This is a genomic window from Azospirillum sp. A29, assembly GCF_042604625.1.
Classification (GTDB): Bacteria; Pseudomonadota; Alphaproteobacteria; order Azospirillales; family Azospirillaceae; genus Azospirillum; species Azospirillum palustre.
In genome coordinates this window covers 1-111,337 of the sequence record NZ_CP170469.1, presented here as the reverse complement: position 1 = coordinate 111,337, position 111,337 = coordinate 1, and the positions used below count along the sequence as shown (strand labels likewise).

Sequence of the window (111,337 nt, the reverse complement as noted above, 5' to 3'; positions counted from 1 at the left end):
TCTCGTCGAAGGGGTTCATGCTCATCTTCACGTTGGCGGTCTCGACGCCGCTGCCATCCGCCTTGACGCGGATCTTCACGTTGTAGTCGACCACTCGCTTAACGGGGACGAGGACTTTCATGAATCGTATCCTTTATGCGGCTCTGATGTCGGCGAGGAAGCGGTCGATCTCCCGATGGAGGGACATCAGCGATTCCCCTTTCCGGGCAGACGGTGCAGCAGCTCGCCGACGATGCCGCGGCGGAAGACCAGCACGCAGACGACGAAGATGCAGCCGATCACCACCGGCACCGGCAGGCTGGTCGCGGCGAGGTAGCTTTCCAGCGTCACCACCAGCCCGGCGCCGACCACCGGCCCGAACAAAGTGCCCATGCCGCCCAGCAGCGTCATCAGCACCACCTCGCCCGACATCTGCCACGTCACGTCGGTCAGGCTGGCGAGCTGGAACACCAGCGCCTTGGTGCCGCCGGCCAGTCCGGCGAGAGAGGCCGACAGCACAAAGGCCACCAGCTTGTAGCGGTCGGTGCGGTAGCCGAGCGACACCGCACGCGGCTCGTTCTCGCGGATCGCCTTCAGCACCTGCCCGAAGGGCGAATGCACCGTGCGCCAGATCAGGGCGAAGCCGGCGACGAAGATCGCCAGCACGGTGTAGTACATGGTCAGCGGCTGGCTGAGGTCGAACAGCCCGAACAGGGTGCCGCGCGGCACGCCCTGGATGCCGTCCTCGCCATGGGTGAAGGGAAGCTGGAGCGCCAGGAAGAACACCATCTGGCTCAGCGCCAGCGTGATCATGGCGAAATAGATGCCCTGGCGGCGGATGGCGATCAGCCCGAAGACCAGCCCCATCAGCCCGGCGACCGCGGTGGCGGCGATCAGCCCGAACTCCGGCGCCCATCCCCATTCCTTCACCACATGCGCGGCGATGTAGGCGGCCCCGCCGAAGAAGGCGGCATGGCCGAAGCTAAGCAAGCCGGCGAAGCCGATCAGCAGGTTGAAGGCGCAGGCGAACAGCGCGAAGCACAGCACCTTCATCAGGAACACGGGATAGAGCGCATAGGGCGCCAGGACTGCCAGAAGCAGCCCGGCTCCGGCCAGCAGGATCTTCGGCGAACCGCCATACATGACGATACCTTCGTGCAGTGTGTCCCTGGTTTGCATGGTCATGGCTTATCTCTCCCGTCCGAACAGTCCGGCCGGCTTCACCATCAGCACCACGGCCATGATCACGAACACGACGATGTTCGAGGCTTCCGGGTAGAAGACCTTGGCCAGCCCCTCCAGCAGCCCCAGCCCGAGCCCGGTGACGATGGCGCCGAGGATCGAGCCCATGCCGCCGATGACCACCACCGCGAACACCACGATGATCAGGTTCGACCCCATCAGCGGCGACACCTGATAGATCGGCGCCGCCAGCACGCCGGCCAGTCCGGCCAGCGCCACGCCGAAACCGTAGGTCAGCGACACCATCACCGGCACGTTGATGCCGAAGGCCTGCACCAGCGTCGGGTTCTCCGTCGCCGCCCGCAGATAGGCGCCCAGCTTCGTCCGCTCGATGGCGAACCAGGTGCCCAGGCACACCAGCAGCGACGCCGCCACCACCCAGCCCCGGTAGGTCGGCAGATACATGAAGCCGAGGTTGGTGCCGCCCTTCAGCAGGTCGGGGATCGGATAGGGCTGGCCCGACACGCCATACTGGTGGCGGAAGGCGCCCTCGAAGATCAGTGCCAGCCCGAAGGTCAGCAGCAACCCATAGAGATGATCGACCTTGTAGAGCCGGCGCAGCATCGTGCGCTCCAGCACCAGCCCGACCGCCCCGACCGCCAGCGGCGCCAGCACCAGCGCCCCCCAGTAACCGACGCCCAGGTAGGTCAGCAGCAGCCACGCCACGAAGGCGCCGACCATGTACAAGGCGCCGTGCGCCATGTTGACGACATTGAGCATGCCGAAGATCACCGCCAGCCCCAGGCTGAGCAGCGCATAGAAGGAGCCGTTGATCAGGCCGAGCAGAAGCTGGCCGAACAGGGCTTGCGGCGGAATGCCGAACAGGTGCGACATCGGACGGTCCTCTCCCGCTCACACGCCGAGATAGGTGTGCAGCTTGTCCATGTTGGCGTGGAGCCGGTCGTTGGGGATCATGTCGACCACATGGCCTTCCTCCATCACGTAATGGCGGTCGGCGATGGTGGCGGCGAAGCGGAAGTTCTGCTCCACCAGCACGATGGTGAAGCCGCGTGCTTTGAGCGCCCGCACCGCGACGCCGATCTGCTCGATGATGACCGGAGCCAGCCCCTCGGTCGGCTCGTCCAGCAGGATCAGGGTGGCACCGGTGCGCAGGATGCGGGCGATCGCCAGCATCTGCTGCTCGCCGCCCGACAGCCGAGTGCCCTGGGTCGAGCCGCGGCCCTTCAGGTTGGGGAACAGCTCGTGGATCTGCGGGACCGTCATCCCGCCCTCCTTGACCACCGGCGGCAGCGTCAGGTTCTCGTCCACGCTGAGGCTTGAGAAGATGCCGCGCTCCTCCGGCACATAGCCGATGCCCAACCGCGGGATTTTGTGCTGCGCCATGCCGATCAGCTGCTGCCCCTGGAAGCGGATCGAGCCGGTGCGCTTGCCCATGATGCCCATGATGGCGCGCATGGTAGAGGTCTTGCCGGCGCCGTTGCGGCCCAGCAGCGTCACCACCTCGCCTTGCCGCACCTCCAGGCTGACGCCGTGCAGCACATGGCTCTCACCATAGAAGCCGTGCAGGTCGGCGATCTCCAGCATGGCCGTCTTGGTGTTCATCCCGTCAGGCATGTCCGGTCCCCCCCGTGCCCATATATGCTTCCATCACCTGCGGGTTCTTCGAGACGACCTCGTAGGGTCCCTCCGCCAGGATCTCGCCGCGGCGCAGAACGGTGATGGTGTCCGACAGGTGGGCGACGACCGACAAATTGTGCTCGACCATCAGCACGGTGCGGTCGGCGGCGACGCGCTTGATCAGCGCGGCGGTGCCCTCGATGTCCTCATGGCCCATGCCGGCCAGCGGCTCGTCGAGCAGCATCACCTCCGGGTCGAGCGCCAGGGTGGTGGCGATCTCCAGGGCGCGCTTGCGGCCATAGGGCAGTTCGGCGGCGGTGTGGCCGGCCCAGGGGGAAAGGTTCACCGCCTCGATCAGTTCCAGCGCCCGGTCATGCAGGTCGTGGAGCGACGATTCGGACTTCCAGAAGTGGAAGCTGGTGCCGAGCGGCCGTTGCAGCGCGACGCGGACATTCTCCAGCACGCTCAGGTGCGGGAAGACGGCCGAGATCTGGAAGGAGCGGACCAGCCCCATCAGCGCAATGTCGGCCGGCTTGGTGCGGGTGATGTCGCGGCCCTTGTAGAGGATCTGGCCGCGTGTCGGCGTCAGGAACTTGGTCAGCAGGTTGAACACCGTGCTCTTGCCGGCGCCGTTCGGGCCGATCAGCGCGTGGATGGTGCCGCGGCGAACCTGAAGGTTCACCTCCTTCACCGCCACGAACCCCTTGAACTCCTTCGTCAGACCACGCGCTTCCAGGATGATGTCGTCGGTGGGTCCGTTGGTCATTCCTGTTCTCTTCCGGTCTTGGGTCGGCCGGCCGACAGCGGACCGACATAGCGTGACGTCGGTCGCAACATGCGTCCGGTCCGTTCCTGTTCACGCACATGCGCCGCCCATCCGGCCGCGCGGCTGGCGGCGAAGAGGGGTGTGAAGCCGGCACGCGGCACACCGAGCGCTTCCAGCAGCAGGGCGGCGTAAAATTCCACATTGGTGTGCAGGGTCCGCTCGGGACGGCGCGCCGCCATCACCGAAAGAACCGTCCGCTCGACGGCTTCGGCAAAGGCGAGCCGACCCTCTGGTGCCCGGCCCGCGCCGGACCGCTGCAGCGTCAGGAGGCTGTCCTTCATGATGTCCGCGCGAGGATCGCGGATGCGGTAGGCCCGCGACCCGAAGCCCATCAGCCGCTCCTCCCGGTCGAGCGCCGCCGTCACCCAGTTTTCCGCAAGATCCGCCTCGCCGATGGCGTCCAGCATGTCGAGGACCAACCCCGGCGCCCCGCCATGCAGCGGCCCTTCCAGCGCGCCCAGCGCCGCCAGCGCGGCGGCCGACAGGCCGCCCCCGGTCGAGGCGACCACGCGGGCGGTGAAGGTCGAGGCGTTCACACCGTGATCGACCATCGCGACCAGATAACGGTCCAGCGCCCGCGTCTCCGCCTCGCCGACGGCGGCACCATGGATCATGCGCAGCAGATCGGCGGCATGCGGCAAGGAGCGGTCCGGCGCCACCGGGGCCTGTCCACGAACCAGCCGGATGGCCGAAGCGGCGGCAACGGCGGCGCCCGCCACCAGCATCGTCGGCGTCATCGCGCCCCCCGGCAGCGAGGCCAGCAGGAAGCGCTGACACTCGATCACGGTGAGATCGGACGGCATCGCCGCGAAGCGGGGAGAGAGCCGCGCAAAGGCGTCGCATCTCGCCGCAGCCAGGGCATCCGGGCTCATCCGTGCCGGGATCTCCGCTTCCCACAGGATCGCCACGACCTCTTCATAGGAGCGGGCGATCAGATCGGGCAGTCGATGCCCACGCATCACCATCTCACCCGTCGCCGGGTCGCCCCCGCTCAGGCTGGTTTCGGCGGCCGATATCCGCTCCATCGTTATGCTGTCCGGTAAGGGGTGGGAGGTGCCGCCGCCGGAGGTGATGCGGCGAACTCGGTGCGAATCCTAAGCAATCAGCCCTCCGGCTCAACTTCATATATGTAAGCGGGGCATTACCATCGGTTATGCATCGTCCGGGGCGAAGCCCTTGGGGCGACGCCTACATCTTCTTGACCAGGGGGCAGTCGCTTTCCGACAGCGGCCGGAAGGCACGGTCGGCGGGAACGCTGCGGACCAGCTTGTAATAGTCCCAGGGCGACTTGGACTCGGCCGGGGTCTTGACCTGGAAGAGATACATGTCGCGCAGCACCCGGCCGTCCTCGCGCACCGTGCCGTTCTTCGTCATGAAGTCGTTCACCGGCGTTTCCTTCATCGTCTTCATGACGGTGGGAGCGGCGTCGGTTCCGGCGGCCTTGATCGCCTTCAGGTAATGGCCGACCGCGCCGTAGACGCCGGCCTGGTAGAAGGTCGGCATCGCCTTGCGCTTCTCGAAGAAGCGTTTGGAGAAGGCGCGTGTCCCGTCGTCCATGTCCCAGTAGAAGGGCGTCGTCAGCATGATGCCCTGGGTCGCCGGCAGGCCCAGCGCGTGGACCTCGCTGATGGCGAGCAGCAGCGCCACGATGTTCTTGCCCGACTGGCCGAGCCCGAATTCCGCCGCCTGCTTGATGGCGTTCTGGGTGTCGGCCCCGGCGGTGGCGAGCGCCACGACCTTGGCCGGCGACGCCTGGGCCTGGAGCAGGAAGGAGGAAAAGTCGGCATTGTTCGCCGGCATCCGGACGCTTCCCACCACCTTGCCCTTCTGGCTTTCGACGACGGCGCCGGTGTCACGCTCCAGCGCGTGGCCGAAGGCATAGTCGGAGGTCAGGAAGTACCAGCTGTCGAAGCCCGAGGCCACCACCGCTTCGCCGGTCACATGGGCCAGCGCATAGGTGTCGTAGGTCCAGTGGATGCCGTTCGGCGTGCAGGCCTTGCCGGTCAGGTCGGAGCTGGCCGGCGAGGAGAAGATGGCGACGCGGTTCTTCTCCTTGGTGATCTGCTGCACCGCCAGCGCCACGGCGGAGTTCGGCACGTCCATGATGGCGTCGACCTGATCGACGTCGTACCAGCGCCGCGCCGTCGAGGCGCCGACGTCGGCCTTGTTCTGGTGGTCGGCGAAGATCAGCTCGATGGGCGTGCCGTTGACGGCGCCGCCGAAATCCTCCACCGCCATCTGCGCCGCGGCGATCGACCCCTGCCCGGTGCTGTCGGACAGCTGGCCCGACAGGTCGGTCAGGATGCCGATCTTGATCTTGCCGTCGCTGTAGGCGGCACTTTGCGCGAGCGCCGGCTGGGACAGGCTGTGGGCAAACAGGCAGGCGGCGACGGCCGCCGTTACGGCGTAACGGTTCATCAGGTCCTCCCTAGGGAATTTTTATGGATTGCCAGCGTTATGGATGGTCAACGGCGTCGCCGGAGGCCGCCGCATGCTGGGCGGCCAGCCGGCCGAACACCGCGCCGCGCAGGACCGAGGTCGAGCCGGTATAGACCTGGTGATAGAGGCCGACCGTCTCGCCCGCCGCATAGAGTCCCGGCATCGGCCGGCCGTTGCCGTCCAGCACGCGGGCATCGGCATCCACCTTCAACCCGCCGAAGGTGAAGCAATTGGCCGAGACGATGGGGAAGGCGCGGAACGGACCCTTGGTCAGCGGGCGGGCCCAGTTGGTCTTGGCCGGGGTCAGGCCGGCGGTCGCCAGACCGTCGACCCGCGTCGGGTCGAAGCGGGCCAAGTCGGCGGGGCAGGCAGCGTTGTAGGCGGCGACCGTCTCCAGCGTGGCGTCCAGCGGCAGGCCCAGCTTTTCGACCAGCGCGTCGAGCGTCGGCGCCTCGATGGCCGGCACGTCGCTGCGGATGCTGGTGCGCCAGCGCGGGACGTCCCCCACCTGATCGTCGAACAGCACATAGGCGATCCCGTCGGGCTGGTCGGCGACGATGCGGGTGATGTGGTCGTAGGTGGCGTCGGCGGTGCCCGGAGCCTCGTCGAGGAAGCGTTCGCCGCGCTTGTTGACCAGCACGCCATAGGGCCAGATGAAGATCACCGCTTCCGGCTGGCGCGACCGCGGGTCGACCGGCTCGGCGTGATAGGATCCGAAATCGCCGGCCGCCGCCGCCCCGGCGTCGAGCGCCATGCGGATGCCCTCGCCACGATTGTAGTAGCCGCCGCGCGCCACCGGCCGCACATGTTTGGCGCGCTGGCCCATGTAGCGGGTCATCATCTCCGGGTTGCCCTGGTAGCCGCCCGACGCCAGGATCGTCGACCGGCCGCGGATGGCGACGCGCAGCCCGTCCGTCCCGGTGGCGTAAACGCCGCCGATGCGGCCCCGGTCGTCGCGCAGCAGGTCGAGCGCCGTGGTGCGGTAGAGCACGCGGGCGCCCAGCGCCTTCGCCTCCGCCATCAGGCGTTCGATCAGGGCGAGACCGCCGCCCTGCGCCGCGATGCGCTGGGTGTTCTGGGTCAGCAGATAGATCGGCTGCGGTTCGAACCGCAGGCCGAAACCCTTCAGCCAGGCAATGGTCGGCGGCACCCGCTCGGCGAAGCGGGAGATCACTTCCGGATCGGGGAAGGGGTGGGCCTTCACATAGTCCGGCCAATGCTCGTACGGTTCGGCCGCGGCGGCCAGCACGTTGGGATCGATGTTCAGCCCGGCATTGGCGGCGAAATGCTCCTCGAAATCGTCGGAGATCTCCGAATCATTCTTCATCCGCATATAGGCTTCGGTCCAGCGCGAATTGCCGCCGAAATCCTCCTCGGGCGCCCGCTCCAGCAGGGTGACCGACAGGCCGGCCTGCAACGCCGTCACCGCTGCCGAAAGCCCGGCGATGCCGCAGCCGACGATGACCAGATCGCTGATGGCCAAATCGCCGATGGGGTGCTCAGACATCCGTGTTTCCTCCGTCATTTCTTTCGTCTCCAGACCTGTCCCGCATCATCCGGCAAGGCGCTGCCGGTTGCCGTCGGGTTCGTGATCGGCCACAACGATTCCGGCCCCCGTCAGCTGCTCGATCGCCGCCGGACCGTAGCCGAGTTCGGCCAGCACCGCGCACGTGTCCTGTCCGACGCGCGGCGGGTCGCGGCGGATCGTGAGATCGGTGTCCGCCACATGGATCGGCAGCCGCGGCAGGGCGGTCCGGACCCCGTTCGGCAGGGTGGTCGGCATCAGCCCACCGGTGGCCCGCAGATGCGGATCCTCGAACAGATCCTCCGGCCGGGCGATGGGCGCGAAGGGAATGCGGGCACGCTCGCACACCGACACCGCCTCCTCCATCGACAGGCTGCCGAACAGCGCCGTCAGCAGCGGCAGCAGGCGCGGCCGGGCGGCGATGCGGTCGTTGTTGGTGCGGAACGCGGGATCGTCGCGCAGGTCCGGCCGGTCGATGACGGCGCAGAAGCGCTCCCAATGGCTGTCGGTGGTGATGCCGACGAAGATCGGCCGCCCGTCGGCGGTGCGGAAGGTCTCGTAGACCGCCCAGGCCGACACCCGCTCCGGCATCGGCGGGATCGGCCCGTCCGCCTGGGCGGCGTAGCAGAGATGCTGCCCCATCAGGAACACCGTGGTTTCGAACAGGGCGGTCTCGACGGTCTGGCCCTTGCCGATGCGTTCCCGCTCGCGCAACGCCACAAGGATGGCGATGACGGCGAACATGCCGCCGGTGATGTCCACGACCGAGGTGCCGGCGCGCAGCGGCCGGCCGCTCGGCCCGGTCATGTAGGCGAGCCCGGTCATCATCTGCACCACCTCGTCGAGCGCGAGGCGGCCGGCATAGGGGCCGTCGAGGAATCCCTTCAGGCTGGCATAGATCAGGCGCGGATTGATGCGGGCCAGCGCGTCGGCGCCCAGCCCCAGCCGCTCCATCGTGCCGGGGGCGAAATTCTCCACCAGCACGTCGGCCTCGGCAACGAGACGATGCGCGATGTCGCGGCCCTCCGGCGTCTTCAAATCGACGGCGATGGAGCGTTTGTTGCGGTTGAAATAGCCGAAATAGCCGGTCCCGAAGCCCTTCAGATGGCGGGTCGGCTCGCCGTTGGGCACCGGTTCGACCTTCACCACATCGGCGCCGAGGTCGGCGAGGATCATGGCGCAGGACGGCCCCATCACCGTATGGCCGAAATCGACGACCTTGACGCCGGCCAGGGGGAGCGGCTTGGCAAAAGATCCGGCGGGGGAGTCGGCGGGGGATCGGTCGGTCATGCTCCGTCTCCTGGAACCGGACGCGGCGACGCCCCGTCATAGCGGTAGGGGATGGACGGCGGCATCGGCCCCTTGATGCGGCCGCCCTGCTGCGACTGCTCCCAGGCGTGGGCCATGATGCCGACCGAGCGCGACAGCACGAACAGCCCGCGCCCGAGCCCGGACGGGAAACCGAGTTCGGCGAACACCACGGCGGTGGCGCCGTCGATGTTCATCGGAAGCCGCCTGCCCTTGCGCGCGGCCAGCGCATCCTCGACCGCGCGGCCGATGGCGGCGGCCTCTCCCGTCACGGCCCCCTCCCCCGTCGCCGCCTCCACCAGGGCCAGCAGCCGGCCGGCGCGCGGATCGACGGGATGGAAGCGGTGGCCGAAGCCGGGGATATGCTCGCGCCGCTCCAGCCGGGCGGCGATTTCCTCATCCGCCGCCCCGGCCACGGACATGCCTTCGCTCATGCAGGCGGCGACGGCGGCGTAGAGGTCCATGCATTGCTGGCCGGCACCGCCATGGACGTCGCCCAGCGCGTTGATGCCGGACGCCATGGCGTTGTTCAGCCCGACGCCGCAGGTGGCGGCCATGCGGGCGGTGGCGATGGATGGCGCCTGCGGCCCGTGATCCACCGCCGCCACCAGCGCGGCCCCCAGCAACCGGCCCTGCGCCGGTGTGGGCAATTCGCCGCGCAGCATCAGCCAGACCATGTCGGGGAAGCCGATCGTGCCGATCAGCTCCTCTATGGCATAGCCGCGCACTCGGATCGAACCCGGATGGATGTCGATGATCGACGTCCGCCACCAGCCGGCGGCGCTGTCGATGGTCGCTTCGGACATGGGAATTTCGGACATGGGAATGCTCCCGGAGGACTCGCCCCGCGGGCCCGGCCTCAGCCGAGCACGAAGGGGTTGGCGCGGTTGGGTTGCGTGGTGATCCAGACGGACTTGGTCTGGAGATACTCCTTGATCGCCTCCACGCCCCCTTCACGGCCGAGGCCGGAGCGCTTGTAGCCGCCGAAGGGCGTGGTGAAGCTGGTCGAGCGGTAATTGTTCACCCACACCGTCCCCGCGCGCAGCCGGTCGACGCAGTACATCGCGCGGTGCAGGTCGCGGGTCCACACGCCGGCCGCCAGGCCGAACTCGACGTCGTTGGCGATGCGCAGCGCATCGTCCTCGTCCTCGAAGGGGATGACGCAGAGGACCGGGCCGAACACCTCCTCCTGGGCAATGCGCATGTCGTTGCGCACCTGGGTGAAGATGGTCGGCGCCACGAACTGCCCCTGGCCGTAGTCCGGCCCCGACAGGGCATGGCCGCCGAGCGCGCAGACCGCGCCTTCCTGCTTCGCCATGTCGATCATCCGCAGGATCTTCTCCCATTGCGGACGGGTGGCGATGGGGCCGATCTGCGTGTCCATGCTGGACGGGTCGCCGATGCGCGCCTCGCCCGCCGCCGCGACCAGCTTGCCCACGAAGGCGTCGTGGATGGTCTTCTGGACCAGCAGGCGCGAACCGGCCATGCAGGTCTGGCCCGAGGCGCCGAACACGCCGGAGATGGCGCCCTTCACCGCCTGGTCGAGGTCGGCGTCGTCGAAGACGATGTTCGGCGACTTGCCGCCCAGTTCCAGCGTCACCTTCTTCAGGCCCGGCGCCGCGGCCTCGTTGACACGCTGACCGCCGATGTCGCCGCCGGTGAAGGCGATCTTGGCGGTCAGGGGATGGCGCACCAGCGGCTCGCCCACTTCCCCGCCGAAGCCGGTGACGACGTTGACGACGCCGCGCGGGAAGCCCGCCTCATGCGCCAGCTTCGCCAGCTCCAGGATGGAGGCGGAGGTGTATTCCGACGGCTTGATGACCATGGTGTTCCCGGCCGCCAGCGCCGGAGCCATCTTCCAGGTGGTCAGCGCCAGCGGCGAATTCCACGGGGTGATGGCGACGACGACGCCGAGCGGCTCGTACTTCACATAGTTGAAGACGTCGGCCTTGTTGATCGGCACGACGGCGCCCTGAACCTTGTCGGCCAGCCCGGCATAGTAATGGAACCATTGGGCGACGTTCCGCACCTGCCCGCTGACCTCGGCCATCAGCTTGCCGTTGTCGCGCTGCTCGATGGCGCCCAGCCGGTCGACATTGTCCTCGATCAGCCCGGCCAGCCGGCGCAGCAGCGCGCCGCGCTGGGTCGCCGTCAGTCCGGCCCAATCCGGCGACAGGAAGGCGCGGTGCGCCGCCTCCACCGCGCGGTCGGCATCGGCCTGCGTGCCGCGCGGGATCTCCGCCCAGGCCCGCCCCGAAAAGGGCTCCGTCGTCTCGAACCACTCGTTGGAAACCGGATCGCACCAGTCCCCGTCGATGAACAGCTTGTAGCGTTCCACCCTTCGCCTCGCAGAAGTTCTGTTAGATAGAACCATGTTTCATCTAAGAGAACATACGAAGGCAAATTGCGTCAAGCCTGAACCATTTGCCCCCGCACTTTTCTCACGGCTGGGACTTGTTCGGGCCGTCCTTGACGGCCGATGGCGGTGTCGAGGAAGAATGCACGCCGAAGCTGCCAATGAAGGGTGCGACATGACCGATGCGAAGCCGACCACGACCGCCGCATCCGCCGGGGGAGTTGAGTCCGTCGACCGGGCATTGAGCATCGTCGGCTGCTTTCAGGCGGGCGATCATGCATTGAGCCTGACCGAGATCGCGGCACGAACCGGGCTCTACAAGAGCACCATCCTGCGGCTGACCGTGTCGCTGGAAAGGGCCGGCTACCTCGTCCGCCACCAGGACAAGTCCTACCGGCTCGGCCCGGAGCTGATGCGGCTGGGGGGGCTCTACCAGCGCTCGCTGCGGCTGGAGGACCATGTCCGGCCGGTGCTGCGCCAGCTGATGCGGGAGAGCGGGGAAAGCGCCTCCTTCTTCCGGCGCGAAGGGGCGTGGCGCATCTGCGCCTTCCGCGAGGATTCGACGCAGGCGATCCGCGATCACGTTCATGAAGGCGACCGCCTGCCTCTGGACCGGGGTGCCGCCGGCCATGTGCTCACCCGCTTCGCCGGGCAGGGATCGGCGGCTGACTTCGCCGCCTTGCCTCTGCTCTCCTTCGGCGAGCGCGAGTCCGAGACCGGGGCCGCCGCCGTGCCGGTCTTTTCACAACGGGACGGGCTGGTCGGCGCGTTGACCCTGTCGGGACCGCTGACCCGCTTCACCGGGGAGCGGGTGGCGGTGATGGCGCCCCTGCTGCTGGCCGCCGGCAGCCGCCTGTCGGAGACGCTGGGCGGACATTACCCGGATTCGGCGTCGCAGTCTGCATAGGCAACGGCGGCCCAAAGCGAGATGGCGACGAAACGGTGAGACCATGGCCGTGCCGGAGGCGTCCGGGCCTGTGCCGGGAGGGCAGCGTCCTTCGTCCCGCAAGCACAATACCGACGTCCGGGGACGCGTTCCGGCTCTGTTGCAAGGTCTGCCGGCAGGCGGCGGAATGGCTGGACGCTGGAGGAAGCCAATTGGTGTCGGACCTCACGGGATGCCCGTAACCATCATCCCGTGCCTGCCGGCAAACCTTGCAACAGACCCTGCGGAGGACGGGAGCAGAAATACTAATTTTGCTATCTAAGGATTTATTGGATTCTATTTTTCTACCGTCATGCACTGTCTTTCGACATTGAATTGCGCTATATAGGTGTTGTCATCCACCAAAGAGACCACCATACCGGGAGGTTTCGGGCGTTGAGACCAAAAAACTGGAGGACATTTTAATGTCAGTCAAATTTGCCGGAGCAATGGGCTTTGCGGCCTCCCTGCTGTTCGCCATGCCGGCTTTGGCGGGAACCACCGGCGTCGTCGTACAGAACCTTTCCGGCCAAACTGTCACGGTGTCGGGGACCAGCATCGGCCTGCCGAGCTCGATCAACAACGGCAGCTCGGGAACGGGCATGTCCAGCTTTTCCTCCGGTCAGCCGGACAGCGGCGTTCTGACCGTGTCGGGGGGCGGGAAGTCTTGCAGCTTCTCGTGGTCGCGGCCGGGGCAGCAGGTCAAGAACGGCCCGCTCTGCGGGACGTTGACAAGTTTCTCGACGAAGCTTGGAGTGGGCTCTTGGAGTTGCAACAATGTGGTGGTGAGCCAGCAGCCCTCTCCCACCTGCTCGGGTAACGTGAAGTTCACGATCCAGTAACATGCAATGGCGGGCATCCATTTGTGATGCCCGCCAGTCATCCCGCTGACGGAGTGCCGAAAATGGCTGGAGCGATCACGGATTACAACGGCCCCAACGTCACGCTTGCGGGCGGTTCCGCTTTGAAGAAATTCATGGAAAATACCGCCGCTGCTGCCAAGAAAAAAATCGAGGAAACCGGAAGCGTCGCGGGATTCAAAGCAGACTTCAGGTCTGCCGATGGCGAGATTTCTGTAAATATCACATCAGATTTTGGAACTGATTTGAATGGAAAGTCTGGCTATGCCTTATCCTATCGCCTAGAGACAACAGATAAAGGCGTCCAAATTGGTGGCGGCGAAGGTGGCAGTAACGTCGCCGACAGTGGAGATGATATCGATGAGTTTGTATCGACCGTAAGTAAGATGAATGACTCAGTTGGCACAAAATCTGGGAAAATGACAGAAGAAGAAGAGATTAAATATGTAAAAGAAAACTTTCCGCCAGAACAATACGAAAAATTCGTTCAAGTCATAAAGGAATCCAAAGCGGCCTACGAAGCTCAGCAGAGAGAGTTGCGTGGGGAGAAAGGCGATGCGTCCTCTCCGGCGTCTGGTAGCGGTACGCGGCTCGACCGCATGAAGGCGCGGAGCGAGGATGCGGCGCAACTGGCCGAAAGGTTGCTGAAGGGCGTGACCGGGCGCGACCGATCGGAGGCGAATGGCCCTGCGCATTGGCTGGCTTCCTCCCTCACCGATCCTGCCACCGACAAATCCTCCGCCCAGACCGCAGACAAAGCGTCGCCTCCGCCCTCGTACAAGCCTGTCGATCTGAAGACCTGAACACGGCCCCACCGGAGGGAAGAAGCCAGCCGGCAGGACGGATGTCCGCATCCAAGGCCCGACACAGGTGGCGAGGATCGGCATCGTCGCCCGTGCCGCCCGCCCTTTTCCTGTCCATGGCACATTGCGTATGATATGGACAGTTATGGTTGTGTCAAAGGTGTCTCTGTGGCGGTTCCGAGTGCCATGAACGCATGTCCTGCGATCATACGCTGCATGGCGGTCGCCCTGGCTCTGGGAACCGCCGTTGGCGGTGCGGAGGGCGCACACGCGCAGATGGCTCCGCAACCCCGCTATGCCCATGATGGCTCCGGACCGCCGCCGCCGGCAACCGGTCCCGAGCTGCGCCTGACCCTGCCTGAGGCGGTCTATCTCGGGCTGCGGCGGAATAACGGGGTCCGGACGGCCTATCTGCAACGGGTTCTCGACGCCTACAACCTGCATGTCGCGGAATCCGCCTTCACCCCCCGCGGAAATCTGCTGTCCACCGTCGATGCCGACCGCACCGGCGGCAGCCGCGGGGTCGCCATCGACCTGACGCCGACGGTGCAAACGCTGACGCCGCTGGGAACCGTTATCGCGTTCGGCTGGGACCTGCGGCAGAGCAGCCGGCGGCAACCGAACGACGGGCTGTCGCGGGGGGAGTCGGCGCTCACCCTGTCGGTCATCCAACCGCTGCTGAAGAGCGCCGGCTACGACACCACGATGGCCCCGGTGCGCATCGCGCGGTTGCAGGAGCGCTACAACCGGCTTCGCCTGAAGACCGCGGTCGCCAACACCGTGACCGACATCGCCCGCGCCTATCACCAGTTCGTTCAAACCCGCCAGCAGATCGCCCTGGCCGACGGCGCCCTGCAACGCGCCCGCGATCTGGAGGCGACCAATCGCGCCCTGATCGCCGCCGGACGGATGGCCGCGGTCGAACTGTTCCAGGCCCAGGCGACGACGGCGGCCCAGGAACTGGCGCTGTTGCAGGCGCAAAGCGCGTTCGATGCCGCGCGGCTCGCACTGCTGGCGCTGCTGGCGCTCGATCTCGACACGCGGATCGTTCCCGCCGACCGGCTGACGGCGAAGCCGGTGCGGATCGACGTGAACGAGGTGAGGGCGCTGGCCTTCGACAACCGCCCGGATTACCTGTCGCAGCTGATCGCCATCGAAAGCGCGCGCATCGGGCTGGATGTCGCCCGCAATCAACGGCTGTGGGATGTTTCGGTGGTCGCCGGGGTGAGCGTGCCGGGGGCCGGGCGCAGCGGCTGGCGGGCATCGGAAAAGCTGCCCGCCACCAAGACCGACCTGCGGGCCGGGCTTCAGCTCAACATCCCCATCAACGACCTGTCCCTGAAACAGCAGGAGGTCCAGGCCAGCGTCGGCCTGCGGCAGAACGAGGTCGTGCTGGAACAGCTGCGCGCCCAGGTCGATCAGCAGGTGCGCGACGGGGTGCGGACGGTCGACGCCATGTGGCGTCAATACACGCTCAGCCGGCAGGTGCGGGAACTGGGCGAACGGACGCTGGCCGGCGAGATGGCCAAGCTGCGCGCCGGACGGTCGAGCAATTTCCAGGTCGTGTCGTTCCAAGACCAGCTGCGCTCCGCCGAAAGCGGCGAGCTGGCGGCGCTGGTGGCCTATCTCGATGCGCTCGTCCTGCTGGACCTGCAGGTCGGCACCACCATCGACACCTGGGGCATCCAGCTGAACGATCCGCCGCCATGATGCGCTCCCCCATCCTCATTTTCCGGCCGAGGCCGGCACTGCTCCCGGCGCTGCTGTGCACGCTGGCGGCCGGCTGCTGCGCGCCGCCCGAGATCGCGCTTCCCCCCGTCGCGGCGCCGGACATCGCGCCGCCGGCACTGGCGGCTTCCACCGACGGCCTGCCGCTGGCGGCCTACGCCCGCCCCACCGGTGAGGCGGGGGTCTCCCTCCGGCTGGTGTCGCCCGCCAACACGCCCGCCGCCGGTCCGTGAGGTGCCGCATGACCATCCTCGCTCTCGACGGCGTGCATAAGAGCCACGGCCGCGCGGCAGGCGCGGTGCAGGTGCTGCGCGACGTGTCGCTGGACATCCGGCAGGGCGAGGTCTGCGCCATCGTCGGGTCTTCGGGGTCGGGAAAATCGACGCTTCTCTCGCTGATGGGGCTGCTGGACCGTCCGGATTCCGGACGGCTCCGCTTCGAGGGGGAGGAGGTCGGGGCGGCCTCGGCGGACCGGCTGGCGGCCCTGCGCAACCGCCGCATCGGCTTCGTCTTCCAGTCCTTCCATCTGCTGCCCAGGCTGACGGCGCTGGAGAATGTCGCCCTGCCGTTCCTGTACCGCGGCGTGCCGCCGCGCCTGGGCCGCGACCGTGCGGCGGCGATGCTGGAGCGGGTCGGGCTGGGCGACCGGCTGCATCACCGGCCGGAGGAGATGTCGGGGGGCCAGCGCCAGCGCGTCGCCGTTGCCCGCGCGGTGGTCGGCGATCCCGCCCTGCTGCTGGCCGACGAGCCGACGGGAAATCTGGACAGCGCCACCGCGCGCCAGATCATCGACCTGTTCTTCGCCCTGAACGCCGATCTCGGGGTGACCGTGGCGCTCGTCACCCATGATCCCGCCATCGCGGCGCGTTGCGGGCGTCAATTGGTGATGCGGGACGGACGGCTGGACAGCGCGGCGTCCGGGGCCGTCCCATGAGGCGCGTCGGGCCCGTGAGGCCGATGGATGACGGGGAAAGCGGCGGGCGCCGGTGGCGGGCGCTGGCGGCGGACGCGTTGCGCAACCTCGGGGCGATGCGGCAGCGCTCGCTCCTGGCCCTGCTCGGCATCGCCATCGGAACGGCGGCCGTGGTCGCCCTGATCTCCATCGGCGAGAATGCCAAGGAACACTCCATGCGCCAGTTCCTCGCCATGGGGGCGGACATCCTGACGGTCCAGAAGGATTTCAGCCTGTCCGGCCGGCCGGCGGCCATGACCCGTGCCGATGTCGACCGGCTGCGGGCGCTTCCCGGCGTCGAGGAGGTCGCGCCGCTGGCGATGCTGGGGGTGGAGATCCGCCAGGGGCGCACCCGCCTGCCCAGCGCCGTCGCCGGCGTCACGCCGGAATTCTTTGCGCTGGTCCAGGCCAAAGCCGCACAGGGCCGGACGCTGACCGAGGGGGACCGCGCCGCGACCGTCGTCGTCCTCGGGGCCGTGCTGGCCCGCCGACTGGCGGAAGACGGCCACCCCCCGGTGCCAGGCAGCCTGCTGCGGATGGGGGGATACAACCACACGGTGGTGGGCGTTCTCGTCGGCAGCACGCCGAACCCGGTGTTGCCGCTGGATGTCGACAGCACGGCCTTCGTGCCCCTGTCCGGCGCGCGGCGGGTGTCGGCCAACAGCGACATCACCAACCTCGTGGTCCGCAAGATGCCCGGTGCCGCCGATCAGGACGTGCGGCAATCGATGACCGGCCATTTCTCCAGCGGCGCTCATCCCCGCCCGGTCATGGTGCAGAGCGCTCGCCAGCTGATCGTCGCCATGAGCGATCAGGCGCGGGTTCACACCCTGCTGCTGGCCGCCATCGGCGGCGTGTCGCTGATTGTCGGCGGGGTCGGCGTGATGAATGTGATGCTGATGGGCGTGGTCGAGCGGCGGCGCGAAATCGGCTTGCGCATGGCCCTGGGCGCCCGGCCCATCGATGTCTGCGCGATGTTTCTGGCCGAAGCGCTGGCCCTCTCGCTCAGCGGTGGGATGGCGGGCGCCCTCCTGGGCCTCGCGGCGGCGGCGGTCTATGCATGGAATGCGGGGTGGGCGTTCGCGCCGTCCGTCCCGTCTCTGCCGCTGGGGCTCGGCATGTCCAGCGGGGTGGGGCTGTTCTTCGGGCTTTACCCGGCGATGCAGGCGTCCCGCCTGGAGCCGGTCGCGGCGTTGCGCGGGGAGTGAACGCCGATGCGGTCGAGAGGAATGCAAGGAGCGGGTCGATGAGCGTACAGGCACCGCGACCGGCGGCCGGCGGATCGCGGCGGCGGGCCCTGGACAGGCTGGTGTGGTTCTGCGGCGGCGCCCTGTGCGCCGGCCTCGTCCTGAGCGGCCCGTCCCGGTTCGAGGATGCGCAGGCAATGCTGTCGGCAAGCCGCGTTCCGGCCGACAGGGCCGCGCCGACGCCTCGGGAGGTTGAACCGGAGATTGCCGGGCAGCTTCCGGTCCTGTCCGTGGCCGGAACGGTCGAACCGGGCCGCACGGTGGCGGTGGTGGCCCCCTTCGCCGGATCGGTGAAGGAAAAGCGGTTCGAGTATGGCCAGCGGGTCGAAGCCGGTCAGGTCCTGCTGGTCATCGACGGCTTCGATATGGATATGCGCGCGCGCGACGCGGAGGCTGCCCGTCTCAAGACCGCGCAGCATCTGGACGAGGTCAGGAACTGGGCGACCGGCACGGAGATGGCGCGTGCGCAGCGTCAACTGGCCGCCGCGCGGCGGGAGGCCGAGCAGGCGCAACGCCGCGTGCAGGATGCCAAGCCCCTGATCGCCCAGGGCATCATTCCGCGGCAGGAGTATGAGGATCTGCTCAGGCAGGCCGAAGCACAGGCGCTCAACCGTCAGGCGGCGGAAGAGGAGCTGGCCACCACCGTGAAGAGGGGCGGGCGCGACGCCGTCCGCATGGCTGAACTGGAGCATGCGGGCGCCCTGGCGAAGGTCGAGGATCTGCGCCGGCAAGTGGAGCGTGCGGTGGTGAGGGCTCCGGCCTCCGGCATGGTCATGAAGGCGCCGACCGCCTCTTCGGCCAATACGCCCGGCGTCGCTGCGGTCGAGGTCGGGGCCGGGCTGTCCCAAAACCAAAGCCTGTTCCTGATTGCCGAGATGGACAGCCTGGCGGTCGCGGCGCAGGTCGACGAGATGGACGTCAACAGCCTGCGCGTCGGTCAGCCGGTCGACGTGACCGGCGAAGCCTTTCCAGACAGTCGGTTGTCCGGACGGGTCGCCTGGGTCGCGCAGCAGGCGACGGCCGGTGACGGGGGGGCGTCCACCGGCGCATCCTTCGCCGTGCGCGTGGCGCTGCCGCCCCTGTCCGACGCGCAGAAACAACGCATCCGTGTCGGCATGTCCGCGACCCTGACGATCGGAACGACTGCGGGGCCGCGCCTTGCCGAGTGAACCGTTCCGGCCTCGCCGGACGGGATCCGCCAGATCGCCCTATCCGACCTATCCGACGATGCCGGCATCGTGAAGGCGGCCGATCTCCGCCGACGGCAGCCCCAGCAGATCGGCCAGCACCGCGTCGGTGTCCTGCCCCAGACGGGGGGCCGGACGATGGTCGGTGCGCTCGCCCATGCCGGGAAAGCCGAGCGGCGATCCGGGAACCAGCAGCGGCCCGACGCCGGGCTGGTCGATTTCGCGGAAAAGCGGGTTGGCGGTGGAGCAGCGCGCATCCTCGGCGACGAGCTGGCCGAAATCGCGGTAGGGCCCCCACAGCACGCCCGAGCCGGCGAACGCACTTTCCACCTCTGACAGCGTGCGCGCGGCGAACCAGGGGGCGAGCATGGCGGAGATCGCATCGCGGGCCTGGAAGCGCCCGCCTTCGTCATCCATGTCCACGCCCATCAGCGGGCCGATCATCGCCAGCCTGTCGGCCAGCCCGGTCGCCTTGCCGAGCGCCTTCCACTGGCGGTTGGAAATGGCGACGACCATCGCGCGCCGCCCATCGGCGGTGGCGAAGTCGCGGCCATAGGCGCCGTACAGGTCGTTGCCCATCGGCGGACGCACGGCGCCGTTCACCCGGACGTCGGCGAGGTAGCCGAGGTTGCCGACGGTCGCCAGCATCACGTCGGCCAGCGCCACCGTCACCTCCTGCCCCCGGCCGGTGCGGCGCCGCTGCCGGTCGGCCGCCAGCAGCCCGGTGGCGAGATAGAGGCCGGCCGCCACGTCCCAGGCCGGCAGGACATGGTTCACCGGCTCCCCTCCCCTGCCGGTCGCCATCGGGAATCCGCCGGCGCAATTGACGGTGTAGTCCACCGCGGCCGATCCGTCCGGATTGCCGGTCAGCCGCAGCATAATCAGGTCGTCGCGCCTGGCGGACAGCGCCTCATAGCCCATCCAGCCGCTGGCCGGCAGGTTGGTCAGCAGAAAGCCGGCATCCTCGCCCGACGCGGTGATGATGGCCTGGGCGATCTCCCGCCCCTCCGGCTTGTCGAGCGCCAGGGTGACCGACCGCTTCGCCTTGTTCAGCGCCGTCCAGTAGAGGCTGGTACCGTTGGGCGCCAGCGGCCAGCGGCGGTAATCGATGTTGCCGCCGATGGGGTCGATGCGGATCACCTCCGCACCCAGCTGGGCCAGGGTCATGCCGCCCAGCGGAGCCGCGACGAAGGCCGAGATTTCGACGATGCGCAGATCGGTAAGGAGCGAGGACATGGGGGACGGATTCCGCTCGGGGGTGGATGCAGAGGGGCGGCAGGGTTCGGTCAGGCCGGGGCGCGGACGCAACCCCGGCCTTGCACGGCCCGTCCTCAGACGCAGCGGCCGCCGTCGATCTCCAGCACCACGCCGGTGATGAAGGCCGCCTCGTCGGAAGCGAGATACAGCGCGGCGTTGGCGACGTCGGCGGGCTGGCCCAGGCGGCCGAGCGGAACGATGCCCAGCATGCGCGCCCGCTTTTCCGGGGTGTCGCCGCCCATGAAGGTGGCGAGCAGCGGCGTTTCGGTGGCGACCGGCGCCAGCGCACAGACGCGGATGTTGTCGGGCGCCAGTTCCAGCGCCAGCGACTGGGTGATGTTGTGCACCGCGCCCTTCGTGGCGTTGTACCAGACCAGGCCCGGACGCGGGCGCAGCCCGGCGGTGGAGCCGAGATTGAGGATCACGCCGGATTTCTGCGCCCGCATCGTCGCGACCACCGCCTTGGAATAGAGGTAGATCGACTTGACGTTCAGGGCGAAGACGCGGTCGAACTCCTCTTCGGTCACGTTTTCGAACGGGCCGTTGGCGTGGGTGGAGCCGGCGTTGTTCACCAGGATGTCGAGGCGCCCGAATTTCTCGACCGTCGCGGCGATGGTCATCTCGACATCGGCGGTCCTGGTCACGTTGGCTTTGATGCCGATGGCGGCATCGCCCAGCCGCTCCGCCACCGCATGGGCGGCGTCGCCGTTGATGTCGACGACCGCCACGCGGGCACCCTCGCGCACGAAGGTTTCGGCCATCGCAAGGCCCAGGCCCTGCGCCGCCCCGGTGACCAGGGCAACCTTGCCGTCCAGGCGCTTCGTCATTCTCGGTTCCTTCCCCAGGGAATTATGTGGTGATGGGGGGAAGCTATCCGCGCCAAACCGGCCGTGCTATGGACCATCCGTCATAACTGCTATCAGCGGCCAAAGCATATCGGGGCGGAGTACGGCCCCGGTCGCCTTCAAGAGCCTCCATCAAGGCGCGCTGTCCTCCCCCGCACTGCCGGGCGCGACGACCTTGCCCTTCAGCACGCCGTTGGCGACGCATTTGACGACTTCGACATGGATCAGCCGCAGCAGGGCACGGGTCGCCTTCGACACCGGCTGATGCAGCGGCGTCGCGGTGACCAGCATGGCATGCATGTCCTTCGACGCGATCTCGCGCGCGATCAGCCGGCCCTGGCGCACCTCGCGGTGGACGGCACCGAAGGGAAGGATGGTCGATCCCATCCCCTCCTCCACCAACTGCTTGATGGCGGTGACGGAGTCGATCTCCATATCGACCTGAAGATCGATGTCGGCCCGGCGCACCGCCGCATCCACCACCCGGCGCAGGCCGTTTTCCAGGCCGGGCAGCACGAAATGCAGGTCGGCCAGCATCTCGACCCCGACCGGCCCGTCGTCGCCGGCCGCTGCGTCCTTGGCCGATTGGACCAGTTGCAGACTTTCCACCAGCAGGGGAGACGACAGCATGCTGCGTCCGCGCCGCGCGTCGTAGAGGACGGCGAGGTCCAGCCGCCCGCCTTCCACCCATTCCAGCAGCGTGCCGCTGAACACCTCGTGGATGCGCAGGGTCGCGTCGGGATAGTTCTCGTGGAAGCGGCGGGCCAGCGGAGCACCCAGCGTGGCGCAGATCGACGGCGGCAGCCCCAGCGTGACGGTCCCGGTCAGCCGTTCCGACTGGTCCTGGATCTCCTCCTTGATCTCGCTGAGCGCGCCCAGCAGGTGGCGCACCACGTCGTAGAGCTTGCGCCCCTGCTGGGTCAGCGAGACGCCGCGGCCGTGACGGTAGAACAGGCTCGTGCGCAGCTCGTGCTCCAGCTTCTGGACCTGCCGGCTCAGCGCCGGCTGCGTGATGCCCAGCTTGACCGAGGCCTTGGAGAAGCTGCCAAGGTCAGCCACCTGAACGAAATAGCGCAGTTCCAGAAGTTCCATCGCGGGCGGCCTTGTCCTTTCAGTCCTCCCCGTCCGATAGCGAATACGCCGGTATGATACAAGCGTGGTCGCGACAGGTCAGTTCCGCCCGGCCGGCACTCCTCAATTGCGGCGCGACAGCAGACCGCGGGCGACGACCTGGGCCTGGATTTCCGCCGCTCCTTCGAAGATGTTCAGGATACGGGCGTCGCACAGCACCCGGCTGACCGGATACTCGACGGCGTATCCGTTGCCGCCATGGATCTGCACCGAGTTGTCGGCGTTCGACCAGGCGACGCGCGCGGCCAGCAGTTTCGCCATGCCGGCTTCGATGTCGCAGCGGCGGTCGCCGTCCTTCTCCCGCGCGGCGAAATAGGTCAACTGGCGGGCGATCATCGTTTCCACCGCCATCCAGGCCAGTTTGCCGGCGACGCGTGGGAAGGCGGCGAGCGGACGGCCGAACTGGACGCGGTCCTGGGCATAGCGCAGGCCAAGTTCCATCGCGTTCTGCGCCACGCCGACGGCGCGGGCGGCGGTCTGCACGCGGGCGGATTCGAAGGTCGCCATCAACTGCTTGAAGCCCTGGCCCTCGACACCGCCCAGCAAGTTTTCGCGGGGAACGGCAAAGCCGTCGAAACCGATCTCGTATTCCTTCATGCCGCGATAGCCCAGCACCGGGATCTCGCCGCCGCTCATCCCCTCGGCCGGGAAGGGGTCCGCCTCGGTGCCGCGCGGCTTCTCGGCCAGCAGCATCGACAGGCCGCGATAGCCGGGGGCGTCCGGATCGGTGCGCACCAGCAGCGTCATCAGGTCCGACCGGCTGCCATGGGTGATCCAGGTCTTCGCCCCGGTGACGCGATAGAGGTCGCCGTCCAGCACCGCGCGGGTGCGCAGGCTGCCCAGGTCGGAGCCGGTGTTGGGCTCGGTGAACACGGCGGTCGGCAGGATCTCGCCCGATGCGATGCGCGGCAGCCAGCGCGCCCGCTGTTCGGCGGTGCCGCCCATGCGGATCAGTTCGGCCGCGATCTCCGCGCGGGTGCCGAGCGAGCCGACGCCGATGTACCCGCGCGACAGCTCCTCCGTCACCACGCACATGGCGAGCTTGCCCATGCCCAGCCCGCCGTCCTCCTCCGGCACGGTCAGGCCGAACACCCCCATGTCCGCCATCCGCTCGATGACGGGAAGCGGGATCAACTCGTCCTTCAGATGCCAGTCATGGGCATGCGGCTCCACTGCGTCGGCGACGAAGCGGCGGAACTGGTCGCGGACCATGTCCAGCGCCTCGTCCTCCAGGGCCGCGTCGCCGAAGCCGCCGCCATGCAGCGCATCGGTCAGCAGCTCGGCGATGCGCAGCCGCAGGGCCGACGCGTTGCCGGCGGCGATCAGCCGGCGCACCGCCTCGGTGCGGAAGGCGTCCCGCTCCGCCTCGCCCAGCCCGAAATCGGCCGGACGGACGATTTCGCCCTGGCTCATCGCCAGACCGCCGTCGAGCTGGGCCAGATACTCGCCGAACGCCGCCTGGAGCATGGCCGCTTCCAGTTCGCCCAGCCGGCCGGCATGGTCCAGCCGCTCCGCCCAGCCGCGCATCTGGCGAAGCGCCTCGGCATAGGTCGCGACCCAGGCGAAGCCATGCGCCGCCACCTGATGGCGGTCGAGCGCCGCCGCATCCACACGGCCATCCGGCGCCACCAGCGCCGCGACGCCGCGCTCGGCCGCCTGGGCCAGTCGCGCCACCGCGTCGAGCGCCGCCGCCGTGGCCGGCAACAGATCGGGAAGCAGCAGCGGCAAGCCGGTGGCGGTGGTGGAGATGGATGACATGGCGCGTTTCCTCGGTTCTTGTTGTCCAGTCCGGCCGCCACGGGGGACGGCCGGGTCGTCACTCCGCCGCCGCAGCCTTTTCGCGGGACGGCAGGGAGGCGGCGAGCCCGGCTAAGGCCCGCTCCACCAGCCGGCGCTGGTCGGCGTCATGGTCGCCGTGGAAGCTGCCGGCGGGAGAGGCCGCTTCGGCGCGGGCCACGCAGGCGACGCGCGGCTCGGCGCAGCCGGCCGCTTCCCGCAAGGACTCCAGCCGGCGGTCGAGGTAGGTCCAGGCGCCCAGGTTTTCCGGCTCTTCCTGCACCCACAGGCAGGATGCCTCCGGCCAACGGCGGAACAGGGCCAACAGCTCGGCCGCGGGCAGGGGATACAGCATCTCCAGCCGCACCACGGCGACATCCCCGGCGTCCAGGGCGGACCGCTCCCGCTCCAGCTCGTAAGCCAGCTTGCCGCTGCACAGCAGGATGCGGCCGACGCGCTCGCCGGCGCTGACGACGACCGGCTGGAATCCGGTGCCGGGCGCGACATCGGCCAGCGTCGACACCGCCGCCGGCAGGCGCAGCAGGGTCTTCGGGCTCAGCACCACCAGCGGCTTGCGGTCACGCCGCAGAATCTGCCGGCGCAGCAGGTGGAAATAGTTCGCCGGGGTGGACGGATGCGCGATGCGGATGTTGTCGCGCGCCGCCATCTGGAGGAAGCGCTCCGGCCGGGCGGAGGAATGCTCCGGCCCCTGCCCTTCCAGACCGTGCGGCAGCAGGATGACGAGGCCGGAGGGCTGACGCCACTTGTCTTCCGCGCTGACGATGAACTGGTCGATCAGGATCTGGGCGCCGTTGGCGAAATCGCCGAACTGCGCCTCCCAGATCACCAGCGCGTCGGGCCGTTCCAGGCTGTAGCCGTATTCGAAGCCGAGTACGGCATATTCCGACAGCGGGCTGTTGACCACGTCGAAGCGAGCCTGGGCGACGCCCAGATGGTTCAGGCTGACATGGCGCTTCCCGGTGACGGTATCGGTCAGGGCGAAATGCCGGTGGGAAAAGGCGCCACGCACCACGTCCTGGCCGGTCAGCCGCACCGGCACCCCGTCGGCCAGCAGCGTGGCGAAGGCCAGCGCCTCGCCGGTCGCCCAGTCCAGCGGCTCCTCGGCGCGGCGGCGGATGACGCGCTCCACCTTGCGGTCGACGGTCAGGCCATCCGGAATGGCGGCCAGCGCCGCCAGCAGAGCCCGCAGCCGGTCGGGGCCGATGCCGGTGTCCGGTTCGGCCGCTGTTGAACCGCCGGACGCGAACGGCGCCCAGCGTCCGCCGGGGAAGCCGTCATGGTTCGGCCGGTAATCGGCGGCGGCAGCCAACGCCTCCTGGAAGCGGGCCTTGTGACCGGCGGCAAGAGCGTCAATGTCGCCCTCCCCGACCGCCCCTTCGGCGGCGAGGCGCTTGGCATAGAGCGCGCGGACGGGCGGGTGGGCGTCGATGGCCGCGTAATCCAGCGGCTGGGTGAAGCGCGGCTCGTCGATCTCGTTGTGACCGTTGCGGCGGTAGCCGACGAGGTCGATCACCGCATCGCGCCCGTGCGTCTGCCGGAGGGCAACCGCGAGGTCGGCGGCCCGCAGCGCCGCGTCCGGATCGTCGGCGTTGACGTGCAGGATGGGGCTGTCCACCGCTTTCCACAGCCCGGTGCAATGGAGGGAGGTCCGCGCCTCGTCGCGGTCGGTGGTGAAGCCGATCTGGTTGTTGACGATGACATGGATGGTGCCGGCGACGGTGAAGCCGACGACGCCGGACAGTTGCAGCGCCTCGGTCACGCTGCCCTGGCCGATCACGCTGGCATCGGTGTGCAGCAGCACGCACAGCACCCGGCGCGCCTCGCCACCCTGCTCGCGGACCAGATCCTGACGCGCCCGCGCACGGCCCAGAGTGACCGGATTGATCGCCTCCAGATGCGACGGGTTGGGGGACAGGGTCAGCGCCATCGTGCCGTCGCCGAAGGACAGGCTGCTTTCCACCCCCATGTGATAGGGGACATCGGCAGGGACCGGCGGGTCGGCCTGGAAGGGATGCATGCCCTTGATCCCGGCGAACAGCTCGACCAGAGGCTTGCCCAGCACGTTGGCCATCAGGCTGAGCCGGCCGCGATGCATGGTCCCGACCTGCACCTCGGTGACGCCCGCCGCTGCCGCCGCGGCGAGGATGCGGTCCAGCAGCGGAATCAGCGTCTCCATCCCCTCCGCGCCGAACCGCTTCTTCGTCGGGTATCGGGTGCCGAGCAGCCTTTCGAACTCCTCCGCCGCGCTCAGCAGCGACAGCGCCCGGCGACGGGCCTCGGCCGACGGAACATCAGCCGCTCCCTCATAGGCGTCGCGCAGCCAGGACCGCAGGGCCGGATCGTCGATATGGGCGGTTTCCAGCGTCAGCGTGCCCTGATAGAGCCGGCGCAGCCTCATGGTCTCCGCATCCCCCGACGCCGGCCCGGCGGGAGGCGCAGCGCGGCCCAGCGGATCGAGGGCGGCGGCGGCATGGCCGCGCTGGCGGATTTCCTCGTGCTGCAGTGACAGCGGCCCGGACGCCGGGCCACCGGATGCCGACAAGTCCGGAGCGACCGCGCCCAGCTCGTCCAGGATCTGGAAGACGGCGCGCCAGCTCACGTCCACCGATGCGGGATCGTCGCGGAAACGTTCCTGCAACGCTTCCAGATAGGCAGCCCCGGCGGCGTTGAGCGGAGAGGACGGCCTAGACATGGCGCTTACCGTTCATGCGGTTGAACATCCGTCGTTTGAGGCTATTGGGAACCGTTCCCCACAGACTACCGATCAGCCTCGCATCGCGGAGCGCATGGCGTGCCTGTAACAGATATTCATTGCGGGCATAGCAAACCGTCAGCAGGCACTCCGGTTTTGCGGGGGCTATGGGACTTAGCGGAAAAGGTTCGTGTGGCTGATGGCTTGCCCAGCTTATGGCTGGTATGCCCACGAAACACATTCCTCTGTGCGGACGGTTGCTCCACTGTCAGGGTCACCACATCGACCCGTCCGTTCCCGGACAGTCACCATCGTCCCCGGGACCAGCCGCCGCCAATTCCCCGGACACCGCGAGCAAGGAGATGTCGCGCCCACCGCCAGACACCGCAAGCCACGATTTCCATCTGCTCTTAACCGGTTCGATGGATGTCATGCCGAGAAAAGCGGTTGTGGATAATCAACCGTCGCCGTGCCGTCACACAACAAGAACTTCGGGAGGAACAACAGCATGAAGCGCCGTCAATTCTTCAAGGGTGCCGCCGTCGCCGCCGGTGCCTCCACGCTTGCGGCTCCGGCCATCGCGCAATCGGAACCGACGATCCGCTGGCGCTGCGTGTCCAGCTTCCCGAAGAACATCGACGTGCTCTACGGCAGCGCCGAGGTGATGGCGAAGAACGTCGCCGAGGCCACCGACGGCAAGTTCCAGATCCAGGTCTTCGCCGCCGGCGAGGTGGTCCCGGCGCTCCAGGCGCTGGATGCCGCCAGCAACGACACGGTCGAGATGTGCCACACCGCGTCCTACTACTATGTCGGCAAGGATCCGGCCTTCGCCTTCGGCTGCTGCCTGCCCTTCGGGCTGAACACCCGCCAGCAGAACGCCTGGTTCTATCACGGCGAAGGCGGCAAGCTGCTGGAGGAGTTCTACGCCGGCTACAATCTCAAGGCGCTGGCCGGCGGCAACACCGGCGCGCAGATGGGCGGCTGGTTCCGCAACGAGATCAAGAGCGTCGAGGATCTGAAGGGGCTGAAGTTCCGCATCTCCGGCCTGGGCGGCCAGATCCTGGCCAAGCTCGGCGTGGTGGCGCAGCAGGTCGGCGGCGGCGACATCTATCCGGCGCTGGAACGCGGCACCATCGACGCCGCCGAGTTCAACGGCCCCTACGACGACGAGAAGCTCGGGCTCTACAAGATCGCCCCCAACTATTACTATCCAGGCTGGTGGGACGGCACCTCGCTCCAGCATTTCTTCATCAACACCAAGCGCTGGAACGACCTGCCGAAGCATTATCAAGCGGCACTGACGGCGGCGGCGGCGCTGGCGAACATCGACAGCGTGGCGCGCTACGACGTGCTGAACCCGGCCGCGCTGAAGCGCGTGGTCGCCAATGGCGCCAAGCTGCGCGCCTTCCCGCAGGACGTGCTGCAAGCCAGCCACAAGGCGGCGATGGAGCTTTACGACGAGCTGTCGGACAAGAATCCGGCCTTCAAGAAGTTCTACGAGAGCTATCGCCGCTTCCAGAACGATTCCAATCTATGGTTGCAGGCTTCGGAATATGCCTATGACAGCGCGACCCTCCGCCTGACGCGGCGCTGATCGGCCGCCGCTCCTTCACGATTTCCCAGCCAAGGGGCCGGGTGCCGGCACCGCCGCCCCCGGCCCCTTGGCATCGTCGCGACGGTCGCGATCGGCCTTCCGGGAGAAGCTGCCCTCCATGACGAGCTCACCCCCCTCCCCCCTGATGACGGCCCTGGTCGGGGTCTGCCGGCTGGTCGACGCGGTCACCGTGCGGCTGGGCAAGGCGATATCCTGGCTGATCCTGCTGGCGATCCTGGTTTCGGCGGTCAACGCCGTGATCCGCAAGCTGTTCGACGTCAGCTCCAACTCGTGGCTGGAACTGCAATGGGTGCTGTTCGCCGCGGTGTTCCTGCTCTGCTCGCCCTGGACGTTGCGGGAGGACGAGCACATCCGCATCGACATCGTGAATGCGATGCTGACGAAGCGCGCGCGCGACGGCATCGACCTGTTCGGCCATATCGCCTTCCTGCTGCCCTTCAGCTTCGTGATGATGATCACCTCCTGGCCCTTCGCGCTTGCCTCCTACGCCATCGAGGAACAGTCGATGAACGCCGGCGGCCTGCCGCAATGGCCGGCGAAGCTGCTGATTCCGCTAGGCTTCACCGTGCTGTTCATCCAGGGCCTGTCGGAGCTGGCCAAGCGTGCCGCGATCATGGCCGGCCATCTGGAGAATGGAACCCAGCGGGCCGGAGGCCATCAGGCGGCCGCCGAGGCCGAGGCCGAGCGGCTGCTCGCCGCCGAGCGCGAGCGGACCCCCCCTCCCGACACCATTCCCAGCCGGTAGACGCGCGATGAGCACGACCTCCCCCTCCCTTTCGCCGCGCACCGTCCGGCTGTCCGTCATCTCCCTGCTGCTGCTGGCCGCCGTCGCCGTGGCGCTCTACGTGCTTCCGGTGCCCGGCGCCGGCGCGCTCGCCGAACAGGACGGCTGGCGCGGCTGGTTCGGCCACAACATGGCGCCGATCATGTTCGGCGTGCTGGTGGTCATGCTGCTGCTGGGCTATCCGGTCGCCTTCGCACTGGCCGCCAACGGCCTGCTGTTCGGCCTGATCGGCATCGAGCTGGGCCTGTTCCGGCCCGACCTGTTCCAGGCGCTGCCGGAACGCATCTACGGCACGATGAACAACGACGTGCTGCTTGCCGTGCCCTTCTTCACCTTCATGGGGCTGGTGCTGGAGCGTTCAGGAATGGCCGAGGATCTGCTCGACACCATCGGGCAGCTGTTCGGCTCGATCCGCGGCGGGCTCGCCTATGCCGTCATCTTCGTCGGCGCGCTGCTGGCGGCGACGACTGGCGTGGTCGCCGCCTCGGTGATCTCCATGGGCCTGATCTCGCTGCCGATCATGCTGCGCTACGGCTATGACCGCCGTCTGGCGTCGGGCATCATCGCCGCGTCCGGCACGCTGGCCCAGATCATCCCGCCGTCCCTGGTGCTGATCGTCATGGCCGACCAGCTCGGCCGCTCCGTCGGCGACATGTACGAGGCCGCCTTCATCCCCGGCCTGCTGCTGGCCGGCCTGTACGCCCTCTACGTCTTCGTCGTCTCGCTGATCTGGCCCAAGGCCGCCCCCGGCCTGCCGCCGGAAGCCATCGCCTACCGCGAGCCCAACGGCGCGCGCGGCGTCTGGCAGCTCGGCGTGCTGGCGCTGTTCTCGGGCGCCATGGCCTATTGGGTGATGGGGCGCACCGGGGTGAAGTCCGGCGCCGATTATGTCGTGCTGCTGCTGTCGGTGGCGGTGACGGTGGCCTTCCTGGCCGCCACCTTCAACCGGTCCTTCGGCGCGCAGCGTCTGGCGCTGCAAGCCGTGGTGACGGCGGCGCTGACGGCGGGAGCGGCGTGGCTGACGCTGAACGGCTCGACCACGCTGGCGCTGCTGGGCGATTCAATCGCGGCCGGTGCGCTCTACGCCCTGGCGGTGGCGCTGGTGGAGCGGGCCAGCGGCCGGCGGCTGATTTCCCGGATGGCGGAGCAGGCGACCTTCGTGATGGTGCCGCCGCTGGCGCTGATCTTCCTGGTGCTCGGCACCATCTTCATCGGCCTCGCCACCCCGACGGAGGGCGGCGCCATGGGGGCCGTCGGCGCGCTGGCGCTGGCGGCGATGAAGAAGCGGCTGAGCTTCGACATGGTGCGTCAGGCGACCTACTCGACGGCGAAGCTGGCGGCCTTCGTGCTGTTCATCCTGATCGGGGCGCGGGTGTTCTCGCTGACCTTCTACGGCGTCAACGGCCATGTCTGGGTCGAGGAGCTGATGGTCTCCCTGCCGGGTGGCCAGATGGGCTTCCTGATCGCCGTCAGCGTGATGGTGTTCCTGCTCGCCTTCTTCCTCGATTTCTTCGAGCTGGCCTTCATCGTCATCCCGCTGCTGGCTCCGGCGGCCGACCGGCTGGGCATCGATCTGGTGTGGTTCGGCATCATCCTGGCGGTGAACATGCAGACCAGCTTCATGCACCCGCCCTTCGGCTTCTCCTTGTTCTTCCTGCGCTCGGTGGCGCCGAAACTGCCCTACATCGACCGCGTGACGAAGAAGGAGACGGCGCCCGTCCTGACCAGCCAGATCTACTGGGGAGCCGTGCCCTTCGTCGTCATCCAGCTGGTGATGGTGGCGCTGGTGATCGCCTTCCCGCAGATGGTCATGCATTACAAGTCGGCCGCGGTCAAACTGGACGACAAGCAGATCGAGGAGCAGTTCCAGGGCCTGGGCAGCGGCATGGACAACGAGCTGCCGCCGCTGGAATTCAAGTGAGACAGGAAGGGAGGACGACATGCGCATCGCCGTCGTAGGGGCCGGCGCCGTGGGCGGCGCGCTGGCGGGGTATCTCGCCGCGACCGGCCGGCACGAGGTGTCTCTGCTGGCGCGCGGCGCCCATCTGGCGGCGATCCGCGAGCGCGGCCTGACCGTCCGGACGCCGACGGGCACGCTGGCCTGCCGGCCGCAGGCCAGCGACGACGCCGGCGATCTCGGCCGCCAGGACATGGTGATCGTCACGGTCAAGGGGCACGGACTGCCGGCGCTGGCCTCGTCCTTCCCGGCGTTGTGCAGCCCGGACACGCTGGTGGTGGCGGCGCAGAACGGCATCCCCTGGTGGTACCTGTACGGCGCCGGGGACGACGTGACGGCGGAGCCGCTGGAGGTGGTCGATCCCGGCGGCGCCCTGTGGGCGGCCATCAGTCCGGAGCGGATCGCCGCCTGCGTGATCGAGGTCCTGCCCGCCCGCATCGTCGAGCCGGGCGTCGTCGCCCACAGCGCCATGCCGGTGCTGGCCTTCGGGGCGCCGCGTCCCGGCGACCATGCCGGAAAGCTGGCGGCGCTGGCCGGGTCCTTCAACGCCGCCGGCGCCACCGCCCGGCTGCCCGCCGACATCCGCATCCCGCTGTGGAGCAAGCTGATGCTCAATATGGCGGTCGGCCCGACCAGCGTGCTGACCGGCGCCACCATGGGCGCCATGGAGCAGGCGCCCGGCATGGCCGCCGTCCAGGGCCGGTTGATGCGCGAATGCCTGGCCGTGGCCCGCGCCTGGGGCGTCGACCTGCCCGACGACGTCGACGAGCGGCTCGGCCGCGGCAGCGGCGTTCCAGGGCACAAGCCGTCGATGCTGCAGGATTTCGAAGCCGGGCGCAGCATGGAAATCGGCCCCATCGTGACCGCCGTCCTCGAACTGGCCCGCCGCCGCGGCGTGCCGGTGCCGACCATCGAAACGCTGTGGGCGCTGACCGCCCTGAAGGAGCGGGTGGCCCGCGCCGGCTGAGCCAAGGGCTGACTTAAAGGCCGCCGCCCCCCTCGACCGAACGGATTTCCGGAGAAGACCCGACATGCATTCCGACATCAGTCAAAACACCAACTTCATCGCCGGAAACTGGCGGCCGGGCCGCGACCGGCTCGACATCTTCAACCCGTCGGACCTGGACGAGCTGGCCGGCTCCTACACGTTGGCGACCGCCGACGACGTGACCGAAGCCGTGGCCGCCGCCCGAAGCGCCCAGCCGCACTGGCGCGCCGCGACGGTGGAGCAGCGTTCCCTGGTGCTCGACGCCATCTCCCGCGCGCTGTTCGACGGCAAGGAGGAACTGGCGCGGATCGCCGCGACCGAGGGCGGCAAGACCATCCCCGACGCGCTGGGCGAGATCGTCCGCGCCGCCCATCTCGCCCGTTTCTTCTCGGCCGAGGCCTTGCGGGCGCCGGGCGAGACGCTGGGCTCGGTGCGTCCGGGGGTCGAGGTGGACGTGACGCGCGAGCCGGTCGGCGTCATCGGTCTGGTGACGCCCTGGAACTTCCCGGTCGCCACGCCGATGTGGAAGATCGCCCCGGCGCTCGCCTTCGGCAACGCGGTGATCTGGAAGCCGTCGGAAAAGACCCCCGGCATCTCCATCGCCGTCACCCGCATCATCGCGTCGGCGCTTGAAGCGCACGGCATGCCGACCGGCCTGTTCAATCTGGTGATCGGCGCCGGTCCGAACGTCGGCGCCGCGGTGGTCGATGCGGTGGACGCGGTGTCCTTCACCGGGTCCGTCAACACCGGACGGCGCATCGCCGTGCGCTGCGCCGAACACATGATCCGCGTCCAGCTCGAACTCGGCGGCCAGAACCCGCTGGTGGTGCTGGGCGACGCCGACCCGGAGCGCGCCGCCGAGATCGGCGTCAACAGCGCCTATTTCCACGCCGGACAGCGCTGCACCGCCACCGGCCGCTTCATCGTCGAGGACAGCATCCACGACGCCTTCGTCGCCGCGATGGTCGAGCGGATGGCGGCCCTGCGCGTCGGCCATGCCCTTCTGCCGGAGACCCAGATCGGCCCGGTGATCGACGAGTTCCAGCTGACCAAGAACCTGCAATACATCGATACCGGCCTGAACGAGGGTGCCCGGCTGGCGTCCGGCGGCACGCGGCTGGAGCGGCCGACCCGCGGCTGGTTCCTGGCGCCGACGCTGTTCACCGAAACCGGCAACGCCATGACCATCAACCGCGAAGAGGTGTTCGGCCCGGTCGCCAGCGTCATCCGCGTCAGGGATTACGACGAGGCGCTGGCCGTCGCCAACGACACCGATTACGGCCTGTCGTCGGGCATCGTCACCAACTCGATGAAGCATGCCCGCCATTTCCAGGCCAACATCCAGGCCGGCATGACCATGCTGAACCTGCCGACAGCGGGCGTCGACTACCATGTCCCCTTCGGCGGGCGGAAGATGTCGAGCTACGGCCCGCGCGAGCAGGGACGTTCGGCCATCGAATTCTATACCATCATCAAGACGGCCTACCGCGCGCTGTGACGCAGGCCCGAAGCCCAGGGAGAGCTCCCTTGCCGAACGATATCCAGACCAGCGGGCCGACCAGCGGGCAGATGACCACCCTCCGGCCGGACTTCGAGACGGCCGTGCTCGCCCCCATCCGCGCCATCGTCGGCGACCGCGGCCTGATCACCGACGCCGAAACCATGAAGCCCTTCATGGAATCCTGGCGCGACGGCTGGGTCGGCCGGTCGCCCGCCGTGGTGCTTCCCGACAGTACCGAGGCCCTCGCCGCGGTGGTCCGTATCTGCGCCGAAACCCGCACGCCGATCGTGCCGCAGGGTGGCAACACCGGCCTGACCGGGGCCAGCCAGCCGCATGCCGACGGATCGGAGATCGTCATCTCCACCAACCGGCTGAACCGCATCCGCGAAATCGACATCGACAACGACACGATGACGGTGGAGGCCGGCTGCATCCTCGCCAACATCCAGAGCGCGGCGCGCGACGTCGGCCGGCTGTTCCCGATGAGCCTCGCCGCCGAGGGATCCTGCCAGATCGGCGGCAACATCGCGACCAATGCCGGCGGCGTGCAGGTCGTGCGCTACGGCAACATGCGCAACCTCGTGGCCGGGCTGGAGGTGGTGCTGCCCGACGGCCGGATCTGGGACGGGCTGCGCGGCCTGCGCAAGGACAATGCCGGCTACGACCTGAAGCAGATCTTCATCGGCTCCGAAGGCACGCTGGGCATCGTCACCGCCGCGGTGCTGAAGCTGTCGCCGCTGCCGCGCGCCACCGCCACCGCCCTGGTCGCCGTGTCGGCCCCCAGCGACGCCGTCGATCTGCTGACCCGCGCCAAGGGCGTGGCCGGCGACCGCATCGTCACCTTCGAGCTGATCCAACGCGCCTGCATCGACGTGGCCCGCAAACATGTGCCGGACGTGCCCGATCCCCTGCGCGACCGCTATCCCTGGTACGTGCTGGTGGAGTTGGCCGACCAGGATTCCGGCAACCGGCTGGCCGAGATGCTGGAGGGCATCCTGGAGGCGGGGATGGAGGCCGGCGAGGTGCTGGACGGCGTGGTCGCCGCATCGAAGGCCCAGGCCGATTCGCTGTGGCGCATCCGCGAAGGCATCCCGGAAGGGCAGAAGCGCGAGGGCGTGTCCTTCAAGCACGACGTTTCCGTGCCGATCTCGCGCGTCGCACGCTTCCTCGACCGCACCGACGCGGCGCTGGAACGGGCCTGCCCCGGCATCCGCCCCTTCTCCTTCGGCCATCTCGGCGACGGCAACATCCATTACAACCCGATCCAGGCGGAGGACGGCGACCCGGCCGAATGGCGGGCGAAGCTGGCGACGGTCAACGCCATCGTCCACGACATCGTCGTCGATCTCGGCGGGTCGATCTCGGCAGAGCACGGCATCGGCCGCCTGCGCATCGACGAGATGCCGCGCTACAAATCGCCGGTGGAACTGGAGATGATGGCGACGCTGAAGCGTGCCTTCGATCCGCACAACCTCATGAATCCGGGCAAGATCCTGCATTCCCCCAAGGTGGCCTTCGAGGTGGCGCCCAAGGTGGCGCCATGACCTTCGAAGCTCTGAAGGACTGGATCGGCCGGGTGGAGATGCGGACGGACACCGCCATCGCCGCACCGCTCGCCGGGCTGGCGGCGACGCTGGACCACGACACCCCGCCCTGGCCGGCGGGGGAACTGCCGCCGCTCGGCCACTGGCTGCATTTCCTCCCCAACGCGCCGCAGCGGGACATCGGCGAGGACGGCCACCCGCACAAGGGCGGTTTCCTGCCGCCGGTGCCGCTGCCCCGCCGGATGTGGGCCGGCAGCGACATGCGCTTTCTGGCACCGATCCCCATCGGTGTGGAGATGCGGCGCACCTCCACCATCGAATCGGTGGAGCACAAGGCCGGCCGGTCGGGCAAAATGGTGTTCGTCAGCGTAAGGCATGAGATCGCGACCGACGCCGGTGTCGCCATCCGCGAAAAGCAGGACATCGTCTATCGCGAGGCCGCTAGGCCGGGCGAGGCGCCGCCCCCGCCATCCGCCGATCCCCTGCCCGTGGCCGACTGGACCGGCAGCGTCACCCCCGATCCGGTGCTGCTGTTCCGCTATTCCGCCCTGACCTTCAACGGCCACCGCATCCATTACGACCGTCCCTACTGCCGCGAGGCGGAAGGCTATCCGGGGCTGGTGGTGCATGGACCGCTGACGGCGACCCTGCTGATGGATCTGGTGCTGCGCAATCTTGCCAGCGGTTCCGAGGGCCGGCGGGTCGCCGGTTTCCGCTTCCGCGCCCGCCGGCCGCTGTTCGACACCGCACCCTTCACGCTGAACGCGGCGGCAAGGGGGGATGGCGAGATCGAGGGATGGGCGGTCGGTCCGGACGGACAGGTCGCGATGACGGCCGAATTCGCGGTCACGCCGGGAGCAGACAGGCCATGAGCGGGCACACCGTGAATGAACCGGTTGGGGACGGAGGATTTTCCGGCGGGCGGCCCCGGCGCAGCTGGCTGTTCACCCCGGCGACGCGCCCCGACCGCTTCGACCGTGCCGCCCGGTCCGGTGCCGATGTCCTGATCGTCGATCTGGAGGACGCCGTGCCACCTGCCGACAAGGCGATGGCGCGCGATGCGGCGTTGACGGCCCTGGCGGCGGCACCCGCCGCGCCGATCCTGCGGGCGCTGCGCATCAACACGCCGGTGACGCCCGAAGGGCTGGAGGATCTGCTGGCCCTGATGCGCCATCCGCAAGGCGGCGGGCCGGATTTCGTCATCGTGCCGAAGGTCGACAGTCCCGAGACGATCCGCTGGATCGACACGCTTCTGAGCGGCGCGGGCAGGCCCCTGCCGCTGGTGGCGCTGATCGAGTCCGCCCCCGGCATCGCGGCGGTGGAGGACATCGCCCGCGCATCGCCCCGGCTAGCCGCCCTGTTCTTCGGTGCCGCCGACCTGTCCGCCGATCTGGGCTGCGCCACCGCGTGGGAGCCGCTTCTGTCGGCGCGGTCCCGGCTGATCAATGCCGCAGCGCTTGCGGGCATCGAAGCGGTGGATTCCCCCTTCTTCGATTTGACCGACACCGCCGGGTTGCAACGGGAAGCATCATCCGCCCTGTCGCTGGGATTCGGTGCCAAGGCGGCGATCCATCCCGGCCAGATATCCACCATCACCGCGACATTCACCCCGACCGAAGCCGAGATCGCCCAAGCCCGCCGTATCCTGGCTGAAAGTGCCAAGGGCGTCGCGGTGGTCGATGGCCGCATGATCGACGAAGCGATGGCGCGCAAGGCCCGCCGCATCCTGTCCCGCGCCACATGTGCGAACCAGCCGCAAGAGGATCGTCTCCCATGAAAATCCTCTTCGACAGAAAACGCTTGGCGGCGGTGGTGTTTGGCATGGGAGAGAGGGTGAAGTCGGCAAACCAGAATCTTAGGATCCGTTGGCGCATTCCGTCGCTTCGCTACCGACCGTCAACTGGCGCGCGCCAGCCCAAATCACCATTGCGGCTGCACTGAATGCTGCTCCCAGCATGGAAACGCCGTGCCAGCCGGCATGGGCGTAGACCATGGTTGCGGCACTTGCTCCAATGGCACTGCCGATCGAATAGAAAACCATGTATCCGCCGACGAGACGGCTGCGTGCCGTCGGGTAGCGAGCGACGATGATGCTCTGGTTGGTGACATGGACCGCCTGCACAGCAAGATCGAGCAGGACAACGCCGATCAGCAGAAGCGGAATCGACGACGGCAGAAACGCGATCAGCCCCCACGACAGCAGCAGGAGCGTGAGAGACAGTGCCGTCGTCCATTGGCCGAGACCGCGATCCGCGAGGCGTCCCGCACCTGTCGCGGCTGCCACCCCTGCCAGACCGACCAGACCGAACAGACCGATCTGCGTGTGCGAGTAGTTGAAAGGGGCCTTGCTGAGCGGCAGAACCAGGCTTGTCCAGAATGTGCTGAAAGTTGCGAAAATCAGCAGAGCGAGAAGACCGCGCGCCAGCAGAACCCGGTCACGAAAAAACAGGGAGGGGATGGAGCGCAGTGTCTCCGCGTAGCTGTCGGTGCTGCCCGGCAACGGATTTCGCGGCAGAACACGCGTCAGCAGCCCGACCATAGCGGCCATCAGAACGGCCGATGTCAGATAGACCGCCCGCCAGCCGCCGACATCGGCGAGCAGTCCGGCGACGAAGCGGGCGGCGAGGATGCCGATGACGACGCCGCTTGTTACTGTGCCGACTGCCTTGCCCCGTTCGGCAGGTGCTGCCAGCGTCGCGGCAAAGGCGACCAGAACCTGCACCACGACGGCGAGCAGGCCCATCGCGGCAAGGCCGGTGAAGAGAACCCCTTCGCTTTTCGCTGTCGCAACGGCGACCAACGCGACGACCGACAAAAGGCCCTGCCCAATGACAAGCCGACGGCTGTCAAGCATATCCCCAAGCGGAACGATGAAGATCAGCCCCAATGCATAGCCAACCTGGGTCAGCGTCACGACAAGTCCAATCGCAGCGGGCGAAATTCCAAAATCCCTCGCGATCGCGTCGAGCAATGGCTGAGCGAAATAGACATTCGCGACGCTGATGCCGGCGGCAATGGCAAAGATCAGCGTCGTACCTCTTGATAGACCGCCATCCGGCTGATGTCGTCTCCCTGATTCCCTTGCACTCTGCATGGCGATCCCGTTTGTGAAGCCAATCTGGTTTCATATCGAGACCACTTGTGCAGGAAGAAATCCAGTTCTAAGTTAGTACCAGTTTTGTGTGATGGAGGCCGGTGGCATGGTCAAGCGGGTCAGTCTTTGGGATGCCGGTTGCCCGGTGGCGCGGGCGCTCGATGTCATCGGCGATTGGTGGTCACTGCTGATCATTCGCGACGCCTTCGACGGAGTGCGACGGTTCAACGAGTTCCAGAGCGGCCTTGGCATTGCCAAGGGAATGTTGGCAACCCGGCTGCGCGATCTGACCGAACGCGGCATTCTGGAGACCGCGCCGGCTTCGGACGGCAGCGCCTACAAGGAATATGTTCTGACCGAAAAAGGGCGCGGCCTTTTCCTCGTTATCGTCGCGCTGCGCCAGTGGGGCGAAGACCATCTCTATGGCCCCGATGAGCCGCGATCCTCGATGATCGCCGCTGAAACGGGCCTCCCGGTTGCCCGTCTGGAACTGCATACAGGAGACGGGCGGGTTCTGACATGGAGCGATACGAGGGTGATGAAGGCCGATAAAAACTGATCGAATGCAGAGATGGCAAAGCAACGCTCTGGGACGGTATGCGAAGGAGACAGCATGGCCCCTGGCTGCTAGACCTCCTCTTCCTCCTCCTCTCCCTCCCCTCTCGATGTGTCATAGGCGCGCTGCGCTCTTTCCATCGCGGGGCCGTTGGCGAGCGACCAGTTGTAAAGGGCGGCGAAGGGTTCGCGCAGCGAGCAGCCGAGATCGGTAATCGCGTACTCCACGCCAATCGGCTGCGTCGGCAGGACCTTGCGACTGACGAGGCCGTTGCGCTCCAGACGCTTCAATGCCTCGGACAAAGCCTTGTGGGTGATGCCGTCGAGGCGGCGCTTGAGGTCGTTGAACCGCGCCGGCTGCGTGCAGAGGACGCTCAGGATCAGCACCGTCCATTTGTTGGCGATATGTTCGAGGATGGGCCGCGTCGCGGTGACATCCAGCGGCAGTTCGAGCACGTCTCTGGCCATGGGTATACACCTCAATATCTGAGCACTATCTGGTATCTAAGCACCCTCAGGTGCGTTCTTGTAATTAGATATAGGAATGATAGCTGTTCGTCATCACCAGCGATGTGAGGACGTATGAGTGGGCTTTCAGGAAAAATCGCCGTCGTGGTCGGTGGCCATGGCGGCATCGGTGGCGCCATCGCGGAGCGGTTCGCGGCAGAAGGCGCCACGGTCTACGCCACCAGTCGTCGCGCGGAAGAGGGGGAGGTCGAGCTTGGGGCCGGCAGGCTGCGCACGCGCCGCGTCGATGCTTCCGATCTGACGGCGCTCGCCGCCTTCTTCGAGGCGGTGGGCAGCGAGGCCGGACGGGTGGACGTGCTCGCTGTCAACGCCGGCATTTCCGAGTTCGCGACCCTCGACGGCATCGGCGAGGACCATTTCGACCGGACCTTCGGTCTCAACGTGCGCGCACTGCTGTTTGCCGCCAAGGCTGCGACGGCGATCATGCCCGATGGCGGCTCGATCGTGCTGGTGGGCTCGATCGCCGGCGCGATCGGCACCAAAGGCTATGGCGTCTACGGGGCGACCAAGGCCGCCGTGCGCTCGTTCGCACGGACCTGGGCCAACGAGCTGGCGCCCCGCAACATCCGCGTCAACGTCGTGGCACCGGGACCAACCGACACCGCCATGATGGCGGCAGCGTCCGACGAGGTGCGCGAGACGCTGACGACGCTGATCCCGCTCGGCCGTATGGGTCGTGCCGACGAAGTGGCCTCGGCCGCGCTGTTCCTCGCCAGCGACCAAAGCAGCTTCATCACCGGAGCCGAGCTGCCGGTCGACGGAGGCATGGCGCAGGTCTGATCTGGGCACCGCCCTCGCAGGCGCTCGGCGTCCTCGGATGACCGGACTCATCACCCAGTAAGGGCTGACCGTTCATGGGTCGGGGCGCTGCTCGTCGGGCGCCTCGATCCGCGCCCGACTGTCGGCGACGGTCCCCGAAAGGCCGGCGTCACGGCGCGCCGCCGTGCGAGGACCGCTCGACGCCGAGCGCCGCTTCCAAGTCCTACACCAGTTCCGTGAGCGCGGCTGCGTCGAAGCCCTTCAGGGCGCTGCCGTTGCCGGTCCGGACCTTCTCCACCCATGCCGGATCGGCGATCAGGGCGCGACCGACGGCGATCAGGTCGAACTCATCGCGCTCCATCCGCTCCACGAGTTTGTCGAGTTTGGCCGCGGACGAGCCCTCGCCGCCGAACGCGCCCATGAAGTCTCCCGCAAGGCCGACCGAGCCGACGCTGATCGTAGCCGCTCCGGTCAGCTTCTTGGCCCAGCCGGCGAAATTCAGGCCCTGCTCGCCATCGATGTCCGGGAACTCGGGCTCCCAGAATCGGCGCTGCGAGCAGTGCAGGACGTCGACGCCGGCCTCTACCAGGGGGGTCAGCCAGGCGGCCATGAGAGCCGGCGTCTCCGCGAGCCGCACGGTGAAATCCTGCACCTTCCACTGGCTGAGACGCAGGATGATCGGGAAGTCGGGGCCGACGCTCGCCCGGACCGCCGCGACGACCTCCGCAGCAAAGCGCGAGCGTTCCCGAATCGTGGCACCGCCGTAACGGTCGGTCCGACGGTTGGTGGCGGCCCAGAAGAACTGGTCGAACAGGTAGCCGTGCGCCCCGTGCAGTTCGATGGTGTCGAAGCCAAGACGCTTTGCGTCGCCGGCGGCGCGGGCAAAGGCGGCAATCGTCTCGGCAATGTCGCCATCGCTCATGGCAACGCCGCGCTCGACGCCCGGTGCCTGCAATCCGGACGGGCTTTCGACGGGCGTGTCCGGCACCCACTCCGTCAGGAAGCTCTTGAGCGCTCCGGTGTGCCAAAGCTGTGGGCCCATCTTGGCACCGCCATCATGAACCGCATCGATCACGCCCTTCCAACCCGCCAGTGCCGCCTCTCCATGAAAGAACGGGACGCCCGGATCGTTCCGCGACGCCGGCCGATCGATCACCGTGCCTTCGGAGAGGATAAGGCCCACCCCGCCGTCCGACCGACGGCGATAGTAAGCCGCATGCGCCGCGCCGGGAATCCCATCCACTGCGAAGCTGCGGGTCATGGGCGCCATGACGATGCGGTTCGCCAGTTCCATGGCGCCAATACGGAATGGGCGAAACAGGACATCAGTAGCGGTCATCAGAGTACATGCCTCCGTTGGAAAGACCGCCAAGATATATAGGAGACACTAGGTTACAATAACGCACTTAGAGTCGCCTAGGTATATGAAAGTAAACCGCTCTGGCAGCGCTTGGACCGTCACCACGAGTATCGTGCTCGTGGTGATCGGCTCTCCCTTTCACAACACCGTTTCGACGGGCGGCCATGCCCTCCTGTCGCCGGCTCTCTTAACTCGACAGGTCTGCGGGCTCGGTGGCCGGCAAAGCATGAAGTTCGGTCCCTGGCAAACGGCGGCGAACCGCTTCTGCCCCTGGCGCAAGGCGGGGGTGCGGGGTGGTCGATGGGAACCGTTCCCATCGAACAGACCGCCAGGAACAGACGTTCGACCGGGTCGGCGGTCATCGGCACGTCCAAAGCCGAGAAGGCCGTGCAATGGGAACCGTTCCCATTGCACGGCCTTCCATTACGCCTTGCGCTGTTCGAGCAGCGTGTCGATCAGCGACCGCATCCGCATCAGCCGCTGCCAATCCTCATCGGTCAGCGGGCGCGGCTTTTCGACCATCGCGCTGATGGTTTCCTGAGCCCGGTTGAGCACGCGGAACACCCGCTGCGGAAGGGCACTCAGCGCCATTTCCGGTGAGCCGTCGGCGGGGTTGTGGGGGAAGCGCTCGCCCTCATCGCCGGCGCTCTTCCGCTGTGGCGGCTCGCCGTCCGGATCGGGATTTCCCAGCCCGTCACCGCTCTTCCATTGGGTCCACATGGCAAGCGCGGACGCCTCCGACGCCGCCCGGCTCAGGGTGAGGAGGAAACGGAGCGTCGGCTCGTGCTCGGCATATTCCTTGCGGATCACCCCGGGCAGGGATTGCAGGCGGAGCAGCTTGGAGATCATGCTGCGGTCCTTGCCGACGATGCCGGCAAGCGCCTCGTCCGTGTAGCCGTGACGCTCCTTCAGCCCCTGCAGCGCATCGGACTGCTCGAACGGAGACAGGTCGACGCGCTGCACATTCTCGACCAGCGCCACCTCGAGCGGATCGCCGGCGGTCAGGACCGCGGTGATGGTCGGCCAGCCCAGCGCCCGGGCAGCCCGCCAGCGCCGCTCGCCCCACACCAGAAGATACTCGCCGTTGGCCTGCTGCTGCACACCGATCGGCTGCTTCAGACCATGCCGGTCGAGCGAGGCGGCCAGAGACGCCAGTTCCTCTTCCCGGAAGATCTTGCGCGGCTGGTCGGGATTGGTCACCACCAGCCCGATGTCGCAGGCGAAAGGCCGCTCGAAGGGCACAGCCTTGCCGGTCAGCGCATTGCTGTCGAGCCGCACCGGGCTGGCGCTGTTCTGATCGCTGCTCTTGGTGATAAGCCCCATGTTGGAGCGCGGAATGCCCTTAGCCATGCGTCATCACTCCATGACCGGCCGGCACGATGCGGCGGTCGCGTTCCGCGATCAGGGTCTGCACCACCAGATCGAAGGTTCCGATCCCCGGCGCCTTGGCGTTGAAGGCGACCAGCGCATCGCCGCCGGCCGAGGATTGCGGGTAGAGCGTGGTGTTGGGGATCGGCGGGAAGATATGGACCTCCTGCCCGTAGGTATCGTGCATGTCCTTCAGGGTGGCCTGATCCTGGGTCGTGCGGCCGGAATAGAAGGTCGGGACGATGCCGAGCAACGACAGGGTGGGATTGCCGCGTTCCCGCACGAAGTCGATCTGCCTGCGCAGCGTGCCCATGCCCATGAAGGCGAGCGGCTGGGTCTGGCACGGGATTAGGACCGTGTCGCTGGCCACCAGGGCGTTGGTCACCAGATGCCCCAGCGTGGGCGGGCAGTCGATGAGGATGAAATCGACGCTGCGGCGCAGTTCGGCGAGGCGGCTGCGCAGCGTGTTGTGCGAGAACTGCTGGGCGGCAAGCTCGGTCTCGCTCTCAGCCAGCTTGAGGGAGGAGGGCAGCACCCGGAGGCGCGGGTTGCGCGTCTCGACCAGACATTCCTCCGCCTTCGCCACTCCCTTGAGGACATAATAGAGAGTCTTCTCGGCGTCCTCGCAGGCGACGACGTCGACGCTGAGATGGATGCCGGCGTTGGCCTGGGGGTCGGAATCCACCAGCACGACGGAATAGCCGCGGTCGGCCAGCATGCGGCCGACATTGACGCAGCCGGTGGTCTTGCCGACGCCGCCCTTCTGGTTCGCCAACGACACCACCAGCGCCGGGCCGGGCTTCTCGACCGGAAGCACCGGGTGCTTGCGGACGAAGGCGACGACGGCCTGCGGAATGCGCTCGCCGCCATTCTCCCAGCGCGAAATCCGCTGGCGGTCGTAGGAGCGGTCCAGGCCCTCGTTCAGAAAGGCCGCGAAGTCTTCCCTCGTTTGCCCGCGAGCCTCGCGGTACGCCTTCAACTGTTCGCCGAGCATGCCCCCTCCCCAATCCGTCGAGTCCAGCCGGATCACCGATAGTGTGAGACACTCACACCTGTCAACGCCGTTCGGATGGGCCGGCATGCCCGCTTTAGCGTCTCGCCGCCACCCTGTCTTTTCGGCAACACCGGTGAAAGCCGCGATCAAGGCCTGGAATCAGGGAAAACGGCGGATACAGGGAGCCTCGGCCAGCCGGGTGAAACCCGGAACCGACGATCCGGGCAGGGCGGCACCCGACAGTTTGCGGAGACACTCGGCCAGCTGGCGCTCCTTCGCACAGGCCTCCTCGCACAGCGCCCGCATCTCGGCGATGCTCGGCCGCCATTTCCGTGTCCGCCGCCAGCTGCGCGCTGCCTGATCGATTGCCCAGCCCGGAAACTCCCCCAGATCCTCGACCCAGTCCATCGCAACCAGCTGCTCCACTTCGGGCGTCAGCCCCTTCGCTGGGTAATGCGACAGCAGTGCCAGGATACGGCCGAGCAGCCGCTCGGGCTCCGCCGGAGCCAGGACCGACCCTTCGAGATCGGCCAGCGCCCGTTGCGCAAGTGCGGCCTGCCGGGCGGTGACGCTGGCAGGCGGCGACCAGATCTCGGAAAGCCCGTCGAAGCCATTGTCACCGAAGCGCGGACGGTGTTCGAGCCGGCCGGCGGCCAGCACCTCGCGCAGCGGTTCCGGCAAGGCCGCAACGAGCAGCCGGCGGCGGTCGCCCGGCGGCATCGCGGGGTCGAAGGGCAGCGGCGAACGCTCCGGCACCGGCATGACGGCGGCGGCTGACATGGCGGTTCTCCTCACAGCCAGGAACGGGGTTCGGGCTTCGCATCCTTGAGCCGCGCCGCGACGGTCATCCAGGCATTGACGCGCTGTTCGGCAGCGCTTTCGCGTGACCGGACGGTCGGCGAAGCGGACGGCGGAAGGGGGGCACCGCCCGCCGCACTCTTGGCCGCGGGTGCCTTGCCGGCGGCGGCATCCTGGATCAGCCAGGCGCGCCATGCTGCGGAGATGTCGCGGTAGCGGTAGCCATGCGCCTGGCAGCGCAGGACGAAGCCCTCGACATGCCGACCGAGATCGACTGTGCCGAAACCGCTGCGGGCCCAGGCGAGGTCGTCGGTGCTCGGCATCCAATCGGCAGGCACGTCGGACATCTGCCCGCGCCCGCCCGTGGCGAGCGAGTCCGGAATCTGTTCGGAATGGAGGTGTTTTTGACTCGCTGGCGGACAGGGGGCGTTCATCAGCGAGTCATCCCTGTCCTCCGCATGAACATCCCCGGCGGCGGCAGGGCGCGGCGCCTCCTTCGCGGCCCCGTTCCCATCCTGCTCGACGCGCAGCCGGTACAGGCAGGACAGCCGGGAGCCGTCGCGACCGCGGCGGTGTTCGATGCGGACCAGACCGATGTCGTCCAGTCGTTGCAGGATTCGGTTGATTGTCGGGCGCGACCGCTTGAGTTTGGCGGCGAGCGTCGATTGCGACGGCCAGCAGACGCCGTGCTCGTCGGCAAAGGTGGCGAGCGCCGCCAGGATGGCGAACCCGTCGGCGTCGAGATCGGGGTGGTCGAGCCACCAGGCGGGGATCCTGCCCCAGCGGCTGGTGCTGTCGGTCGGCGAGCTGCGCATCGGGTGCTCCTGCGAGGTCTGGCAATCGGCATGGGCCGACGGATCTGCAGTCAGGATTCCCCGAGGGACGGGCATCGGCCAAATTGCACCCGGCGCCCACCGTTGGGTGTCGGGTGCAGATGCATAGGTGCCGGATGCAGCCCGGTAGGGTGTGGGTGCCGATGGATAGGCGCCGGGTGCAGATGACCTGCGAATCGGAGCGGGCCATCTGCACCCGGTTCCTATCGGACGGCGGTGCGGGACTCTGCACCCGGTTGCCGCGGCAGGAGGGGCCGGAGGATGATCCGCTTTCTGCACCCGGTGCCTACCGTCACGCCAGGGCGGAAGGCTGCCCGGCGATCCCGGACTCGCTGGAGGCTCTGCTGCACCCGGCACCTACCGACCGCTTGCGGTCTCCGCCTGCCTGCGCAGCGGGGGAAGGGGAGCTGTCGGCGTGAGCGTCGGCGCAGTTGGGTAGGCATCGGGTGCAGATCGATGCGGAGGCTGGAGATCCTGGCGCCCCAGGGGCCGTCGCTGGAAGCCGGCCGGGCAATTCCACCCCGATTCGGACGGTTACCGGTAGGTGCCGGGTGCAGAAAGGAGTGTCCGGCTGCCTGTCCCGGCGTTTCCTGCACCCAGGACCTACTGGTCTGCACCCGGCACCTATCGCTTCTGCACCCGCAACCTGCCTATCTGCACCCGGCACCTACCGGCATGGAGAAGGGCATGCCAAATCCGTCATTGCGCAGCGGATGTCCGACCCCATAGCGTGTGTCGTTGGAGACGTGGCTGGAGACCCCAAGATGTCGAGCAACACACCGGGCGGAAAGGGCGACTTGAAGCAGATGGCGTTGCCGCTCCAGTTCGCTCTGTTCGAGATCGACGAGCCCGACGACGCCAAGCGCACGACCCATTTCGTCGGCCTCTACGATGTCGCGCCCAAATGGGTCTTCTTCGCCTCCGATGTCGCACGCTCCAACGGCCGCAAGCGTTCCGCCGGCGCGGTCGACGCTGCGGAGCCCGATCCGGCCAAGCCGCGCTTCCTGCGTCAGGTGAAGCGCGAGTTCGTCTTCAACGACAAGAGCTATTCGCTCAAGATCCTGCCGGCCCGCATCGAGCGCCGGGTGAAGGAGGGCGCTACCGAGGTCGTCGAGGAAATCGACATGTTCCCCGGCGAGAAGGAGCAGGTCGTCGAGGAGGTCATCCGCCGGCTTGCGGCCGAGAAGGCCCGGCTGTCGACCGGGGACAAAGACTCCATCGTCTTCAAATTCACCCTCTACGAGGTGATGCAGGAGCTTCGGCGGGTCAAGCACACGCTGAGCCTGCCGGAACTCAAGGAAGCGCTCCTCGTCCTGCGCCGCTCGACCATCGTCATCGCGGAAAAGGGCGGGAAGAACGCCCTGCTCGATTCCAGCGTCTTCCCGCAATTGTGGATGCGCAACCAGGACGTCAACGCCGGCGGCTCGCCGGACGAGAACGGCCGGGCCGACGTCGAAACCGCCGTGCAGTTCAACTGGATGGTGGAAAACACCATCCGCAGCGTCGAGCAGCAGCGCATCTCCTATGAATGGCTGATGCGCATCGCCAATCCGTTCTCGCGCTGGCTGTTCAAGCGCGTCGCCTTCACGCTGCTGCAACGCCATCACCAGGACCGGTCCAGCATCGAGATCACCGCGCGGGAGATCATGCGCGACAGCGGCATGACGGAATGGGCGCGCTGGTCGAACATGCTCCGCTGGATTTCCGACATCGTCGATGTGCTGCAGAAGGTCGGCGCACTGGCGGAGGTCGAACGCGAGGTCATCAAGGTCGGCAAGCGGCACGACGACATCATTTTCCGCCTGCGTCCGTCCGACCTGTTCCTGCATCAGATCGCCGAGGCGCATCGGGTGTCCGCCTGGAACCGGCGGGAGATCGCCCGTGCGGCCGACGCCGAACAGGCGCCGGGCAGCTTCGTCCGCGTCGATTCCAGGGAACTGGCCGACACCCGGCGCCGCCGGAAGGCCGAGCTGGTGTCGATCAGCGAGGACTGAGCGAACCCGCCGGGACGCCGGTTTCACTCGCTCTGCGGCGCCACCACCCGCATCACGAACCCGGTTGGCTTCGCCGTCGCGCCGAAGGGGCCGGGGACCTTGTTGGCGACCGCCGGCAGGCTCTTCAGGTAAGCGGCGATGGCGTAGGCATCGGCGTCCGTCAGGACGGAGAAGGCCATCCAGGGCATCACCGGCGCCAGCATGCGCCCGTCCGGCCGCTTGCCGGTCCGCAGCGTGGCGACGATCTGATCCTCGCTCCAGTCGCCGAGCCCGGTCACCTTGTCCGGCGTCAGGTTCGGGCCGTGGAACACGCCCACGCCCGGGATCTCGAAGCCAACCTCCGATCCGCTCAGCGCGTGGGCGAAGTCCGGCTTGCCGAGGAAGTTGCCCGGGGTGTGGCAGTCGTTGCAGCCGCCGAGGGCGACGAGGTATTTGCCGCGCTCCACCCTCTCGTCGGCGCGGGCCCCATCGGCGTGGAAGGCGAAAGCGGCGGCGGACAGCAGGAGGGCGGTGCACAAGGCCTTGCGGAACATCGTCGGCAACTCCGGGTGATCAGGCGGCGAGCGCGCCATGAACGAGGGACTGGACCGCCGCGACCACCGCGTCGGCCTGGGGAACGAAGGCCTGTTCCAGCGGGAAGCTGGCCGGGGCCGGGGCGTCGGGGCCGGTCAGCCGCAGCACCGGCGCCCGCAGGCTGGCAAAGGCCTTCTCGGCGACCAGCGCCGCGACCTCCGCCCCGACGCCGCACAGGCGGCTTGCCTCGTGCACGACCACCAGCCGGCCGGTCTTGGCGACCGACCGCAGGATGGCGTCCTCGTCCAGCGGCTTCAGGCTGCGCAGGTCGAGGACATCGGCGGAAATGCCGGCCTCGGCCAGCCGGTCGGCGGCGGCCAGGCAGGTGCCGACGGTCTTGGCGTAGGAGACCAGCGTCACGTCGTCGCCTGCCCGCCGCAGCGCGGCCTGCCCCAGCGGGATCGCGTCGATGTCCTCGGGCACCTCGCCGGCGCTGTAGCCGAGCGCGATGTCGGCGAAGACCAGCACCGGGTTGTCGTCGCGGATCGCCGCTTTCAGCAGCCCCTTGAAGTCGGCGGGTGTCGAGGGCATCACCATTTTCAGGCCGGGGCTGTGGACGAACCAGGATTCGATGTTGTGATTGTGCTGGGCGCCGACGCCCCAGCCGGCGCCGGTCATCGCCAGCACCACCATCGGGAATTTGAACTGCCCGCCGGAGACGTAGCGCAGCTTGCCGGCGCTGTTGACGATCTCGTCCATCGCGTAGCACAGGAAGGGGGCGAACAGCAGGTCGATCACCGGGCGCAGGCCGGTGGCAGCGGCCCCGGCGGCGGTGCCGGCGATGATGCCCTCGGCCAGCGGGGTGTTGCGGACGCGGGCCGGGCCGAATTCGCCCAGCAGGTCGCGGCGCTTGGTGGCGACGCCCTCACCGAAGATCAGCACGGAGGGGTCGCGGCGCATCTCCTCGGCCAGCGCGGCGGAGATCGCATCGTTCACGGTCATCTGGGTCATGGTGTCGGTCTCCCGGGTCAGGCGTAGACGTCGCGGGTCAGTTCCTCGGGCGCTGGGTACGGGCTGGCCTCGGCGAAGGCGGCGGCCGCCTCCATCCGCGTCCTGACCGACTCTTCCATCCGGGCGGCGGCAGCGGCGTCCAGCAGCCCGTCGCGTTCCAGCCGGAGGCGCAGCAGGACGACGGGGTCGCGCTCGCGCCAGCGGGCCAGCTCGCCGGGGTCGACGTAGGACTGGTCGTCCGGTTCGAAATGGCCGCGCAGCCGGTAGGTCATGGCCTCCAGCAGGAAGGGCTTGCCGGTGCGGCGGATGGCGGCGGTCGCGGCGGCGGCGGCCTCGAACACCGCCAGCGGGTCGTTGCCGTCGACCACCGCACTGTCGATGCCGTAGGCGGCGGCATGGCCGGCGACCCCGTCGGCCGTCATCGTCTCCTTGCGGTGGACGAAGGCCTGCCACTGGTTGTTCTCGCAGACATAGAGGATCGGCAGGCTCCACACCGCGGCGAGGTTCAGCGATTCGTGGAAGCGGCCCTCGCAGGCCGCCCCGTCGCCGAAGAAGCAGACGACGATGCCGGGGCCGCCCTGCATCGAGCGCGACAGCCCCACGCCGGTCGCCAGCGCCAGCTCGCCGCCGACGATGGTGGAGGTCAGGACGATGCCCAGCTCCTTGGCGGAGATGTGCAGCGACCCGCTCTTGCCGCCGCAATAGCCGCCGCTCTTGCCCTGCACCTCGGCCAGCATCCGGCCGGGGTCGGCGCCGCGGGCCAGCAGATGGCCGGCGCTGCGGTGGTTGGTGAGGATCAGGTCGTCGGGGGTCAGCGCCGCGACGACGCCGACGGCCGACGCCTCCTGCCCGATGGCGGTGCAGGTTCCGGCGGCGCGGCCGCGGCCATGCAGGTCGACCAAAGTTTCTTCGTAGGCCCGGATCAGCATCATGCGCTCCAGCATCATGCGCTCCAGGGCCTCCACGGGAGGGAGGGCGGTCATGTCGGTCGGCTCCGTGACGTTGTGTGCGGAACGGACCCTACGCAGGCAATCGCCGTTGGCTTGCTAACTGTTGCCTAACGGAATGCTAAAATATTCGTAACTGTTTCTGGCCCGATAACTGTCGGGATGGAAAGTAAAGCCGGACGGCGTTCACGCCGTCTCCTGGAGGAGAAGCGGCTTTGTCACCACCAGGCGGAAGCGTCCGCGTCCGGTCTTTTCGATGCGCAGAACGCCGCAGCGCTCGTCCAGCCGGCGTTGCAGCAGGATCAGCCGCGCTTCCAGATTTTCGGCGAAATCGGGCAGCGGGATGTCGGGGGCCAGCCGCAGCTCGCGGTTGGTGAAGTCGGTGCGGCCAAGCGTGGTGTGGTCGCGCACCAGCTTCCACAGGATGGCGCCGGCCACGCCCTTGATCAGATAATCGTGGTCGACGAACACGCTGTCGTCGGCGGCGTAGTGGCGGACCACCACCGGGGCGCCGCCAGCCTCCGGGCAAGTGGCGGAAACGGGCGCCACCTCCTCCGCCGGGGGCAGGGCCTGCATCAGCGCGCCGAGCTGGGCGGCCAGCGTCGCCAGCGCATCCTCGTCGTCGTAGGTGAAGCGCATTTCCTGCCGGCTCTCGACGAACAGCACGCCGGCCAGACGCCGCCCGGCCAGGATCGGCACCGCCAGCTGGCTGTGCGGACGCTCCAATCCGGGAAAGGGGATCTCGCGGGCCGGGCCGCCGGTCAGCCCGGCGTCCTCCGCCCCGTCGCGGGCGGTCAGGCTGTAGGCGACGTCGCTGGTCATGTGGGTGATGCGGATCGGCACCCGTTCCCGCGCCGCCACGCCGATCACCCCCTCGCCGGGCGCCACCTCCGACCCGACGCCGGAGGAGTCGTAGCCGAGCGCCGCGACGGTGAAGAGCCGGCCGGTCGCCTCGTCCGGCATCAGGATCAGCGCATGGTCGACCCCGAACAGCCGCCGCAGCACGCACAGGCTGTGGTCAAGCAGCTCCGTCAGATCGGCGCAGCCGCGCAAGGCCTCGCAGGCCCGCCGGGTCGCCGACAGGAGGCTGCGCTGGGCGACCGGGGCGGGGAGGGGGGCGCCGCCGGGCACCGCCTCGATTGCCGTCACCCGGTAGAGGTCGGCGCCGAGCAGCCGGAACACGTCCTGCATTCCGACGTGGGAGGCGATGCCGGCCAGCTTGGCCTTCATGCTCTCGAACAGCGGCCCGGTGGTCTCGGTGCGCAGGTAGCACAGCTCCATCCGGTACTGCGCGGCGGTCGGCGGGTCGATCACCTGCAGGACGGCGATGGGGTTGGCCAGGATGTTCGCGCGCGTCTTGTTGAAGAACTGGTAGGACAGCGCGACGTGGTCGGGATCGACGTAATGGACCTGCGACAGCAGCGAGACGTTGGGCGTTCCGTCCGGCGCGCAGGTGGCGATGGTCGCCGGCACCGCCCCCTCCAGGCAAGCGCGGATCGCATCGAGCGTCAGGGAGGCGCTGGTGGCGGCACTCATGGCGGCACCGCGCTACCGGCCTTCGGGCCCGGTGTCTGGTCATAGAGCCGCGACGGGCAGAAGCGGACCACTGCCAGTGTGGCCGGGTCATGCGCCATCAGGGCGCGGGTGAAGGCTTCGCCGTAGCCGATCAGCGCCAGTTCGGCGGCGAAGGCGTCGACGTGGCGGGCGGCCATCGCCATCGCCTCGGGATCCGCTGCGGTGACGGTGGCGTCCTCGCCGATCAGCTGGATGGAGAGATGCGTGCTCGGTTCGGTCGCCGCCAGGGCGAAGCGTCCGGTCTCGGCAACCGCCGCCAGCAGGGCGGCGTTCGCCGTCCGGTCGAGGCAGACGCCGATCCAGGTCGAGTCCGCCGGCACCTGCACCGCCAGTGCCCGGCCGACCCGCGGTCGGTTCGCCCGATCGCTCGACGATACGACCAGGCTGACGCCACGCTCCAGGAAGGTCAGGATCGCCTCGCTCAGACCTGCCCGTGCCGGCCTTCCGCCCTCCGGCCCCATTCTTTCCGGCCACGCGCCCCGCTGCCCGCCCCGTTGCCCGCCGTTCGCCACGAAAGCCTCTCCGGTCGTCCAGCCACAGACTATCAAGAGGCGGGGGGCGGCCGCAAACACGCACACGATTGCCCGCCGTGACCGGAAGGGGAGGGGACGGCGTCACCGGCCGACCGGTACGACCGGCCCGGTGCCGGCGAAGAATCTAATATAGATGCTATATCATCTTTCGCGGCCATTAAGTTGCGATGAAACCGGGGTTGGGGATATCCCGAATTTCAATTACGCAGACCAACAAGATATGAAATTTCAACATGTGCCTTGCGGTGACATGGCGACTGCGATGACGCGGCGAATGCGGTGAAGACGAATGGCCGATCTCAGTGGAAGCGTTGTTGTGGAGTGCGTTGGCCCGATGACGCTCATCGAAGTCGAGGACGTTCGCGACCGGCTTCGGGATTCGCTGAGTTCGGCTGGCCGGGTCGATGTCGATTGCAGCGAGGTTGGCGAGACATCGATCTGCTTCATTCAACTTCTGCTGGCGGCGCGCAAAAGCGCAGCCGGGCGGGGCATCGGCCTGCATCTCAAGCAGCCGATCTCCGCATCGATGCGCGATGCGCTCGAACGGGGCGGCTTCATCGTTATGTCCGGACCTACGCGCAAGGCGGATGAATTCTGGATTGGAGTGCCCTGACATCATGGCGAAGACCATACTAGCCGTCGACGATTCCGCCAGCATGCGCCAGATGGTCAAGTTGACCCTGTCCTCCGCCGGTTATCAGGTGGTGGAGGCCGCGGATGGGCGTGACGCCCTGGTCAAGGCGAAGTCCGGCAGCTTCAATCTGGTGCTGACCGATCTGAACATGCCGAATATGGATGGCCTGACGCTGATCCGCGAATTGCGGACGCTGCCGGCCTATCGCGGCATCCCGATGGTCTTCCTGACAACCGAATCCGACGCCGGCAAGAAGGCCGAAGCCAAGGCGGCCGGCGCCACCGCCTGGATCGTCAAGCCGTTCCAGCAGGACCAGCTGCTGAGCGTCGTCCGAAAGATCGTCGGCACATGACCGGCGGCGACCCGGGCCAGGTCTTCCGCGAAGAGGCGGCGGAGCTTCTGGCCGATCTCGAATCCGCACTGCTCCATCTGGAACAGAGCCCCACCGACCGCGAGCCGCTCGACACCGCGTTCCGTGCCCTGCACACGATCAAGGGCTCCGGCTCGATGTTCGGGTTCGAGGCCGCGGCGAGCTTCACCCATCATCTGGAAAGCGCCTTCGACCGGATGCGCAAGGGCGAACTGGCCGCCACGACGGCGATGATCGGCATCGCCCTTGCCGCCAAGGACCATATCCGCATCCTGATCGAGGATCCCGCCAGCGCCGACCCTGCCGTAGCCGATGGCATCCTGGCCCGGCTGGCGGACCTGAGCGGCAGTGCCGCGATGTCCGCTCCCCTTGACCGGGAGCGCGACGACGAGGAAAGCCGGGCGACCTGGCGTGTCCGTTTCAGGCTCGCTCCCGATGCGCTGGAGCGCGGAACCAACCCGCTGCTGCTGCTCGATGAACTGCGTGGGCTGGGTGAGGCCGAGATCGTCGCCCTGACCGACGACGTTCCGCCGCTGGGCGAGCTGGAGCCGACCCGCTGCCACATCGTCTGGGAGCTGATCCTCACCACCGCACATCCGCGTTCGACCATCGAAGACGTGTTCATCTTCGTGATCGACGAGACCGAACTGACCATCGAACCGGTGTCGGCGCTGCCGGAGCCGGCGGCGGAGCAGGAAACGGTGCCGGTGCCCGTTCCGGCGATGGCGGCCGGGCCTGTCCCGCCGAAGGAGCCGGCCCTGCCGAAGGCGGAGCCTGTGCCCGAGAAGGGCAGGGCGCAGCTGGCGGCCAACTCGATCCGCGTGCCGGCGGAGCGGCTCGACGATCTGATGGATCAGGTTGGCGAGCTGGTGATCGCCCATGCCCGCCTGAAGCAGCTGATCTCCGACAGCGTCGATCTCCAGATCAAGTCGGTGACCGAGGAGATCGAACGGCTGTCCAACGGCCTGCGCGACATCACCATGGGCATCCGCATGGTGCCGGTGGAATCGCTGTTCGGCCGCTTCCGCCGGCTGGTCCGCGACCTTTCGCAGGAGCTGGGCAAGGACGTGGCGCTGACGATGTCCGGCGAGGAGACCGAGCTGGACAAGACGATGATCGAGCGGCTGAACGACCCGCTCGTCCACATCATCCGCAACAGCCTGGATCACGGTCTGGAACCGGCGGCGGAGCGCGTGGCGGCGGGCAAGCCGCCGCAGGGCCGCATCCATCTGTCCGCCCGCCATGCCGGAACCCGCGTGCTGATGACCATCCGCGACGACGGGCGCGGGCTGGACCGCGACCGCATCCGCGCCAAGGCCGAGGAGCAGGAGCTGATCCCGCCCGGCGCCAAGCTGTCGGACGCCGAGCTGTTCCAGCTGATCTTCCATCCCGGCTTCTCGACGGCGCGGACCTTGACCAGCGTGTCGGGCCGCGGCATAGGCATGGACGTGGTCAAGCGCACGATCGATGGGCTGCGCGGCACCATCGAGGTGTCCAGTCTGCCGGGCGGCGGAACCGAGATCACGCTCGGCCTGCCGCTGACGCTGGCGATCATCGACGGGCTGCTGGTCCGGGTCGGGCAGGGGCGCTACGTGATCCCGCTGTTCGCGGTGGAGGAATGCGTCGAGCTGCCGGCCGATGTCGAACGCCGCCATGCCAACCGCAATTTCCTGAACATCCGCGGAGCGCTGGTGCCGTTCCTGCGTCTGCGCGACAGCTTCGCCGTGCGTCATCCGCCCGATCCCTATCAGAAGATCGTCATCATCTCCTCCGGCGACAAGCGCGTCGGTCTGGTGGTCGATCAGGTCCTGGGCGACCACCAGACCGTCATCAAGTCGATGTCCAAGCTGCATGCCGACGTCGCCAACTTCTCCGGCGCCACCATCCTGGGCGACGGCTCGGTCGCGCTGATCCTCGACATCGCGCAGATCGTGGCCGCCGGCCAGACGCAGGAGCTGCGGCGCGAAGCCTGCTGAGCGGTCCTCACAGCGAACCTATTCCATCGACAGACGTCACAGGGAGGCCGGCATGGCCGTCACCGGGACAGAGACCTTCGAAGCGCTGACCCTGGGGCTGGGCGGCGAGATCTTCGCCATCGACGCCAATTCGGTCCACGAGATTCTGGACATCGTTCCCCAGACCGAGGTTCCGGGCGCGCCGCCGCTGGTCGGCCACCTGATCAACGTGCGGGGCAAGGTGGTGCCGCTCGCCGACCTGCGCATCCGCTTCGGCATGGAGCGCACGCCACCGACCATCGACACACGCATCGTCGTCGTCGAAATCCTGCTGGACGACGAGCCGACGGTGGTCGGGCTGCTGGCCGACAAGGTCCATGAGGTGACCGGCATCGCCGGCGCCTCCATCGAGGACACGCCCGACATCGGCATGCGCTGGAACCCCGAGCTGATCAAGGGGATCGGCAAGCGCGGCGACGACTTCATCGTCATTCCGGACATCGTCCGGATCTTCACGACCCATTGAAACCCGGTCAACGGAAACCAAACCGGCCGGCCCGGTCCTGTCCTTGGGACAGGCCGTCCAGGTCCGCGGAGCAAGGAACGGCCATGCGCATCTCCATAAAAGCCAAAATCGTCGTGGCATTCGGCACGGTCATCCTGCTGTCCGCCGCCACCGCCGGCATCGCCCTGAACGGGCTGACGGACCTGAACCAGAAGATCGAGGAACTCGTCAACGTCTCGGCCCAGCGGATCAATGTCGCCCGCCAGATGCCGACGCTGGTCTATCTGATCCAGCGCGAAGAGAAAAACTTCCTGCTGTCGAGCAGCGAAGAGGACATTGAGCGTTTCGACAAGGGAATGCTGACGCGCCGGGAGGAGTTCAAGGGAGTCCTGGAGCAGTACCGGCGCATCGCCGATGCCGAGGGCACCCACAAGGCGGCTCAGGTCGAGGCCCTGATGGCGGAATTCACCAATTCCCAGGACAAGGTCCGCTCCATCGGGCGGGTCCATTCCAATTCAAAGGGTGCAGATATGCTGATCGGCCCCGGCAACGATTCGGTTGTCGCGGCACAGGAAGCCTTGCGGCCTTTGCTTGATCGCGTGGAAACCGGATCACAGGCGACAGCGGAACAGACGGCCATAGCCCACCTGATCCGGCGCATGACGACGGACTGGGCCAATGCGCGCATCATCATCAGGAATTCGCTGCTCGTGTCCGACGACGCGGGCACGGCCGCGATGCTGAAACCGTTGCCCGACCTGTTGAAAAGCATTTCCCAGCAGCAGGACAACATCCGTAGCCGCCTGACGGCCGATGAAGACATCCGCGCCTTCAACACCTTTATTGATCGGTATCGGGTTTATGAACGCGTCACCAACGACGCCCTCGCCCTCTCCCTGAAGAACACCGAGAACAAGGCACTGGCGATCTCCATCGGTGAAGTGCGCACCGCCGCCTCCAAGCTGGGACAGGCGGCCAACGAACTGGTTGCCGATGCCGAGAAGAGCATGACGGCGGACAAACAGGGGGCAGAGGCCACCTACGCCCAGATCCGCGCGATCACCATCGGTGCGGTGGCGCTCGCCCTGCTGGTCGCCATCGCCGCCGGTGCCTACATCGCCATTTCCATCGCCCGCGGCCTCGGCAAGGCGGTCGGTCTGGCCGATGCGGTCGCCATCGGCGATCTCAGCCAGAAGGTGGAGGTGTCGACCGACGACGAGATCAAGGATCTGGTGACGGCACTGAACAGCATGACCGCCAACCTGCGGGCGACCGCCGAGGTCGCCGACGAGATTTCCCGTGGCAACCTGACCGTCCAGGCCCGTCCGCAGTCGGACAAGGACACGCTGGGTCTGGCGCTGGAAACCATGCTGGAGAAGCTGCGCGGCGTCGTGACCGACGCGCTGTCCGCCTCCGACAATGTGGCCGCGGGCAGCCAGGAGCTGTCGGCCAGCTCGGAGCAGCTGTCGCAGGGCTCGACCGAGCAGGCGTCCGCCGCCGAAGAGGCCTCGGCCTCGATGGAGGAGATGGCCGCCAACATCAAGCAGAACGCCGAGAACGCCACCCAGACGGAGAAGATCGCCCGCCAGTCGTCCAAGGACGCCCAGGCGTCGGGCGAGGCGGTCAACAAGGCGGTGCAGGCGATGCAGACCATCGCCGAGAAGATCAGCATCGTGCAGGAGATCGCCCGCCAGACCGACCTCCTGGCGCTGAACGCCGCGGTGGAGGCGGCGCGGGCCGGCGAGCATGGCCGCGGCTTCGCCGTGGTCGCCTCGGAGGTGCGCAAGCTGGCCGAGCGCAGCCAGGGGGCGGCGGCGGAGATCAGCTCCCTGTCGGCGGAATCGACCAAGATCGCCCAGGAGGCCGGACAGATGCTGGGCCGGCTGGTGCCTGACATCCGCAAGACCGCCGAACTGGTCGAGGAGATCAGCGCCGCCTGCCGCGAGCAGGACATCGGCGCCGAGCAGATCAACCAGGCGATCCAGCAGCTCGACAAGGTGACGCAGCAGAACTCCAGCGCGTCCGAGCAGATGGCCGCGACCTCGGAAGAGCTGTCGTCGATGGCGACGCAGCTCCAGGACACCATCTCCTACTTCACGGTGGAGGAGAAGGCCGCCGTCCGCTCCGCCGCCCGCAGCCCGGTCTCTGTGTCCGCTCAGGCCCGGCCGGCGCAGGCTCAGTCCCCGGTTCCGGCCGCCCGCCGTCCGTCGACGACCGTCACCCTGACGCACAAGCCGGCGGCGAAGCTGAACGGCAGGGACCGCGGCGTGAAGATCGCGCTGGAAGGCGGCAGCGGCCCGGACGCGCTCGACGCCCGCTACACCGCGTTCTGATCGCCGGGCCGTTCTCCATGCAAGGGGGATGGTGCTTGCAGCGCCATCCCGCCGTTCCGTCCCCCGAACCGGAAGCCGCAGATGACCAGCGCGACCGCGCCCCGCGAACCGGCGCAATATGTGACGATCGGCATCGATCGCGAAGTGTTCGCCATAGAGGTCGCCATCGTGCGCGAGATCCTCGATCTCCAGCCGATCACCCGCCTGCCGCACGCGCCGTCCTTCCTGGTCGGCATGATCGACGTGCGGGGCCAGGGGGTGCCCACCGTCGATCTGCGGATCAAGCTGGGCCTGCCGGCGGCACAGCCCACCGCCAACACCCGGATCGTCGTGCTCGACGTGCCGCAGCGGGGGCAGTCGATCACCGTCGGCGTCATCGCCGACCGGGTGTTCGAGGTCACCTCGCTTGACGAGCGCGGGCTGGAGACGCCGCCCCAGGTCGGCGGGCGCTGGCGTTCGGACTGCATCCAGGCCATCGGCCGCTCCAACGGCAATTTCGTCATCGTCTTCGACATCGCCCGTCTGTTCGCCGAGGACGACGTGGCTCTGCTGGACATGGCCGATGGCATGGCGAACGGTATGGCGGGCCTGATGGCGGACGGGGTGTCATGATCGATCCCGACGATCCGCAGCCAGACGAAGGGCGGTCGCGGCCATCCTCCGACACTTTGTCGGAGCGGGATTTCGCCCGGCTCGCCGTCATCATCGAACGCCATGCCGGCATCCGGATGCCGCCCAGCAAGCGGACCATGGTGGAAGGCCGGCTGCGCCGCCGTCTGCGGGTGCTCGGGCTGCCGGACATGAACGCCTATTGCCGCCATGTGCTGGACGAAGGCGGGCTGGACGGCGAGATGGTCGACCTGATCGATGCCGTCACCACCAACAAGACCGACTTCTTCCGCGAAATCGAGCATTTCCGCTATCTGATGGGCACCGCCATCCCGGCCCTGTCCCGTCTCCCCCATCGGCCCGGCCAGGACCGCCCGCTCAAGATCTGGAGCGCTGCCTGTTCGACCGGGGCGGAGCCCTACACGGTGGCGATGCTGATGCTCGACCGCGCGAGCACCGGAGCGCCGATCCGCCACGAGATCGTCGGCACCGATATCTGCACGGAGGCGCTGGCCGCCGCGAAGAGCGGCGTCTACCCGCTCGACATGGCAAAGATGGTGCCCGCCCCCTTCGCGTCACGCTATCTGATGCGGTCGCGCGACGACGGCAATCCCACGGTCCGGCTGGTGCCGCCGGTCCGCCAGTCGGTCCGCTTCGGCCATCTCAATGTGATGGACCCGGTCTATCCGATGCCGACCGACATGGATGTGGTCTTCTTCCGCAACATCCTGATCTATTTCGACAAAAAGACGCAGCAGAGGGTGCTGGAGAAGCTCTGCGGCCATCTGCGGCCCGGCGGCTACCTGTTCGTCGGCCACAGCGAGACCATCGCCAACATGAACCTGCCCGTGAAACAGGTGGGTTCCGCCATTTTCGTCCGGAGCTGAACGATGGGCCAGAAGATCCGCGTGCTGATCGTCGACGATTCCGCGACCGTCCGCCAGACCCTGGCCGGCATCCTGTCGTCCGATCCGCAGATCGAGGTGATGGGGACGGCCGCCGATCCCTATGCCGCCGTCCGCCGCATCGCGGAGGAGGCGCCGGACGTCATCACGCTCGACGTCGAGATGCCGCGCATGGACGGCATCACCTTCCTGCGCAAGCTGATGAACCAGCACCCGATCCCGGTGGTGATGTGCTCCTCGCTGGTCGAGGATGGCAGCGAGACGCTGATGCAGGCGCTGGAGGCCGGAGCCGTCGACGTCATCCTGAAGCCGCGGATCGACACCCGCCAGAGCCTGCTCGACGCCCAGGTCCGCATCTGCGACACGGTGAAGGCGGCGGCCCGTGCCCGCCCGCGCCCCTCCGCCCGCCCGGCATCCGCCACCTCCATTCCCCACGGCACACCCCTGGGCCGCACCCGCGCCCCGGAACCGAAGCTGAGCGCCGACGTGATGATGCCGGCCCCCAGCGGCGGGGCGATGGCCCGCACCACCGAGCGCGTCATCTGCATCGGCGCGTCCACCGGCGGCACCGAGGCCCTGCGCGAGGTGCTGGAGGCGCTGCCCGCCGACAGCCCCGGCATCGTCATCGTCCAGCACATGCCGGAAAGCTTCACCGCCGCCTTCGCCCGCCGGCTCGACAGCCTGTGCGAGATGACGGTGCGCGAGGCGCGCGACGGCGACACGGTGCTGCGCGGGCAGGTGCTGATCGCGCCGGGCAACCGCCATATGCTGCTGCAACGCAGCGGCGCCCGGTATCTGGTGGCGGTGAAGGAGGGGCCGCTGGTGTCGCGGCACCGACCGTCGGTCGATGTGCTGTTCCGGTCGGCCGCCCATTGCGCCGGCGGCAATGCCGTCGGCGTCATCATGACGGGAATGGGGGACGACGGCGCCACCGGGATGCGCGAGATGCAGCAGGCCGGCGCCTTCACCGTCGCCCAGGACGAGGAGAGCTGCGTCGTCTTCGGCATGCCGAAGGAGGCCATCGCACGCGGCGGGGTGGACAAGGTGGTGGGACTTTCGTCGATCCCGCGCGAGATCCTGCGCCATGACCGCTCGTGACGTCATCCGCTTCCCCTGACGCATCCGTTTGGAAAAGGCTTCCGGCATGTACAGCACCGTTGACGCAGCGGCCCTTGGCGGTCCGGGCGGCGCCTTCCCGGCGGCTCCCCAGCCCGGCCCGGATCGGTCCGGTTCGGCCCAGGGCCCGGACATGGGATTGATCCGCTCGCTGAGCGCCGAACTGCGCGCCGCATCGGCGCCCATCGAGACGACCTTCCTGACGGTCGGCGAAACGCTGTCGCAAACGCTGGAGCGGATGACGGCAATCGGCGGCCGCTTCAGCGCGCTGTCCATGCTGATCGACAGCGAGGACGGCGCCGAGGCTTGCAGGCGGTTGGGCACCGTCCGCAGCGTGACCGACGGTCTGGCGGGCAATCTCCGGCAAACGCTGACCGATCTGACCGATCTCGATGGGACGGGGGCCGATATGGCCGCCCTGCTCGCCACCCTGGCGAAGATCATCGGCGAGATCACCGCCCTGGCGATCAACGCGAAGGTCCAGTCGGTGCAGATCCGCACCGGCAGCGACGATTTCAGCGTGTTCAACCGGGAAATCGACCGGCTCCACCGTCTGGCCGAGGCGGCGACGACGCAGGCGATCGGGCGTCTCGCCGATCTGCGCACGACCATGTCCGCGGCAAAGGACGGCGCCAGTGCGTTCGAGCGCGACAACCGCACCCGCCTGGACGATGTCGGCAGCCGTCTGCAGGCGAGCCTGGACCGCTTGACGGCATACCGCCACACCGCGCAGGCTGCATCAAAGCGCTTCGTCGGCCGTGTCGAGGAGATCGGCCGGCGCATCGCCCGCTGCATCAGCGACCTTCAGGTCGGCGACTTCACCTGCCAGCGGCTGGCCCATATCGGCGTGGCCATGGATGTGCTGGCCCTGCTGGCGGACCCGCCCCCGGCGTCCGCCCTGGCGCGGGACCTGCGATGGCTCGCCGGGCTGGACCTGGGACACCGGCAGGACCTGTCGGCGGCGATCTGCACCCTCGAAATCCGCCAGTGCGTCGAGGCGTGCGCCGATTTCTCCAGTCAGGTGGCGTCGCTGAAGGACAATCTGGAAGCGCTTGCCCGCGATGCGGACAGCATCGCGCAGGAAGCCCGGGAGCTGTTCGGGTCGGGCGGCGACATCCCGGCCGCCGACAGGCCGGCAGGCCGGTCCGTTCTGCACGATGTCGCGGGCGACGTCGACCGGGCGCTGGAGCTGCTGAATCGCTATCGCCAGTCCGACGACATCATCCGCAGGCAGGTGGGCGAAGTCTCGGGCGGGTTCGTCGCCATGGGACGGGACGTTCTCGCCATCCGCTCCATCGACACCGACATGCGGCTGATGGGGCTGAACACAACGCTGAAATGCGCGCGGCTTGGCGATGCGGGGCGGGCGCTGGGCGTGGTCGCGCAGGAGCTGCGCGCGTGCAGCCGCCGGACCGAGGACATGTCGAAGGCGATCACCGAGGCGATCCATGCGGCCACCGACCGGGCGAACGGGCTGGACCTGCGGTCGGGCACCAACCATCGGGTGGCGATGGAGCTGGTGGATGCCATGACCGGCTCCATGGATTGCCTGAAGCGGCTGCACGCCGATCAGATGCGCTCGCTGTCGACCATGACCGGCGATTGCGCGGAAGCCTCCAAGGTGCTGACCGGCACGGTCGGCCGATTGGGCATGGAGCTTCGGCTCGGAGGGTTCGCCCAACGCTTCGTGGACCGGATGCAACCCTATGCCGGTCGGGGAGACATCCATGCACCCGGGATTTCCGACGAAATGAAGCGGCTCTTCGCGTCGCTGTACACCGCGGAACGGGAGAGAAGCATCCATTCCGACCTTTTCGGCGGCCTGCAAGGCGGACGGGAGCAAGTCGGCCAAAAGCAACTCGGCCAAAAGCAACCCGGTGGGGAGCAAACCGGCCAGGAGCAGGGCGGCGAGATCGACGACTTCTTTCTTTGAGAAACTGCCTTTGAGAGTGTTCGCAGCCGGACCCGCACCGGCCTGCCGGAACGCTCCGCGGCGTCCGCGTCAGGTTCGGGCGGCGAGCACCGCCTCGTCGTGCATCAGGTGCAGAATTTCCCGCTTGAACTGCATGAATTCCGTGGAGGTCAGGGCATCGAGGTTGCGGGGACGTGGAATATCGATGGACATGGACCGTTTGATGCGCCCCGGCCGCGCGGTCATCACATGCACGGTATCGCCGAGGATGATCGCCTCGTCGATATCGTGGGTGATGAACAGGACCGTCTTGCGCCGCGCCTGCCAGACCTCGAGAAGCAATTCCTGCATCAGTTGCCGGGTCTGGCTGTCGAGTGCCCCGAACGGCTCGTCCATCAGCAGGATGCGCGGATCGTTGGCGAGCGCCCGCGCCAGGGCCACGCGCTGGCGCATTCCGCCCGACAGCTCCTTGGGAAAGGACCGCTCGAACCCGGAAAGCCCGACCGCGCGGATCAGGTCGTCGGCGATGTCTTCGCACTCCGCCTTCGGCAGCCCCTTCAGCTTCGGGCCGAACATCACGTTCTCGCGCACGCTCAGCCAGGGGAAGAGGGTATAGGTCTGGAACACCATGCCGCGGTCGGCCGACGGGCCGGCGATGGGCTGGCCGTCCAGCGTCATGCTGCCGTAGGTCGGCGTCTCCAGTCCGGCGACGAGACGGAGCAGGGTGGACTTGCCGCATCCGGACGGACCGACGATCACCGCGAAGGTGTCGTGGGCGACCCGCAGCGAAACATCGTCGAGGGCCGTCACCTCCGGCTTGCCCTTGGGCTGGAAGCGGACGGTGATGTGATCGAGCGCGAGCAGGCTCATGGGATGCTCCTTACAGATCGGCGGACCAGGACAGCAGGCGCTGGCGCAGCAGTTTGAACAGGAAATCGGTGATCAGCCCGAGGACGCCGATGGTGAAGACGCCCAGCAGGATCACGTCGGTGAACAGGCCGCGCATGGCGTTGAGGATCATGTAGCCGAGCCCGCTGTCGGCGGCGACCAGCTCCGCCACCACCAGATAGGTCCAGGCCCAGCCCATGGTGACGCGCAGATTGTCCAGCACGCCGGGCATGCAGGCCGGGAACAGGATGCGCTGCACCACCTGCCGGCGGCTGGCGCCCAGCGTGTAGGCGCAGTCGATCAGATCCTTCGACACGCGGGCCGACACGTCGGAAATCAGGATCAGCTGCTGGAAGAAGGTGCCGAGGAAGATCACCATGATCTTCTGTTCGATGCCGATGCCGATCCACAGGATCAGCAGCGGGATCAGCGCCGACACCGGGATGTAGCGCATGAAGCCGGTGATCGGCTCGACCGCCGCCTGCACGGCGCGGAAGCTACCCATCAGGATACCGAGCGGCACCGCCGGGATCGAGGCCAGCAGGAAGCCGGACAGGATGACGGTCAGGCTCGACCCGATGTGGCGGAACAGCGACAGGTCACCGATCCGCTTGATCCCGGCCGCCAGCACCCTGTCGGGCGCGGCCAGGAAGTCGGGAGGCGTGAAGCCGCCATAGGTGAGCAGGCACCAGAAACCGATCAGGATGGCGACAGAGCCGGTGCCGAGCGCTAGGCTGGCGCTGCGCGGGATATCGACTTTCGGTGCGAACAGGGAACGGGTCGACATGGTGCCTGCTCCGTGGGTCACTTTACGATGCCGGTGGCGATCATGGCGGCCGGATCGGCGTCGAGCTTGAACAGGCCGGCCGCCTCGCCGAGCGTCCTGGCGTTGGCGATGGTGGCGACGATGCCGTCGGGCTTGGCCGGGTCCATGAAGGTGGCGTTCATGGCGGAATCGTAGAAGGCGATGCCGGCGCGGGTTTCGGCAAAGACCGCCGGATCCTCCAGCCAGCCGCCGATGCCCTTCGCCATGATGGCGTCGGCTTCCTTGGCATTGGCCTTCTGCCAGTCGACCGCCTTGCTCCAGGCGCGGTAGAGCGCGACCATCTCTGGCCGGCGCGCTTCCAGCTTGGCCTTGGTCGTCACCATCACGTCGGTGATCAGGCCGGGCTTGGCCGAGCTGTCGACCAGCAGCGCGCCATGCGAGGTGGCCTTGCCGCGGCTGAGCCAGGGCTCCCAGGTCACGGCGGCGTCGACCTTGCCGGCGACGAAGGCGGCACCGGCGTCGCCGGCCGTCATATTCAGCGCCTGGACGTCCTTGACGCTCAGCCCGGCGTCCTTCAGCAGCACGCTGAGGAAGAACTGCGAGACCGAGCCTTCGGTGAAGGCGACCTTCCTGCCCTTCAGCCCGGCGATGTCCTTGATCGCCTTGTTGGCGACGATGCCGTCGCCGCCGCGGCTGTCGTCGACGGCGAACAGGTAGGTGAGCGGACGGTCCGCCGAGGTGAAGCCGAGCACCGCGTCGACCGTCGTCACCGCCACGTCGATGCGGCCGGCGGTCAGCGCCGGCATGCGGGTCTTGACGTCCTCCATCAGCACCAGCCTGACGTCGAGCCCCTCGTCCTTGAAGAACCCCTTTTCCTTGGCGATGTAGAGCGGGCCGTAGCCGACCCAGGTCGAATGGGCGACGGTCAGCTCGGCCGCCGACGCAGTGGATGCGAAGCCGCCGAACGCGGCGAGAAGGGCGAGCGCCGGGCCGCGAAGTCGCGAAAGGAACTGCTTCATGCTTCGGTCTCTCTTTCCTTGAAGGCGTTCGGACGGATCAGGTCCGGCGGCGGAGCGTGAGGGGGGAGGCGGCGAGCACGCAGAGCAGCTCGAACATCATCGAGATGCCGACCCAGGCGGTGCCGCCCGACGGATCGAAGGGCGGCGAAACCTCCACCAGATCGGCGCCGACGAGGTTGAGGCCGGACAGCAGACGCACCATGCGCTGCGCCTCGCGCGTGGTCAGGCCGCCGATCTCCGGCGTGCCGGTGCCGGGCGCGAAGGCCGGGTCGATGCAGTCGATGTCGAAGCTGGCATAGGTGGGACCGTCGCCGACGATGGCACGCGCCTCCTCCATCACCGCGGCGATGCCGCGATCCTCGACCTCTTCGATGCGGATGATCCGCACCCCCTGCTCCAGGCCCCAGACGACGTCAGCGCCGTCATACATCGTCCCGCGGATGCCGATCTGCACGACGCGGCGGGGATCGAGATAGCCGTCCTCGATGGCGCGGCGGAACGGCGTGCCGTGGGTGTATTTGAAGCCGCCGAAGTAAGTGTCGAACAGGTCGGTGTGCGCGTCGAAATGAATCATCCCGAGCGGTCCGTCCGCCGCCAGCGCCTTCAGGATGGGGTAGGAGACCAGATGGTCGCCGCCGGCGCTGAGCGGTGCGATCCCGCGGCTCTTGAGCGTGCCGTAGAAGCCGGCGATGCGGTCGAGCGCGTCGGCGACATCGGCCGGATTGACCGGTGAATCGCCGAGATCGGCGACGTTGCGCAGGCTGAACGGGTTCATGCCGGTGACGGGATGGACCGGCCGGATCATGGTCGAGAGGTCGCGCAGCTGGCGGGGACCATGGCGGGTGCCGGGACGGTTGGTGGTGCCGCCATCCCAGGGCACGCCGACGATGGCGATGTCCACCTCCGCGGTGGCGGGATCGTCGAGCCCGAGATAGGGCAGCCGCATGAAGCTGGGCAGCCCGGCATAGCGCGGCAGGTCGAACGCCGACACCGGCTGGAAGGATGTCGGCGAGGCGCCCGCCAGGGGCTTTTCGCCGTCGGATTTCAAGGGCATCGCGGTCTCCGCAGGGGATCGATGACCGCAACGTTGCCATAGGATGAAACGTCCAATAATATCAGATTTCAAATCTAAACGTCCGACGATGCCAACCTATCATGCAGCCCACTCTGCCGCCGCTCAGCGACGTGGATCTGCGTCAGCTCCGCATTTTCCGAACTGTCGTGGAGAGCAGGGGGTTCACCCAGGCACAGGGTGAACTCGGCATTTCGCGCTCCACCATCAGCGCGCAGATGGCGGCACTCGAAACGCGGCTTGGGCTTACGCTTTGCCGGCGCGGCCGTTCAGGATTCGCGCTGACCGAACATGGGCAGAAGATCTATACGGAGACCATCAAGTTCTTCGCGGCCATGGACAATTTCCGCACCGAAGTCGGGGCCATGCGCGGCAGCCTGGTCGGGGACCTGCGGATCGGGATTGTCGACGCGGTCGTCGAGAACCCGAATTGCGCGTTCGACCGGGCGATTGCCATCTTCAACGAACGGGTGCCGAACGTGCATCTGACCTTGACGGTCATCTCGCCCAACCAGATCGAAACCGAATTGCTCAGCCGGCAGATGGAGATCGCCATCGTCCCCAACCAGCCGATGAACGGTGCGGTCCAATTGCAGCAGCTGTTCCATGAAGAACAGAACCTGTTCTGCGGCGCGCGTCATCCGCTGTTCGAGACGGACACGGCGCGGCTGTCGCTGGAGCTGATCGCCGAGCAGGCTTATGCGCGCCGCGGCTATGCCGTGGCGACCGCTTACAACACGCTTTTCAAACATGCGCCCAGTGCGACGGCCTACAACATGGAAGGTCAGGCGCATCTGATCCTGAGCGGCCGGTTCGTCAGCTTTCTGCCGCGGCATTTCGCGCAGCGCTATGTCGAACGCGACGAAATGCGGGCATTGCGGCCCGATTTGCTGAGCTTCAAAATCCCGCTTTGCCTCGCCCATCTTCCGCAAAGCGTGCTGTCGCGGGTGGCGAGGGCCTTTCGCGAGTGCCTGCTGGAGGTCCACGCACGCAAGCCGCGGTAGGTCCGGCATCGACAAGACGATCAATTCGGCTTGTTCAGGTCAGGAGCATCGACCCGGATCGAGTGCGGGCGCGTGCCCCGCAGGATGCGGGGCACCGGCAACCTGCCGCCCTTCAGCCGAAGACGCGCGACAAGGCGCCGTCGATGGCCACGACGATGCGGTCGATGTCATCGGCGGTGGCGATCAACGCCGGGCTCAGGCACAGCGTGTTGTTCAGGCCGGGAAGCGAGCGGTTGGTGGCGCCGATGATGACGCCGTTCGCCATGCAGTCGGCGACCACCGCCTGCACCAGCCTCTCCTCCGCCGGCTCCTTCGTCGCCCGGTCCTGCACAAGCTCGACGCCGCAGAACAGTCCCTTGCCGCGCACGTCGCCAACGGCGCGGTGGCGCTCCGACAGCTCCCACAGGCTGGACATCAGCCGCTCCCCCATCGCCTGGGTGTTGGCGAGGAGATTCTCGTCCTCGATGATCCGCATGTTCTCCAGCGCCGCCGCCGGCCCGGCGACGCAGCCGCCGAAGGTCGAGATGTCGCGGAAGAAGGACATCGGGTCGGCGGGGTCGTCCTTGAACAGCTCGAAGATCGGCTCGGTCGTCACGGTGCAGGAGATGGCGGCATAGCCCGACGCCACGCCCTTCGCCATGGTGACGAAGTCCGGCTGCACGCCGTAATGCTGGTAGCCGAACCATGTGCCGGTGCGCCCGAGACCGCAGACCACCTCGTCGATGTGCAGAAGCACCTCGTGGCGGCGGCAGATGTCCTGCACCTTCTCCCAATAGCCCTTGGGCGGGGTGATGACGCCGCCGCCGGCGGTGATCGGCTCCAGGCACAGCGAGCCGACCGTGTCGGGCCCCTCGCGCAGGATCACCGCCTCGATGGCGTCGGCGGCCAGCTCGCCGTAATTCTCCACCGCGCCGTACTGGCTGCGGTATTCCAGGCAATGCGGCACCTCGACGAAGCCCTCGGGGAAGGGGCCGAACTGGGCGCGTCGCTGCGCCTGCCCCGCCGCCGCCAGCGTGCCGAGCGTGGTGCCATGATAGTCGCGCTCGCGGTAGAGGATCTTGGATTTGCGGCCGCCATGGTGCCGGTGCGCGATCTGGCGCACCATCTTGAACACCTTCTCGTTCGCCTCGGAGCCGGAGTTCGAATAATAGACCCGGCTCATCCCCGGCATCTTGCCGATCAGCTTTTCGGCGAAGCGGGCGCCGGCAATCGACCCGGCGGAATTTGCGAAGTAGTTCAGCTTGACCAGCTGGTCGCGCACCGCGTCGGCGATGCTGGCCCGGCCATAGCCGACATTGACCGTCCAGACGCCGCCCGACACCGCGTCGAGATATTCGCGTCCGGCGGCGTCCCACACCCGCATCCCCTTGCCTTCGACGAAGATGCGCGGGTCGGTCGTCTCGAACCCCTTGTGCTGGGTCAGATGGTGCCAGACATGGGCGCGGTCGGCCTCGATCACATGTCGGATGTCGTTGACGCGTGACGCGTCGTTCCGAAGGACGTCATCCATCGGTCATCTCCTAGGGGTGGGATGCGGTGCCGGTTACGGCGGGATCAGGAAAGCGTGTCGCGGTGGATCTTGAACGGCGCCCAGGACTGGCTCACCGGCATGATCTCGACGCTGTTGATGTTGACGTGCGGCGGCAGCGAGACCACCCAGCGCACCGTCTCGGCGATGTCCTCGGGCTGGAGCGGGTTGGCGCCGCCATAGAGCGCGTCGTAGGCGTCCTTGTTGCCGCCGGTGCGCACCAGGGTGAATTCGCTTTCCGACAGCCCCGGCTCAATGGAGGTCACACGCACGCCCTGCGCCGACAGGTCGCTGCGCAGGCCGAGCGAGAACTGCTTCACGAAGGCCTTGGTGCCGCCATAGACGTTGCCGCCGGGATAGGGCCAGTTGGAGGCGATGGAGGCGAGGTTGACGATCAGCCCGCGCCGGGCGATCAGCCGGTCGAGCAGCAGCCGTGTGATCGTCACCAGCCCGGTGATGTTGGTGTCGATCATCGTCCGCCACTGCTCCAGGTCGCAGTCCTGCGCCGCCCCGGTGCCGAGCGCCAGCCCGGCATTGTTGACCAGGACCGAGATGTCGGCGAAGGCGTCGGGCAGGGTGGCCAGCGCGGCGCTGGTCGCCTCCTCGTCGCGGATGTCGAAGCACAGCGGATGGACGACATCCGGCCCGCCCAGCGCCTCGACCAGGGCGTCCAGCCGGTCCTGGCGTCGGCCGGTGGCGACGATCCGCCAGCCCTCCGCCACCAGCCGCCGGGCGATGGCGTCGCCGAAGCCGGAGGTGGCGCCGGTGACGATTGCTATCTTCGGGCCGGCACGCTTCGCGGCGGTGTTCGACATCGTTCGATCTTTCCTCATGACGGAGTGGTGAAGTTCAGGCCCAGGGTGACGGCGGTCTGGATCAGGCCGGCCACCGCCACGGCGAACAGGCCCCCGGAGGCCAGCCGCCGCCAGCCGTCGATGCTGAGGCGGGCGGACAGCAACCGGCCGGCGGCGAACCCGGCAAGGGTGGGACCGATGAAGGTCGCCAGCAGACCGACCACGCCGGGGTCGATGGCCCCGACCATGGCGCGCCCGGCAAGGCTGAGCGCATCGACCGCGCCGAAGAAGACCGCCAGCGTTCCCTTGATGGTCCGCCGGTCCCGCCCGCCGGCCAGCAGCCACGCCGCGATCAGCGGTCCGCCGACGGCGAAGGCCGCGAGCAGCACGCCGACGACGAAGGCAATGCCGGCCCCGACCGTCCGGTGCCGCAGCCAGTGCGGCGGCTCGCGCACCAGGGCGACGCAGGCCGCCGCGAAGACCGTCACCGCGACCAGCAGCCGCGAGGTGCCGTCATCGAGGCTGGCGGCGATCAGGCTGCCGCACAGCGCACCGGCGAAGCCCATCGCCAGCATCAGCCGCGCCACCGCCCAATCCACCGCCCCCTGTTCGCGGTCCAGCAGCAGGAAACAGGTCAACAGCAGGTCGCTGACCAGGATGAAGGGGATGCCGGCGGCGGGCGAGGGCAGGAACAGCAGCCCCAGCGCCGCGATCAGGGCGTATCCGAACCCCGTCACCCCGCGAAACGCGGCGGCGAGGAAGGTCACGCCCCCGAAGAGGAGCATGGACATCGGTTTCGCAACCTTCCCTCAGTGGTTCAGACCTTGCCCTTCCAGGGCACCAGACGGCGTTCCAGCCAGCGCATGCCGAACTCGAACAGGGTGGCGAAGGCGCCGATGACAAAGATCCCCATCAGCACGATGTCGGTGCGCAGGAAGTTGGAAGCGTTCAGCACCATCTGCCCGATCCCGGTGGAGGCGGCGACCATCTCGGCGGCGACCAGCGTCGTCCAGCCCACCCCCATACCGATGCGCAGGCCGACCAGGATGTCGGGCAGGGCCGCCGGCAGCACCACATGCACCACCACCTGCCAGCGGCTGGCGCCCAGCGCGCGGGCGGCGTTGACCTGATCGGCGGCGGCGGCCGACACGCCGGCCCGGGCGGCCAGCGCCACCGGGGCGAAGCAGGCGAAGAAGATCAGCAGGATCTTCGAAGTCTCGCCGATGCCGAACCAGATGATGACCAGCGGCAGATAGGCCAGCGGCGGCAGCGGCCGGTAGAATTCGATGAAGGGGTCGAGTGCGGCGCGCAAGGTGGTGCTCAGTCCCGTCGCCAGCCCCACCGGGATGCCGATCAATGCTGCCAGCACAAAGGCGCTGACCACACGCACCAGGCTCATGGCGATGTGTTCGGTCAGCGGCGCGCCGTCGATCCGTCCGTCCACCGCATCCAGGAAGGCCTGGAAGACCGTTCCGATCTTCGGCAGGAACAGCGGCTTGACCACGCCCTGGCCGGTCAGCGCCGCCCACAGCGCCAGCGCCGCCAGGATGGCCGCCATGCTGATCAGCACCGGTTGCGACCGGAATCCCTGCATCCGGCGGCGCAGCCGGTTCAACGGCACCATCCCGGACGGAATGCCGGCCAGCCCGGCGCCTGGGCTTTTGACGGATCGCACCTGCTCCGTGGCGGTGGGTTTCATGCGGCCTCTCCTGTGGCGGCGTGGCTGCCGTGGTCGCTGCGCTCGTGAATGAAGCCCAGCACCCGCTCGCGCATCGCGATAAAATCGGGGGAGGATTTGACCGACCGGGAATCCTGCCCGGCCAGGAAGCGCCGGCTGAACTCCAGCGGGATCGTTTCGGCGATCCGGCCGGGGCGCGGGGTCATGATGATCAGCTTGGTCGCCAGGAAGATCGCCTCCTCCACCTCGTGGGTGATGAAGAAGGCCATCTTCCGCGTCTCCGCCCACACCCGCAGGATCAGTTCTTGGATCTGTTCGCGGGTGAAGGCGTCGAGCGCGCCCAGCGGCTCGTCCATCAGGAGCATGCGCGGATCGGCGGCCAGCGCACGGGCGATGCCGACGCGCTGCTGCATGCCGCCCGACAGCTCGTAGATCCGCTTGTCGGCGAAGGACGCCAGCCCGACCAGCTCCAGCATGCTGCGGGCGCGCCGGCCGCGTTCCGCCTTGGCCATGCCCTGCATCTTCAGGCCGAAGGCGACATTGTCGGCCACGCTCAGCCAGGGCATCAGGGCGTGGCGCTGGAACACCACGCCGCGGTCGGCTCCCGGCCCGGTGACCGGCTTGCCGTCCAGCAGGATTTCCCCGTCCGTCGGCGGCAGGAAGCCGGCGATGCAGGACAGCAGGGTGGTCTTGCCGCAGCCCGACGCACCGAGCGCCACCACGAATTCCCCCGGCTCGATGGTCAGATCGACCCAGGACAAGGCGACGGTGGCGCTTTCCCCGCCGCCATACTGGACGCTGACATTGCGGACTTCGAGCATGCTGAGCCTCCTGAGGCAGGGGAATGGAACTGCGGTCCGGACCGTTACTTGGCCGCCGCCTTGACCACGTCGGCGGTCACGAAGGGGCCGTAGTCGGGGGCCAGTTCGGTGACGCGGCCCTGGCTCTTCAGGAACTCGGCGGTCGATTTCAGCGCCTCGGCGGCGCCACCGCCCAGCCACTCCTTGGACGCCTGCTCCTCCAGGGTCGGGAAGCGGTAGGCGGCGAGCCCGTCCGGCACGTCGGCCGGGGCGGCGCCCGTCCATTTGGCGATGGCGGCGGCCTGCGGCGAGGTCGCGGTCCAGCCGTCCCCGGTCTTCGCGTAATCGGCGTCGGCGGCGGCCAGCAGCTTGACGAAGGTCGTCATGAAGTCGGGGTTGGCGGCCATGAAGGCCTTGGTGGCGACGATGCCGTCGAAGGTTGCCTTGCCCTTCCTGGCGAAATCGCCGGCGCTGGCGATGACGGTGCCGTTCTTCTTCGCAGCGGTCAGGACCGGCGCCCAGATGAAGGTGGCGTCGATGTCGCCGCGCTCCCAAGCCGCGGCGATTTCCGGCGGACGCATGTTCAGCAGCTTCACGTCCTTGCCCGACAGCCCGGCCTCCTGCAGCGCGTACATCAGCTGGTAATGGGAGGTCGACACGAAGGGCACCGCCACCGTCTTGCCCTTCAGGTCGGCGATGGACTTGATGCCGCTGCCGTTGCGGGCGACCAGCTGTTCGGCGTTGGCGATGTCGTCCAGGATCCAGAACAGCGTGATGGGAAGACCCTGGGACGCCGCCGCGGCGATGGGGGAGGAGCCGGCTTCGCCGATGTCGACATTGCCCGACGCCATGGCGCGGATCACGTCGCCGCCGCCGCCGAACTTCACCCATTTCACGGCATAGCCGGTCTTCTTCTCCAGTTCGCCGCTTTCCATCAGGACGCGGATGGGCGTCATCATGTCCTGATAGGCGAAGGTGACGGTCTTCTCCGCGGCCACGGCCGGGGCGGAGGCCCCGAACAGCGCGCCGATTGCGACGAAGGCGGTGGCGAGCAGGGTCTTGCTGAAGGTCATGGCGGGGTCTCCGTCGAGGCCGGTCAATCCGATGCGACCATTAGGCCGATGCGGCCATTAGGACCCAGCCGCCGCCCCCGCCGAAAGGTCCAGATCCTCCCGCTTTGCGGCAGTGACTGGTCCGGCGCCCGATCCGCTGCCCCATCCCGCGCCATGTGGCGCCCCTTTGGGCAGACGCCCGTCCGGTGACCACCCCGGCCGCCGCAATCGACGCCTTTCCGCCCATCACCGGCCGGCACCCTTTTTGCTTTTTCGCATACCGGGGCAGGCAGCCCGGCGTGATGGCCGACCTGATGGCCCAGGGGAAAGAAGGACGGTTGCACCATGCAGATCGACACCGCCTGGCGGCTTCTTTTCGGCGGGATGGAGCGCGACCCGCAGGGGTTGAGCGCGCGCGTCCGCGGCATCATCGCCGACGCCATCGAGACCGGCCTGCTGGCTCCGGACATGCGGGTTCCCTCCAGCCGCAGCCTTGCCGAGGCGCTGGGCATCTCGCGCAACACCGTCAACGCCGCCTATCAGCATCTGATCGACGACGGTCTGCTGGTCGCGCGGGAGCGCAGCGGCTTTTTCGTTGCCCCGTCGGACGACCGGCGTGCGTCGGATCCCACGCACACCGGCGCTGCGGCGGACAAGGCCGGCGGCTGGGCGGCGCGCTTCGCCATCCGGCCATCGCGCCTGCCGCAGATCACCAAGCCGCGCGATTGGATGGACTATCCCTATCCCTTTCTGTTCGGACAGTTCGATCCCAGCCTGTTCCCGACCAACCCGTGGCGGGAGAGCGTGAAGGCGGCGTCCAGCGTGCAGGAGATCACCCGCTGGGCCCGCGACATGATCGACGACGACGACCCCGACCTGCTGGACCAGCTGCGCCACAAGGTGCTGCCCCGCCGCGGCATCTTCGCCGGTCCGGGCGAGATCATCGTCACCATCGGCTCCCAGCATGCGCTGTCGATGCTGGTCCAGCTGCTGGTCGGCCGCGACACGCCGGTCGGGATCGAGAATCCGGGCTATCCCGACGTGCGCCACATGGTCGGCATGGCGACGGCGGACATAAGGCCGCTGACCTGCGACGGCTTCGGCGTCGTGGCCGATGCGGTGTTTGCGAGCCGCCGGGTCGCCTTCGTCACGGTGGGGCACCAGTGTCCGACCACCGCGGTGATGCCGATGGGGCGGCGGCGCGCCCTGCTGGACGCCGCCGCCCGCCACGACGTCGTCCTGATCGAGGACGATTACGAATCCGACCTGTCGGTGGAGGGGGATGCCGATCTGCCCTGCCTGAAGAGCCTCGACCGGGCGGAACGGGTGATCTACACCGGCAGCTTCTCCAAGATCCTGGCGCCCGGCCTGCGCATCGGCTACGTCGTGGCGCCGAAGCCGGTGATCGACGAGCTGCGCGTCCTGCGCCGGCTGATGCTGCGGCACCCGCCGACCAACAACCAGCGCAGCCTCGCCACCTTCATCCAGCTCGGCCATTACCGGCAGCATCTGCGCCGGACCGCCGCCGTGCTGGAGGAGCGGGCCGAGCTGATCGCCGGGCTGCTGCCGAAGCTTCTGCCCGGCTGCCGGTCCCGCCGCGACTTCGGCGCGAAGAGTTTCTGGATCGAAGGGCCGCCCGAGCTGGACAGCCGCGATCTGGTTCGCAGGGCGCGCGATCAGGGCGTCCTGATCGAAGCCGGTGATATCTTCTTTCTGGACCCTGCCGAGGGCCGCCGATATTTCCGGCTGGGCTTCACCTCAATTGCCGCCCACCGGATCGAACCGGGGTTACGCCGCCTCGGGGCTTTGCTGACGGCGTGAACTCGTTGGCACCGATGTGGCGACACCGCCCTCGAAGCCTTGTCCGGGGGCGCCGACCAGACGGTCGGAGCCTCCCGCCTGGATCGGGTCAGTGCGCTTCCAGATCGGCCAGTCCGGACTCCGGGAACAGGACGTCGATGAAGCCGAACTTGGACATGTCCACGATCCGCTGGGGATAGAGGAAGCCGTCGAGGTGGTCGAACTCGTGCTGGAAGACCCGGGCGTGGAAGCCTTTGGCTTCGCGGACGAGCGTGGTGCCGTCCTCCAGGGTGCCGCCATAGCGGATGTGCGTGCAGCGCGGAACCATCCCGCGCAGTCCCGGAACCGACAGGCAGCCCTCCCAGGATTCCTCGACCTCTTCCGTGAGCTTTTCGAACCAGGGATTGATCAGCGCGGTGACGGGGACGGGAGGCACATCCGGGTAGCGCGGATTGGCGTCGAAGCCGAAGATGATCACCCGCAGGTCGACGCCGATCTGCGGTGCGGCCAGCCCGGCGCCGTTGGTGGCGTGCATGGTTTCGAACATCTCGGCGATCAGCGACGTCACTGCCGGGTCATGGATATCCTCGACCGGCCTCGCCACCCGCTGCAGCCGGGGATCACCCATCTTCAAGATTTCACGCATGATGTGTCCGTCACTCCGCTCGATACCCGCTCAATGAGTCATCGGGATCGGCCGCAGTGCAAGTGCGATCTGCGATGTCCGGAGCCGTTCAGCAGCCGTGGCTTCGGTCGTAGCCATTGATGGCCGGTGCGCGCCATCCCTCCGGCAGTCGAGCGGGCTTGTAGATCTCGACCAAGAGCGGATGGCAACTGGCCGCGTCCGAGGAATGTTCCGACGAGCAATCGCCGCCGGGGCAGGCGGACATGCAGCCGAGCAGATCGACTTCGGCGAAAAACTCAAGGTAATCGCCCGGCCGCACGGGGCTGGCCTTCATGAAATACTGCCCGGTGTCCCGGCTGAAGCCCGTGCACAGGAAAACATTCAGCACATCGTGGATGTGGGGTTCGGCCTCGGGCAGAGTCATGCCGGTGGCTTTCGCCAGGGCGCGGGTGAGATTCGAATGGCAGCAGTGGTGGTAATGGTCCCCGGCTCTGAGCAGGTTGTGCGTGTAGGGGTCGCAGCGGGTGCCGATGACGTCATGCACCGATCCGCCGAATTCGTCGAAACCGTACCAGTCGAGCGTGTCGTGCGTGATGGTGGCGATGGGGCGGAGATAGGGGAAGTTGGAAAACAGCTGATCGCCAAGCCCCACATGGGTGCCGTTCAGCGCGCGGGTCTTGCCGGTGTAGAGCCGCTCCTTCAAATCGTTCGCGTTGAAGAGGTTGAGGTCGCCAACCTGGGCGCCCTCGGTCGAGACGATGCGGAAGAAATGGCCGGCGGGCACGGTCCAGGTGGCCGCATCGCGCGGTGGGACCACCACCGTCCCGACCAGTTCCATCCCGTCCCGCACCGCGCGGTATGCCGCCAGATCGGCACGCGGCAGGCTCTGCGTCGGATAGCAGATCACCGGCCTGACCGCCTTGCGCGCAGCGGCATCTGCAGGGCGCGCGGTGATGGAGGTGGGCTTCATTGGCTTTTCCGTTCGGTTCATCAGGATCGCCGCCGCGATCATCATTGAGATCGATGACGGCCATGCGGTAACCTGCTCAACGTCTGACTATGGATTGTTGAGTATCACAAAAATTATTGTTCAACAATCTTGATTCGATCCGGCAGCGCCGGGATCTTGGGAGGTGCCGATGACGATCAGGACGACGACGGAAGCCGACGAAGCATCCCTTGCCGGCGCGGTGGCGATCCGCATCCGCGACATGCTGATCGCCGGTGAGTTCGAGCCTGGCCAGAAGCTCTCGGAACATCGGGTGGCGGCGGATTTCGCGGTGTCCCGGAACACGCTTCGCGAAGCGTTCCGCTTCCTGACCAGCCAGCGGCTGCTCTCCTACATTCCCAACCGCGGCGTCTTCGTCACGGTGCCGGACGAGGCCGCGATCATCGACATCTACCGTGTCCGCGCGGTGATCCAGCGTGGCGCCGTTGAGGCGGCGAGCCGGGGCCATCCTGCCTTCGCCCGCATGCGGGCCCTGGTCGAAGAGGGCAGGGAGCTTGGCGCCAAGCGGGACTGGCAAAAGGTCGGCACGAACAACATGGAGTTTCACCGCGCCATGGTCGGCCTGTGCGACAGCCCCCGGCTGAGCGCCAGCTTCGACCTCGTGCTCGCCGAACTCCGGCTTGCCTTCGGGCAGCTCAAGGACATGGCACATCTTCACGAGCCCTACATCGACCTCAACCACACCCTCCTTCGTGCGCTGGAGACGGGCGACCGGCTGGTATCGATGACGACGCTCGACGCGTATCTGCGGCAATCGGAGCGTGGCGTGCTCGGGGCGTTGCAGCATCGAAGGGCGGCCGAACCGGCCGAATGACCGCCGTCCATCCGAGCCGAAGCAGGATCACGGAAAGCATCACTCCTCTTCCGTCGCGACGGTGAAGTTCCGGTCCCTCCGTCTCAGCTCGTCCAGCAGGCCGTCGATGATGCGCAGCGCCTCTGCCGTGGCGGCATTCACGTCGGTTCCGGCTGGATGGATGAGGAATAGCGTGCGCATCAGCGCCGGGTCGCAGATCGGCCGGATCACCAGGGCGCCGGCCTGGATGTCTTCCGCGACGGCGCTGTGCGGCAGGATCGCGCAGGCCAGCCCGCGCCGGACCATGTCCTTGATCGCCTGCATCGATTCGAGCGAGAAGGCGATGTTCGGCACCAGCCCGCGCGCCGTCATCGCGTCGGTGACCAGACGCCTGACCAGATCGCCCTCGTTGGGCATCGCCAGCTCGGCGTCGGCGATGGCCGCCAGTGACAGCGGGCCGGTCCCGTCGAACCGCGAACCCGGATGGGTGATCAGGCACAGCGCCTCGTTCAGCCGCGGTTCCCGGTGCAGCATGCGGCTGCGCGGCACCGTGTAGGCCAGCGCCAGATCCAGCTTGCCCGATGAGACATGGCCGATCAGGGCATGGCTCAGCTCTTCGAACAGCTTCAGTTCCACCCCCGGCAGGGCGCCGTGCAGCCGCTCCATCAGCCTGCCGGCCAGCAGCCCGGACAGGCTGGGGGTCAGTCCCACGGCCAGCGTCCTCGGGACCTGCCCGGTGACCTCGCGCAGCGAGCGTTTCAAATCCTGCAGACGCCGCACCATCAGCCGTGCCTCTTCCAGAAAGAGGAGGCCGGCCGGGGTGGGGTGGGTTCCGGTGACGGTGCGGACCAGCAGCGGCACGCCGAACTCCCGTTCCAGCGCCTTGATCTGCACCCCCAGCGCCGGCTGCGCGATGTTCAGCGCCAGCGCCGCCTTGCTGATGCTGCCCAGTTCGCAGACGAGGATGAAGCTTTCCAGCTGGCGGCTGCGCATCGGTCGGGATCCATCGTTGCGGCCCGGTGGGGCGGCCCATTGCGGTGGCCCATCGTGGCAGCCGTGCGGCACGCCACGGGCAGGGACGGAAGCCTCGCATCGGCAGCGGGGGAGGGCAAACAATTTTTGTATGGGGGTGGTCCAAAGCTGTCCTAGACAGGGCCGGCGGGCTGCATTTGTATGCTTACAAAACAAACAGAATTCAGGCGCAACGCCGAACGCCCGACACCGGGAGGGAGATGCAGCCCATGCGTGGCCTATCGTCAGAAAGAGCACCGATCCCGCAGGATCCCTCCCAGGGTCCGGCAGGCGCGTCCCATCCGGCGCAGCCCATTCCCTTCGGCCGCGCCCAGGGTCCGAACGGTGCCCAGAGTTCCAACGGCCTCGCGGCCGGGGCCCACGCGGTGATGACCGGCGTCACCCGCATCTTCGGATCGGCGGTCCATGCGCTGGGTCCGGTCGATCTTGAGCTGCGCCGGGGAGAGTTCTTCTCCATCGTCGGGCCGTCCGGCTGCGGCAAATCCACCCTGCTCGACGTGCTGGCCGGGCTGAGCAGCCCAACCGACGGCACCATAACCTTCGAAGGCAAGCGCGTGCGCGGCACGGTTCCCGACGGGGTCGGCGTGGTCTTCCAAGAGGATGCATCGTTCCCCTGGCTGTCCGTGCGCGACAACATCGCCTTCGGCCTGCGCCGCGCCGGCTTCCGCGGTGCCGAGGCGGAAGAGCGCGTTCGCCATGCCATCGATTTCATGGGGCTGAACGATTTTGCCGGCGCCTATCCCAACCAGCTGTCCGGCGGCATGCGCCAGCGCGTCTGCATCGCCCGGACGCTGGTGATGCGCCCGCGCCTCGTGCTGCTCGACGAGCCGTTCGGCGCGCTCGACCAGCAGACGCGCCTGCTGATGGGCGACGAGCTTCTGCGGCTGTGGCGGGCCAGCGGGGCGACCGTCCTGCTGATTACCCATGCGCTGGACGAGGCGGCGATGCTGTCCGACCGCATCGGCGTGATGTCGTCGCGCCCCGGCCGCTTCATCGAGATCGTCGAAACCGGCTGGCCGCGCGACCGCACCAGCGCCATCGCCGCCGAGCCCGCCTTCGGCGAGGTCACCACCCGGCTGTGGAACACGCTGCGCGAGGAGTCGCTGAAGGCGATGGCCAGCCAGCGGAGGGTCGCGGGATGATGCGGGCCGGCATCCAGCGCCTGCTGATCACCGCTGCGGCCGTCCTGGCGCTGGAGGCGTCCTGCCGCCTGGGCTATGTCGGGCGCGGCACCATGATCCCGCCGTCGGAGATGCTGGCCGAACTGCTCCGTCTGATGGGAACCGACGGGTTCTGGTCGCAGATCGGCTTCACCCTGCGCAACATCCTGGCCGCCGCCGTCGCCGCGATGGTCGTGGGCTTCGCCGGCGGCGTCGCGCTCCACGCCTTGCCGCGGGTCCGCCGGGCGGTCGAGCCGCTGATCGCCAGCTATTACGCCTTGCCGTTCTTCGTACTGTATCCGCTGTTCATCGTCCTGCTCGGCATGAACGCGCTGCCGATCATCGCCATGGGCTTCCTCTATGCGGTGATGGCGATGGTGACGGCGACGCTGTCCGGGCTTGACCGCATTCCGCCGGTGCTGCGCAAGGTCGGCCGCACCTACCGCCTCGACCGCGTCCAGGACGCGCTGCTGATCCAGCTTCCGGCCGCCGGGCCGCACATCTTCACCGGGGTGAAGCTGGCGCTGAGCTATTCGGTGACCGGCGTCATCGGGGCGGAGTTCATCCTGGCCGGCAGCGGGCTCGGCTACTCCATCGCCTTCGCGTACAACAATCTCCAGGACCGGACGATGTACGCGCTGCTGCTGTTCGTGGTGGTCTTCGTCTCCAGCCTGACCGTGCTGCTGCACTGGGCGGAACAGCGGGTGCGCCACCGCTCCGGTGCCGGCCGCGTCGGCGCCGCCCGCGACACCGCTGGTGCGGGGGAGAAGCTGGCGGCCACCGCCGTCATCGCCCTGCTGATCCTGGGCGGCTGGCAGCTGTTCCATGGCCTTGCCGGGGACGAGGCGCTGGCCTCGCCGGCCGTCACCCTGAACCGGATGACCGTCCTGTTCGGCAACCCGTCCTTCTGGGAAAATGTGGCGGAGACCGCCAAGGCGCTGGGGCTGTCGCTGCTGATCTCCTGCCTCGGCGGCGGGCTGGCGGGTGTGCTGATCGGTGCCAGCCGGTCGCTGTCGGACGTGCTGGAGCCGCTGTTCGTCACCCTCTACGCCATTCCCAAGGTCACGCTCTATCCGGTGATTCTGCTGCTGTTCGGGCTGGGCATGCCGGCGAAGGTCGCCTTCGGCACGCTGCACGGCTTTATCCCGATGATGCTGGTCACCATGGGCGCCATCCGCGCCATGAACCCGGTGCTGCGGCGCTCGGCCCGCGCCATGCGGCTGACGCGGATGCAGACGGTGACCGCGATCCTGGTGCCGGCGACGGTGCCGGAGATCGTGACCGGCCTGCGCATCAGCTTCTCCATCACCCTGCTGGGCGTGATGGTCGGCGAGATGTTCGCGTCCAAGCGCGGGCTGGGCTTCATGATCATGAACGGCATCAGCGTCAACGACACCGCGACGATGATGAGCGTCACCGTGCTGATCGGCCTGTTCGCCCTGGCGGTCAACAGCGCGCTGCTCGCGCTCGACAACCGGATGCACCGGGCCGCCTGAGCCATCCGGCACCTCCGTTCACCTCCTTCCCGGCCGCCGGCCCGCCCGGCGGAAAGGACCTTCCCATGCCCATCGAAACCGCGACGCTGATCGACGTCCATGCCCATGTCCGCCTGGAAGCCACCAACGGCGCCGCCGGCATCCACGGGCCGGAGCATGGCGTCGACGGGAACGGCCAGCCCTGGTACCGCGTCGGCAATTACCGGCTGAGCGGCGTCCGCCACCTGAACAGCCCCTTCACCGACCCGGAGCTGCGGCTGCGCCGCATGGACCAGGCCGGCATCGATTTCCAGGTGCTGTCGGCCAGTCCGCTGAACTACTTCCACCACATCGACGTGCCCTCCGCCGTCTCCTTCTGCCGCCGGCACAACGACGTGCTGGCCGAGCTGGTCGGGCGCTACCCCGACCGACTGGGCGGGCTGGCCGCCCTGCCGATGCAGGACCCGCGCTCCGCGACGGAGGAGCTGGAGCGCTCCGTCGGCGAGCTGGGACTGTGGGGGGCGGCGACCGGCACCGAATTCGCGGGCGAGCCGCTGCACAGTCCGGAATTCGACAGGCTCTACGAGGCGTTCGTCCGGCTGGACGTGCCGCTGTTCCTGCATCCAGCCCCGGCCGGCATCGACGGGCCGCCCGGCGACCCGGCGCTGAAGCGTTTCGACCTCGACGTCATCATCGGCTTCGCCGCGCAGGAGACCATCGCCGTCGCCACGCTGATCTTCGGCGGCGTGCTGGAGCGCCACCCCCGGCTGGACGTCTGGATCAGCCATGGCGGCGGGGCCGCCGCCTTCACCGCCGGGCGGCTGGCGCAGGCCGGCATGAAGCGCCCGTGGGCCAGCCAGTCGATGAAGAAGGACGGCGCCTTCGAGGAGATGCTGTCGCGCCTGTGGTTCGACACGCACCTGAACGACGACCGGGCGCTGGCGCTGCTGACCCAGGTGGTGGGGCCGGACCGGCTGGTCTTCGGCACCAATTTCGCCGGCTGGGACCAGCCGGAGGATGGGCACCACGGTGCCGTGTCGCCCGCGCTGGCCGGCAACGCCCGCCGCCTGCTGAGAAAAGACCCCACGAGAAAAGACAAAACCCATAACGGAGGGACGCCATGACCATCACCCGTTTCCTGACCCGCGCGCTGGCGGCGGTGCCGCTGATCGGCGGCCTGCTGGCCTCGGCGCCGCAGGCCCATGCGCTGGAGATCATGGCGTCCCACTATGGCGCCCTGCTGAACACCGCCCCCATCGCGGTGGCGCTGGAGCGCGGCGACTACAAGAAGAACGGCGTCGACGTCACCGACGTGATGAGTTCGGTCGGCGGCGGCACCGGCATCCGCAACATGGTGGGCGGCGGGCTCGGCTACGGCATCGTCAGCACCTCCACCGCGCTGGCCGGCATCAGGCAGGGGATGGACATCCGCATCGTCCACACCGCGATCCGCCGGGTGGACGACCTGCTGTGGGTGACGCGGCCGGACAGCGGCGTGTCCTCGGTCAAGGATCTGGTCGGCCGCAAGGTCGGCATCACCGCTCCGAAATCGTCGAGCGAGCTGATGGTCGTCATGGCCTTCGAGGCGGCCGGCTACCCCGGTAAGGCCGACATGGTGGCGCTGGGATCGGTCGGCTCGGGTCTGTCGGCGCTGGAGCAGGGCGGGGTGGACGCGGCGCTGATCCTGGAGCCGCTCTACAGCGCCCGCAAGGACCGCTACAAGGTCGCCTTCTCGCTGGAGAACCTGCCGTCGATGACGCCGACCGTCGGCGTCGCCACCGGCGACTTCATGCGCAAGAGCCCGGACCAGCTGCGCGGACTGCTCGCCGCCTGGCGCTCCGCGGTGAACTTCATCTACGAGAACCCGGAAGAGGCCGCGAAGATGGTCGCCAAGCGCTATGGCGACACGCTGCCGGTCGATGTCGCCACCGCCTCGATGAAGCGCATGGCGGCGATCAAGTACTGGAGCCAGGGCGATTTCGACATGGACGCCCTGAACATCTGGGTCAAGGGCATGGAGCGCATGGGCGAATGGTCCGGCCCGGTCGACTGGTCGAAGGTGCTGGACAGCTCCTTCCTCGCCGCCGACCTGCGCAAGTGACGGAGGCCCCCGCCATGACGCAGCAGACCCCGACCGCGGACGGTGCGCTGGCCGTCGTCATCGGCGGCGGCAACGGCATCGGCGAGGAGACCGCCCGCCTGATGGCGGCGCGCGGCTGGCGGCTGGCGGTCGCCGACCTCGACCCGGATGCCGCGGAGCGGGTGGCCGGCGACCTCGGCGGCGCCGCGCTGGCGCTCGACATCGCCGACGCCGGCGCGGTCGACGAGGCCGCCGCCACCATCGAGGCGGCGCATGGTCCGGTCGGCGCGCTGGTGGTCGCCGCCGCGGTGTTCCAGCCGGTGCTGCCGCCGGCCGAGCTGCCGCTGGAGGTGTGGGAGCGCACAATCCACGTCAACCTGACTGGCACCTATTACGCCAATCGCGCCTTCGGCACCCGCATGGCGCGGCAGGGGCGGGGCAGCATCGTCAACATCGCGTCGATTGCCGCCATCGGTTCGGTGCCGGTCCATGCCTATGCGTCGAGCAAGGCCGGGGTGGTCAGCCTGACGCTGAACCTCGCCGGGGAATGGGGACGCGCCGGGGTCCGGGTCAACTGCGTCTCGCCCGGCTCGACGCTGGTGCCGCGGGTGGTCGAACGGATCCGGTCTGGCCGCTACGCCGCCGATCCGGCTGAATTCACCGCGCTCGGCCGCATCGTGCAGCCGCGCGAGGTGGCGGAAAGCATCGAGTTCCTGGCCTCCGAGCGGGCATCGGCGATCACCGGCGTCAATCTGGTGGTGGATGCCGGATGGCACGTCGCCGGCACCTGGGCACAGTATGGCGGCGTCCGTCCGGCTCCCTCCCCCCTCCAGGCGGCGGGGGGCGCGGCATGAACCCGCTGTCGCTCTCCTACTACACCGTGCCGGAGCTGTCGCCGCCGGACATGGTGACGGTGGCGGCGGACCAGGGCTGCGCCCATGTCGGGCTGCGCCTGCTGGGCGGCCAGCCCGACGGCGATCCGATGCCGCTGCTGGCCGACCCCGCCCTGCGGCGCGAGATGAAGCGGTGCATGGCCGACCGCGGCGTCACGGCGCTCGACGCCAACACCGCCCGCGTCCTGCCCCACACCGACCTCGACGCCTTCCGCCCCTTCCTGGAGGCTGCGGCCGAGCTGGGCGCCCGCCATGTTCTGGCGACCGGCGACGACCCCGACGAGGGGCGGCTGGCGGCAAGGCTGGGGCGGCTGTGCGACGATGCCGCCGGCTTCGGCCTGACCGTGCAGTTCGAGTTCGTGCCCTGGATGAGCGTGCCGAGCGCCGCCGCCGCCGCCCGGCTGATCGGCCGGGTGGAGCGCCCGAACATCGGCATCGCGCTCGACGCGCTGCATTACGACCGCTCCGGCGGCACGCCGGCCGAGGTGGCGGCGATCCCGCCCGGCCTGTTCGCCTACATGCATCTCTGCGACGCCCCGCGCGATTATGAGGCCGACCGCGAGTCCCTGCTGCACACCGCGGTGAAGGAGCGGCTGTTTCCCGGCGACGGCGGCATCGACCTGACCGGGCTGCTGCGCGCGCTTCCGCCCGGCCTGCCGCTCGCCCTCGAAATCCCCACCGCCGCCCTGGCGCGGACGATGGACGCGCCGGCCCGCGTGGCGCGCGCCGTCGCCGCCACCCGCCGCCTGCTGGCGACGCTCTGACCACCGCCTTTTCAGGAGGATCCACCATGGCCGCCAGCCCAGAGACCGGCACCGTCATCCGCGCCTGCGCCCAGGCGGTCATCCGGGCGATCGAGACGCACGGACACGACACCGCCCGCCTGACGGAGGCGCTGCGCGAACCGCTGGCCGCGCTGGCCGCCAGGCCCGACCTGTGCACGGCCGGCGTGCCGCGCATCGGCAACCACGTCGCCAATTCCCAGTACCTCTACTATGACGGCGACCTGTCGATCCTGCTGTTCGAGCTACCCGACGGCCAGCCCATCGCCGTCCACGACCATGGCAACTGGGAAAGCATGGTGATCTACCGGGGGCGGGTGAAGCACACCGTCTACGAGCGGCACGACGACGGCTCGGTTCCCGGCAAGGCCGATCTGACCATGGTCGAGGACCGCGTGCTGGAGCCGGGCGACAGCGTGGTGATCGCCCCGCCCGCCGATATCCACGGCTTCATGGCGCTGGCGCCGGGAAGCTGGGGCATCACCGTGGCGAGCGGAACCTACAAGCCCGAGCGCAGCTATTTCCAGCCCGAGGCCGGAACCGTCGTCAGCAGGCGCCCGCGCGGCTGAGTGTCCGCCGCCGCATCCGGAACAAGGAAGACCACAGCGATGGATATGGGACTGAAGGGCAAGGTCGCGCCGGTGCTCGGCGGCAGCCAGGGCATCGGACGGGCGGCGGCGGAGAACATCCTGGTCGACACCGTCTGCCCCGGCTGGACGGCGGCATCGTGCAGAGCGCCCGTAATGAGTGACCCGTCAACCTTCAAAACCCGCTTTTCCGGGAGGATCGCATGACCAAGACCGCTCTGGTGACCGGAGCCGGCGGCGGACTGGGCGCGGCCATCGCACGCCGTCTGGCCGGCGACGGATACCGCGTGGCGCTGCTCGACCTCGATGCCGCCGGGCTGGAGGTCGAGGCCGCGCGCATTCCCGGCGCCCTGGCCTTCACCGCCGACGTGACCGACGAGGCGCAGATCGACGCGGTGGTCGCCGCGATGACCGAGGCGTTCGGCGACGGCCCCGATCTGCTGGTCAACAATGCCGGCATCGTCCGCTTCGGCGACCTGCTGGAGCACAGCGTTGCCGATTTCCGCCGCGTGGTGGACGTGAACCTGACCGGCACCTTCATCGTCACCCGCGCCGTGGCGCGGCGGATGGCGGAACGCGGGTCGGGGGCCATCGTCAACATCACCTCGCTGAACGCCGTCGCCCCCAGCCCCGACGCCGGGGCCTATCCGGCGACCAAGGCGGCGGTCGCGCTGCTGACCGAACATCTGGCGCTGGCGCTGGCGCCACGCGGCGTGCGGGTCAACGCCGTCGCCCCCGGCTTCATCGACGCCGGCATGTCGGCGCCGATCTACGCGGATGCGGAGGTGCGCGCGGTGCGCGGCGCCGCTGTCCCCGCCCGCTCGCTCGGCACCGCCGACGATGTCGCCGACGCGGTGCTGTTCCTGGCCTCGGACCGGGCGCGCTACATCCACGGACAGCATCTCATGGTCGATGGCGGCGTGTCCTTCAGCCTGAAGATGCACCTGCCCCGCCGCGCCCCGGCGGTGAAGCCCCCGGCGGGTGACCGATGAGCGGGGCGGTCCGCAACCTGATCCTGACCGGCGGCATCGGCCACCCCTTCGCCGACGCCGCAGCGGCGCTGGAGGAAATCCTGGCCGGTGTGGGAGTCGTCTCGACCGTCACCGACGACATCGAAGGCGGGCTGGCGGTATTGGAGCAGGGCGGCTTCGACCTGCTCACCGTCTATGCGCTGCGCTGGCGGATGCTGGGCAGCGAGAAATACGCCCCCCACCGCGAGCGCTGGGCCTTTTCGCTGTCGCCGGACGGACGGCGGAGGCTGTCGCACTTCGTCGCTGGAGGGGGTGGGCTGCTGGGCCTGCACACCGCGCTGATCTGCTTCGACGACTGGCCCGACTGGAAGGATCTGCTGGGCGGCGCCTGGGTGTGGGGCCGCTCCGCCCATCCGCCGCGCGGTCCGGTCACCCTGATCCCCACCGACCTTCCCCATCCCCTGACCGCCGGCTTGCCGCCCTTCACCGTCACCGACGAGGCTTACGGCGACTTCGATCTGGCCGGCGACGTCCGGCCGCTGGCGCTGGTGGCGCCGGAAGGGGGACGCGCCTGGCCCGCCCTGTGGGCGCGTGACGCCGGGCTGGGGCGGGTAGTGGCCGACACGCTGGGCCATGACCGCGCGTCCCTGGAACACCCCGCCCACCGCCAAATCCTGACACGCGCCGCCCTCTGGGCCTGCCGCCGACCGCTTTGAAAACCAACCGACCTGCACGAGGAACCGTCCCGATGACCAGCCTCCATGCGCCAACCGCCTCTTCCGCCGCTGCTTCTGCGCCCATTCCCCTGTTCACGCCGCTCGACGGCATCATCGGGGCGGAAACCGACAGGCTCGACCTGTCCCGGCCGCTCGACGACGCGACGGTCGATGCGGTGCGGACGGCCTTCCGCGACCATCACCTGCTGGTGATCCGCAACCAGTCGCTGGACAAGGAGCGCATGTACCGCTTCGCCGAACTGTTCGGCCCCATCGAGGGCCACATGATCCGGCTGGCCGACGGGTCGAAGTGGGATGCGGTCCACACCATCACCAACCTGGACGCCGCCGGCAACCCGGTGGCCAAGCCCTTCATCAGCTCCAACTATTTCTGGCACACCGACAAGTCCTTCCTGCGCGAGCCGTCGCTGCTGACGATGCTGCAGGCGGTGGAGCTGCCGCCCAATGGCGGCGACACCCAGTTCGCCGACATGACCGCCGCCTACGACGCGCTGCCGGAGGCGACGCGCCGCCGGATCGACGGGCTGAAGTCGGTGCAGAGCCTGGAGTTCATGCGCCGCTACACCGGCAGCGCCCCGCCGACCGAGGACGACATCGCCGCCGCTCCGCCCATCGCCCATCCGCTGGTCCGCACCCATCCCGAGACCGGGCGCAAGAGCCTCTACATCGGTATGTACAGCTCCCACATCGACGGCATGCCGGAGGAGGAGGGGCGCACCCTGCTGGAGGAGCTGCTGGAGCATGCGACGCAGGACCGCTTCGTTCACACCCACCGCTGGCGGCACGGCGACCTCGTCTTCTGGGACAACCGCTGCCTGCTGCACCGCGCCACCGCCAATTACGAGATGGGCAAGCACCGCCGCGTGCTGATGCGCGTCGTGGTGAAAGGCTCCGTGCCGGAGTGACGGGTGCGGCATGCCCGGCAGCGGAAACAGGGCATGCCCCGCCTCACGGGATGGTGGCGCCGGGAGCCGTCGTCCGCCCGAGCGCAAGCGCCTCCTCAATCTGACGGTTTTCCATCGCCGGAGCGATGGCCCGCATGTCCTGCCCGGTCATGCCGAGCCTCGTTCCGATTTGCCGCCACTCGGCGGAAATCGCGTTGGCCATGCCGATGGCGATCTTGCGGGCTTCGTCCTCGCTCGTCTGGAAGTACGGAGCGGCCTCGATCAGGCGGGCCACGCTGAGGTCGTTGCCGTGGATCTCGGAGATGGCGGTTTTCAGGGTGCCCTCCTCCGGAACCGGGTTCACGTCGAACGCCGGAGAGAGGGTCCACTTTCCTCCGGGCGCGGCGAGGAAACCGTGGTTCCGCAGATGGTCGTCGGTGTTCCGGATCAGGATGCTGAACATCACCCGCCGGAAGAGTTCGCGCATGTCGGTCCGTGGGGCCGCGCAGTGCGTGAGCATCCGCTGGGCCAGATCGACGTAGTTGCCCGGCTCGGCACCGCGCAGCCCCATGAAGGTCTGCGCCGAGATGAAGGGGACACGGGCGTGCGGCTGACCGTCTGCGCGGCCGGCAATGCGGTCGAAACGCCTGATGATCGCGACGGGGAAGCGCTGGCCGGTCGGCAGCACGTCGGCCGTGGACGCCTTGATGCCGACGCGCTCGGCCAGGCGGAGCGCCAGAACCTCGGCACGGGCGACAGCATACTCGTCGTCCATCTTCGCCAGCTTGACGATCCACAAAGCACCATGCTCATCGCGGGCGTTCACCTTCGGCCGCGCGCCGCCGAGCGATCCGATGGCGGTCTTGAGCAGACCGCCGTGAAGCATCTTCGCCCGGCTCTCCCGGTAGTGGATAGGATCCGCCTCGAACGCCCGGGACTCGGCCACGATCTGCTCGAGGTCGAAAAGGCGCGGGATGGAGATCTCGCCCGCCTCCCTGGGGGGTGCGAGCGGCTTCCCGGCGGGGCCCGGCTTGTCGAAGTAGCGAAGCGCCCCGGAGCGGAGTTCGTCGTCGGCCTCCAACAGGTAGTCGAGTTCCGAGTCCACGCGGCCGCCCAGCGCCATCCTGATGATAGCGCGACCCCACGAATCCGGGGACCCATCGGCGATCGGGCCGGGAAGCGCGGAGGCGTTGCCCGTGCGCGCGTGGTAGAACGGAGCCACCTGGAGCGGCAGGTCGGGCGCGATGGCGAAGGCCCGCGGGTTGTCCAGCCACGAGGCGTGATAGGTGAATGCGGACGTTTCGCGGGTGCCCGTGCTCTCGTGGATGAACTCTCCCACGGGAACGGCATTCGTTCCGAGCCGGACGTCGATCCTCCGTGTCGTCATTTCACCAACCCTCCACCTCGTCGTTGGAGACGATGGGGCCGGTCGTGGCGTCATCGGGCTTCGACCCGTTTTTCTTCGCCCTAGGCTTCGAGACGCGGGTCGGCACGTCCTGGCGGAGCATCATCAAGGCAACGTCGTCTTTCGTCTGGTCGAGAAGGTTCGTGAGCAGATCCAGTCGGCCGAGCGCGTTGAGCGCCATCGCGAGCGTGTTGAGCGAGACACCGGCATCGCCCTTCTCCAGCCGATGCAGGGTCGCTCGGGACACGCCCATCGCCCGCGCGAAATCCTCGGCCGGAATGCGGCGCGACCGGCGTGCGAGAGAGATGTCCTGGCCGAGCTTCCCGATTGCCCGGGCCACGGCCGGATAGACCGGCGACCCTTTGGTCCTGAAGGTTCCGTCTTCGGCTTTCATCGTCTTACACCTGATACGCAATGCGTGAATTTGGTCTCATGTGCGAGACGTGATGCAGATCGGAGCGAAGTCTCGGGCCACGCCGGTTTGCGTCTCATAGATGGAATATTATTCCGGGAATGTGTAGTGTCTGCGATACATTATCCGATATCAGGACGTCGCCATGACGTGGGTGCCCGGCCTCACCCGTGCGCCGCTGCATGGTGCCGCTCAGGTCTGCGATGCCCTACGCTGGCTGCGCCGGCAGGCGATCTCCCGGCGCGTGACCGTCCATTCCTCGGTCGGGAAGCACCCCGGCAGGGCCAGGCTGAGCCTCGCCAGCAGCTTGGAGCGCCAGCGCGTCCGGCGACCTCGGATTGCCTGCTCGAGCTTCGAGGGATCGAAGCCGGCCCATTCGCCGGCAGGCTGGAGCAGGTTCGAAAAGCAGACGGGATGGATCTCCTCCCGAAGGATGGCGTCCATCTCGTCCAAGCTGTAGGGCGAGGCGGAAAGGACCTGCACCCGCCATGCGCGGGACAGCGAAACGTCCGTGTCCAGATACATCGTCGACAACGCTTCCCAGACCGGGCGGCGCTCTTTCAGCTGTGGGTCCGAAAAGCGGATGGCGCTGCTGTTCATCGCGATGGCGGCTGGTGACGACCGGGAGTTCCGGCAGCCTAACCCATCCGTCCATCCTGTCGAGGCTGTTCGGCATGCGGCCAGATCTGCTGCAGCCAAGCCTGCCGGGAGGTCCAGAATGGTCCAAGGTCGTGCCGATGCGACAAGACCATGCCGGTCGCCGTCGCCGATACTGCCCTCTTCGCTCGAAGAAACCGCAGGAAACGACAGCCATGTCCGCACCGGCCGCATCAGGCACCTCCCCACTGCCCATCCTCCTGCTGCTGCTGTCGGTGACGACGGGGCTCGTCGATGCCGTCAGCGTGCTCGGCCTGGGCAAGGTCTTCACCGCCAACATGACCGGCAACATCGTCTTCCTCGGCTTCGCCGTCGTCGGTACGCCGGGCTTCCGGGTTCTGCCGGCGGTGGCGGCGCTGCTGTCCTTCCTGACCGGTGCCCTGATCGCCGGCCGGCTCGGCAGGACATTCGCCGGCCGGCCGATGCGGCATTGGCTGCTGACCGCCGCCCTGTTCGAAACGGCCCTGTTCTGGATCGCCGCCGCCGTCGCCGCGGGCTTCGATGTCGAGACGCAGGCTCCAGCGGCCACTCTGTACGCGATCATCGTCCTGACCGGCTTCGCCATGGGATTCCGAAACGCCACGGTCCGGCAGATGAAGGTTCCCGATCTGACGACGACGGTCCTCACCCTGACCCTGACCGGACTGGCCGCCGATTCCAGCCTTGCCGGCGGGCCGAACACCAATGCGCGACGCCGGATGGCCAGCGTGGCGGCGATCTTCCTCGGTGCCGCGCTCGGCGCCGTCATGGTTATGCAGAGCGGGCTGGTGCTGCCCCTGGTCGTCGTCGGCGCGCTGGTGCTGGCAGGCACCGCGTTCTGCGCACTTCACCCGGCCTCGACCGCACCGGTTGCGGCCTGACGCCGGCGCGGCGATACCGGGAACCGTCCGTCAGAGGTCGGTGAAGCCGTCCTCCTCCCGGTCGCGGGCTCCCAACTGCACGAACTGGGCGAGCAGCCAGGAGGCGGCCGGGCCGGGCGGCGTGTCGCGCCGCCAGACGCCGGAGAAGCGATAGGTGCCGCCCGGATGGTCGGGCATGGCGAGCCGCACCAGGGTGCCGGCGACCAGATCGGGCGCGACCATCGGCAGCGGCATGTTGCCCCAGCCGATCCCTTCGCGCAGCAGCGCGTGCTTGGCGCCCAGGTCGGCGAGCCGCCATGTGCGCGGACTCATCACCGAGAAATCCTGCCCCTCGGTGGCACGCGACCGGTCGGTGAGGACGAGCTGCACATGGTCGCGTCCGGCGCCGGGGGCGATCTGCGCCATGCGGCCCAGCGGGTGGTCGGGGGCGGCGACCGGCACCATTGGCACCGATCCGGCGGTCGTGCGGTCCAGCCCGTCCATGCCGGCCGCCACCGGGCCGGAAATGCCGAGCACCGCCCGGCGGTCGAGCACCAGGGCGGCGACCGCGCCCAGGGTTTCGACATGCAGGCGCAGCGAAACCGTCGGATGGCTGCGCGCGAAGTCCCGCAGCACCCGGCCCATACGGTCGGCCGGCAGCATCACGTCGACGGCGAGATCGACCTCCGCCTCCAGCCCCTCGTGCAGGCCCCGCACCTTCGCGCGCAAGCCGTCCATCCCCTGTGCAATCGTCCGGGCTTCGGCGAGCAGCGCCCGCCCGGCGGCGGTCAGCGTCGGCTTGCGCGACCCTTCGCGGTCGAACAGGGTCAGGCCGAGCTGGGCTTCGAGGTTGGCGATGCCATAGCTGACGACGGAGACCGCCCGGTTCAGACGCCGTCCCGCCCCGGCGAAGCTGCCGGCATCCACCACGGCGAGGAAGATGCTGAGTTGGTCGAAGCTGGGGGTGCCGACGCTGCTCATCGTTCAACTTTCCTGAACATCTTGCGGTGTTTTATAGGGGTAAACCTGAAAGGAGACCAGCGCTATTGTCCTCTCAAGCGAAACACGGCGGCCGATGCGGCAAGGACCCATCGGTCGCACAATCAGGAGACGGACCATGATCGAACTGCGTCCCTTCGAGAGCCTGGGCGGCGAGAACCACGGCTGGCTGGATGCCAAGCATCACTTCTCCTTCGCCAACTACTATGACCGCAAGCGGATGAACTGGGGCAACCTGCGCGTCTGGAACGACGACACCATCGCCCCCCACACCGGTTTCCCGACGCACCCGCACCGCGACATGGAGATCGTCACTTACGTCCGCGAGGGCGCCATCACGCACCAGGACAATCTGGGCAACAAGGGCCGCACCGAGGCGGGCGACGTCCAGGTGATGTCCGCCGGCACCGGCATTGCGCATTCCGAATACAATCTGGAGGACGTCACCACCCGCATCTTCCAGATCTGGATCATGCCGACGCGCAGCGGCGAGAAGCCGAGCTGGGGCAGCAAGCCTTTCCCCAAGGGCGACCGCAGCGGCCATTTCGTCACCCTGGCGTCGGGCTATTCCGATGACGGCGACGCCCTGCCGATCCGCACCGACGCCCGCGTGCTGGGGGCGACGCTGAAGGCCGGCGAGACGGCGACCTACCCGCTCGGCAAGGACCGCCGCGCCTATCTGGTCCCGGCCAGCGGTGCCGTCGAGATCGACGGGGTGCGGGTGAATGCCCGCGACGGCGCGGCCATCGCCGATCTCGACACCCTGACGGTGACGGCGCTGGAGGACAGCGAAATCGTCATGGTGGATGCCGCCTGACGCACCCGATTTCGTACCGGGGCTTTGCCGCCCCGGTGCGGAGTCCTCTGCAAAGACAGGAGTTCGGAGCATGAAGGCCGGCCGGCTGGAAGCGTTCACCGATGGCGTGGTGGCGATCGCCATCACCATCATGGTACTGGAGTTGAAGGTGCCGGAGGATGGCAGCCTCGCCGCCCTGGCGGAGCGCGTCCCCATCCTGCTGGCTTATGTGCTGTCCTTCATCAATGTCGGGCTCTACTGGAACAACCATCACCATCTGCTGCAAGCCACCACGCGCATCGACGGGCGGGTGCTGTGGGCCAACCTGTTCCTGCTGTTCTGGCTGTCGCTGGTCCCCTTCGTCATCCGCTGGCTCGATGCCAGCGACTTCTCGCCGGTGGCGACGGCATCCTACGGCGTCGTGCTCGGCATGGCGGCCATCGGCTACAGCCTGACCGAACGCGCGATCATCGCCTGCGGCGGGCGCGAGTCGGTGGTTGCACGGGCGGTCGGATCCGATCTGAAGGGCAAGATCAGCCTGGGGCTGTATGCCCTGGCCATCCCGCTGGCCTTCGTCCTGCAATGGCTGTCCATCGCCCTCTACATCCTGGTGATCCTGTTGTGGCTGGTGCCGGACCGGCGGATCGAGCGCATCGTGGAGGAGTGACGGAAAACCGGCGCCGATACCGGTCGGCAGCGATGGGCTGCGGACCGGTGCTGGCTGGCTCCCCCGACCCTGTGCTACAGCATGCCGAAACTGATGGGGACGCCGGCAGCATGCCAACGATGACGGACTGGACGATTCGGCACGCGGTGACGCGGGTTCACGGGTGCGACCTGGCGGTGATCTGGCGGGGGCCGGAGATGTGGGCGTGGGTCGTCACCGTCGCCGGCGAGCAGGTCCGGTCCGGAACCGCGCGCACCATGGGCGGTGCCCAGGATGCCGCATTGCGTGCCGCGAAAGCCCATGCGGACGACGGCGGCCGCGTCCAGCTCCCGCTGTTCTGACGGCGTCGATGCTGCGCGCGGACGGTCCGGCCGCCTGCCTTCACAAGCTTGCAGTTACACGGCCGCGGCCTTGGGGCGCCGCTTGCGGACCGGCTTTCCTGACTCCGCATCGCCGTCGGCCAAGCTGGCGTCGGTGTTGCCGTCACGGCGGTAATGCTCGTAGGACTTGTCGATATGCTGCTTCATCAGCTTTTCGGCTTCGTCGGGCTTGCCGCTCTCGATGGCCGCGATGATCGCATCGTGCTCGTTGGCCGCGGCATGCATGCGGCCGTCCTTGTAGGTGGCGTGCTGGTGCGAGAAGCGGAGCACGTCCGGTCCCATCAGGGCGATCAGTGACCGGAGCAGGTTGTTGTTGGTCGCTTCGGCAACCTTCAGATGGAACAGCAGATCCTCTTCCAGCGTATAGGCGTTGGCCTCGGCCTGCTCGCGCATGCGCTGCTGCGCCTTGCGGATTTCGGCGATCTGGGCGCCATGGGCGCGTTCGGTTGCCAGCCGGGCGGACAATGCCTCCAGCGCGCCGCGCACCTCGATCAGCATCTCCGGGCTGGTGTCGCCGGCATTCAGGATGTTGCTGATCAGGCCGATCAGCACATGCTCGCTGAGATTTTCCACCACCGTCCCGCTCTGCGGGGATGTGCGGACGATCCCGAAGAATTCCAGGCGGCGCAAGGCCTCCCGGACCGTGCCGCGGCTGACGTCGAAGCGCTCCGCCAGCACCCGTTCGGCCGGCAGCTTCTGGCCGGCCTTGATGATCCGGCGGGCGATCAGGTCGCTGATCTGCTCGATGATGATGTCGGGCGGACGCCGGATCTTGATCTTCTGAAAGTGGCGGGAGACGTCGAAATCAGGATCATCCATGCCGCTCTCCGATCACCGAACTGGTTCGCTGGTTTACAATCACTCCAGTTGTTTAGGCATCCTTGACTGCCGAGTCAATCGCAGGCCCCCGCCGGGCGTTTCCGCCCGGCGGGAGGGAAGACCGGACGATCAGTAGACGGCCATGATGCCGCCATCGACGAAGATCAGCTGTCCATTGACGAAATCGGACGCCGGCGAGGCAAGGAACACCGCGGTGCCGACCAGATCGGCCGGGTTGCCCCAGCGGCGGGCGGGCGTGCGCTTCTTCACCCAGCCGTCGAACTCCTCGTTCTCGATCAGCGGCTTGTTCATCTCGGTGACGATGTAGCCCGGACCGATGGCGTTGATCTGGACGTTGAACTCCGCCCATTCCGCGGTCATCGATTTGGTCAGCAGGCGGATGCCGCCCTTGGCGGCGGCATAGGGCGCCACGGTGACGCGGGCCTGCTCGCTGGTCAGCGAGCCGATGTTGATGATCTTGCCCGCCCGCCGCGCGACCATGCGGCGGCCGGCCTCGCGCCCGACGAGGAAAGCGCTGGTCAGGTTGGTGTCGATGACCTTGCGGAAGTCCGCCACCGGGAAATCGACCAGCGGGCTGCGGATCTGGATGCCGGCGTTGTTGACCAGGATATCGACAGAGATGCCCTGCTCGTCGAATTGGGCGAAGGCCTTCGCCACGGCGTCCTCATCCGTCACGTCGAAGGCGGATTCATGGACGGTATAGCCCTTGTCGCGCGCCCTGGCGGCGGCATCGGCGAGGGAATTGGGGTTGATGTCGCTGAGGATGATCGCGGCACCGGCCTCGGCCAGCCCTTCGGCGATGGCGTTGCCCAGCCCGCGGGCCGAGCCGGTGACAAGGGCGGTCTTCCCGCTCAGATCGAACATGGTCGTCATGGTGGTGAGTCTTCCGGTTAGAGGCTTGTGCGGCGAACGCGCAGATCGGGACGCTCGAAGACGGCCGGCAGCAGTTCGGTGCCGAGCCCCGGCCCTTCCATCGGCAGGACATGGCCGTCGACGATGCGGGGAACTTCGGTGACGAGTTCCGCGTACCAGCCGGTGTAGAAGGCCCGCACCGACTCTTGGATCAGCGTGTTCGGGTTCGACAGCGAGGAATGGACCGCGGCGACATAGGCGACCGGGCCGGTGCAGTCGTGCGGGGCGTAGGGACGGTGGTAGGTGTCGGCGAGCGCCGCGATCTTGCGGCCCTCGGTCAGGCCGCCGGTCCACACCAGATCGGTCATCACCACGCCGATGGCGCCGGATTCCAGCATGTCCTTGTAGGGGAAGCGCGATCCCAGCGTTTCCGAAGCGCAGATCGGCACGCTGGTCGAGGCGGCCAGCTCGGTCAGCGCATTGACCGAGTTCATGCGGATCGGATCCTCGTACCAGGTCGGATCGTAGTCCTCCAGGACGCGGGCGATCTTCTTGACGGTCGGCAGGTTCCACAGGCAGTGGAATTCGACCATGATCTGCATGCGGTCGCCCACCGCCTTGCGGATCTTCTCGAACGGTTCGACGGCGCGTTTCATCTGCTCGGCGGTGATGAAACGGCCGTCGTTGGCGATGGCGGCGGGATCGAACGGCCAGATCTTCATGCCGGTGATGCCCTGTTCCAGCAGGCTTTCCGCCAGCCGGCCGGCATCGGTCATGAAGCCGTTCAGATCCTCGTACGGCCCTTCGCTGGAACCCAGGTTCCAGGTGTCGACCGGCTTGATCTTGTTGGAGCGCACATAGCCGTAGCCGGCGCAGGTGTTGTAGACCGGCACCCGGTCGTGGCAGAGGCCGCCCAGCATCTGGTGCACCGGCTGGCCGCAGACCTTGCCGAAAATGTCCCACAGCGCGAGGTCGATGGCCGATGCGGCGCGGTATTCGGCGCCGGTCGAGGACTGCGCCATCGGCAGGTTCACCAGCTCGCGGGCATGGGCCTCGATGCGCAGCGGGTCCTTGCCGAGCAGGCGGGCGGCCAGCACGTCATGGATGTGCGCCTCGACCGCGCCGGCGCCGTAGAAGGTCTCGCCGAGGCCGACGATGCCGGCATCGGTGTGGACGCGGACCCAGACGACGTTGGAGAACTCGTCTGTCCTCAGTGTTTCCAGCTGCGTGATTTTCATGGAGCGCTCGCAAGGGAGGGGTGGGCTTGCGCCGTGCCGCGGCACGGCGCCGCCGGATCAGAAGACGATCTGGACCTTCATGTTGCTGTTGCGGTCGTGCGCCGCGGCGAACGCGTCGGCCGCCGCCTCGAACGGGAACTGCGCCGTGGCCAGCGGCGACAGGTCGACGCCGCCGGTGGTCAGGGCGGACACCGCCCAGGCGAATTCCTCGTGGAAGCGGAAGGAGGTCTTGAACGTCACTTCCTTCGCGAGCAGCCGGTTCAGCGGGATCGGGGTGAGGCCGGGCGCCAGCATGCCGACCTGGACGACGGCACCGCCGGGGCGGGTGCTGAGCACGCAGGTCTCCACCGCCCTGGCGCTGCCCGACGCTTCGAAGCAGACATCGAAGCAGCCGCGGTCGGCCTGCCAGCGGTTGGGGGTTTCGCTGTCGGCCAGCACGTTGACGGTTTCATCGGCGCCGATCCGGGCGGCGATCTCCAGCGGCTTGTCGGACAGGTCGGTGATGGTGATGTGTTCCGCCCCCGCCCGGCGCGCGGCGACGGCGATCAGGCAGCCGATCGGCCCGGCGCCGGTGATCAGCACGCGCCGGCCGAGCAGGCTGCCGGCCTGCGCCACCGCATGGAGGGCGACGGCGAACGGTTCGGCGAAGACCAGATTGGTGTGCTTCGTGTCGGCCGGCACCGGGAAGCACTGGAAGTCGCGCACCACCAGCGTTTCGCGGAAGGCGCCCTGGACATGGGGGAAGCGCGAGGCGCTGCCGAAGAAAATCATGTTGGCGCAGAGATTTTCCCGGCCGGCCAGGCAGTGCGGGCAGGTCCGGCACGGCTTGCCGGGGTTGACGGCGACGCGGTCGCCGATTTTGGTCCGGGTGACGTCGGGGCCGACCTCGACGACGTCGCCGCTGATCTCGTGGCCCAGGACCATCGGCTCCCGGACATTGAAGTCGCCGACGCGGCCTTCGAAGAAATAATGGAGATCCGAGCCGCAGATGCCGCCGGCGGCGATCCTGACCCGGACCTCTCCCGGCTTCAGCGCCGGCTCGTCGAGCGTTTCAAGGCGAAGGTCCTTTTGTCCATGCAGAACACAGCCGCGCATCTGGTCTCTCCTGAAAGGTAACGGCGCGCCGTCGCGCCTCGTGTCCGTGTGGTGTCCGTGTGGGATGCCGCCCGATTGTCCGGCCTGCGGGTGTCCCGTGCTTTGCCAAGGTGCCCGACAGCGGCGGTGGCGCGTATCCGGTAAAATGAACCAATATGCGAATTGGTCTTCTGGTTGGATGATTATGCTGGTCGCACGGACTTGTCAACACGGCGTGTTCGGACTTGCGGCAGGCGTCGTCGGCATAGGGCAGTGGCGACTGCCGGCGTGCCGGAGGTGTCAGGAAAAATATGACGGTCTATCAACGGGATGGGCGTGAATGTCCATACGGAGGACTCTGTCGGGCTGTGGCGCTCCACCCATAAAAGACCGGGAAGTCAAGGCGTCGCCCTGCGACCGTCAGTCGCATGGTGACAAAACATTTTGTGCATCCAGCGTTATGCAGTTGACAGGCCCTCGCCCGGTGCACTATCCACTGGAATAGAAGACCAGTGTACCAATTGCCCAATTATCGGCGACCGGTCCGGCAGATGCCTTCAGGAGTCGGGGCGGTATGGGGTGCCTAGCACCGCCGCCCGCGATAAGAAGCACGAAGCATCCGGCCGGAGCGTGAGTGGACCGGAACAGGGCATCGGATCCGGTCGGGCAATCAAACCATTCCGCTGACCGCAGCGCTCCGTCGCTGCGGAATCCGGCGGGAACACCATCGAGGGGGAATCATGAGTGCTATGTCCAAGGAGAAATCGCAGGCCGGCGGGGGCGCCGCGCCGCCCGTGTCCCCCCTCCGCGTGGTGATTGCCGACGCCAACTTCCTGCCCCACCGCGCCTTGATGGAGGCGCAGCTTCCCGCCGGCACCGTCGTGTCCTGGCATCCCGCCTTCGACGAGGCGGCGGTTGCGGCCGACCTGCCGGGCGCTGACGTCTTCGTCGGTCCGCGCTTCACCGCCGCGATGGGGGCCGCCGCCGACAGCCTGCGGCTGGTCCATGTCGGCGGTGCCGGCTATGACGGCATCGATGGCAAGGCGCTGCCCGCTGGCGTGCTGTGCGCCAACACCTTCTGTCACGAATCCTCGATTGCCGAATATGTGGCGGCGACCAGCGTCGTCATGCGCCGCCAGCTTTTGCAGCAGGACCGCGAACTGCGCCGGGGGCACTGGGATTCTTCCGTCTACGAATCGCAGCGCTCTCAATTGGGGTCGTTGGCCGGTGCCACCGTCGGCATCGTCGGGTACGGCCACATCGGATCGCAGGTCTGGCGGCTGATGCGGGCGTTCGGCGCCTCCGGCGTCGCCGTCACCTCACGGCCCGCCAGGGCCGACGGGGAGGGGTTGAGCTGGGTCGCCGGCACCGACGGTCTCGACCGCCTGCTGGCGGAGAGCGACATCGTCGTGCTGTGCCTGCCGCTGTTGCCGGAGACGCGCCACCTCATCGGCAAGGCGCAGCTTGCGGTGATGAAGCCCGATGCCTTGCTGGTCAATGTCAGCCGCGGCCTGCTGGTCGACCCCGAGGCGCTTTACGACGCGCTGAAGGAACGCCGCATCGGCGGTGCCGTCATCGACGTGTGGTACCAGTACCCGACCGGCGGCGCCCATGCCCAGCCGGCGGCGCTACCCTTCGACACGCTCGACAACATTCTGATGACCCCGCACATCTCCGGCGTCACCACCCAGACCTTCCAGGGCCGCGTGCGCGATGTCGCCGCGAACATCGCCCGGCTGACGGCGGGAGAGCCGCTGCGCAATCCGGTCAGCCCCCGCTGAACGCCGGCTGACACCGTCGCGGGCTTGCCCGGCGGCAAGCCCGGCCGTGTCCAACCGTTGACCCAGTCGCTGGCGCCGCACCGGCCGGCTTGCTCATCGCCGGCACCCTCACGATCGCGCCCCTCATCGCGCGGCCCCTCATCGCGCGGTTCAGGCCGCGCACGCTCATTGCTCCACCGCTGCGGTGGTTGATGAAGGAAGCAGGACATGTCTCAGATATCCAGCTCCATCGCGGAAACCGAACGGATCGCCCGGACAGACGCCGCCGACGCTCCTGCCGATGCCAAGAATGTGCGCCGCGCCGCGCTGGCGGGGCTCATCGGCACGATGCTCGAAAACTACGATTTCGTGATCTACGGCACCGCGTCGGCCCTGATCTTCAGCAAGCTGTTCTTCCCGACGATCTCCCCGGCGGCCGGCGTCATCGCCGCCTTCGGCGCCTATGCCATCGGTTTCCTCGCCCGGCCGCTCGGCGGCCTCTTCTTCTCGCATTACGGCGAGAAGTTCGGCCGCAAATGGGTGCTGGTCACCACCCTGTTCCTGATGGGCGGGGCGACCTTCGCCATCGGCTGCCTGCCGACCTACGAGACGGCGGGCGTCTGGGCGCCGCTGCTGCTGGTGCTCTGCCGCTTCTTCCAGGGCTTCGGCGCGGGCGCCGAGCAGTCCGGCGGCGCCACTCTGCTGACCGAAACGGCTCCGCTCGGTCAGCGCGGCCGGCTGTCGTCGCTGATCATGGTGGGTGCGGCCTTCGGCACCGCATTGGGGGCCATCGCCTGGATCGGCGCACAGCAGCTTCCCAACGAAGCGCTGATGAGCTGGGGCTGGCGCGCGATCTTCTGGAGCAGCATCGTCGTCACCATCGCCGCCTTCGTCATCCGGCTGAAGCTCGCCGAAAGCCCGGTGTTCCTCGAACTCAAGAAGAAGGTGGACGTCAAGAACCAGGCTCCGCTCCGCGTCGTCGCGAAGCATGGCAAGAAGAACGTCATCAAGGTCATCCTGATGAACTGGGGCGTGTCCACCCAGTCCTACACCTATCAGGTCTTCATGATCTCCTACCTGATCAATGTGGTGGGGGTCGACACGCACTTCGTTCCGCCGGTCCAGCTTGCCGCCGCCATCGCCGCGTCCTTCGCCGCCTTCCTGACCGGCAGCCTGTCCGACCGTTTCGGACGCCGGCGGATGACGCTGGTGCTGACCGGGATCCTCGTCGTCACGCCGTTCCTGGTCTTCCCCGGCCTCAACACCGGCTCGCCGGTCCTGATCACCGCCATCATCGTGTTCGGCTACATGGTCGCCGCCCAGGGCGTGACCGGCGTGCACATGAGCTTCTTCCCCGAGATCTTCGGCAGCCGCTACCGCTATGCCGGCGTGACGCTGGGCCGGGAGTTCTCGTCGATCATCGGCGGCGGCATCGCCCCGCTGCTGTGCGCCTCGCTGCTGGCCTGGTACGGCAATTCCTGGGTTCCGGTCGCGATCTATATGGCCGTCACCATGCTGGTGTCGTTCCTGGCCACCTACTCGCTGCCCGAAACCCTCGACCGCGACCTCAACACGCCGACGGATGCCGAATGGGGCGAAGCCCGGCCTTCCGGCCGCGCCTGAACCCTGCGACGGCCGGTGCGGGGGGCGCGATCGGGGATTGCGCCTCCGCACCCGTGAAAAACTGCCCGCGAGAAAGAAAGGGCAAGAGCCATGACCACCGAGCATCGTTACAAGCCCCTCCGCGTCGTCGGCGCCTATGCCGCCCAACCGGACGAGGCTCATGAGCGCAGGGCGTTTCTGGAGGAGGTTCTCTCTCTTCCCGGTGTCGACGGCCTGGAGATTTCCTGGGGAGCGCCCGGCTGGGAGCAGGATGCCCCGCTTCTGGCCGAGCTGCTCGGCAATCGAGGGGGGCGGGGAGGGCATGTGCTGACCCTGATCGGGGCTGCGGCGTCGATGGCTGCCAAAACTCCGTCCGTCGGATTGGCCTCTCCCGACCCCGATGGGCGTGAGCGGGCGGTCCAACTGGTCGCATCGGCCCGCGAGGCCGCCCTGGACTGCCTGGCGCGCGGGCAGCGCATCGTCGCCGTCGAGCTTCAGTCGTTTCCGACGCTGGTGCCGGCCGATGCCGGGCTGGGGGGAGAGGCGCTGGAGCGGTCGCTGTGCGAGATTCTGGCGTGGGACTGGGGCGGTGTCGCCGTCGTCCTCGAACATTGCGACGCCCGTACCGCGACCTTGCCCTGGCAGAAGGGCCTGCTTCCCCTCGACATCGAGATCCAGGCCGTCGCCGCTGCCGCGGCAAGGTCGCCGACGCCCACGGGAATGGCGGTGAACTGGGGCCGCTCGGCAATCGAGGAGCGGGACGCGACGGCGCCCGAACGGCATGTGCAGCGCCTGCGCTCCGCCGGCTTGCTGCGCGGCGTGATGTTTTCCGGCGCGACGGATCGCGATGGCGCTTACGGCATGGCCTGGAGCGATGTGCATCCGCCGCTCCGCGAACAGATGCCCGATTCTGTCATGGACCGGTTCAAGGTGGCGGCGACGCTCGAAGCCGCCGGCAGCAGCCTGCTCTATGACGGCGTCAAAGTCGCGGTGCGGCCGCCGCAAACTACCGTGAAGGACCGCATCGCCGCAATCCGCGGCACGCTCGCCGCTCTCGATGGCACGGTACCCTTACCGCTCGACCCACAGGCTTGTCGATCGCTATAGTCGGCCGATCAACAGAGCCCAGGATCGTGAATGCAAGCCCGCCAGTTGGAAGTCTTCTGCATGCTGATGCGCTGTGGAACGGTGACCGGGGCGGCGGGGATGCTGAACATTTCCCAGCCGGCCTTGAGCCAGATCCTGCTGCATGCCGAAGATCAGCTGGGGTTCAAGCTGTTCGACCGGGTGCGCGGACGTCTCGTGCCGACCCAGGAGGCCAACGAGCTTTATCCGGAGGCCGAGCGGATCTTCTCGGAACTGGGGGCGTTGCGTCGGCGCACCGTCGACATGCGTCACGGCCGCACCGGTCTGGTCCGTCTCGCCGCCTCCGCTCCGCCCTCCATGTCCATCGTTCCCAAGGCGTTGACGGCATTCCGCGAGGCGCATCCCGACATCGTCGTGCGGTCCCTGGTCGCGCCGATCGGCAACATCCGCGACATGCTGCGCAGCGGTGACGTTCTGCTGGGGGTGGCGATGAACGCCATGCCCCATCCCGACCTCGATGTCGAAACGGTCGGTCATGCCGAACTGGTCTGCCTGATGCCCGAGGGGCACCGGCTGGCCGGACAGGCCGAACTGGGCTTCGCCGATCTGGCGGAGGAGACGCTGATCTCCTACCGCGTCGACACGCTGCCCGGCCGGCTGCTGGCCGGGGCGCTGGAGGCCGAGGGCGGCGTCTATGCCCCGGCGGTGGAGATCGACCTGTCGATCACCGCGCTGCCCTTCGTGCGCGAAGGCATCGGCGTGGCGGTGGTGGACGGACTTCTGCCATGGAGCCAGTTTTCCGGCATCGTGCAGCGGCCCTTCCGCCCGAGCATCCAGGTGCCCATCGCCATCCTGACCAGCAAGGAGCGCCCGCTGTCCGGCAGCCATGCCCTGATGCGCGACTGCATTCGCCAAGCCGCTCGCGCCCTTGAGCCGGGTCGCTCCTGAATTTTCCGGCCTGACGGCTCCTCAGGGCTTTTGACCGGGCAGGCCCGATGCCGGTCAGAAATCGGCGACCCTGCCGGCGGAAAAGCCGGCGAAGCGGTCGGGGTGGTAGGGCTTGGGATCGACAATCGGCGGCTGATCGGTGATGAGGTCGGCGATCAGGTGCCCGGCGCCGGGGCCAATGCCGAAGCCATGGCCGCTGAAGCCGGCGGCCAGGATCAGGCCGGGCAGGCTGCCGACCTCGCCGATGGCCGGAACGCCGTCGGGCGTGCTGTCGATGTAGCCGGCCCAGGCGGCGGTGATCGGCGCGCCCTTCAGGCCGGGCAGCAGCGCCGTTGCCCGCTCGTGGGTGAGGCGGATGGTGCTGCGGTCCGGGCTGGGGTCCAGAACCCGCACCCGCTCCATCGGCGTCGGGCGGTCGAGCCGCCAGCGCCGCAGAGTCTCGTGGCCGGAGCGTATTCCCTCCGTCCCGCCGGGCATCAGGCTGCGCCAGCGCCGGGCGAACATCGGCATGAATTGCGGCGCGAAGCGGATTTGCTGGAGCGTCGGGTCGACGCGTCCGCGTCCGCTGATGGCCAGCGTGTGCCCGCCGTCGCCGCGCCGGGTGATCGACACGGCGGCGGTGTGCAGGGCGTCGGGCAGGCCGGACGGGCTGGGACCGACCGACAGGATCGACGAGCGGATCGAGGCCAGCGGGAACCGCACGCCCATCTGATGGCAGAAGGAGGACGCCCAGGCTCCGCCCGCCAGGACCGCCAGCGTCGTGCGGATCGTTCCCTTCTCGGTCACGACGCCGCAGACCCGTCCGCCGGCGGTTTCCAGCCCGCGCGCGGCGTAGCCCTGATGCACCGTGCCGCCCAGATTCATGATCGCCTTTGCCACCGCGGGTGCCGCGCGGGCCGGATCGGCGATGCCGTCCGACGGCGAGAAGACGCCGCCCTTCCAGGGCTTTCCGGTCGCCCGGCCGCGCTCGGCGGCCTCGGCGGCGGACAGCATGTGGGTGGTGACGCCGACCGTCCGGGCGAAATCGCGCCAGCGCGCCCAGCCTGCCAGTTCCCCGTCGTCGTTGCTGAGATAGAGCAGGCCGCAGCGGGAAAAGCCGGTGTCCTCGCCGCTCTCCGCGGCGAAACGCTCCCACAAATCCAGGCTTTTGGTCGCCATCGGCAGTTCGCGCGCGTCGCGGTTCTGCTGCCGGCACCAGCCCCAGTTGCGGCTGGACTGTTCCGCCCCGACCTGTCCCTTTTCCACCAGCGCCACCGACAGCCCGCGCCGGGCCAGGAAATAGGCCGCCCAGACACCGACGATGCCGCCGCCGATCACGACGGCATCCGCCCGTTCGGGCAGGCTCGGGGAGGACGGGATGGTTTGCAAGGGGGCGGGCATGGCGCGGGTCTCCGATTTCGGCGTGACACCATCTAGCCATGGCGCGCGGATCGGCGGGCGCTGCTTTGGGCAACTGAACGGCATTATCTTCTGTCTATGACGGAATGCCCGACGCTTTGTTCTGCCGGAAGAAAGCCACTCGGCCGTCGACAGGCGGGCTGCGCGTGTTAAGCTGCCCCGGCATGCTTGGCAGAATTATCTGCTGCCGTTATTCCGCTCTCCCGCCCTCGAACCGGATGGGTTCCCCATGAAGCTGGACCGCATCGACATCAAGATTCTGCATCAGCTCCAGAAGAACGGCCGGATCACCAACGTCGAGTTGGCCGAACTGGTGAATCTGTCGCCCAGCCCTTGCCTGATGCGGGTCAAGAAGCTCCAGGCGGAAGGCTACATCGAAGGCTACACGGCGCAGATCAATGTCAGCAAACTGGGCCAGACCCTGACCGTCTTCACCGAGGTGACGCTGAAGAACCACCGGCAGGTCGATTTCGCCCGTTTCCTGGCCGCGGTCAAGAAGATCGAACAGCTGCTGGAATGCCATCTGGTGTCCGGCGGCTACGACTACATGCTGAAGTTCGTCACCTCCGGCATCGGCGAATATCAGGAGATCATGGAAAAGCTGACCGACATGGACATCGGCATCGACAAATACTTCAGCTATGTCGTGCTGAAGTCGCCGATCGTGCGCGCCCACATGCCGCTGACGACGCTGTTTCAGTTGTGATCCTGCGCGTTGGCCCCGCGCGGCGCTGGAAGCCGGGGCGATGCGACGGAGGGATCGTCCGCCGCATCGCTCCGGCTTTCAGCGCGCGAACGCGGTGACTCAGGCGCCGAGCTTCGGCACCGTGTGCGTGTCGAGCGCCACGCAGATGTTCTTCGTCTCCATGTAGAAATCGAAGCTGTAGTCGCCGCCGTCACGGCCGATGCCGCTGGCCTTCATGCCGCCGAAGGGGGTGGGCAGGTGGCGGTTGTTCTCCGAATTGATCCACACCATGCCGGCGTCGAGCTTCAGCGCCACGCGGTTGGCCCGGCTGACGTCGCGGGTCCAGACATAGCCGGCCAGCCCATAGGCGACGTCGTTGGCCACCGCGACCGCTTCCGCCTCGTCGTTGAAGGGAATGGCGGTCAGGACAGGCCCGAAGATTTCCTCCTGGGCGATGCGCATGCGGTTGTTCGCGCCGGTGAACAGCGTCGGACGGACATAGTTGCCGCCGGGCTCTCCGGCGCGGACGCCGCCGACCTTGACCGTCGCGCCGTCCTCCCGCGCGATGTCGCAATAGCTCAGAACCTTGTTCAGATGGCGCTCGTGCACCAGCGGGCCGACCTCGGTGGAGGGATCCAGCGGGTGGCCGACGCGGATGCGGGCGACGCGCTCCGCCAGCCTTTCGACGAAGGCGTCATGGATGCCGCTCTGCACCAGCAGGCGCGAGGACGAGGTGCAGCGCTGGCCGTTCAGGCTGTAGATCATGAACACCACGGCGTCCAGCGCCCGGTCCAGATCGGCGTCGTCGAACACGACGACCGGGTTCTTGCCGCCCAGCTCGAAATGCACGCGCTTCAGCGTCGGGGCGCCCTGAGCCATGATGTGGCTGCCGGTGGTCGATTCGCCGACGAAGGCCACCGCCTTGATCGCCGGATGCTCGGTCAGCAGCTTGCCGGCCTCCTCGCCCAGACCGTTGACCAGATTGGCGACGCCGGCCGGCACGCCGGCTTCGGCCATGATCTCGGCCAGCAGCATGGCGGTCAGCGGGCTCCACTCCGCCGGCTTGTGGACCACCGTGCAGCCGGCGGCGAGCGCCGGGGCGATCTTCCAGGTCGACAGCATGAAGGGCGTGTTCCAGGGCGTGATGACCGCCACCGGTCCCAGCGCCTGCCGGACGGTGAAGTTCAGATGGTCCCTGGCCGGCAGCGACAGGCCGTTCGCGGCATCCGGCGCCCGGTCGGCGAAGAAGCGGAAATTCTCCGCCGCGCGTTCGGCCGCCTTGCTCATGAAACGGATCGGCTGGCCGCTGTCCAGGCTTTCCAGCACGGCGATCTCCTCCGCCCGCGCCAGGATGCCGTCGGCGACGCGGTGCAGGATGCGCTTGCGCTCGGTGCCCGGCAGGGCGGCCCAGGCGGGGAAGGCGCGCTGTGCCGCGGTCGCGGCGGCATCGACGTCGGCGGCGTTGCCGGCATGGACCCGGTTGATGATCCCGCCGTCGATGGGGGACAGATTGTCGAACAGCCGCTCCGACTGGCCGGGCACCTCCCGCCCGTCGATGAAATGGCCGAGCGGACGATCCCGGAACCGGGTCAGGAGCCGTTCCGCGGTTGCGAGATTCGTTTCGAAAGCGGATGCCATGGCGTTTCACTCCAGGTTTTGGTTGGCACTTGTTGGGCGGAGCTGTGATCGGCAGAGCTGTGGTGGGCCGGGATATGGCGGGCCGGGCTGCCGCGGGCGGTGCGCGCCGGCGCAGAACTTGATCTGTTAATATTTAACATGTTATATAAATTGGGCTGCGGTGCTGTCAAGCGCTTTCCCTGCGCAGGGCCGCCGCGTTATGGTGCGGGAAACCTCGAGACATGCGTCGACTCTTTCCAGATGAGGCCGGAGCCTTGGGCAGACCTTCCAGAAAAGCCGCGGCGGCAACCGAACCGGCGGCGAAACCCACAGAGGTAACCGGGCAGTCCGCTGGCGAGATGCGGGCCTTCCGCCGGTCGCTGCCGATGGCGCTGCTGAAGGCGCGCGAGGCGGTGATGGCGCGCTTCCGGCCGCTGCTGCACGAACATGACCTGACCGAACAGCAGTGGCGGGTGCTGCGCGCCCTGACCACGGCGGACGAGTTCCGTGCCGGCGAGCTGGCGCGGGTCAGCAGCATCAGCATGCCCAGCCTGTCGCGAATCCTGCGCACGCTGGAAAAGCGCGCGCTGATCCAGCGCGGGATCGAGGACAAGGATTTGCGGGCGGCCCAGATCTCGATCACGCCGTCCGGCCGCGACATGATCGCGCTGATCGCTCCTCACAGCGAACGGCGCTATGCCGAGATCACCGCGGCCTTCGGCGCCGACCGGCTGGCGACGCTGTACGGGCTGCTCGACGAACTCGCCGATTGCCTGGGCGGTGCGGATGGCAGCGACGGCGACGAGGAATAGGGGGCGGGGGCCGACGGCCCCCTCATGTGCGCGTCCTTAGAGTCCCCCCATGCACAGGTATTTGATCTCCACGTAATCCTCGATGCCGTAGCGGGAGCCTTCGCGGCCGAAGCCGGATTGCTTCACCCCGCCGAACGGCGCCACCGCGGTGGAGATCAGGCCGGTGTTGATGCCGACCATCCCGTAGTCCAGCGCTTCGCCGACGCGCCAGACGCGGGCGTGGTCGCGGGTGAACAGATAGGCGGCGAGGCCGTAGTCGCTGTCGTTGGCAAGACGCACGGCCTCGGCTTCGTCGGTGAAGCGGATCAGGGGCGCGACCGGGCCGAAGATCTCCTCCACCGCAACCCGCATCGACGTGGTGACGCCGGTCAGCACCGTCGGTTCGAACCATGTGCCGCCCAGTGCATGGCGCCGGCCGCCCACCGCCACGACGGCGCCGGACCGGGTGGCGTCGGCCACCAGCTCCTCCACCTTCGCCAGGGCGGCGGCATCGATCAACGGTCCCTGCTGCACGCCGTCCTCAAGCCCGTTGCCGACCGTCATCGCGGCCACCGCCTCCGACAGCCGGGCGGCGAAGCGGTCGTAGATGCCGTCCTGCACCAGGAAGCGGTTGGAACAGACGCAGGTCTGGCCGGCGTTCCGGTATTTGGAAGCCAGGGCGCCGGCAACCGCGGCATCGAGATCGGCGTCGTCGAAGACGATGAAGGGGGCGTTGCCGCCGAGTTCCATCGACAGCCGCTTGACCGTGCCGGCGCATTGCCCGATCAGCAGCCGGCCGACCTCGGTGGAGCCGGTGAAGGTCAGCTTGCGCACCGCCGTGCTGGCGGTCAGCACCGCGCCGATCTGCCGGGCCGGCCCGGTCACCACCGAAAAGACGCCGGGCGGGATGCCGGCGCGCTCGGCCAGTGCCGCCAGCGCCAGCGCCGACAGCGGCGTCTGCTCGGCCGGCTTGACGATCATCGTGCAGCCGGCCGCCAGCGCCGGTGCCGCCTTGCGGGTGATCATCGCCGCCGGGAAATTCCAGGGGGTTATGGCGGCGCAGACGCCGACCGGCTCCTTCACCACGACGATGCGGCGGTCGGGCAGGGGGGACGGGATGACGTCGCCATAGAGGCGCTTCGCCTCCTCCGCGAACCATTCGACGTAGGAGGCGGCGTAATCGATCTCGCCGCGCGCCTCGGCCAGCGGCTTGCCCTGCTCCAGCGTCATCAGCAGGGCCAGATCCTCGCGGTTCTCCAGGATCAGCTCGAACCAGCGGCGCAGCAGGGCGGCGCGGCGGCCGGCGGTTTCCGCCCGCCAGCCGGGGAAGGCGGCCTCGGCGGCGGCGATGGCGCGTGCGGTCTCCCCGGCGCCGCAGCGGGGGACATGGGCGATGGTGGCGCCGGTCGCCGGGTCGGTGACGGGACTGCGCCCGCCATCGTCGGCGTCGATCCAGGCGCCGGCCACGAAGCAGCGCTCGCGCAGCAGGGTGCTGTCGGTCAAATCGATCATGGATCTTTATCCTGCGGGGCTGGGGGCGGTCAGTAGCCGCCGGGCGCCGGAGCGGCCGTCGACGGGGAGGTCGTCGGAGAGGCAGACGGCTGGCGGAAGCGGGCGGCCAAGTCGGCGGCGGCGCGGGCGAACAGGGTGGTATCCACCCCGACTCCGACAAACAGGGCGCCGGCCGCCAGATAGGCGCGGGCCAGCGTCTCGTCGGTCGTCAGCACCCCGGCGGCCTTGCCCGCCCTGCGGGTCCGGGCGATGCCGTCCTCGATGGCCGCGCGCACGGTCGGATGTGCGGGCTGGCCGCGCAGGCCCAGCGACGCCGACAGGTCGGCCGGGCCGAAGAAGACGCCGTCCACCCCCTCCACCGCGGCGATGGCGTCGAGATTGTCCAGGCCGCGGGCGGATTCCACCTGCACCAGCAGGCAGATCTCGCCATCGGCCCCGTCCAGATAGCCGCCGATGCGGTTCCAGCGCGAGGCGCGGGCGAGCGCGCTGCCCACCCCACGGATGCCGCCGGGCGGGTAGCGGGTGGCGGCGACCAGCGCCGCCGCCTGCTCCGCCGTCTCCACCATCGGCACCAGCAGGGTCTGGGCGCCGAGGTCGAGCATCTGCTTGACGATCGCCGCGTCGCCGACCACCGGGCGGACGATGGGATGGCTGGCATAGGCGGCGATGGCCTGGAGCTGGGCCAGAATGCCGCGCAGGTCGTTCGGGGCATGCTCGCCATCGATCAGCAGCCAGTCGAAGCCGGCCCCGGCCGCGATCTCCGCGCAATAGGCGTCGGCCAGCCCGAGCCACAGGCCGAACTGCGGCCGCCCCGCCGCCAGCGCCCGCTTGAAGGTGTTTTCCGGAGTCTTCATCGCTGTCCTCCTTGGAATCTTTACACGAAGCGCAGCGCGATGGAGCCGAAGGGGCCGTAATCGGCATGCACCGTGTCGCCGGACTTGACCGGCACCGGGCGGGTGAAGGACCCGGCGAGCACGACCTGCCCCGGCTCCAGCGCCACGCCATGCGGCGCGAAGCGGCGGGCCAGCCAGCAGATGCCGTTGGCCGGGTGGTTCAGAACGCCGGCCGCCACGCCGGTCTCCTCGATTACGCCGTTGCGGTAGAGCAGGGCGGCGGCCCAGCGCAGGTCGGTGTCCAGCGGCCGCATCGGTCGTCCGCCCATGACGATGCCGGCATTCGCCGCATTGTCGGAGATGGTATCCATCACCTTGCGCGGGCGCTTGCTGTCGGGATCGACGCGGTGGCAGCGGGCGTCGATGATCTCCAGCGCCGGCACGACATAGTCGGTGGCCGACAGCACGTCGAACAGCGTGACGTTCGGACCCTCCAGGCGCGATTTCAGGATGAAGGCCAACTCGACCTCCACCATCGGGGCGATGAAGCGGTCGATGGCGATGTCGCCGCCGTCGGGGAACAGCATGTCGTCGAGCAGGGTGCCGTAATCCGGCTCGTCGATCTGCGAGGATTGCTGCATCGCCCGGCTGGTCAGGCCGATCTTGTGGCCGATGACCTTGCGCCCCCCGGCGATCTTCGCCTCCACCCAGCAGCGCTGGATGGCATAGGCGTCCTCGATGGTGATGTCGGGGTGGTCGAGGGAGATCTGGCGGGTCTGGACGCGGGTGTTCTCCGCCTCGTGCAGGCGCGCGGCGGCGGCCCGGACGGCGTCACGACTGAGCATGGGGAAAGCCTCGTCTCAAGCGGCCTTGTAGCGGCCGTGGATGTTGTTGTGCTTCCAGGTGCCGGCCTCGCTGAATTCCTGGATTTCCAGCGACAGGGCGAGGAAGCGGCTGGCGAAGAGCTCGGCGAAATGGTCCCTGACCATGGCGAACAGCGCGTCGCCGGTCTTCGTCTTCTGCTCGGCGCTGCGGCCGGCGCCGATCTTCAGCGTCAAATGGACGAAGGCGTCGTCGGCCGTGCCGTCCGCCACGCAGAAATCCTCCAGCCGGATGGCGCGGGAGCGGATGCCGCCGGTGGGAAAGACGCCGCCCTGGGCGATCAGCACGGCGTTGGCCTTGCGCAGCAGCGCCGGGATGTCGGCCTGTGCGCCGAGGTTGCCGGTGTATTCGACGGTCAGATGCGGCAT

General features: G+C 68.0%; 107 protein-coding genes (1 of these 107 cut by a window edge). 52 read left to right on the top strand and 55 right to left on the bottom strand.

Going from position 1 to position 111,337, the window contains the following annotated elements:
* From ABNQ38_RS34610 to ABNQ38_RS34560, 11 genes are all read right to left on the bottom strand, one after another.
* Positions 1-121, bottom strand: partial view of an electron transfer flavoprotein subunit beta/FixA family protein gene (locus ABNQ38_RS34610; RefSeq protein ID WP_377811398.1) — the start only. 629 nt of this gene lie to the left of the window's left edge; 121 of the gene's 750 nt are visible here — the first part of the coding sequence; the start codon lies at positions 119-121; its stop codon lies beyond the left edge, outside the window.
* Between the two features lie 65 nt (positions 122-186).
* Positions 187-1,158: a branched-chain amino acid ABC transporter permease gene (locus ABNQ38_RS34605; protein WP_377811454.1), complete on the bottom strand. Its 972-nt coding sequence runs from the start codon at positions 1,156-1,158 to the stop codon at positions 187-189.
* Positions 1,159-1,167: 9 nt separating this feature from the next.
* Positions 1,168-2,055, bottom strand: a complete 888-nt coding sequence (locus ABNQ38_RS34600) for a branched-chain amino acid ABC transporter permease (RefSeq protein WP_377811397.1) — start codon at positions 2,053-2,055, stop codon at positions 1,168-1,170.
* 18 nt (positions 2,056-2,073) lie between these two features.
* Positions 2,074-2,796 carry an ABC transporter ATP-binding protein gene (locus ABNQ38_RS34595; RefSeq protein WP_377811396.1) on the bottom strand — a complete coding sequence of 241 codons (723 nt, stop codon included), beginning with the start codon at positions 2,794-2,796 and terminating at the stop codon, positions 2,074-2,076.
* Positions 2,789-3,565: an ABC transporter ATP-binding protein gene (locus ABNQ38_RS34590; protein WP_377811395.1), complete on the bottom strand. Its 777-nt coding sequence runs from the start codon at positions 3,563-3,565 to the stop codon at positions 2,789-2,791. Before ABNQ38_RS34590 ends, ABNQ38_RS34595 begins: the two co-directional genes overlap by 8 nt.
* Complete coding sequence (locus ABNQ38_RS34585) at positions 3,562-4,650, bottom strand: citrate synthase (protein ID WP_377811394.1); 1,089 nt, start codon at positions 4,648-4,650, stop codon at positions 3,562-3,564. The genes ABNQ38_RS34590 and ABNQ38_RS34585 overlap by 4 nt, the downstream gene beginning before the upstream one ends.
* 163 nt (positions 4,651-4,813) lie before the next feature.
* On the bottom strand, positions 4,814-6,043 hold the full coding sequence (locus ABNQ38_RS34580) for an ABC transporter substrate-binding protein (protein WP_377811393.1): 1,230 nt from the start codon (positions 6,041-6,043) through the stop codon (positions 4,814-4,816).
* Positions 6,044-6,080: 37 nt separating this feature from the next.
* Entirely contained in the window at positions 6,081-7,571 is a 1,491-nt protein-coding gene (locus tag ABNQ38_RS34575; RefSeq protein WP_377811392.1) for an FAD-dependent oxidoreductase, read from the bottom strand.
* A gap of 45 nt (positions 7,572-7,616) precedes the next feature.
* A complete protein-coding gene (locus tag ABNQ38_RS34570) occupies positions 7,617-8,879 on the bottom strand; it encodes a CaiB/BaiF CoA transferase family protein (protein ID WP_377811391.1) in 1,263 nt (420 codons plus the stop codon).
* Positions 8,876-9,718 carry a citryl-CoA lyase gene (locus ABNQ38_RS34565; protein WP_377811390.1) on the bottom strand — a complete coding sequence of 281 codons (843 nt, stop codon included), beginning with the start codon at positions 9,716-9,718 and terminating at the stop codon, positions 8,876-8,878. The genes ABNQ38_RS34570 and ABNQ38_RS34565 overlap by 4 nt, the downstream gene beginning before the upstream one ends.
* 38 nt (positions 9,719-9,756) lie before the next feature.
* Entirely contained in the window at positions 9,757-11,235 is a 1,479-nt protein-coding gene (locus ABNQ38_RS34560) for an aldehyde dehydrogenase (RefSeq protein WP_377811389.1), read from the bottom strand.
* Positions 11,236-11,428: 193 nt separating this feature from the next.
* Here ABNQ38_RS34560 and ABNQ38_RS34555 point away from each other — a divergent pair, with 193 nt between their 5' ends.
* From ABNQ38_RS34555 to ABNQ38_RS34520, 8 genes are all read left to right on the top strand, one after another.
* Positions 11,429-12,160, top strand: a complete 732-nt coding sequence (locus tag ABNQ38_RS34555; protein ID WP_161957952.1) for an IclR family transcriptional regulator — start codon at positions 11,429-11,431, stop codon at positions 12,158-12,160.
* 443 nt (positions 12,161-12,603) lie between these two features.
* Positions 12,604-13,020, top strand: a complete 417-nt coding sequence (locus ABNQ38_RS34550) for a hypothetical protein (RefSeq protein WP_377811388.1) — start codon at positions 12,604-12,606, stop codon at positions 13,018-13,020.
* A gap of 62 nt (positions 13,021-13,082) precedes the next feature.
* Entirely contained in the window at positions 13,083-13,841 is a 759-nt protein-coding gene (locus ABNQ38_RS34545; protein ID WP_377811387.1) for a hypothetical protein, read from the top strand.
* 276 nt (positions 13,842-14,117) lie between these two features.
* The gene (locus ABNQ38_RS34540) at positions 14,118-15,551 is read left to right on the top strand and encodes a TolC family protein (protein WP_377811386.1); all 1,434 of its coding nucleotides are present in this window, start codon (positions 14,118-14,120) and stop codon (positions 15,549-15,551) included.
* Positions 15,548-15,802 (top strand): hypothetical protein, encoded by a 255-nt coding sequence (locus tag ABNQ38_RS34535; protein WP_377811385.1) that lies wholly within the window; start codon positions 15,548-15,550, stop codon positions 15,800-15,802. The genes ABNQ38_RS34540 and ABNQ38_RS34535 overlap by 4 nt, the downstream gene beginning before the upstream one ends.
* An 8-nt stretch (positions 15,803-15,810) precedes the next feature.
* On the top strand, positions 15,811-16,503 hold the full coding sequence (locus ABNQ38_RS34530) for an ABC transporter ATP-binding protein (protein ID WP_377811384.1): 693 nt from the start codon (positions 15,811-15,813) through the stop codon (positions 16,501-16,503).
* A 23-nt stretch (positions 16,504-16,526) separates the two neighbouring features.
* Complete coding sequence (locus tag ABNQ38_RS34525; protein ID WP_377811383.1) at positions 16,527-17,729, top strand: ABC transporter permease; 1,203 nt, start codon at positions 16,527-16,529, stop codon at positions 17,727-17,729.
* 38 nt (positions 17,730-17,767) lie between these two features.
* Positions 17,768-18,937, top strand: coding sequence for an HlyD family secretion protein (locus tag ABNQ38_RS34520; protein ID WP_377811382.1), 1,170 nt, complete (start codon positions 17,768-17,770; stop codon positions 18,935-18,937).
* A 48-nt stretch (positions 18,938-18,985) separates the two neighbouring features.
* On the opposite strand, the gene ABNQ38_RS34515 is transcribed toward ABNQ38_RS34520, so the two are convergent.
* The 5 genes from ABNQ38_RS34515 to ABNQ38_RS34495 all read right to left on the bottom strand — a co-directional run bounded on the left by ABNQ38_RS34515 (position 18,986) and on the right by ABNQ38_RS34495 (position 26,677).
* Complete coding sequence (locus tag ABNQ38_RS34515; RefSeq protein ID WP_377811381.1) at positions 18,986-20,191, bottom strand: CoA transferase; 1,206 nt, start codon at positions 20,189-20,191, stop codon at positions 18,986-18,988.
* A 95-nt stretch (positions 20,192-20,286) separates the two neighbouring features.
* Positions 20,287-21,039 (bottom strand): glucose 1-dehydrogenase, encoded by a 753-nt coding sequence (locus ABNQ38_RS34510; protein WP_377811380.1) that lies wholly within the window; start codon positions 21,037-21,039, stop codon positions 20,287-20,289.
* A gap of 150 nt (positions 21,040-21,189) precedes the next feature.
* Entirely contained in the window at positions 21,190-22,149 is a 960-nt protein-coding gene (locus tag ABNQ38_RS34505) for a LysR substrate-binding domain-containing protein (RefSeq protein WP_377811379.1), read from the bottom strand.
* A 102-nt stretch (positions 22,150-22,251) separates the two neighbouring features.
* Positions 22,252-23,946 carry an acyl-CoA dehydrogenase family protein gene (locus tag ABNQ38_RS34500; protein ID WP_377811378.1) on the bottom strand — a complete coding sequence of 565 codons (1,695 nt, stop codon included), beginning with the start codon at positions 23,944-23,946 and terminating at the stop codon, positions 22,252-22,254.
* A 58-nt stretch (positions 23,947-24,004) separates the two neighbouring features.
* Positions 24,005-26,677, bottom strand: coding sequence for a 2-oxoglutarate dehydrogenase E1 component (locus ABNQ38_RS34495; protein WP_377811377.1), 2,673 nt, complete (start codon positions 26,675-26,677; stop codon positions 24,005-24,007).
* A gap of 508 nt (positions 26,678-27,185) precedes the next feature.
* Here ABNQ38_RS34495 and ABNQ38_RS34490 point away from each other — a divergent pair.
* The 8 genes from ABNQ38_RS34490 to ABNQ38_RS34455 all read left to right on the top strand — a co-directional run bounded on the left by ABNQ38_RS34490 (position 27,186) and on the right by ABNQ38_RS34455 (position 36,843).
* The gene (locus tag ABNQ38_RS34490) at positions 27,186-28,271 is read left to right on the top strand and encodes a TRAP transporter substrate-binding protein (protein WP_109047777.1); all 1,086 of its coding nucleotides are present in this window, start codon (positions 27,186-27,188) and stop codon (positions 28,269-28,271) included.
* A gap of 145 nt (positions 28,272-28,416) precedes the next feature.
* On the top strand, positions 28,417-29,037 hold the full coding sequence (locus tag ABNQ38_RS34485) for a TRAP transporter small permease subunit (RefSeq protein ID WP_377811453.1): 621 nt from the start codon (positions 28,417-28,419) through the stop codon (positions 29,035-29,037).
* A gap of 169 nt (positions 29,038-29,206) precedes the next feature.
* Entirely contained in the window at positions 29,207-30,997 is a 1,791-nt protein-coding gene (locus ABNQ38_RS34480) for a TRAP transporter large permease subunit (RefSeq protein ID WP_377811452.1), read from the top strand.
* Between the two features lie 19 nt (positions 30,998-31,016).
* The gene (locus ABNQ38_RS34475; protein ID WP_377811376.1) at positions 31,017-32,000 is read left to right on the top strand and encodes a ketopantoate reductase family protein; all 984 of its coding nucleotides are present in this window, start codon (positions 31,017-31,019) and stop codon (positions 31,998-32,000) included.
* Between the two features lie 64 nt (positions 32,001-32,064).
* Positions 32,065-33,519 (top strand): aldehyde dehydrogenase family protein, encoded by a 1,455-nt coding sequence (locus tag ABNQ38_RS34470; protein WP_377811375.1) that lies wholly within the window; start codon positions 32,065-32,067, stop codon positions 33,517-33,519.
* 71 nt (positions 33,520-33,590) lie between these two features.
* Positions 33,591-35,066: an FAD-binding oxidoreductase gene (locus tag ABNQ38_RS34465; RefSeq protein ID WP_377811451.1), complete on the top strand. Its 1,476-nt coding sequence runs from the start codon at positions 33,591-33,593 to the stop codon at positions 35,064-35,066.
* Positions 35,063-35,938 carry a MaoC family dehydratase N-terminal domain-containing protein gene (locus ABNQ38_RS34460; RefSeq protein WP_377811374.1) on the top strand — a complete coding sequence of 292 codons (876 nt, stop codon included), beginning with the start codon at positions 35,063-35,065 and terminating at the stop codon, positions 35,936-35,938. The genes ABNQ38_RS34465 and ABNQ38_RS34460 overlap by 4 nt, the downstream gene beginning before the upstream one ends.
* Positions 35,935-36,843 (top strand): aldolase/citrate lyase family protein, encoded by a 909-nt coding sequence (locus ABNQ38_RS34455; RefSeq protein ID WP_377811373.1) that lies wholly within the window; start codon positions 35,935-35,937, stop codon positions 36,841-36,843. The genes ABNQ38_RS34460 and ABNQ38_RS34455 overlap by 4 nt, the downstream gene beginning before the upstream one ends.
* A gap of 78 nt (positions 36,844-36,921) precedes the next feature.
* Here the strand turns inward: ABNQ38_RS34455 and ABNQ38_RS34450 are convergent, their stop codons facing one another.
* A complete protein-coding gene (locus ABNQ38_RS34450; RefSeq protein ID WP_377811372.1) occupies positions 36,922-38,160 on the bottom strand; it encodes an MFS transporter in 1,239 nt (412 codons plus the stop codon).
* A 106-nt stretch (positions 38,161-38,266) separates the two neighbouring features.
* Between ABNQ38_RS34450 and ABNQ38_RS34445 the strand changes: the two genes are divergently transcribed.
* Positions 38,267-38,719 carry a winged helix-turn-helix transcriptional regulator gene (locus tag ABNQ38_RS34445; RefSeq protein ID WP_377811371.1) on the top strand — a complete coding sequence of 151 codons (453 nt, stop codon included), beginning with the start codon at positions 38,267-38,269 and terminating at the stop codon, positions 38,717-38,719.
* Between the two features lie 68 nt (positions 38,720-38,787).
* Here the strand turns inward: ABNQ38_RS34445 and ABNQ38_RS34440 are convergent, their stop codons facing one another.
* On the bottom strand, positions 38,788-39,183 hold the full coding sequence (locus ABNQ38_RS34440; RefSeq protein ID WP_377811370.1) for a winged helix-turn-helix transcriptional regulator: 396 nt from the start codon (positions 39,181-39,183) through the stop codon (positions 38,788-38,790).
* Between the two features lie 114 nt (positions 39,184-39,297).
* Here ABNQ38_RS34440 and ABNQ38_RS34435 point away from each other — a divergent pair, with 114 nt between their 5' ends.
* Positions 39,298-40,023 carry an SDR family NAD(P)-dependent oxidoreductase gene (locus ABNQ38_RS34435; RefSeq protein ID WP_377811369.1) on the top strand — a complete coding sequence of 242 codons (726 nt, stop codon included), beginning with the start codon at positions 39,298-39,300 and terminating at the stop codon, positions 40,021-40,023.
* A 202-nt stretch (positions 40,024-40,225) separates the two neighbouring features.
* On the opposite strand, the gene ABNQ38_RS34430 is transcribed toward ABNQ38_RS34435, so the two are convergent.
* The 5 genes from ABNQ38_RS34430 to ABNQ38_RS34410 form a co-directional block, all read right to left on the bottom strand.
* Positions 40,226-41,341: an NADH:flavin oxidoreductase gene (locus tag ABNQ38_RS34430; protein WP_377811368.1), complete on the bottom strand. Its 1,116-nt coding sequence runs from the start codon at positions 41,339-41,341 to the stop codon at positions 40,226-40,228.
* 444 nt (positions 41,342-41,785) lie between these two features.
* Positions 41,786-42,712 (bottom strand): ParB/RepB/Spo0J family partition protein, encoded by a 927-nt coding sequence (locus ABNQ38_RS34425; RefSeq protein WP_377811367.1) that lies wholly within the window; start codon positions 42,710-42,712, stop codon positions 41,786-41,788.
* Positions 42,705-43,724 (bottom strand): AAA family ATPase, encoded by a 1,020-nt coding sequence (locus ABNQ38_RS34420; protein ID WP_377811366.1) that lies wholly within the window; start codon positions 43,722-43,724, stop codon positions 42,705-42,707. Before ABNQ38_RS34420 ends, ABNQ38_RS34425 begins: the two co-directional genes overlap by 8 nt.
* Before the next feature lie 159 nt (positions 43,725-43,883).
* A complete protein-coding gene (locus tag ABNQ38_RS34415; protein WP_377811365.1) occupies positions 43,884-44,504 on the bottom strand; it encodes a hypothetical protein in 621 nt (206 codons plus the stop codon).
* An 11-nt stretch (positions 44,505-44,515) separates the two neighbouring features.
* Positions 44,516-45,337, bottom strand: a complete 822-nt coding sequence (locus ABNQ38_RS34410; RefSeq protein WP_377811364.1) for a helix-turn-helix domain-containing protein — start codon at positions 45,335-45,337, stop codon at positions 44,516-44,518.
* 782 nt (positions 45,338-46,119) lie between these two features.
* Between ABNQ38_RS34410 and ABNQ38_RS34405 the strand changes: the two genes are divergently transcribed.
* Positions 46,120-47,349, top strand: coding sequence for a plasmid replication protein (locus tag ABNQ38_RS34405; protein WP_377811363.1), 1,230 nt, complete (start codon positions 46,120-46,122; stop codon positions 47,347-47,349).
* Positions 47,350-47,372: 23 nt separating this feature from the next.
* Here ABNQ38_RS34405 and ABNQ38_RS34400 read toward each other — a convergent pair whose 3' ends face one another.
* The 5 genes from ABNQ38_RS34400 to ABNQ38_RS34380 all read right to left on the bottom strand — a co-directional run bounded on the left by ABNQ38_RS34400 (position 47,373) and on the right by ABNQ38_RS34380 (position 51,907).
* The gene (locus ABNQ38_RS34400; RefSeq protein WP_377811362.1) at positions 47,373-47,882 is read right to left on the bottom strand and encodes a c-type cytochrome; all 510 of its coding nucleotides are present in this window, start codon (positions 47,880-47,882) and stop codon (positions 47,373-47,375) included.
* Positions 47,883-47,901: 19 nt separating this feature from the next.
* Positions 47,902-48,873, bottom strand: a complete 972-nt coding sequence (locus ABNQ38_RS34395) for an alpha-ketoacid dehydrogenase subunit beta (protein WP_377811361.1) — start codon at positions 48,871-48,873, stop codon at positions 47,902-47,904.
* 17 nt (positions 48,874-48,890) lie between these two features.
* Positions 48,891-49,856: a thiamine pyrophosphate-dependent dehydrogenase E1 component subunit alpha gene (locus ABNQ38_RS34390; protein WP_377811360.1), complete on the bottom strand. Its 966-nt coding sequence runs from the start codon at positions 49,854-49,856 to the stop codon at positions 48,891-48,893.
* A 150-nt stretch (positions 49,857-50,006) separates the two neighbouring features.
* Positions 50,007-51,356, bottom strand: a complete 1,350-nt coding sequence (locus tag ABNQ38_RS34385; protein ID WP_377811359.1) for a GAF domain-containing protein — start codon at positions 51,354-51,356, stop codon at positions 50,007-50,009.
* Positions 51,353-51,907: a hypothetical protein gene (locus tag ABNQ38_RS34380; protein WP_377811358.1), complete on the bottom strand. Its 555-nt coding sequence runs from the start codon at positions 51,905-51,907 to the stop codon at positions 51,353-51,355. The genes ABNQ38_RS34385 and ABNQ38_RS34380 overlap by 4 nt, the downstream gene beginning before the upstream one ends.
* 355 nt (positions 51,908-52,262) lie before the next feature.
* On the opposite strand from ABNQ38_RS34380, the gene ABNQ38_RS34375 reads away from it, so the two are divergent.
* The 9 genes from ABNQ38_RS34375 to ABNQ38_RS34335 all read left to right on the top strand — a co-directional run bounded on the left by ABNQ38_RS34375 (position 52,263) and on the right by ABNQ38_RS34335 (position 62,288).
* Positions 52,263-52,541: a lipid asymmetry maintenance protein MlaB gene (locus tag ABNQ38_RS34375; RefSeq protein ID WP_377811357.1), complete on the top strand. Its 279-nt coding sequence runs from the start codon at positions 52,263-52,265 to the stop codon at positions 52,539-52,541.
* Positions 52,542-52,545: 4 nt separating this feature from the next.
* Positions 52,546-52,914: a response regulator gene (locus tag ABNQ38_RS34370; RefSeq protein ID WP_109046704.1), complete on the top strand. Its 369-nt coding sequence runs from the start codon at positions 52,546-52,548 to the stop codon at positions 52,912-52,914.
* Complete coding sequence (locus tag ABNQ38_RS34365) at positions 52,911-54,908, top strand: chemotaxis protein CheA (protein WP_377811356.1); 1,998 nt, start codon at positions 52,911-52,913, stop codon at positions 54,906-54,908. Before ABNQ38_RS34370 ends, ABNQ38_RS34365 begins: the two co-directional genes overlap by 4 nt.
* Positions 54,909-54,960: 52 nt before the next feature.
* Complete coding sequence (locus tag ABNQ38_RS34360) at positions 54,961-55,413, top strand: chemotaxis protein CheW (RefSeq protein ID WP_377811355.1); 453 nt, start codon at positions 54,961-54,963, stop codon at positions 55,411-55,413.
* Positions 55,414-55,496: 83 nt separating this feature from the next.
* Positions 55,497-57,725: a methyl-accepting chemotaxis protein gene (locus tag ABNQ38_RS34355; protein WP_377811354.1), complete on the top strand. Its 2,229-nt coding sequence runs from the start codon at positions 55,497-55,499 to the stop codon at positions 57,723-57,725.
* An 81-nt stretch (positions 57,726-57,806) separates the two neighbouring features.
* A complete protein-coding gene (locus ABNQ38_RS34350; protein ID WP_377811353.1) occupies positions 57,807-58,337 on the top strand; it encodes a chemotaxis protein CheW in 531 nt (176 codons plus the stop codon).
* Positions 58,334-59,221 carry a CheR family methyltransferase gene (locus tag ABNQ38_RS34345; protein ID WP_377811352.1) on the top strand — a complete coding sequence of 296 codons (888 nt, stop codon included), beginning with the start codon at positions 58,334-58,336 and terminating at the stop codon, positions 59,219-59,221. Before ABNQ38_RS34350 ends, ABNQ38_RS34345 begins: the two co-directional genes overlap by 4 nt.
* Positions 59,222-59,224: 3 nt before the next feature.
* Positions 59,225-60,337 (top strand): chemotaxis response regulator protein-glutamate methylesterase, encoded by a 1,113-nt coding sequence (locus ABNQ38_RS34340; protein ID WP_377811351.1) that lies wholly within the window; start codon positions 59,225-59,227, stop codon positions 60,335-60,337.
* A 46-nt stretch (positions 60,338-60,383) separates the two neighbouring features.
* On the top strand, positions 60,384-62,288 hold the full coding sequence (locus tag ABNQ38_RS34335) for a methyl-accepting chemotaxis protein (RefSeq protein WP_377811350.1): 1,905 nt from the start codon (positions 60,384-60,386) through the stop codon (positions 62,286-62,288).
* Positions 62,289-62,357: 69 nt separating this feature from the next.
* On the opposite strand, the gene ABNQ38_RS34330 is transcribed toward ABNQ38_RS34335, so the two are convergent.
* Genes ABNQ38_RS34330 through speB form a run of 4 tightly spaced genes read right to left on the bottom strand, consistent with a single transcriptional unit; the run spans position 62,358 to position 65,994 of the window.
* Entirely contained in the window at positions 62,358-63,137 is a 780-nt protein-coding gene (locus ABNQ38_RS34330) for an ABC transporter ATP-binding protein (protein WP_377811349.1), read from the bottom strand.
* A 10-nt stretch (positions 63,138-63,147) separates the two neighbouring features.
* On the bottom strand, positions 63,148-63,942 hold the full coding sequence (locus tag ABNQ38_RS34325) for an ABC transporter permease (RefSeq protein ID WP_377811348.1): 795 nt from the start codon (positions 63,940-63,942) through the stop codon (positions 63,148-63,150).
* A gap of 17 nt (positions 63,943-63,959) precedes the next feature.
* Positions 63,960-64,940: an ABC transporter substrate-binding protein gene (locus ABNQ38_RS34320; protein ID WP_377811347.1), complete on the bottom strand. Its 981-nt coding sequence runs from the start codon at positions 64,938-64,940 to the stop codon at positions 63,960-63,962.
* A gap of 37 nt (positions 64,941-64,977) precedes the next feature.
* On the bottom strand, positions 64,978-65,994 hold the full coding sequence (gene speB / locus ABNQ38_RS34315; protein ID WP_377811346.1) for an agmatinase: 1,017 nt from the start codon (positions 65,992-65,994) through the stop codon (positions 64,978-64,980).
* 101 nt (positions 65,995-66,095) lie between these two features.
* On the opposite strand from speB, the gene ABNQ38_RS34310 reads away from it, so the two are divergent.
* Positions 66,096-67,016 (top strand): LysR family transcriptional regulator, encoded by a 921-nt coding sequence (locus tag ABNQ38_RS34310; protein ID WP_377811345.1) that lies wholly within the window; start codon positions 66,096-66,098, stop codon positions 67,014-67,016.
* A 112-nt stretch (positions 67,017-67,128) separates the two neighbouring features.
* Here ABNQ38_RS34310 and ABNQ38_RS34305 read toward each other — a convergent pair whose 3' ends face one another.
* From ABNQ38_RS34305 to tauA, 6 genes are all read right to left on the bottom strand, one after another.
* Complete coding sequence (locus ABNQ38_RS34305) at positions 67,129-68,526, bottom strand: aspartate aminotransferase family protein (protein ID WP_377811344.1); 1,398 nt, start codon at positions 68,524-68,526, stop codon at positions 67,129-67,131.
* A gap of 44 nt (positions 68,527-68,570) precedes the next feature.
* The gene (locus ABNQ38_RS34300; RefSeq protein WP_377811343.1) at positions 68,571-69,359 is read right to left on the bottom strand and encodes an SDR family NAD(P)-dependent oxidoreductase; all 789 of its coding nucleotides are present in this window, start codon (positions 69,357-69,359) and stop codon (positions 68,571-68,573) included.
* Between the two features lie 14 nt (positions 69,360-69,373).
* A complete protein-coding gene (locus ABNQ38_RS34295; RefSeq protein WP_377811342.1) occupies positions 69,374-70,129 on the bottom strand; it encodes a TSUP family transporter in 756 nt (251 codons plus the stop codon).
* 26 nt (positions 70,130-70,155) lie between these two features.
* Positions 70,156-70,962 (bottom strand): ABC transporter permease subunit, encoded by an 807-nt coding sequence (locus ABNQ38_RS34290; protein ID WP_199235527.1) that lies wholly within the window; start codon positions 70,960-70,962, stop codon positions 70,156-70,158.
* Between the two features lie 71 nt (positions 70,963-71,033).
* Positions 71,034-71,837, bottom strand: a complete 804-nt coding sequence (tauB, locus tag ABNQ38_RS34285) for a taurine ABC transporter ATP-binding subunit (protein WP_377811341.1) — start codon at positions 71,835-71,837, stop codon at positions 71,034-71,036.
* A 44-nt stretch (positions 71,838-71,881) separates the two neighbouring features.
* Positions 71,882-72,889 carry a taurine ABC transporter substrate-binding protein gene (gene tauA / locus ABNQ38_RS34280; RefSeq protein WP_377811340.1) on the bottom strand — a complete coding sequence of 336 codons (1,008 nt, stop codon included), beginning with the start codon at positions 72,887-72,889 and terminating at the stop codon, positions 71,882-71,884.
* Positions 72,890-73,213: 324 nt separating this feature from the next.
* On the opposite strand from tauA, the gene ABNQ38_RS34275 reads away from it, so the two are divergent.
* On the top strand, positions 73,214-74,689 hold the full coding sequence (locus ABNQ38_RS34275) for a PLP-dependent aminotransferase family protein (RefSeq protein ID WP_377811339.1): 1,476 nt from the start codon (positions 73,214-73,216) through the stop codon (positions 74,687-74,689).
* 88 nt (positions 74,690-74,777) lie between these two features.
* Here the strand turns inward: ABNQ38_RS34275 and def are convergent, their stop codons facing one another.
* Complete coding sequence (def, locus tag ABNQ38_RS34270) at positions 74,778-75,317, bottom strand: peptide deformylase (protein WP_377811450.1); 540 nt, start codon at positions 75,315-75,317, stop codon at positions 74,778-74,780.
* A gap of 85 nt (positions 75,318-75,402) precedes the next feature.
* A complete protein-coding gene (locus ABNQ38_RS34265; RefSeq protein WP_377811449.1) occupies positions 75,403-76,263 on the bottom strand; it encodes an urea carboxylase-associated family protein in 861 nt (286 codons plus the stop codon).
* Positions 76,264-76,432: 169 nt separating this feature from the next.
* Between ABNQ38_RS34265 and ABNQ38_RS34260 the strand changes: the two genes are divergently transcribed.
* Positions 76,433-77,116 carry a GntR family transcriptional regulator gene (locus ABNQ38_RS34260; protein ID WP_377811338.1) on the top strand — a complete coding sequence of 228 codons (684 nt, stop codon included), beginning with the start codon at positions 76,433-76,435 and terminating at the stop codon, positions 77,114-77,116.
* Between the two features lie 39 nt (positions 77,117-77,155).
* Here ABNQ38_RS34260 and ABNQ38_RS34255 read toward each other — a convergent pair whose 3' ends face one another.
* A complete protein-coding gene (locus ABNQ38_RS34255) occupies positions 77,156-78,088 on the bottom strand; it encodes a LysR family transcriptional regulator (protein ID WP_377811337.1) in 933 nt (310 codons plus the stop codon).
* 407 nt (positions 78,089-78,495) lie between these two features.
* Between ABNQ38_RS34255 and ABNQ38_RS34250 the strand changes: the two genes are divergently transcribed.
* The 11 genes from ABNQ38_RS34250 (at position 78,496) to ABNQ38_RS34200 (ending at position 87,717) form a co-directional block, all read left to right on the top strand.
* On the top strand, positions 78,496-79,269 hold the full coding sequence (locus tag ABNQ38_RS34250; protein ID WP_174471400.1) for an ABC transporter ATP-binding protein: 774 nt from the start codon (positions 78,496-78,498) through the stop codon (positions 79,267-79,269).
* Complete coding sequence (locus tag ABNQ38_RS34245) at positions 79,266-80,783, top strand: ABC transporter permease (protein WP_377811336.1); 1,518 nt, start codon at positions 79,266-79,268, stop codon at positions 80,781-80,783. The genes ABNQ38_RS34250 and ABNQ38_RS34245 overlap by 4 nt, the downstream gene beginning before the upstream one ends.
* A 65-nt stretch (positions 80,784-80,848) precedes the next feature.
* On the top strand, positions 80,849-81,886 hold the full coding sequence (locus tag ABNQ38_RS34240) for an amidohydrolase family protein (RefSeq protein WP_377811335.1): 1,038 nt from the start codon (positions 80,849-80,851) through the stop codon (positions 81,884-81,886).
* Positions 81,883-82,863, top strand: a complete 981-nt coding sequence (locus ABNQ38_RS34235) for an ABC transporter substrate-binding protein (protein ID WP_109050181.1) — start codon at positions 81,883-81,885, stop codon at positions 82,861-82,863. The genes ABNQ38_RS34240 and ABNQ38_RS34235 overlap by 4 nt, the downstream gene beginning before the upstream one ends.
* Before the next feature lie 14 nt (positions 82,864-82,877).
* Entirely contained in the window at positions 82,878-83,696 is an 819-nt protein-coding gene (locus ABNQ38_RS34230; RefSeq protein WP_377811334.1) for an SDR family NAD(P)-dependent oxidoreductase, read from the top strand.
* Positions 83,693-84,499, top strand: coding sequence for a sugar phosphate isomerase/epimerase family protein (locus ABNQ38_RS34225; RefSeq protein ID WP_377811333.1), 807 nt, complete (start codon positions 83,693-83,695; stop codon positions 84,497-84,499). The genes ABNQ38_RS34230 and ABNQ38_RS34225 overlap by 4 nt, the downstream gene beginning before the upstream one ends.
* A 26-nt stretch (positions 84,500-84,525) precedes the next feature.
* The gene (locus ABNQ38_RS34220) at positions 84,526-85,086 is read left to right on the top strand and encodes a hypothetical protein (RefSeq protein ID WP_377811332.1); all 561 of its coding nucleotides are present in this window, start codon (positions 84,526-84,528) and stop codon (positions 85,084-85,086) included.
* Positions 85,087-85,125: 39 nt separating this feature from the next.
* Positions 85,126-85,311 carry a hypothetical protein gene (locus ABNQ38_RS34215; protein WP_377811331.1) on the top strand — a complete coding sequence of 62 codons (186 nt, stop codon included), beginning with the start codon at positions 85,126-85,128 and terminating at the stop codon, positions 85,309-85,311.
* Positions 85,308-86,096 carry an SDR family NAD(P)-dependent oxidoreductase gene (locus ABNQ38_RS34210; protein WP_377811330.1) on the top strand — a complete coding sequence of 263 codons (789 nt, stop codon included), beginning with the start codon at positions 85,308-85,310 and terminating at the stop codon, positions 86,094-86,096. The genes ABNQ38_RS34215 and ABNQ38_RS34210 overlap by 4 nt, the downstream gene beginning before the upstream one ends.
* Positions 86,093-86,791, top strand: a complete 699-nt coding sequence (locus ABNQ38_RS34205; protein WP_377811329.1) for a ThuA domain-containing protein — start codon at positions 86,093-86,095, stop codon at positions 86,789-86,791. Before ABNQ38_RS34210 ends, ABNQ38_RS34205 begins: the two co-directional genes overlap by 4 nt.
* Before the next feature lie 32 nt (positions 86,792-86,823).
* Positions 86,824-87,717, top strand: coding sequence for a TauD/TfdA dioxygenase family protein (locus ABNQ38_RS34200; RefSeq protein WP_377811328.1), 894 nt, complete (start codon positions 86,824-86,826; stop codon positions 87,715-87,717).
* A gap of 43 nt (positions 87,718-87,760) precedes the next feature.
* Here the strand turns inward: ABNQ38_RS34200 and ABNQ38_RS34195 are convergent, their stop codons facing one another.
* The 3 genes from ABNQ38_RS34195 to ABNQ38_RS34185 all read right to left on the bottom strand — a co-directional run bounded on the left by ABNQ38_RS34195 (position 87,761) and on the right by ABNQ38_RS34185 (position 90,344).
* Complete coding sequence (locus ABNQ38_RS34195; RefSeq protein ID WP_377811327.1) at positions 87,761-89,083, bottom strand: type II toxin-antitoxin system HipA family toxin; 1,323 nt, start codon at positions 89,081-89,083, stop codon at positions 87,761-87,763.
* Between the two features lies 1 nt (position 89,084).
* Positions 89,085-89,495, bottom strand: coding sequence for a helix-turn-helix domain-containing protein (locus ABNQ38_RS34190; RefSeq protein WP_377811326.1), 411 nt, complete (start codon positions 89,493-89,495; stop codon positions 89,085-89,087).
* Between the two features lie 210 nt (positions 89,496-89,705).
* Positions 89,706-90,344: a hypothetical protein gene (locus ABNQ38_RS34185; RefSeq protein ID WP_377811325.1), complete on the bottom strand. Its 639-nt coding sequence runs from the start codon at positions 90,342-90,344 to the stop codon at positions 89,706-89,708.
* Here ABNQ38_RS34185 and ABNQ38_RS34180 point away from each other — a divergent pair.
* On the top strand, positions 90,326-91,030 hold the full coding sequence (locus ABNQ38_RS34180; RefSeq protein WP_377811324.1) for a YoaK family protein: 705 nt from the start codon (positions 90,326-90,328) through the stop codon (positions 91,028-91,030). The two genes, ABNQ38_RS34185 and ABNQ38_RS34180, sit on opposite strands and share 19 nt — an antisense overlap.
* 30 nt (positions 91,031-91,060) lie before the next feature.
* Here the strand turns inward: ABNQ38_RS34180 and ABNQ38_RS34175 are convergent, their stop codons facing one another.
* The gene (locus ABNQ38_RS34175) at positions 91,061-91,990 is read right to left on the bottom strand and encodes a LysR family transcriptional regulator (protein ID WP_377811323.1); all 930 of its coding nucleotides are present in this window, start codon (positions 91,988-91,990) and stop codon (positions 91,061-91,063) included.
* A gap of 136 nt (positions 91,991-92,126) precedes the next feature.
* Here ABNQ38_RS34175 and ABNQ38_RS34170 point away from each other — a divergent pair, with 136 nt between their 5' ends.
* The 3 genes from ABNQ38_RS34170 (at position 92,127) to ABNQ38_RS34160 (ending at position 93,812) form a co-directional block, all read left to right on the top strand.
* Positions 92,127-92,825: a pirin family protein gene (locus tag ABNQ38_RS34170; RefSeq protein ID WP_377811322.1), complete on the top strand. Its 699-nt coding sequence runs from the start codon at positions 92,127-92,129 to the stop codon at positions 92,823-92,825.
* A gap of 70 nt (positions 92,826-92,895) precedes the next feature.
* A complete protein-coding gene (locus ABNQ38_RS34165) occupies positions 92,896-93,471 on the top strand; it encodes a TMEM175 family protein (protein WP_377811321.1) in 576 nt (191 codons plus the stop codon).
* A 110-nt stretch (positions 93,472-93,581) separates the two neighbouring features.
* The gene (locus tag ABNQ38_RS34160; RefSeq protein WP_377811320.1) at positions 93,582-93,812 is read left to right on the top strand and encodes a hypothetical protein; all 231 of its coding nucleotides are present in this window, start codon (positions 93,582-93,584) and stop codon (positions 93,810-93,812) included.
* Positions 93,813-93,866: 54 nt separating this feature from the next.
* Here ABNQ38_RS34160 and ABNQ38_RS34155 read toward each other — a convergent pair whose 3' ends face one another.
* The 4 genes from ABNQ38_RS34155 to ABNQ38_RS34140 form a co-directional block, all read right to left on the bottom strand.
* Complete coding sequence (locus ABNQ38_RS34155) at positions 93,867-94,670, bottom strand: FadR/GntR family transcriptional regulator (RefSeq protein WP_377811319.1); 804 nt, start codon at positions 94,668-94,670, stop codon at positions 93,867-93,869.
* 129 nt (positions 94,671-94,799) lie between these two features.
* Entirely contained in the window at positions 94,800-95,564 is a 765-nt protein-coding gene (locus tag ABNQ38_RS34150) for an SDR family oxidoreductase (RefSeq protein ID WP_109050195.1), read from the bottom strand.
* Between the two features lie 17 nt (positions 95,565-95,581).
* Positions 95,582-96,781 (bottom strand): mandelate racemase/muconate lactonizing enzyme family protein, encoded by a 1,200-nt coding sequence (locus ABNQ38_RS34145; protein ID WP_098734838.1) that lies wholly within the window; start codon positions 96,779-96,781, stop codon positions 95,582-95,584.
* Between the two features lie 57 nt (positions 96,782-96,838).
* A complete protein-coding gene (locus tag ABNQ38_RS34140; protein WP_377811318.1) occupies positions 96,839-97,876 on the bottom strand; it encodes an L-idonate 5-dehydrogenase in 1,038 nt (345 codons plus the stop codon).
* Between the two features lie 728 nt (positions 97,877-98,604).
* Between ABNQ38_RS34140 and ABNQ38_RS34135 the strand changes: the two genes are divergently transcribed.
* The 4 genes from ABNQ38_RS34135 (at position 98,605) to ABNQ38_RS34120 (ending at position 103,251) form a co-directional block, all read left to right on the top strand.
* On the top strand, positions 98,605-99,636 hold the full coding sequence (locus tag ABNQ38_RS34135) for a 2-hydroxyacid dehydrogenase (RefSeq protein ID WP_377811448.1): 1,032 nt from the start codon (positions 98,605-98,607) through the stop codon (positions 99,634-99,636).
* 207 nt (positions 99,637-99,843) lie between these two features.
* On the top strand, positions 99,844-101,238 hold the full coding sequence (locus ABNQ38_RS34130; RefSeq protein WP_377811317.1) for an MFS transporter: 1,395 nt from the start codon (positions 99,844-99,846) through the stop codon (positions 101,236-101,238).
* Positions 101,239-101,328: 90 nt separating this feature from the next.
* A complete protein-coding gene (locus ABNQ38_RS34125; protein WP_377811316.1) occupies positions 101,329-102,324 on the top strand; it encodes a DUF4862 family protein in 996 nt (331 codons plus the stop codon).
* Positions 102,325-102,354: 30 nt separating this feature from the next.
* Entirely contained in the window at positions 102,355-103,251 is an 897-nt protein-coding gene (locus tag ABNQ38_RS34120; protein ID WP_377811315.1) for a LysR family transcriptional regulator, read from the top strand.
* A gap of 54 nt (positions 103,252-103,305) precedes the next feature.
* Here ABNQ38_RS34120 and ABNQ38_RS34115 read toward each other — a convergent pair whose 3' ends face one another.
* Positions 103,306-104,631 (bottom strand): NAD(P)/FAD-dependent oxidoreductase, encoded by a 1,326-nt coding sequence (locus ABNQ38_RS34115; RefSeq protein WP_377811314.1) that lies wholly within the window; start codon positions 104,629-104,631, stop codon positions 103,306-103,308.
* Positions 104,632-104,878: 247 nt separating this feature from the next.
* On the opposite strand from ABNQ38_RS34115, the gene ABNQ38_RS34110 reads away from it, so the two are divergent.
* The gene (locus tag ABNQ38_RS34110) at positions 104,879-105,355 is read left to right on the top strand and encodes an Lrp/AsnC family transcriptional regulator (protein WP_109050202.1); all 477 of its coding nucleotides are present in this window, start codon (positions 104,879-104,881) and stop codon (positions 105,353-105,355) included.
* Between the two features lie 99 nt (positions 105,356-105,454).
* On the opposite strand, the gene hpaE is transcribed toward ABNQ38_RS34110, so the two are convergent.
* The gene (hpaE, locus tag ABNQ38_RS34105) at positions 105,455-106,972 is read right to left on the bottom strand and encodes a 5-carboxymethyl-2-hydroxymuconate semialdehyde dehydrogenase (RefSeq protein ID WP_377811313.1); all 1,518 of its coding nucleotides are present in this window, start codon (positions 106,970-106,972) and stop codon (positions 105,455-105,457) included.
* A 338-nt stretch (positions 106,973-107,310) separates the two neighbouring features.
* Here hpaE and hpaR point away from each other — a divergent pair, with 338 nt between their 5' ends.
* Positions 107,311-107,763, top strand: coding sequence for a homoprotocatechuate degradation operon regulator HpaR (hpaR, locus tag ABNQ38_RS34100; RefSeq protein WP_377811312.1), 453 nt, complete (start codon positions 107,311-107,313; stop codon positions 107,761-107,763).
* 36 nt (positions 107,764-107,799) lie between these two features.
* On the opposite strand, the gene ABNQ38_RS34095 is transcribed toward hpaR, so the two are convergent.
* From ABNQ38_RS34095 to ABNQ38_RS34080, 4 genes are read right to left on the bottom strand one after another with little or no spacing between them, the layout of a single operon-like run.
* On the bottom strand, positions 107,800-109,254 hold the full coding sequence (locus tag ABNQ38_RS34095) for an NAD-dependent succinate-semialdehyde dehydrogenase (protein ID WP_377811311.1): 1,455 nt from the start codon (positions 109,252-109,254) through the stop codon (positions 107,800-107,802).
* Positions 109,255-109,283: 29 nt separating this feature from the next.
* Positions 109,284-110,108: a 4-hydroxy-2-oxoheptanedioate aldolase gene (gene hpaI / locus ABNQ38_RS34090; protein WP_377811310.1), complete on the bottom strand. Its 825-nt coding sequence runs from the start codon at positions 110,106-110,108 to the stop codon at positions 109,284-109,286.
* Positions 110,109-110,128: 20 nt separating this feature from the next.
* Entirely contained in the window at positions 110,129-110,932 is an 804-nt protein-coding gene (hpaH, locus tag ABNQ38_RS34085; protein ID WP_377811309.1) for a 2-oxo-hept-4-ene-1,7-dioate hydratase, read from the bottom strand.
* A 15-nt stretch (positions 110,933-110,947) separates the two neighbouring features.
* Positions 110,948-111,337 carry a 5-carboxymethyl-2-hydroxymuconate Delta-isomerase gene (locus ABNQ38_RS34080; protein WP_377811308.1) on the bottom strand — a complete coding sequence of 130 codons (390 nt, stop codon included), beginning with the start codon at positions 111,335-111,337 and terminating at the stop codon, positions 110,948-110,950.

Coding starts and splice junctions, on each gene's coding strand:
- ABNQ38_RS34605 (WP_377811454.1), bottom strand. CDS start 1,158: ATGCAAACCAGGGACACACTGCACGAAGGTATCGTCATGTATGGCGGT.
- ABNQ38_RS34600 (WP_377811397.1), bottom strand. CDS start 2,055: ATGTCGCACCTGTTCGGCATTCCGCCGCAAGCCCTGTTCGGCCAGCTT.
- ABNQ38_RS34595 (WP_377811396.1), bottom strand. CDS start 2,796: ATGCCTGACGGGATGAACACCAAGACGGCCATGCTGGAGATCGCCGAC.
- ABNQ38_RS34590 (WP_377811395.1), bottom strand. CDS start 3,565: ATGACCAACGGACCCACCGACGACATCATCCTGGAAGCGCGTGGTCTG.
- ABNQ38_RS34585 (WP_377811394.1), bottom strand. CDS start 4,650: ATGGAGCGGATATCGGCCGCCGAAACCAGCCTGAGCGGGGGCGACCCG.
- ABNQ38_RS34580 (WP_377811393.1), bottom strand. CDS start 6,043: ATGAACCGTTACGCCGTAACGGCGGCCGTCGCCGCCTGCCTGTTTGCC.
- ABNQ38_RS34575 (WP_377811392.1), bottom strand. CDS start 7,571: ATGTCTGAGCACCCCATCGGCGATTTGGCCATCAGCGATCTGGTCATC.
- ABNQ38_RS34570 (WP_377811391.1), bottom strand. CDS start 8,879: ATGACCGACCGATCCCCCGCCGACTCCCCCGCCGGATCTTTTGCCAAG.
- ABNQ38_RS34565 (WP_377811390.1), bottom strand. CDS start 9,718: ATGTCCGAAATTCCCATGTCCGAAGCGACCATCGACAGCGCCGCCGGC.
- ABNQ38_RS34555 (WP_161957952.1), top strand. CDS start 11,429: ATGACCGATGCGAAGCCGACCACGACCGCCGCATCCGCCGGGGGAGTT.
- ABNQ38_RS34550 (WP_377811388.1), top strand. CDS start 12,604: ATGTCAGTCAAATTTGCCGGAGCAATGGGCTTTGCGGCCTCCCTGCTG.
- ABNQ38_RS34545 (WP_377811387.1), top strand. CDS start 13,083: ATGGCTGGAGCGATCACGGATTACAACGGCCCCAACGTCACGCTTGCG.
- ABNQ38_RS34540 (WP_377811386.1), top strand. CDS start 14,118: ATGGCTCCGCAACCCCGCTATGCCCATGATGGCTCCGGACCGCCGCCG.
- ABNQ38_RS34535 (WP_377811385.1), top strand. CDS start 15,548: ATGATGCGCTCCCCCATCCTCATTTTCCGGCCGAGGCCGGCACTGCTC.
- ABNQ38_RS34530 (WP_377811384.1), top strand. CDS start 15,811: ATGACCATCCTCGCTCTCGACGGCGTGCATAAGAGCCACGGCCGCGCG.
- ABNQ38_RS34525 (WP_377811383.1), top strand. CDS start 16,527: ATGGATGACGGGGAAAGCGGCGGGCGCCGGTGGCGGGCGCTGGCGGCG.
- ABNQ38_RS34520 (WP_377811382.1), top strand. CDS start 17,768: ATGAGCGTACAGGCACCGCGACCGGCGGCCGGCGGATCGCGGCGGCGG.
- ABNQ38_RS34515 (WP_377811381.1), bottom strand. CDS start 20,191: ATGTCCTCGCTCCTTACCGATCTGCGCATCGTCGAAATCTCGGCCTTC.
- ABNQ38_RS34510 (WP_377811380.1), bottom strand. CDS start 21,039: ATGACGAAGCGCCTGGACGGCAAGGTTGCCCTGGTCACCGGGGCGGCG.
- ABNQ38_RS34505 (WP_377811379.1), bottom strand. CDS start 22,149: ATGGAACTTCTGGAACTGCGCTATTTCGTTCAGGTGGCTGACCTTGGC.
- ABNQ38_RS34500 (WP_377811378.1), bottom strand. CDS start 23,946: ATGTCATCCATCTCCACCACCGCCACCGGCTTGCCGCTGCTGCTTCCC.
- ABNQ38_RS34495 (WP_377811377.1), bottom strand. CDS start 26,677: ATGTCTAGGCCGTCCTCTCCGCTCAACGCCGCCGGGGCTGCCTATCTG.
- ABNQ38_RS34490 (WP_109047777.1), top strand. CDS start 27,186: ATGAAGCGCCGTCAATTCTTCAAGGGTGCCGCCGTCGCCGCCGGTGCC.
- ABNQ38_RS34485 (WP_377811453.1), top strand. CDS start 28,417: ATGACGGCCCTGGTCGGGGTCTGCCGGCTGGTCGACGCGGTCACCGTG.
- ABNQ38_RS34480 (WP_377811452.1), top strand. CDS start 29,207: ATGGCGCCGATCATGTTCGGCGTGCTGGTGGTCATGCTGCTGCTGGGC.
- ABNQ38_RS34475 (WP_377811376.1), top strand. CDS start 31,017: ATGCGCATCGCCGTCGTAGGGGCCGGCGCCGTGGGCGGCGCGCTGGCG.
- ABNQ38_RS34470 (WP_377811375.1), top strand. CDS start 32,065: ATGCATTCCGACATCAGTCAAAACACCAACTTCATCGCCGGAAACTGG.
- ABNQ38_RS34465 (WP_377811451.1), top strand. CDS start 33,591: ATGACCACCCTCCGGCCGGACTTCGAGACGGCCGTGCTCGCCCCCATC.
- ABNQ38_RS34460 (WP_377811374.1), top strand. CDS start 35,063: ATGACCTTCGAAGCTCTGAAGGACTGGATCGGCCGGGTGGAGATGCGG.
- ABNQ38_RS34455 (WP_377811373.1), top strand. CDS start 35,935: ATGAGCGGGCACACCGTGAATGAACCGGTTGGGGACGGAGGATTTTCC.
- ABNQ38_RS34450 (WP_377811372.1), bottom strand. CDS start 38,160: ATGCAGAGTGCAAGGGAATCAGGGAGACGACATCAGCCGGATGGCGGT.
- ABNQ38_RS34445 (WP_377811371.1), top strand. CDS start 38,267: ATGGTCAAGCGGGTCAGTCTTTGGGATGCCGGTTGCCCGGTGGCGCGG.
- ABNQ38_RS34440 (WP_377811370.1), bottom strand. CDS start 39,183: ATGGCCAGAGACGTGCTCGAACTGCCGCTGGATGTCACCGCGACGCGG.
- ABNQ38_RS34435 (WP_377811369.1), top strand. CDS start 39,298: ATGAGTGGGCTTTCAGGAAAAATCGCCGTCGTGGTCGGTGGCCATGGC.
- ABNQ38_RS34430 (WP_377811368.1), bottom strand. CDS start 41,341: ATGACCGCTACTGATGTCCTGTTTCGCCCATTCCGTATTGGCGCCATG.
- ABNQ38_RS34425 (WP_377811367.1), bottom strand. CDS start 42,712: ATGGCTAAGGGCATTCCGCGCTCCAACATGGGGCTTATCACCAAGAGC.
- ABNQ38_RS34420 (WP_377811366.1), bottom strand. CDS start 43,724: ATGCTCGGCGAACAGTTGAAGGCGTACCGCGAGGCTCGCGGGCAAACG.
- ABNQ38_RS34415 (WP_377811365.1), bottom strand. CDS start 44,504: ATGTCAGCCGCCGCCGTCATGCCGGTGCCGGAGCGTTCGCCGCTGCCC.
- ABNQ38_RS34410 (WP_377811364.1), bottom strand. CDS start 45,337: ATGCGCAGCTCGCCGACCGACAGCACCAGCCGCTGGGGCAGGATCCCC.
- ABNQ38_RS34405 (WP_377811363.1), top strand. CDS start 46,120: ATGTCGAGCAACACACCGGGCGGAAAGGGCGACTTGAAGCAGATGGCG.
- ABNQ38_RS34400 (WP_377811362.1), bottom strand. CDS start 47,882: ATGTTCCGCAAGGCCTTGTGCACCGCCCTCCTGCTGTCCGCCGCCGCT.
- ABNQ38_RS34395 (WP_377811361.1), bottom strand. CDS start 48,873: ATGACCCAGATGACCGTGAACGATGCGATCTCCGCCGCGCTGGCCGAG.
- ABNQ38_RS34390 (WP_377811360.1), bottom strand. CDS start 49,856: ATGACCGCCCTCCCTCCCGTGGAGGCCCTGGAGCGCATGATGCTGGAG.
- ABNQ38_RS34385 (WP_377811359.1), bottom strand. CDS start 51,356: ATGAGTGCCGCCACCAGCGCCTCCCTGACGCTCGATGCGATCCGCGCT.
- ABNQ38_RS34375 (WP_377811357.1), top strand. CDS start 52,263: ATGACGCTCATCGAAGTCGAGGACGTTCGCGACCGGCTTCGGGATTCG.
- ABNQ38_RS34370 (WP_109046704.1), top strand. CDS start 52,546: ATGGCGAAGACCATACTAGCCGTCGACGATTCCGCCAGCATGCGCCAG.
- ABNQ38_RS34365 (WP_377811356.1), top strand. CDS start 52,911: ATGACCGGCGGCGACCCGGGCCAGGTCTTCCGCGAAGAGGCGGCGGAG.
- ABNQ38_RS34360 (WP_377811355.1), top strand. CDS start 54,961: ATGGCCGTCACCGGGACAGAGACCTTCGAAGCGCTGACCCTGGGGCTG.
- ABNQ38_RS34355 (WP_377811354.1), top strand. CDS start 55,497: ATGCGCATCTCCATAAAAGCCAAAATCGTCGTGGCATTCGGCACGGTC.
- ABNQ38_RS34350 (WP_377811353.1), top strand. CDS start 57,807: ATGACCAGCGCGACCGCGCCCCGCGAACCGGCGCAATATGTGACGATC.
- ABNQ38_RS34345 (WP_377811352.1), top strand. CDS start 58,334: ATGATCGATCCCGACGATCCGCAGCCAGACGAAGGGCGGTCGCGGCCA.
- ABNQ38_RS34340 (WP_377811351.1), top strand. CDS start 59,225: ATGGGCCAGAAGATCCGCGTGCTGATCGTCGACGATTCCGCGACCGTC.
- ABNQ38_RS34335 (WP_377811350.1), top strand. CDS start 60,384: ATGTACAGCACCGTTGACGCAGCGGCCCTTGGCGGTCCGGGCGGCGCC.
- ABNQ38_RS34330 (WP_377811349.1), bottom strand. CDS start 63,137: ATGAGCCTGCTCGCGCTCGATCACATCACCGTCCGCTTCCAGCCCAAG.
- ABNQ38_RS34325 (WP_377811348.1), bottom strand. CDS start 63,942: ATGTCGACCCGTTCCCTGTTCGCACCGAAAGTCGATATCCCGCGCAGC.
- ABNQ38_RS34320 (WP_377811347.1), bottom strand. CDS start 64,940: ATGAAGCAGTTCCTTTCGCGACTTCGCGGCCCGGCGCTCGCCCTTCTC.
- speB (WP_377811346.1), bottom strand. CDS start 65,994: ATGCCCTTGAAATCCGACGGCGAAAAGCCCCTGGCGGGCGCCTCGCCG.
- ABNQ38_RS34310 (WP_377811345.1), top strand. CDS start 66,096: ATGCAGCCCACTCTGCCGCCGCTCAGCGACGTGGATCTGCGTCAGCTC.
- ABNQ38_RS34305 (WP_377811344.1), bottom strand. CDS start 68,526: ATGGATGACGTCCTTCGGAACGACGCGTCACGCGTCAACGACATCCGA.
- ABNQ38_RS34300 (WP_377811343.1), bottom strand. CDS start 69,359: ATGTCGAACACCGCCGCGAAGCGTGCCGGCCCGAAGATAGCAATCGTC.
- ABNQ38_RS34295 (WP_377811342.1), bottom strand. CDS start 70,129: ATGTCCATGCTCCTCTTCGGGGGCGTGACCTTCCTCGCCGCCGCGTTT.
- ABNQ38_RS34290 (WP_199235527.1), bottom strand. CDS start 70,962: ATGGTGCCGTTGAACCGGCTGCGCCGCCGGATGCAGGGATTCCGGTCG.
- tauB (WP_377811341.1), bottom strand. CDS start 71,837: ATGCTCGAAGTCCGCAATGTCAGCGTCCAGTATGGCGGCGGGGAAAGC.
- tauA (WP_377811340.1), bottom strand. CDS start 72,889: ATGACCTTCAGCAAGACCCTGCTCGCCACCGCCTTCGTCGCAATCGGC.
- ABNQ38_RS34275 (WP_377811339.1), top strand. CDS start 73,214: ATGCAGATCGACACCGCCTGGCGGCTTCTTTTCGGCGGGATGGAGCGC.
- ABNQ38_RS34265 (WP_377811449.1), bottom strand. CDS start 76,263: ATGAAGCCCACCTCCATCACCGCGCGCCCTGCAGATGCCGCTGCGCGC.
- ABNQ38_RS34260 (WP_377811338.1), top strand. CDS start 76,433: ATGACGATCAGGACGACGACGGAAGCCGACGAAGCATCCCTTGCCGGC.
- ABNQ38_RS34255 (WP_377811337.1), bottom strand. CDS start 78,088: ATGCGCAGCCGCCAGCTGGAAAGCTTCATCCTCGTCTGCGAACTGGGC.
- ABNQ38_RS34250 (WP_174471400.1), top strand. CDS start 78,496: ATGACCGGCGTCACCCGCATCTTCGGATCGGCGGTCCATGCGCTGGGT.
- ABNQ38_RS34245 (WP_377811336.1), top strand. CDS start 79,266: ATGATGCGGGCCGGCATCCAGCGCCTGCTGATCACCGCTGCGGCCGTC.
- ABNQ38_RS34240 (WP_377811335.1), top strand. CDS start 80,849: ATGCCCATCGAAACCGCGACGCTGATCGACGTCCATGCCCATGTCCGC.
- ABNQ38_RS34235 (WP_109050181.1), top strand. CDS start 81,883: ATGACCATCACCCGTTTCCTGACCCGCGCGCTGGCGGCGGTGCCGCTG.
- ABNQ38_RS34230 (WP_377811334.1), top strand. CDS start 82,878: ATGACGCAGCAGACCCCGACCGCGGACGGTGCGCTGGCCGTCGTCATC.
- ABNQ38_RS34225 (WP_377811333.1), top strand. CDS start 83,693: ATGAACCCGCTGTCGCTCTCCTACTACACCGTGCCGGAGCTGTCGCCG.
- ABNQ38_RS34220 (WP_377811332.1), top strand. CDS start 84,526: ATGGCCGCCAGCCCAGAGACCGGCACCGTCATCCGCGCCTGCGCCCAG.
- ABNQ38_RS34215 (WP_377811331.1), top strand. CDS start 85,126: ATGGATATGGGACTGAAGGGCAAGGTCGCGCCGGTGCTCGGCGGCAGC.
- ABNQ38_RS34210 (WP_377811330.1), top strand. CDS start 85,308: ATGACCAAGACCGCTCTGGTGACCGGAGCCGGCGGCGGACTGGGCGCG.
- ABNQ38_RS34205 (WP_377811329.1), top strand. CDS start 86,093: ATGAGCGGGGCGGTCCGCAACCTGATCCTGACCGGCGGCATCGGCCAC.
- ABNQ38_RS34200 (WP_377811328.1), top strand. CDS start 86,824: ATGACCAGCCTCCATGCGCCAACCGCCTCTTCCGCCGCTGCTTCTGCG.
- ABNQ38_RS34195 (WP_377811327.1), bottom strand. CDS start 89,083: ATGACGACACGGAGGATCGACGTCCGGCTCGGAACGAATGCCGTTCCC.
- ABNQ38_RS34190 (WP_377811326.1), bottom strand. CDS start 89,495: ATGAAAGCCGAAGACGGAACCTTCAGGACCAAAGGGTCGCCGGTCTAT.
- ABNQ38_RS34180 (WP_377811324.1), top strand. CDS start 90,326: ATGTCCGCACCGGCCGCATCAGGCACCTCCCCACTGCCCATCCTCCTG.
- ABNQ38_RS34185 (WP_377811325.1), bottom strand. CDS start 90,344: ATGCGGCCGGTGCGGACATGGCTGTCGTTTCCTGCGGTTTCTTCGAGC.
- ABNQ38_RS34175 (WP_377811323.1), bottom strand. CDS start 91,990: ATGAGCAGCGTCGGCACCCCCAGCTTCGACCAACTCAGCATCTTCCTC.
- ABNQ38_RS34170 (WP_377811322.1), top strand. CDS start 92,127: ATGATCGAACTGCGTCCCTTCGAGAGCCTGGGCGGCGAGAACCACGGC.
- ABNQ38_RS34165 (WP_377811321.1), top strand. CDS start 92,896: ATGAAGGCCGGCCGGCTGGAAGCGTTCACCGATGGCGTGGTGGCGATC.
- ABNQ38_RS34160 (WP_377811320.1), top strand. CDS start 93,582: ATGCCAACGATGACGGACTGGACGATTCGGCACGCGGTGACGCGGGTT.
- ABNQ38_RS34155 (WP_377811319.1), bottom strand. CDS start 94,670: ATGGATGATCCTGATTTCGACGTCTCCCGCCACTTTCAGAAGATCAAG.
- ABNQ38_RS34150 (WP_109050195.1), bottom strand. CDS start 95,564: ATGACGACCATGTTCGATCTGAGCGGGAAGACCGCCCTTGTCACCGGC.
- ABNQ38_RS34145 (WP_098734838.1), bottom strand. CDS start 96,781: ATGAAAATCACGCAGCTGGAAACACTGAGGACAGACGAGTTCTCCAAC.
- ABNQ38_RS34140 (WP_377811318.1), bottom strand. CDS start 97,876: ATGCGCGGCTGTGTTCTGCATGGACAAAAGGACCTTCGCCTTGAAACG.
- ABNQ38_RS34135 (WP_377811448.1), top strand. CDS start 98,605: ATGTCCAAGGAGAAATCGCAGGCCGGCGGGGGCGCCGCGCCGCCCGTG.
- ABNQ38_RS34130 (WP_377811317.1), top strand. CDS start 99,844: ATGTCTCAGATATCCAGCTCCATCGCGGAAACCGAACGGATCGCCCGG.
- ABNQ38_RS34125 (WP_377811316.1), top strand. CDS start 101,329: ATGACCACCGAGCATCGTTACAAGCCCCTCCGCGTCGTCGGCGCCTAT.
- ABNQ38_RS34120 (WP_377811315.1), top strand. CDS start 102,355: ATGCAAGCCCGCCAGTTGGAAGTCTTCTGCATGCTGATGCGCTGTGGA.
- ABNQ38_RS34115 (WP_377811314.1), bottom strand. CDS start 104,631: ATGCCCGCCCCCTTGCAAACCATCCCGTCCTCCCCGAGCCTGCCCGAA.
- ABNQ38_RS34110 (WP_109050202.1), top strand. CDS start 104,879: ATGAAGCTGGACCGCATCGACATCAAGATTCTGCATCAGCTCCAGAAG.
- hpaE (WP_377811313.1), bottom strand. CDS start 106,972: ATGGCATCCGCTTTCGAAACGAATCTCGCAACCGCGGAACGGCTCCTG.
- hpaR (WP_377811312.1), top strand. CDS start 107,311: ATGCGGGCCTTCCGCCGGTCGCTGCCGATGGCGCTGCTGAAGGCGCGC.
- ABNQ38_RS34095 (WP_377811311.1), bottom strand. CDS start 109,254: ATGATCGATTTGACCGACAGCACCCTGCTGCGCGAGCGCTGCTTCGTG.
- hpaI (WP_377811310.1), bottom strand. CDS start 110,108: ATGAAGACTCCGGAAAACACCTTCAAGCGGGCGCTGGCGGCGGGGCGG.
- hpaH (WP_377811309.1), bottom strand. CDS start 110,932: ATGCTCAGTCGTGACGCCGTCCGGGCCGCCGCCGCGCGCCTGCACGAG.
- ABNQ38_RS34080 (WP_377811308.1), bottom strand. CDS start 111,337: ATGCCGCATCTGACCGTCGAATACACCGGCAACCTCGGCGCACAGGCC.